The sequence below is a fragment of the Chitinophaga filiformis genome, assembly GCF_021646545.1.
In the GTDB taxonomy this organism is placed as follows: Bacteria; Bacteroidota; Bacteroidia; order Chitinophagales; family Chitinophagaceae; genus Chitinophaga; species Chitinophaga filiformis_A.
On sequence record NZ_JAKIRP010000017.1, the window covers coordinates 57,672 to 173,014 of the forward strand.

Sequence of the window (115,343 nt, forward strand, 5' to 3'; positions counted from 1 at the left end):
CAGGCGTGTAAGGGTGGCACCTACAGCACCGTGTGCCCACGAGCAGGCGTCGCTCATTCGCTTTCTGAATGATTCCAGGTTCCAGTCCAGGATTTCCTCAGGCGGTATCTGCAGGCTGTTTACACGCAGGTCCATCCAGTTGTTCTTTGCTGTGTCGTAGTACCGCATTTCGTAGGCGAGTGCTTCTTCCCCGAGATAACGTAAGGTTTCATCACCGAAGTATCGCCCTGTTTCCAGCAATGCATATGCTATGCCTGCGGCACCATGCGAGAATCCCGTCAGGCTATCATAGGCGAACTTTTCATTGTCCCATTTCAATCCGGTATCAGCTATCCGGGCATGAGCGATGAGTGTATCAGAGATCTGTTTTATGATGGCCAGCAATGATTGCTCCCCGCTATGGGCGTACAGATAAGTAATGACGAGCAGATTGCCCGCGTGTCCACTCAGCAGATCATCTTTTACAACACCGGACTGAAACCCCTGTTTCAGATAGAGCGCCAACCGTACACCTTCCTCAATATAGCTGTATGCCCCGGTGGTTTCATACATACAGATGCACACATAAATGAGACCGGTAGCACCTGTATAAAAAGTATAATAGGCGGGGGAATGCTGATATGTTTTCTTTAAGAGTCTGTTCAACACACGCTTGCAGCAGTCAATATACCTGTTGTCAGGTTGATAACGGTATAATGTCAGAAAGAACAGGATAGTACCTGCACTTCCATTGAAAATGTCGGTGGTTTCCGGCAGAAGTGCTGTCCCGTTGTTGTCGCTCCGCCTGCGCTGCCAGTAATATCCATCTTCATCCTGCTGTAGGGACGCCAGCAAAGTATCGGCGATCCTGTATACTTCGTCTTCAAAGAGTTGCTTATCCGGCAATTTGATCATAGATATGTTCTACGCATTTCATGGTGAAGAAAACAATATAAGCTTCGTCAGTGTTTGGAACGCCCAGCCTGTTATGCTGCATGTGCAGCAGACTGCATAGAATGCCCCGCATCTTTGATGGATCGTTGATCAGCTGTTGGTAACGTTGTAACAATGTAATATGCCTGCCGGCATATCCCTGAAGAGGTATCTTCGGCTGGTCCTGTTGTAATGCCGACCAGCATGCCGCCGCCGGCGGAAGTATCACTGGTGCATACTGCATGAATTTCTGTTCCATTAAAGCCATGAAATATTGTTCCTGTTCATTGCTGTTCAAATGCCTGTCATATAATCCTGGCAGCCAGGAACGGATAAACTGTGCACAGATCCTTTTTATCTCTTCTGGCGTTATCGCTGCTGCATACAATAAAGCCATATTCAATTGTATGGCTTGTGATAATTTTCTCGTCGTATCCCACTCTGGATCACAGATGAGAGATAGTATATAGTCTGAGCATAAACTGAACTGCTGTTCTGCCAGTGTAATGGTAGCTGCGTTGCCATATCGTTCAATCTCAGGTATGTAAGGAACATATCGCACACTGGCATATTTATCCAGCATTGCTTTTACTATAGGCTCTTCATCTTGTAATATATGAAGCCGCAGGCGTATATGCGGCCCCCCTTCCCCGTATCGGATGAAGAAATAAGGAGATGGAGCTTGTAAAAAGCTATCAGCGGCCTGTATAAACGGCGCGACCTGTTCACGCAAAACACGGTCGAGACCTTTGTTGGAAAAGAGATAGGCCGAAAGCCATTTAAGCTGCATATTCAGTATTTATACCAGTGAATGAGATGTTCTGTTACAGGAGTTGCATCCTGTAAATGTGATAAGTGAGGAAGCATTTCTTCTACGTAAATATATTGGCCTGCCCGGCTCAAGAGTTTCTTGAATAAACCGACCATGGCAGGTTGTGTAAAGCAGATGTACTGGGGCTTATAATCATCTTTCATCATCTTTAGCTTCTCCTCTTTGTCCATAGGTATTGCATAAGATTTGAGGAACAGGAATACGTGGGCAGGCAATCCACTTGCAATATACCATCTGTTGAAGCGCAGGTAATACGCAGCATCAGTTTCGTTATTCTCCTGTTGGGGAATGGATGCTGTTTTGATAACCCAGGCCATCCGGCGTAGAATAATATGTTGCTCGAATGTGATCCTTGGCTTACAGATGATGTCTGCTTCGGGTGCGGGCAGCGTGGCTGTATATTTTTCATCTGTAACTTCAATGAGCTTACGCAAAGGGATTCGCCGTTCCGGATTAAAATGTGCCAGTAGCTGGTAGAAGTTCGATCGGTTAAGAAAGGATTGCAGGGAAAGATCATATGCAAAGATCTCTCTGCCGTCGGGAATATGAACTAATGATAAAAGCTCAGTGCCCGGATTGTATTTTACTGCAATGTTTTCTACACTTGTCAGTTGCTGACCCGGATAGTTGCTATGACTACCGGGGATGCTGATACCGGAAGGCAATAAAGGCGGATGTATATTGGCATTAAAACTGGAACCGTCACTCAATTCCAGTTGCAGCATATCCGGATGCAACTTCCGGTTGCAATCCCGAAAACTGCTGGTGATATCAGGGGCAAAGAGGTCCAGGAAACGGCCGGCTACTTTGCCCATTCCAGGCAGTAAGTTGTTGATCACACCACATAGTTCTTCTTCCTGCCGGAAAAGTTGAATGAACATTCCCCGGGAGGTGCTAGTATCTGCATATGCAATATCAAAATCTGTGGCATTGAGGTTTACTATGCCAGTTGTACCGGCGATATCAGCCGGTTTTAGCAATTGTCTTAACTGTGATACAAGCGTATCTTCCTTCTGTGGGGATTTGATACGTAATGTTTCTTTTTGTGTTTTCTTTTCCAGTTGATAATAAGTGTAATAGAAGTCGGTAACATTCACCTGCTGATCGGGACCGAAATGCCCGAGAAAGAAATCGCGCATCCTTACCCGCTCTGCCTGCATAGTATCCAACGATTCCAGGAGCGTACAAAGCCGGTCTGCTTTTTCAACAAGCGAATGTGTTGCTTCGGGAGCGTAAGTATTGACGGTAGTACTATAAGTGTCTTCGTAAAAAATACCGGAAGCAGGGAACTGTTGCAGCATGAAACGTGTTACATTAAATCCCTCTTTTTGTATGCGGACCTCCAGTGCTATTTGTTGCGCAATATCTTCACTGTTCGTGATGGCGTCAGACAGTCCGGCCTCCAGTTGCAGTAGCCTAAGTGTATTATCAAGTGCGTTGCTGGCGTCGCGCAATAAATCTCCTCTTCTTGCTGCCGGTGCATTTGCATATGTTTGTCGCTGCTGATGAAGAAACCTCAATAATTGTTGTAAGGGTTTTACTGCCGGACGGCTTTCTTCATGTGCGGATAGATAACTGATCAATGCTTCATCCCAGTCCGGGCTTATGCCGGAACAACCTATGCCGGTTTCAATGAAGCCATTTGCTGCCAGCTGTAACAGGTATGCTTTGATCTGTTGCCTGTCGGCGTCCGCAATAAATCCGGAAAGCATATCAGTAAGTGTTCCGAGTAACACAGGTTGCCGGCTGGATAAAAAAGAATGCAGCCAGTTGGTAATATCACTAACCGGCATTTTCTGGAAAGACTCAATATTGCGGTAGCTGGCCAGGAATTGCAGGTGTCTTCCCTTTTGCTGTATGGTGGGATTGAGCCGTATCTCCAATACTTCGTTCAGCTCAGGATGATGCACCATCAACAATCTGAAGTAGTCAAACAATTTATTGTTTAACCGGATCGCGGATTTTATATCTGTGCTAAAAACGAACACTTCATCGGATACCTGTTCTGCAGGGACGGCAATGCCTGTATGCGTGAAAGTACTGAAAGGGGAAGTTTTGAAGGCCATTCTCGTCAGGTATCTCAGGAGGCTGTATTCTGTTTTTAGTTCCTTATGACGGAAGTTATGCACATCCCGGGATATAAAGGAGGGTAGCTGTGCATATAGCGTAGGACTGGACAACAGGATGCCCTTACACAACAGATCATGTTGCGCATAATTTTTTAATACCTGTCTGTACCTGGTTACTTCTTTCTGAAAGACATCTTGCCATTGCAGGGTGGCTTCCCGCAGGACCTCAACCAGCTCCAGGTGCTGCGTTATGGCGGGTGCAAGGGCAGGGACATTGGTTTGATTGCCGGTCAGTTTATCATTAAAGACGGACCGTTTAAGATTGATCAGTTGTTGCCTTTTCTTATCATCAGTGGCCTGTTGTATGTACGAGAACAACTGGTCACAGAGTGCGCTTTTACTCTGTTCTTTTTGGGCTTCTAACATATGGATCTGAGATAATTGCAGCAACATATCTTCAGAAGGATCGAATACTTTCATCTCCCGCTGATGTAAAGAAGTGTAACGCACAAATACGTGAGGGAATACCGTTAACGTCATAATAATGGTTATTACTGGCCTAGTTCCAGCTGGTTTTTAATAAGTTGATAATATGCGCCTCTGGCGGCTATTAGTTCCTGGTGACTGCCATATTCAGCGATCTTCCCCTGGTCCATAACCACTATTTGATGTGCGTGTTTGACAGTACTGAGTCTATGGGCTACTATTACGACGGTTTTTCCAGGGAAGAAATGTTCCAGACTATTAATAATAGCGCGCTCATTGTGTGCATCAAGGGAATTGGTGGCCTCGTCGAGGAAGATATAAGCGGGGTCGCGATAGATCATTCTGGCAATCAACAGCCGTTGCTTCTGACCCTCGCTGAGACCATATCCGTCTTTTCCCACTACGGTATCATATCCAAATGGCATGGAGGTAAAGAAATCATGTATATTGGCCATCTTGCAGGCGGTGTGAAGCCGTTCTGTATTCCTGTCGGAATTGCCGCAGTAGATATTATTGGCGATAGTGTCCATGAATATATAACCATCCTGCATAACTACGCCACATTGTCTGCGCCATGCTTTCGCATTTATGGAGGCGAGCGCTTGTTCACCGATCCTGATCTCTCCTTTAACAGGCGCATAAAACTTCAGTAGCAACTTCAGTAAAGTGGTTTTACCGCTGCCGCTCATGCCTACAATGGCTGTTATTTTTCCCGCCGGAATAGTGAGATGTATATCATCAAGTACAACAGAAGAGTGCTGATGCCCATACCGGAACTGTATATTGTTTAATCTGATATCCTGTCCGTTGCCTGTTAGCGCCGGCAGGACTGTTGTGTTTTGTTCATCTTCATTGGGTTCATGTTGTACTTCTGCCATCCGCTGCAAACTGAAAAGCGTGTTCTGAGAAGAGCGTATGAAGTCCGCCAGTTGTAGTACCGGCGTGTTCAATTGCCCGCAGATGTACGTGACTGCCAGCATAGTGCCTAATGAAAGCTCGCCTTTGATCACAAGTATGGCAGCTAGGGACGTTATTATTACATTTTTGATCTCATTGATGAACAACCCGATACCTTGCATAAACTGGTCCATGCGCAGGGTCTCAAGTTTCAGCCCAAATGATCTTTCCTGTAGCTGTTGCCATTGAGTACTTTTTATTTCTTCGCTGCCCGTTAGTTTTATTTCCTGCATAGCGCCGAAGATCTCCAGCAGTATCTGCTGATTGGCGGCCAGCGCTTTGAATTTCTGCTGATCAAGCATTTTCCTTTTCTCCTGGAAAGAGTTCGCCCAGATAATAGAAGCAATGGCGCCTGTAACGAAAAGCAGAAAGATCAGCAGATGATAATATAGCAATACACATCCCAGTACAAGTGTTGTTATAGCCGCCATCACAAAAGTGACAAAAACGGATGTCAGGAAGTCTTCTACCCGTTGATTGTCGGCAATGCGCTGCATGTTGTCGCCCGCATGCCGGTTATCAAAGAAGGGTAGTGGCAGTTGCATCAGCTTGAGGAGGAATGAACGCAGCATTTGTATGCTGATGCCCGTTCCCAGTTTATATAGCAGTCGTGCGCGGATAAAATCCATTACCATACGACCCAGGAACAGCATCAGTTGTCCGGCACATATTAACAGTAACAAAGGAATATCGTGTGTCCTGATACCGCTGTCTGCTATTGCCCGCGTAAGCATCGGGATGACCAGTGAGCATCCTGCTGCAAGTATTAGCGTAGCGAAAACAGGAATGAGTTCTTTTTTATGTGCCCGCAGGTAAGGATATAAAGTTTTGAGCGAGACGACGGGTTCCGCTATGCTCTCCTGTGCATAGAAGCCTGCCGTCGGCTCCAGGAATAACGCCCTTCCGCTGGTACTTTCTTCCTCTTTCCGCCAGGCTTTCAGAAACTGTTCTTTCGTGTAGGTTATAGTGCGGCCAACAGCAGGATCAGCTACGTAAGCATGTGTGGCAGTAATACTATGCAGTACAACGAAGTGTTGCTTCTCCCAATGTAGTATACAAGGCAGGGGTGCTTTCTCTGACAATACTGTGAATGGCAGTTCTGCCGGAAATGTTTTGAACCCCAGGCTTTCTCCCGCAGCAACAAGGTCTGCTACCGTTACTCCCTGTCGTGTGCTCTTACTCAGTTCCCGCAGGTACTGTAAGGGGAACTGCCTGCCATAATGCGCTGCCACCATCTTCAGACAGGTGGGGCCACAATCCATAGCATCCGATTGTTTATAGCGTGGGAATTTTTTCGTGTTGAACATGTGTCGGGTTTACAGGACCAAATATAAATATTTGTAACGTTGTTGCAAATAGTAAAATCTCCCTTATATTTACATCCGTGAAATTTTATATCACGTACTGTTAAAACAGACGCAACAAACGTCGTATTCCGCCGGGTGAGGCCTCGCCCGGCAACATGATTCTATTGCTATAACCAAGCTTGTATGCTAAGAACTGTAATCGTCAAAGAATTACGGATGAGCCTTCGTATGCCCGCTATTTACGTTGTTTCGCTCATCTTTTGCACGCTGTTGTGCGGGGCGCTGATCACAGCGCAGCGCTCACAGTATATGCGGCTGCGTGAGCAACAACAGGCAGAGGCTACCTTCCGTCATCAGTGGGAGACACTGGATGTTGATAATGCACATGGTGCAGCTCATTATGGTACCTATGTTTTCAGCCGGCCTACCCTGTTATACTTTTTTGATAAAGGCATCACAGATTTCACCGGTAATATTTACCGGATAGAGGCCCATAAACAACACGGTTTTCTTGCTCCTCCTGTACCTGTCTCTGGCAGCTATATACGGTTCGGTAGCCTGACAATTGCGACGGTATTACAGCTATTCCTGCCATTGTTCCTGATCTTTCTCTGTTTCGACATGTACACCAGCGAAAGGGAATCGGGCACATTACCACTCCTGCAATTACAGGGAGCCGGCAACAGTTTACTATTAAAGGGAAAAGCCGTTGCAGCAACCTTGCTGGCAGTATTGCTGCTTTCTATCGGATGGATTACACTGGTGCCTTTATTCATGATGCAGTTGCATACGCAGTATATACATATGGGCAGCCTAGCAGGACTGCTGGCCGCTTATTTTATGTATGCCGCCTTTTTTTCCCTGCTGAGTATAATGATCTCTTCCATCGCAAAACGTTCAGGTACGGCCTTACTGGTTTTGTTGATGATATGGCTCACGGCGGTGATCTTGTTACCAAGGGTGATGTCGGTGATAGCCGAAGGAAGAGTACAGTTGCCCTCTCATTTCATAGTACAAAAGAAAATGTCAGACGCTGAGAAGTTCGGGCTTGACGGAAAATCGCCCAGGGCGATGCGCCAGCAACACTTCAACGATTCCCTGCTGAAAAAGTATCAGGTGGACAGCATCTCTTATCTGCCTGTTAATGCAGCTGCCTTGTGGATGCAGGCTGCTGAGGATTATAATGAGCTTATCTATGAAGTTTATATAGGCGGTGTGGATAGTCTGATCCGGGAGCAGAATGCTTATGTGGCCTATGCAAGATGGATAGACCCGTTTATAGCATTACGTGAAATATCTATGGGACTTTGCGGTACCGATCTCAATGCCGCCCTGCATTTCCAGCGTACTGCCCGCATTTACAGGAATGATTTTATCCGCCAGCTGAACCATAAACTGGCGGAAGGAGGAAAAGTAACACCGGATTTTTACAGGCAAATGCGTCCATTCGTTTACACGCCACCCACAACAGAGAGTGTCTATAAAAGATTGGCGCCTGCCTTTATGGCTTTGGCCGCATGGCTATGCATTCCACTGGTTGGACTATTTTTTTTAAACAGGCGTAAAACAATATTGTACTGATGTCTCAGTTCTTCACTATACTTCGCTTCGAATGGCAGTGGTTATTACGTCACCGTTTGCTCTTCCCGCTTGCATTACTGTTGTTGGTTACAGGAAGCGGTGCATTATATTATGGGCATACGGTGGTACAGGAAAGAAAGAATACGCAGCACGCTATACTTACAAACGATACGCATCGTTTCGATAGCCTTGTATATAAACTGGCTACAGCAGATACAATGACTGCTGAAGGGAAAAGTACTTACAGGCAGTTGTCTCATCCTGCCGTAGTGCAATTCCAGCTGAAACCTGCCGCTGTATTACCTGTTGCGCCGCTTTCCATGCTATCGCTGGGGGTAAGCGATATTGCCGGTTACTATCATCGGCTGGAAGTGAACTGGAGTTATCTGCACAGCGAAGAAAAGATCAACAATCCTTTGAAGCTGTTGACAGGTAATATTGACCTGGCTTTTCTACTTGTCTATATATTTCCCTTACTACTGGTTGGGCTGAGTTATAATATCATTTCACGCGAGCAGGAACGCGGTACGCTGTATTTATTCCTCGTGCAGGAGGGAAAGGTCTCGGTATTGCTGCTGGCAAGGATACTGGTAAGATGGATCCTGTTCTTTGTAACCTTTATGTTGCTGGCCATTGCCGCTCCCATTATACAAGGTGATGGCTGGCATGAATTATTATCCTGGAGTATCATTACTGCCGCCTATACACTTTTCTGGTGTATGCTGATCTGCCTCATTGCTGCTTTCGGCAAGTCTTCCACTTTTAATATCGCTGCCATGACGACGGTGTGGGTGCTTTTGCTGATTCTGCTGCCGGCGCTTTCCCGTTTAATGACAGAGGATAAGAAGGTCACCACCCACGCCGCTACAGTTGCTGCTGAACAAAGAGAGCAGGAGTGGGAATTGTGGGATATGCCTAAGAAAGCGCTCCTGGATAGTTTCTACAACCATTATCCTGGGTACAGGGACGCCGCAGCTTATGACACGAGCGCTGCCAGTTCACGACGGCTCATGGCTTATTATGACATGGTAACGCAGCGGATGGACCGTTTTGTGGCAAACGATGAAGCTATCAGGAAACAAGCGCAGGCTGATATGGAAACAGGCTACTACTATAATCCCGCAGTGTATACGCAATCGCTGTTTAACCAGGTGGCTCACACCGACGTAGCTGACTACAGCCATTATGAAGAAGAGATAAAAGTCTTTCACCAGCGATGGAAAGCATATTTCTTTCCTTTCTTTTTCGGCAACAGCGTGCTCTCTCCGGCGGATTATACCAGGATACCGGTCTTTCACCATACTCCAATCCCTGTTCGTAAGAACATCCTATGGGGAGCGCTTTATTTGCTGTCGCTCTCTCTGTTAACAGGCTTTGCTGCTTTTTATCTGCTCAGGAACCAGTCCCACCGTTAAATCATGCTCTATGAATAAAATGTACTGTTTATTGTTTTTTTCTTTTTTTGTTACACTGACCGTGCAGGCGCAACACTCCGGCGATTCCATAAAGGTCAGGCACCTGAAGCAGGTCAACGTCGAAACGCGCAAGCGTACCGTGAAATCCGACAGTATCTCTGCCACGCTGAAACTGGGAGGGCGTCTGCTGGAAACACCGCAGAACATTACCGGTATAATCAATCGCCTGCTGCAATTGCAAGGTGGTTTTGAAATGAAAGATGCTTTACGTAATGCCAGTGGTGTATATCTTTCTACTGATAATGTTTTTTCTGGCGCTAACACCATTACCATGCGCGGGTTCAATGCCAATATTTCCCGTAATGGTCTCATTGGTGGTAACACTTACGAAAATTCACAGGAGGATGAATCTATTATAGAAAGTGTGGAGGTCATAAAAGGTCCCGCGGGCTTTATCAATGGTTACGGAGAACCGGGAGGCGCTATAAATGTGGTAACAAAAACACCCGGGAAAGCAAAGATCTTAAATGTTACTGCCACTGCAGGGTCTTTTAACTTTTATCGTGCGGCTGTGGATATAGGTGTCGCCATCAGAGAAAAAGGTTTCTCCTATCGTGTGAATGGTGCAGTAGAAACACAGGACTACTTCGTAGACTGGTTCAGCAAGAACAAGTATGTATTGTCGCCCGTCATACAGTACAATTTTAGCAAACGTACCTACCTGCTGGCAGAATACAACATGATACTCAGCCGTGCGAAAAATGGTACGCAGTTCACTAAAGGCGCATATGACAGTACTATCCTGAAAGATGACCGTAACAGCAACTATATGGGCGATCCCGGGCTGCCTGTATCCCGGGCAGATGAACATACAGTAAGGCTGCAATTTGTACATGCCTTGAACGATAACTGGAAGCTGACTTCACAGTCCTCATTTAAAAGATCGCCTTTCGATCAATGGACGTTCTACAAGGGAGGCACTTTCAATGCCGTAAGTTTTAATGCAGACGGCACTACTACCCGCAGCTCTTTCAACCATCGCAGAAGGGGACTAACAGGTTCTTCTCAGCTCTTCCTGAATGGTACATTCAAAACAGGACAGTTAATTACACATAGGGTGCTCACCGGCCTGGATTATACTAATTCGCAGGATTCCATTTACCAGGCGGTGGGATCAAAATTGTTCCCCTTTGACCAGTATCACCTGAAGTATGGAGAGAATACCGACAGCCTGCGATTGTTTAATAAGCTGTATACCTACAACACTTCCAATGAATGGCTGGCTGCTTATGCGTATGATGCCGTGAATATTGGTAAGAAGGTGATCGTTTCCTTCGGCGGACGCTTTACCTATAATGAAGTATCCAGGAGAAGCTATTCCGCTCCTTTGAATAAAAGTTATTACTATAAGTCCTTCACACCAAGAGCAGGCATCACTTGGATGATCATGAACAGTATGAGCCTGTACGCTTTATATGACCAGTCTTTCCAGCCACAGGTGGGCGTCAATGCTAATGGAGAACTATATGTCCCGCTGAGAAGCGCAAATACAGAGGCTGGCGTCAAAAAGGAATGGTTCAGTGGCCTGCTGTCAACTACTGTATCCGGATATATTATCAGGCGTAACAATGTCTTGTCTTATGATGCTGCGATAGGAATGTCACGTCAGATAGGGCAGGTAAGAAGTAAAGGACTGGAGCTGGATGTATTGGGCATGCCTGTGGATAACCTGACGGTCTCCGCGAACTATGCATTGTTGTCATCCATCATCAGTGAAGACGCCAATGAGGCCAATGTAGGTAAACGGTATGCAAGAGGTCCTAAGCAACAGATCAATGCCTGGTTAATGTATGGTATTAAGAATGGAATTCTCAAAGGACTGTCTTTCAGCCTTGGAGAAACAACTGTTATTGGAAGAGGAACTGCCGCAGGGACAGACATGCCTGATTACACAAAGCTGGACGCCAGTATTGGATATGACCGCGGAAAGTATTTCGTCCGCGTTTTACTGGACAATATCACTAGTGAGCGGTATATGGCTTCCGGCGATAGAAAAGCAGGTAACTCCTCAACGGGTATGTGGTATTATACGGAAGGTGCGCCTTTCAGTGGCAAAGTGCAGGTGGGTATCCGTTTATTTTAATCTGAAATCAATATATCATGTTACAGGCAACTGCTCTAACTAAACAATATGGCGCCTATACGGCATTGCACGGATTGGACCTGACGGTAAATAAGGGGGAGATCTTTTGTATGCTGGGGCAAAACGGCGCGGGTAAGACCACTACTGTAAATATCTTTCTGGGTTTTACAGCTGCCACATCCGGTACTGCCGCGATCAATGGCAAAGTAGTTAGTACTGCTGATCCGATTACACGGAAATATACGGCGTATATACCGGAAGTAGTGATGTTGTACAGCCATTTTACCGGTCTTGAAAACCTTGACTTCTTTAGCCGGCTGGCCGGCAATGCTTACAAGAGAGGTATGCTGGAGCAGTATCTTTCACAGGCCGGTTTGCAGCCATCCGCTTTCCATCAGCGGGTAGGCACTTACTCAAAAGGAATGCGGCAGAAAGTGGGGATCGCCATCGCGCTGGCGAAACATGCAGACGTAGTCTTTATGGATGAGCCTACAAGTGGACTGGATCCTAAAGCGACCAGTGAATTTACGGATATTGTTAAAGCACTGGGCGAACAGGGAAAGAGTGTGTTCATTGCGACACATGATATTTTTAACGCGGTCAACCTGGCTACCACGATCGGTATTATGAAAGAGGGGAGGCTGGTACACACCCTGCAGGTAAGTGATATTGATGCCGCAGAGTTGCAGAAAATCTATCTGGAAATGATATAACAACTTTGCTATTATTAAGAATTAATCATATATTGTGTATGATTAATTTTTTAACCCGAATCACATTTTATCTTATGAAGAAAGTTGTCCCTTTTGCATTGTTATTGTGCATGTCCCTGTCTTTTTCCGGATTAAACGCTGCTGACAGCCACTCACTGAAAGCTCCTTTAAAACAAGAAGCTGCAAAGCCTATGATTGAAGGTGTCCTGGAGGGTAGTCCCTATGGGCCTATTTATTGGAGTATCAACTCTGGTACAATAACGTATTCCAATAACGGAACCTACTATGGTCCTTATACATTCTCTGGTAATCAGGCTGCAGGTCCAAAAGCGCTGGGTATCATATATGTTACCTTAGTTAATGGCAGCCCGGTTTTTACCACTATCTGGTAATTGATAATTCCACTTTACAAGTTCCGCCCCATATATACAGAGCGAAACTTGCCAAAGTGAAATTCCTGTCCGATGAGTATGCAAAATACTCCGTTATAATGAGTTAAATAAGCGTAGTACTGCTGAAGATACTGCGTAGAAGTACGGATATTTCTGATGTGATATAAATCCGTACAAGCGCACAACAATAGAGGCTACATGTATTTTGATGGTCTGGAAAAGGAGCTTTCCGAAGCTCCTTTTCCAGACCTTTATATTTTAACACCAATACAACCCGCAACATCAAAATGACCAGATTAAAACAGATCATCATGCAAAAAAGCAGCTATCGTGAAATAGTATGGGCGCTGCTTGTGATCGCTCTTATACTGTTAGCAGCATCCCGCCTGAAAAGATAAGACAACACGCCCTTTGTTACCCTTTTTAATGTACCTTTATACATATCCCCCTGGCATTTCGAGCTGCCGGGGGGATATTTTGAATAATATGCCAATAAGACATGGCAGCAGTAAATTATCAACCAGAAGCTTAAACTGATCGAAAACCGGCTGCCGTAAACAGTATCGTAGAGATTGGGGATTACCGACAAGAAGCACTTCAACCGTATCTTAAAAACACACAGAGGCGTGAGCCCCTTCTGCATCCGGAATGGGCGCTATGGTGGAAAGCCGTGGGAAAACCCTCGTATATTAATCTATGATGTCATGACGCTATTTCGCTCATTGCTCCCTTGTCTATTCCTGGGAACAGCCTTCACCGCCTGCTCGACCGTATATGAAAGCAGGGTGACCTACTTCAATTGCGGTCCGGAACCAGATACCACTATCGCTATCCTGACAGGACATGTATTTGAACTGAAGGTGCTTCCGGAAAAGAAAGACACCCTCGTACCTCTTCCCGGCGTAGTCATCGCCCTGGAAGAAGGTAGAAAAACTGTTTCTGCCGACACTTCCGGTGCTTTTACCCTATACCTGGGCCTAAAGAACACACACACTTTTACCGTCACCAAACCAGGGTATCAACAACTGAATGTGGAAGGATTTTTTGCAGAAAAAGAAACACTGGCAGAGATCAATATTGTACTGGCAAAGGGTACAAAAGAATGCACTTCAAGGGTAACAGCCTGTAAAATAGCGTATTGATCGGCGCCCGTAAATTATATAACATCCAGCCAGAATTATATAACAACCGTGCCGGAGGCAGCTGTTACCTTTGTGTGACATGAACAAAAAGACCATCATATCACTCCGGGCAGTCTTCCTGCTATTTGTATTCTTCCTGAATACAGGTATCGGTTTTGCCTGTGCCGTACAAAGTGATCTGTGGTCAGATGGTCATCACGACATGCATGATACACATGCAATGCACCATGAGCACAAAAAGGCACCCCATAAATGCTGTGGCGATGATATGGTTAAATTTGAACAGCTGGATAAGAGTCAATCACAGCTGGACGAATCTGCACCATTACCGCTGCAGGCCTGCTTATATCCGGTGTTATACCTCCCGGCTATCTACCAGGGTTATTATGGTATCCGCCACAAATATATAGTTCCGCAACAAAATCCTCCCCCGGTGGACATCCGTGTGTCCATTCAATCCTTCCAGATTTGATTTTTTGTTTGAAAGTAACAGTTTGCCTTACGTCCGGTAAGGCATGATCTCCGCTATTTATTATTTCAAACAATTAAACAAATCATCATGAAAAGTCTTATCATAGCCACTACTATATTATTAGCCACTTTCTCTGCAAAAGCTGCAAATCCATCCCTGTCTCAATTACTGTCGCTGTATTATGATGTAAAAAATGCACTGGTGAACAGTGATGCCGGCACGGCCAGCGCAAAGGCTGCTGAATTTATAAAGGTGATCAACAGTGTAGATATGCATGCGCTATCTGCTGAAGAACACAAGGCATTTATGCCTTTGTCCGAAAAGTTGACTGCAGATGCCACTGCTATCGCCAAATCGGCAGACCTCAGCGCGCAACGTGAAAAATTCAAGACATTCTCCAACAACATCTTCATCCTTGCCAAAGCAGTAAAACTGTCTGATACACCTGTGTACCAGCAATACTGTCCAATGCAGAAAAGCTATTGGTTAAGCGGAGAGGCAGCCGTGAAGAATCCCTACTACGGCAAGCAGATGCTGTCCTGCGGTAAGGTAACTGAGACAATCAAATAATCCGGAACAGTATAATCTATCAGTGATGAAACGTTTTCTGTTGACAGTGATCGTATTACTGTCGTACGTGGCTGCCTTTTCACAGGCAGCCCGTACTATCCGTTATGACTTGTATGTGTCAGATTCTATGATTCATACAAGTGGTAAGATGAGGCATGCCATGGTTATAAACGGCGGCATACCCGCACCTGTATTATCTTTTACAGAAGGTGATACGGCAGAGATCTATGTGCATAATACTATGAATATGGAAACCTCCATACACTGGCATGGGCTATTGCTGCCCAACCGTTATGATGGAGTATCCTACCTGACTACAGCACCCATTAAAGCGGGAGAGACTCATTTGTACAAATTCCCACTCATACAGCATGGAACCTACTGGTACCATTCACATACCATGTTCCAGGAGCAAAGTGGCATGTATGGCGCTTTCATTATCAGGAAGAGAAATGTGCCAGATGTGAAGGAACATACATTGCTGTTAAGCGACTGGACAAATGAAAATCCCCACCAGGTAGACCGTTCGCTGCATACGGCTACAGACTGGTACGCCGTCAGGAAGAACAGCGTGCAGAGTTATGGAGAGGCCATTGAAGAGAAAAACTTCTCTACAAAGCTAACCAACGAATGGAAACGGATGATGGCCATGGATGTCAGTGACGTATACTACGACCAGTTGTTCAGCAATGGTAAGCCTGTAGATGTGCAACCACAGTTTAAAGCAGGCGATAAGGTACGACTGCGTGTCATAAACGGTAGTTCCTCTACCTATTTCTGGTTGACCTATGCCGGTGGCAAGATCACTGTTGTAGCGAATGATGGTATGGATGTGGAACCGGTGGAAGTGGACAGGCTTATTGTAGGCGTGGCAGAAACATACGATGTGATCGTAAGTCTTCCGGCAGACAGTAGCTACGAATTTCTCGCTACGGCGGAAGACCGTACCAAAGCAACCTCCCTGTTCCTGGGAAATGGTCCGCGGAAAGAAGCCACACGGCTGCCACGCCTGAAATACTTTGAAGGTATGAAGATGATGAATGGCATGATGAAGATGAACGGGCAGATGAATGATATGGACATGCAGATGAGTCTTCAACAGATGGATATGAATGCCGTGATGTATAGCGAAGACCCCGGGGTAACGCTGAACTATGCCATGCTGCGGTCTCCGGTAAAAACTAATCTGCCGGAGGCCCCCGTAAAGGAACTGCGTTTTAATCTCAGCGGCAATATGAACCGGTATGTATGGAGTATTAATAACGAGACCGTATCTGAATCAGACAAGATCCTCATTAAAAAGGGAGAGAATGTGCGCATCATCCTGTATAATGGTACCATGATGCGCCACCCTATGCACCTGCATGGGCATTTCTTCAGGGTGTTGAACGGGCAGGGAGATTATTCCCCCTTGAAGAATACCCTGGACATTATGCCAATGGAAACAGACACGATAGAATTTGCCGCTACGGAAAGTGGCGACTGGTTCTTCCACTGCCATATCCTATATCACATGATGAGTGGTATGGGCCGCATCTTCAGTTACCAGGATTCTCCGCCCAATCCCGAGATACCCGATCCGGCAAGGGCCATCCGTAAGATATATGCGGATGACAGGAAGATCCATACTGCTGCAAGGATAGGTTTGGAAAGTAATGGTAGTGATGGTGAACTGAGTTTTTTCAATACCCGTTACAGATTACAAACGGAATGGAGAATAGGATTGAATGGAGCGAACGGATATGAAACGGAAAGTCATTTAGGTAGATATCTGGGGCAGACGCAATGGTTGTTTCCATATGTAGGCTGGGATGTACGTTACCGTAAAGGCAGTAAAGAAGAGAAGAACCTGTTTGGACAGTCTAATACAAAAGACTTCCGTAGTGTATTACACGCAGGTATAGAATATACACTTCCCCTGTTGGTCGTTGCAGATGCTTCCATAGATACTGATGGCCGCCTGCGTTTCCAGTTAAGCCGTGAAGATGTGCCCATAACCCGTCGCCTGCGGTTTAATTTTATGGCTAACACTGATAAGGAATATATGGCAGGCTTCAGATACATTCTGTCCAAATATATTTCACTCTCTACACATTATGACAGCGACATGGGGGTAGGCGCTGGTATTACCGTTACATATTAGCGCAGTTAAACTGCTGCGAGCTGGCGAGGAGAAAGCCCGGATCAAATTGAAGACCTGGAGGAAAGCTGGCGTAAATCAGTCCTGACGGGACGTGCTGCATGCTGGTAACTGTCAGGGGACGCGAATGATGGATCAATAGGCAGTCTGTAAAAAAATAAACGGGTGTATGATTACACCCGTTTCTACCTAAACCTACAACTGTTTATTACTGTAATTATTTTTCGTGTTTTGCGTCACAAATGTAGCACCTCTCAGGGGTATATGAAAAACCAATATCACGGTTTAAGAAACCAATTTTTCTGCTCATCTAAATTTTTTATTGCGATCAGAAAAATTGGTTTTTTTATCCGCCTTTTTGGGATTGATGGGCAATGTGTTGCGACATAATTTTGTGTCATCAGATTTATACAGCAGCTGCGAATAAATAGAAGAACAAAAGATTAACAGAACAAAGATTAAAACGAAAGACGATGAAAAAGACTATTAAGACAGGCGTTGCGACATTAGCATTATTATTGGCAGTGGCAGTAGGAGTAAAGGCGCAAACGAAAGGCAACAGTGAACCACAAAGACCTTCATTCTCTCTGAGTGTTGGTCCGGAAGCAGGAATACCGGTTGGGAATTTCAGCGATTTTTATAAGTGGTCTTTAGGCGGTTCCGTACAGGCAGATTATGCTATCATCAAAAAGACATTATATGTGAACCTGAATGCAGGATTTGCGAATGTTTTTGCAGATGATGTACCTGGTCTGGACGATTTACAGTGGATTCCCGTGAAAGCTGGTTTAAGGTATTATCCTTTCCAGAGCAATAATCTGTATGTACAGGGACAGGCCGGTGTGAACTTTATAACAAATGGTCCAACCGGTTATAAGACAGCGGCCTTCACCTATAGCCCACAAATTGGTTACCTGATCCCGCTTGGCAAAGGCAGTTACCTGGATGCAGGTGTGAAGTTTGACGGTAACTCAAAATTTGTTGACGGTGGAGACGCAGCTAATCTGATAGGATTAAGAGTAGCATACACTTTCAAATTATAAGCATAAACTTAGGATACATTAGGATAAGCATAGGACCATAGGACATAATTGTTAAGGGGTTTATAATCAAATGGAGTAGGGCCTTTCTTTTGAAAGGCCCTATTGTATTGTATATTATGCGATAGAAATTTTATGCTACGGATAGTTTCTTAAAATCCGAAGGATTCTCATCTGCAAACTTCTTGAAGAACCGGCTGAAATGCGAGCTGGTATCAAAGTTCAGCTGATCTGATATTTCCTTCACACTGAGAGAGGAGGTGGACAGCAGTAGTTTTGCTTCCAGGTATAAGCGGCTGTGGATGATCTGCAAAGCATTTTTACCGGTTTCCTGTTTCACGATCTCACTCAGATGTTTGGCGGTTATGTGCAGCATATCGGCATACTCCTGGACTGTCCTTTTATGCAGGAAGTGCTCCTCCACAAGATCTCTGAAATTGACAAAAGTGGCATATTGCCTTGTTAGCTGATGATTGGGCCGGCTTTCCTGACATTTTTCAAAAGCGCGGTTCACTTCATACAGCAATTCCACCACCTGTAAACGTACAATCTGCAGGAAGAAGGGACTGCCTTCACGGTATTCCCGGTCTATCCTTTCAAAAAGTTGTTTGGTCTTCAGAAAATGCGGATCTGACAATGTATATACCGGTGCACAGGAAGGATTGAGGTCTATCAGCGGATCAAGCGCGCTTTGCTTGATGAACGTGTCAGTGATAAACTCCTTCTTGAACATCACCATGTACAGTAACAGGTCGTCAGAAGCATTATCGAATGAAGTGGTGTGTTTAGGTGATACGATGTGCAGTGATTTTGGACCTACATCAAAAGTAAAGGCGCCGATAGTTTTCTGACAGGTGCCCCTGATGCACAAAATAACCGCATAATGGTCAGTCCGGATAGGAGGACCACTCTTCACGCTTCCCTCGTTGCTCAGTACAGCAAAGTTATTTGGTTGAAGCAGCTCATCGTACTTATCCATCCCGAAACTCTGTGTCACCTTTTTGTCAAGCGACAGGTAGTAGCGGATTGTGGACGGAATATCGAATATTGGCAGGTTCGTGTTCATAATCAGGGGGCAAAATTACGGCAAAATTTGTGTAATGAACTCCGCAAGAACCGGGTTTATGTCATAAACCGGAATGTCTATTTTTGTATTGTAAATGAAATAGATATGATTTCTCAGGAATTAACGAATTACGAGCGGATCGCCAGGGCGATTGAATACCTGAAAATGAACTTCAAAAAGCAGCCTTCACTGGAAGAAGTGGCTGAAAATGTATACCTCAGTCCATTCCATTTTCAGCGCATGTTCACAGAATGGGCCGGTGTCAGTCCTAAAAAGTTTACGCAATATCTCAGTGTAGAATATGCCAAGTCGCTATTAAAAGAGAAACAGGCTTCCCTTTTTGATACCGCTCTTGAAACCGGTCTTTCCGGAACCGGTAGGTTACACGATCTCTTTATGAAAATTGAAGGCATGACTCCAGGCGAATATAAAAACGGGGGAGAAGCCCTGTCCATCAACTACAGTTTTGCCGAGAGCCCGTTTGGTCCCCTCATCCTGGCCGCCACTCCGAAGGGGCTTTGTTACCTGGCATTTGAAGAGAACCAGGAACAGGCTTTCCTGCATCTGCGGGAGCAATTCCCCAATGCGCGCTTTCACCAGATACTCGACATGATCCAGCAAAATGCATTGTACTTTTTTACCCAGGACTGGAATACGCTGGAGCAGGTGAAACTGCACCTCAAGGGTACGCCTTTTCAGCTGAAGGTCTGGGAGGCACTGTTGCAGATACCCATGGGCGAGCTGTCCAGTTATGGGAAAGTAGCTGTCGCTGCTCATGCGGAACGGGCTTACCAGGCGGTTGGAACGGCCATCGGTAACAATCCGGTCGCTTTTCTGATTCCATGCCACCGCGTAATCAGATCAAATGGTGAATTTGGTGAATATCACTGGGGAAGTACCCGTAAAATGGCAATGATAGGTTGGGAGGCATCCAAAACGAGGTAAAGCTCAACTGCCTGACCAGCTCCTCTTTACTTCCGCCCTTGCAGATGGGACCGTTGTGTTTTATCGCTTTCCAGCCTGTTTTATGACTTCGTAGCTCTTTTTGAACAATGTTCCCATATTTGTCATTTTGTGGCAAAGGAAGGGCGAAAAACGCGGCCATAATTGGAGACAAAGGAAGGTATTGGACTATTCGTCGAATTTACTCCGGGAGGCGCCGGTGCGCAGGCAATAATCATCCGGGTGAGGCTGGATCGCCTCCGGAAATAATGAACAAAGGGTATTGGATGCAATGTCTTTTTTATGTTAAAAAATTGCAGATCAGGAAATTATGAATAACAAACTGTAAATCAATGACCCCTCAGACCATTCGGTGAAGATTCACTTCGACTCTATAGCGCCTATAGCTATAGAGTCGAAGCGAATCTTCACCAAAGAGATACCGAATATATACCCCTATAGTACCAATCCGGTACCAATGGCCTCATCTTATGTTCATCTTACGTTCAAAACGTAGGATGAACATAAGATGAGGCCATCGGTACCGGATTGGTACCGGATTGGTACCGGGGAGATATCAGGCATCCGGTAAAAAAAGCCGGCTGCGAGCTCTTAAAGAAATCACAGCCGGCGCCTTTCTGAAATAAATTTATCAAGGCACGATGATCGTCTTCCTTTCTACCGTCTGCGCACTGAAATACCCGATCGCATCCCCTGAAATATTACTCACCGGGTTTGCTGGCGTAGCGGAATCATTCTCACCGGTAGCGCTGCTGCTGAGACTATAAAAATACTTATATACCGCAGCATCAATATTCAGCATCTCTACTGTAATCTCATCCCCGCTGTTGATATCATACTCATGGTCGTCATCGTCCTCTCCGAGGATATACAGGCGTGTATTAATATCATTGCCGTTGGTAAGATCATCATTGCGCACATAGTATCGTTTTACTTTTGTGCCCCTGATGTACTGCTGGAAACGGTAGTAATTTGTTTCTCCTGCAGGATCTTTAAAGCTCACATTGGCCACCTTGGTCATATCGCCGAAAAGATCTTCCTCCACGATAGACAAAGAGTCCATCGGTACTCTGGAGGGCATATAGGACGTCGCTGTATACTGTTCATCGCCGAGGGTGACCAGCAAGCCGTATGTATTGCCACTGCTGCCGGATAGTTCAGGTGCAGTATACACGCCGGTCGTTGTTTCTGTCAGTAGTGTGGTATCGCCGTTGTGATAGATCTGCACCTTTGCACCAGATACGCCTGCAAACGAATTGTCTGCAGCAAAATCTTTGGTACGGCTGAGTTTCACAACACAATCGCCTTTAGTATCTGTCAGTACAGCCTCGATCACCAGCTTGTTGTCATTGCCGTTCAGATTAAGATCGATCTCCTTTTCACAGGCGGTGCCGAGTAACAACGCCGAGCCTAGTATGGTATATATAAAACTGTTACGCATGGTCATTAGAACTTAAAATTGTAAGAGATAGAAGGAATGAATTTGAATAATGCAGTTTGTTTCGCAACTGTCTTATTCGGATCTTCCTTACTGTCTTCGAAGGTGATAGTGTATGCATTTTCCCTTCCATAAGCATTGTACAGGCTGAAGGCCAGTTCAGAAGACCAGCGTTTGCGTTTCTTCAGCTGTAATGTAGCGCCCAGGTCCAGACGGTGATAATCGGGCATACGGTATGTATTACGACCGGTGAAGTAGTAAACGGTCTGACCATCTATCTGATATTTACCGGAAGGATAAGTTACTGCGTCGCCGGTATAATAGATCCAATTCGCAGACAATGTCCATTTCTTACTTATCTGGTACATGGCCACGATGGCTACATCATGTGTTCTGTCCTGGCGAGCATTATACCATTTGTTGTTGTTGATACCATCTATCTGTCTTTCTGTTTTTGAGAGCGTATAACTCACCCATCCGTTGAATTTACCCACTCTCTTTTTGAACAACCACTCAATACCATAAGCACGTCCTTTACCGAAGAGTAGTTCTGACTCTATCGCATTGCTGACAGTGTTGACATTGGCGCCGTCACGGTAGTCGATCTGATTTTGTAAAGACTTGTAATAGGTCTCAACCGTCAGTTCATAGTCGCCGCCGAAGAGGTCTTTATAGTAACCAATGGAGTACTGGTCAGATATTTCAGGTTTAATGATATTGGTGCTGGCCACCCATTTATCCGTTGGACTGCTGGTAGTACTGTTGGAAATCAGGTGAAGGTTCTGTGTATTGCGTACATAAGATGCCTTCAGTGAAGATGAGCTGTTCAGCTTATAACTCAGTGCCAGTCTGGGCTCCAGGTTGAGATACGTCTTTACGAAATCTCCGCTTTTATAATGCAGGGTATCGAGTATCTTACCATCCTTGTCTATGTTGAAGAAGTCGCCTTTACCCAGCACGCTGAAAGAAGTGAGACGCAGACCATAGGTCATGCTCAGGTTGTCAGACATTTTCCAGCTATCGGTAACATACAGTGCATTCTCCCATGAGTAACGGTCTTCCAGTGTCCTGGCATTGATCTGCGACGTTTCAGACGTAGTGACCTGTCCCGGAGTAATGGTATGGTAAATGGAATTGATACCGAAACGAATGTTATGGCTGGAAGATGGATACCATTGTAACTCTTCTTTCAGGTTGTAGTCCCTGATCTTCGAATAGATATCTGCATTTACAGAACCACTGTTGATAGAGATCGTATAATCGTAATTACTGTAGATGAGTGAGGTGTTAGAGAACAACTTGTTATTGAAGATGTGATTCCAGCGCAGGGTAGCAGTAGTGTTACCCCATTGCAGGCCGAACAGATCGCCTACACCCAGTTTATCTTTCCCGAAATAACCGGACAGGTACAATTTATCTTTATCGCCCAGCTCATAATTCAGCTTGGCGTTGATATCATAGAAATAGAGCGTATTGTTATTCAGGCTGGAATCGCTGGAAAGTTTGAGGAACATATCGGCATATGTTCTGCGGCCCGTAACGAGGAAGGAAGATTTATCCTTCTGTATAGGACCTTCTACATTCAGTTTGGCAGAAATGAGACCAATACCACCGCTCACGCCGAAGTCCTGGTTGTTACCGTCGTTCATTTTGATGTCCAGTACCGAAGATAAACGTCCGCCATATTGTGCGGGCATACCGCCCTTATACACCGCGATGTCTTTAATCGCGTCGGAATTGAAGGTGGAGAAGAAACCCAGCAGGTGAGAAGCGTTGTACACGGGGGCTTCATCCAGGAGTATCAGGTTCTGATCGGCAGCGCCGCCACGTACATACATACCGGCGTTACCATCTCCGGCCGACTTGATACCGGGTAGTAACTGGATAACTTTGATAGCATCTCTTTCGCCCAGTAATACGGGCACATTCTTCATCTCTTTGGTAGTCAGTTTCTCCAGCCCCATCTGTGGAGTACTGAGGCTCCTTTTGGTGCTGGTACCGGTAATGGTTACTGCTCCCAGGCTGACAGATTCGTCTTCCAGGGAGATGTTGATAACAGTGTCTTTCCGGAGCACAAACTCTGACTGAAAGGCCTGTAGACCCATAGAAGAGAATTCCAGCCTGTGCTTGCCGTCTGTAAGGGTAATGGAATAGAATCCATATTCGTTAGTTGTGGTACCACCGCCACCACTGACCCTTACAGTAGCGCCGATGAGGGTTTCTCCTTTGGCTTTGGATTTAATGGTTCCGCTAATTGTATGTTTTTGCTGTGCCATGGCTTTTCCAGCCGTCAGCATAACAGCAATGAGCAACAATTTTGATTTCATCAGGTGTAAATTTAGTGCGAAACAAATAATAATTATCTGATATGCAAAAAGTGGCGGGGCTGAAACAGACAAAAAAGCGGTTGAATCGGACACCACAAAGTACATAGTACTCAACCTTTGTACTTAACTTGCAATCTGAAGCACATGAAAAGATTACCTGTAAAAAGTCTCATACGCGTAGGTTTTATCGCAGCGTTAACTATCGCCATCCTGGTGGGGCTGACCTCTTCTGCCAAAGAACATTCCCTGAGCACAGTCCTTGCTAAATCGGGAGTGATTTTCACAGTGATCCTGTTCCTCAGCATGTACAATGTAGGCATACAGACGTGGCTTTCCAGGCGCTGGAATTATTTTTCCGGACGGTTCAAGTTGTACCGCGCCATAACAAGCTTTTCGGGTGCATTGCTCTTTAACTTCCTGATGTTTAAGATGGTGTTCGCTACCTGCCTGCATACTTTTGTTATTCCTGACTGGTATGAACAGGTGAGGAACAAATCACTATGGCCGCTGCTGTTTATGTTGCATGGTACTGTGTTTAACATCTTTGTACTGATGGTCCATAACTATATCATCCTGCTACATGCCAAAAATGATGCAGAACTGGAGAATGCCCGGCTGAAGTTTGCCAATACGGAAGCTATCAACCAGTTGTTGCGGCAGCAGATACATCCTCATTTCCTTTTTAATGCACTTAATACCTTGAAGTCCCTGATCCGCCGTCACCCTGAAAAGGCGGAAGAATACCTGATCCATTTGTCAGACTTTCTGCGGGCCAGTATTTCGAAGGGACATAAGAATATAATCTCACTGAGAGATGAAATAAAATTGAGTGTAGACTATCTGGAAATGCAGAAAATGCGTGCAGGAGAAGCCTTGAAATTCTCTATTGATATCGATCAGCAGGCATTGAGCAATCGCTGGCTGCCGGCTTTTTCATTGCAGCCCTTACTGGAAAACGCGATCAAGCACAATGTGCTGACCAATGAAGATCCCTTGTACCTGGATGTTGTTCAGGAAGGTGACTATCTGAAAGTGATGAACAACCTGCAGGTAAAGCACCAGACCGAGGCCTCTACCGGCAGCGGATTAATGAACCTGTCAGAACGTTATAAGATGCTGACAGGAGAAGATATCCTGATAGAAGACGACGGCAGGACATTCACCGTAAAAATAAAAATCTTACAGCATGCGGGTAGTGATCATAGAGGATGAAGTACTTACAGCAGAAGATCTTAAAGAAAGTATCCAGCAATTGGACAACACAGTTGAAGTAGTGGCCGTGCTGCAATCAGTGCGGGAGGCTGTAGCCTATTTCCAGCGCAACGAGATGCCCGATTTGATTTTCAGTGACATACAACTGGGCGATGGGGAGAGCTTTGACATCTACAGAACAGTAGAGGTATCGGCGCCTGTTATCTTTTGTACCGCCTACGATGAATACGCCCTGCAGGCATTTAAAACCAATGGCATCGAGTATATACTGAAACCATTCACAAATGCCTCTATTGCAGATGCGATCAAAAAGTATAACAATCTGCGCCGTCAGTTTACCGGTGCAGGCAAAGAAAATCCTGCCAATACAATTGCTGAAACCGTGCAGCAACATACGCCTCAACCAGCCGCTATACTGGTACACTATAAAGACAAAATAGTGCCGGTACGGCTGGAGAATATCGTATTGTTCTATATAGAAAAAGAGACTTTGTGCCTGATGACCTTCGACAGACAACACTATTACCTGAAGAAATCACTGGAAGAAGCTGAACAGCTTTGTGGCAGTAATTTCTTCAGGGTAAACAGACAGTTCCTCGTTAACCGTAAGGCCATAAAAGATGCTTCCCACTATGTATCCCGTAAGTTATGCGTGAACCTGTCTGTGCCCTTCAAAGAGGTGATCACTATCAGTAAAGAAAAAGCACCTCAGTTCCTCGCCTGGTTGTCGGGGAAGTGATCAATTACTGATTGCTGACTCGTAATTTTTAAGCCTTAGCAGCAGCCTTCTTTCTTGGTGCAGCCCGTTTCTTGGCTGCCGCCTTCTTTGGTGTTGCTCTTTTCTTTGCGGCAGACTTCTTAGGTGTAGCTCTCTTCTTCGCAGCAGCTTTTTTCCTTGGAGCCGCTTTTTTAGCAGCAGCTTTCTTCTTAGGTGTCGCTCTTTTCTTTGCGGCGGCTTTCTTTTTAGGTGCAGCCTTCTTCGCAGCAGCTTTTTTCTTGGGGGCAGCGCTCTTCTTCGCAGCTGCTTTCTTTGGTACTTTAGCGCCTTCTTTCCTGGCTTCTGACAGTCCTATAGCGATAGCTTGTTTGGGATTAGTGACTTTCCTGCCGCTTCTGCCGCTTTTCAGTTTACCTTCCTTCATTTCATGCATATTCTCTTCCACTTTGTCCTGGCTCTTTTTTGAATACTTTGCCATAATGTAGAATTTAAAGGTTAATAAATAAACGTTATGGTTGCATAGCACTTATTATCTTCTTCATATCAATTCCCTTGCCGAGTACCGGTTTGAATATATCGCCCATTTCATTGACCCTGGCCACAGCGTTGGTAATATTGAAGTCTTTCATCTTTAGTCCCGTTTTTACTTCCTCCCAATGCAAAGGCATAGATACTGTAGCGCCTGGCTTTGGCCGTAACGAGTAGGGGGCTGCCAGTGTGGCTTTAGGCCTGTTCTGTAAATAATCAACATATATTTTGCCTTTTCTGTTCTGCGTCATACGTTCTATACTGGTAAATGAAGGCAATGCCGCATGTACCTGTGTAGCGATCCACTTGCCGAACAATTGGCATTCATCGTAAGTATATTTAGCGTTTAAAGGAATGTAGATATGTATGCCGGTGGAGCCGGATGTTTTGCAATATCCAGGGACTTTGATGCTGTCAAGTACTTCTTTGGTGACAAGCGCTGTTTGTATTACCTGTTCAAAGGTATTCTTTTCTGTTGGATCCAGATCGATAATACACCAATCAGGGTAATCCGGTTTTTGTATCCTGCTGTTCCATGGGTTCATCTCAATTGCGCCCAGGTTGGCCATGTATAACAGGCTGGCTTCGTCTGTACCTACCAGAAAGTTTTTATCTTGTCCGTCACTGGTATGATAAGGAAAGGTCTTGATCCAGTCGGGTGCTTTCCCGGTTACATCTTTCTGATAAAAGCTCTTGCCTTTTATGCCGTTGGGAAACCTGTTCAGCGATTGTGGACGGTCTTTCAGATATGGTACAATATACGCAGCTACCTGGTAATAGTAGTTCAGCATGTCCCGCTTGGTATATTTTTCTTCCGGCCAGAACACTTTATTCAGATTAGAGAACTTTAGTTCATGCTTATTGATCTTTCTGACCTGTGTATCTTCGGATGGATTGAGTAGTGTTTTACGGTTACCACCTATTACCGGTGTTAACATCTTTTGAGAAATAGCCGTACCTGTTTTCTTTGCTGCCTTTTCCACAGGCTGGGGCGCTTCTTTCGTGACGTCTTTTGCCGCTTTATCTTCCCGCATGCCTTCGAAGGAGGGGTGGCGCATCACGCCATCCGAAGTGATCTCAGCATAACTTACTTCACATACCAGCTCCGGCTTCAGCCAGGTGGCTACAGCTTTCGGCGGATTGGGCCTGAAGCGGGAAGGTTTATTAATATCCGGGACTGTTGTAAAAGGAGACTTTTTTATGGTCAATGGTTTGAATAATTGCATCATTTCCTTCTGCCTGGCGGTAGAAAAACCGGTACCTATTTTACCGGTATACTGCAATTGACCATTGTCGAAAATACCCACCAGCAATGAGCTGAAAGGTTTGGATGAGTCTTCGTTGCGGGTGTAGCCGCCTATGACCACTTCATGTCTTTTATTGATCTTGATCTTTAGCCACTCATTTGTGCGTACACCGGGATAGTAAAGGCTATCTTCTTTTTTGGCGATGACACCTTCGAGGCCCAGTGATGTTGCGGCTGCGAGAAACTCTGAAGGCGAAGTGTGAAAGCTGGCGCTAAGCCTTATAATATCGGGTGCGGGAAACAGTTGTTCCAGTAACTCCCGGCGTTGTATAAGGGGCAGTTGTGTAAGGTCATACCCATTCAACCACAGAAGATCAAATACATAATAGATCAATTCACCATCCGCCTCACTCCTCCAGTTTTGCAGATCTCCGAAACTCGAGCTCCCGCTTTCATTGAGCACTACTATTTCTCCATCTGTTACTGCGTGGATGTTCCATGCTTTTAATGCGTCGAGAACAGGATAGAATTTCTCATCAAAAGATTTATTGTTGCGTGAGATAAGGTGTGTATCTCCCTTATTCAGCAAGGCTATTGCGCGATAGCCATCCCATTTTACCTCATACATCCAACCCTGCGCCTCAACTGGTTTATCTACCAATGTGGCCAGCATGGGTGCTACTGTGGCGGGAAACTTAGCCCGCATGCGCCCGGAAGATCTGGAAGATGAGGATTTTTTGGGCATGTATAGATAAGATCAAAGATCTTACCAGTATGTATTACAGCAATCTCATGAGCATGACAGACGATCTTGTTCCATCGTGTGAAAAGTCTGCTGGCCTGGTGTGGCAAGACGGTGCTATTCTTATTGTCAGTTACCATCCAATCCTCTCTTCCTTGCAATGCGATAATAAGCAGGTGGTATTAGTATTCTGAGCCAGTATAGCAACCGTTCGCTTCTGGCGATGATCACATGTTTCTTTTTCCGGCTGATGGCCTTCAGTATCTTATCGGTGCACTCATCGACAGGAATACCATGCAGCTGCCCTTTGTCCATCTTCCCGTAAGCTATGCCGTCGCCTGTAAGGGCGGATAGTGATAGTGCTGTTTTGATCCTGCCGGGACTTACAATGGTCACATAAAAGTTGTCCAGTGTATGTTCCACCTGCAGTGTTTCAAAATATCCCTTCAATGCATGTTTGGAAGCAACATAACCGCTGCGCATAGGAAAGCCCATCAGGCCCGACATGCTGCTGATTGCTACCACATGTCCATGCCCCTGTCTTTTGAAATGGGGCAGCAGGTATTGTGTAAGTGCCAGCGGGCCGAGGAAGTTTACCTCCATCAGGCGGTTATATACAGACAACTGTGTATCAATAGCGAGAGAGCGTTGTCCAATACCGGCTGAATGAATAACAATGTCAATATGCCCATAGACACTGATGGCCTGTTCAACTACCTGTGCTAATCCTGCGTGATCCGTCATATCAGCCGTCAGCACTGTACACGCGGTATGACCTTTCAGCTGTTGTTCCAGTGCGATTAAAGCAGCATAATCGCGGGAAGAAAGGATCAACCGCGCGTTTTGTGCTGCAAATGCTTTCGCCAGCCCGGCCCCGATACCGGAAGAGGCGCCAATGATCCAGACAACTTTATATTCGAACTCCATGTTACCGACGATTTAGCCGTGCCGCAAAACTACGCTTTTGCTTTGATCGTTGAAATGGGCCGCTGGACGAAGGTTTGATCAGGTTCCATATATTTCGTATATTCCTGTTCTGATCGTCCTGGTTATGGAGGAGATAAATTACCACGGGAAAGAACTGCTACAAAGTATTGCTGAAGGCAATGAAACTTCTTTTGCCCGATTCTTCAGGGCTGTGGCTCCCCTGGTATATGCTGATCTTGCTATTATCCTCAAAGGAGATGCCCGGTGTGTTAATGCGGTACTGCAGGAAACCTTCATCATCATCTGGTTGCACAGAGACAAGCTACCTCTCGTAAAAGATCTGGACGCCTATGTGCGCTCGGTAGCCCTGCAGGAATGTTATAGTTATCTGCAGGACACATCAGCAGACGAACTGCTCCCCATACCACAGTATGAAGAGGACATTCCTCCTGAAATACAGCATTACAAGGCTTATCAGTCACTGATCCACGATACGATCATGTCCCTGCCTGAGCAGCGGAGGCTGATCTATGAGATGCACCGGTTAAAAGGAATGCCTCCCGCTAGGATAGCTGCAGCTATGCAGTTGTCAGCCGACACTGTTACTCACGCCATAAACGCCGTGCATCAGTCTGTAAGGCAATGTCTGAAGGATGTGGCGCACAGTAGTGTAACGTCCCGTCACAATCAATGGGTAGTGGAGAAAACAAAGCTGCTGGAGGTACAGCCTCCGGCTATTCCTCCTTTCGACGAACATTGGATGCGCATGGTGTTAAAAGCTACGGCGATAGACCGGCCTATACCGGCAGATAGTACCCCGATGATCAGGCGGTTCTATTCCCATCGCCTCAATTACCTGTACGCCATTGCCGCACTGTTGTTTCTGATAGTAGGGCCGGGTATTTACCTGATCGTGATGCGTTCGGAGAAATCAGCCTCTTTCAGGGCAATGTCTTCCGCCAGTCAGCATAAGTCTAAAGACACCCTGCCCGATGGTACAGAGGTGTGGATGAACATCGGTAGTGCCGTCAGGTATCCGGCCACCTATAATGTGGCTGGCAGGGTAGTGGAAGTGGAAGGAGAGGCCAGTTTCAAAGTAAGCAATGGTGTCACTCAGCCATTTCATATCCGGGCTTATGAAGTATATGCCGATGTAACAGGCCCTCATTTTAATATACATGCCCATACCACCCCATCCCGCCTGGTAGTTACGGCCCTGGGAAACAGTCTCAGGATACAGACAGAAGGGAAGGACCTGACCCTGTTGTCCGGCCAGCAGGCAGACATTACCCAGGACGGTACCATTACAGTCACCCCTGCCGACACTGCGGCTATCGCCAGCTGGAAACAGGAACTTAAATAACTAATTTATTGCTAGCCAGTTCCGGGCAACAAACCATCAATCGGCTCCGTAGGTGCCGTATGTTTGTAGCGCGGGGTTTTCAAACCCCGGGGAACGGGTTTCAACCCCGCGAACGTGTTTTCACCCCGGAGCAACGGCCATCCGCGGGATAATAAAACCGGGCAACAAACCGTCAATCGGCTCCGTAGGTGCCGTGTGTTTGTAGCGCGGGGTTTTCAAACCCCGGGGAACGGGTTTTTAACCCGGAAAACGGATTCCAACCCCGGGCCCGGGGAAACGGGGTTTCCCCCGGGGCCGGGGGCCATTCCCCAGGGTAATAAACCCGGAATAAATGTAATTTTACGGTAGATAATACCAGGCGGGGAATAATTTTTCTTCCAAAACTAATTGGTTAATAGTTGCTTATATAGCTGTGGGATTCTTATCTGGAAATTATTTTATACCTCAGGCAACCCTTTCTTGTTGGGTTCCGTATTAAGAAGGTATACAGGACACATGTGAGCCTCTATTGATAAGCATTGGAACAACTGACTACCATAATACAGGGGTGCATTAATAAACAGCCCAGATGCCAGAAGTTATTGTATGAGCAATACTATGGCTATGCTTTTAAGATCGTGTTCAGGTACATTTACCGGTATGAAAATGCCAAAGATGTTGTGAACGATGGCTTTGTGAAGGTATTTACCCGTTTTGACAAGTTCAGTTGCGAAGAATCTGAAGACCAGGAAAAGATGTTGATGGGATGGATCAGGAAGATTATGGTCAATACGGCAATTGATGAACTGAGACGGAAGAATATGATACCTGAGATCGGAGGCATACCGGAAGAGGTATGGGAAGTGCCGGACGTAGGACAATCAGCCGAACAGAAATTATATTACAAAGAGTTGATCGTACTGGTCAAAGAATTGCCGCCATCCTACCAGGTGGTATTCAACATGTATGTAATTGATGGATTCTCCCACCAGGAAATTGCTGATAAGCTCAATATCAGTATTGGTACCTCAAAGTCTAACCTGGCCAAAGCAAGGGCGTACTTACAAAAAAAATTAAACACAGATATACCTGAAATAGACGTATGCAGCTCCTAGACGACGATATGGACGAACTTTTCCGCAATGCGGCCTCAGATTATCCCCTGAATACTGGCGGAGGAGACTGGGAAGCTGTGCGGGACAGGTTGCAGCAGGCTGATAATAATCAGCAGGGAACGGCTACGGGCAGGCGTACCGGTCGCTGGTGGTTTAGACCCGGTCTCTTCGGGATCCTGACTGCACTGCTTCTTGTTACAGCTATCAAAGGCCTGTACGACGGCGAACGTCTTCTTTCAGGAGATGACGGCAAAGCATTATCTCATCCTAAGCAGCAGCATACGCCGGTTAACACACAGACTACCGGTATACCGGCTGCCCCGGATGTTGTAAACAACAATGAAAGTGAGAACGATCAGTATAATGAAGAGAAAGACCAGGATACTAAAGAGGCTGTAAACGGAAGCCAGATCATAAAAGGAAACAGCGTTGCTACCGGTAGCAGCGATCATCAGGATACGCATGAACATGTAGGCAGGAATAATAAGCAGGAGGTTACAGTAAAACCTGATCAATATACGGCCGGCCGGTTGACAACAGGGAACAGTGAACAATCCTCCGTGAACAGGAAGACAGGGAATACCGCTGTACGCTCTGGCGTGGTCCGCGATGTTCCCACCAGCAGTTATCCTGCTGCCAGGCCGGGGATAACTGCTGTTAATAATACACAATTGAGCCTTGATGGCATTAGGGGCACTGCTAACAGGGAGATATATCCGAAAGTGAATATCCTGCATGCCAGCAACAGGATCCGGATACCGGCCATTGTAAGGGCTGATAGCAACGTTACAGTGCCGGCAAGGAAGATGAAACAGGAGCCCGCTTCCCTGAGAAAAGGATTGTATTACGGATTGATTGCAAGCCCGGATATCACGACTGTGAAATTTCAGCGTACTTCCAATGTGGGATATAACGTAGGACTGATAGCCGGTTACAGGTTCAGTAAAAGACTGGCAGTGGAAACCGGTGTGATATACGAACGCAAATATTATTATTCAGAAGGCAAATATTTCGACACAAAGAAAACACCATGGCCAGATGACATGAAGCTGATAGATGTGGATGGGTGGTGTAACATGTACGAAATACCGCTGAATGTGCGATATACTTTTGCTATAGGGAAAAAAAGCAGTTGGTATGTTAACGGCGGGATGTCGTCGTACGTCATGAAAAAACAGGGATATAATTATAGTTACGAATACTATGGAACTTATGGAGACCGGGATTGGGTGTATAAAAAATCCACCAAAGACTGGTTCTCAAACGTGCACCTGGGCGTTGGCTATGAACGCCCGGTTGGTGTATTAGGAACCCTGCGGGTAGAACCATATGTAATGATACCTGTAAAAGGCATTGGTGTAGGAGAGCTGCCCGTAACGAGCGTGGGCATGAACGTTGGCCTGACACGGCCATTGCGGCTGAAATAAGAACCGTACTTAATAAGATTATAACATGACGCGAAGAAAATTGATCATTCTCGCAGGGGCATTGCTTTGCCTTATAGCGGCGGGAACAGGATACTATTTGTACAATAAGCCAAGGACTTCCGCAGCAGAAGCCCGCACAGATAAACATATCAGTGCGCAGAAACTGTACGAAGAATTTGCCAGTAATGAACAGCAGGCTAACAGCAATTATGTGAATAAGGTAGTAGAAGTGAAAGGTACTGTCACTGATGTCCAGAAAACAGGAACATCAGTATCCGTATTACTCGCAGGAGGTGCAGGAGGCGTGAATTGCAGCATTGTTCCCGGAGAGGAGAAGCAGCTGCCTAAAATAGGAGAGTCAGTGCTGATCAAGGGATTGTGCACCGGAATGCTGATGGATGTAAGTATTGTCGACGCAACTATTATAAATCACAAGTAACAATTTTGATTATGAAAAAACTACTGTTCCCTTTATTTGCAATTGCCATTGCATGCACAACTACCATCGTTTCATGTTCAAAAGACAACGAACAGGATCTTGGCAACAACAATCCTCCTGATGGTGGTGGCAATAATAACTGTGATACCGCCAATATGAAGTATGCAGCCAACATTCAGCCTATCATCAGCGCCAGCTGTTACGGCTGTCATGCCAATGGCAACGTAAGCGGTGGCGTATCACTTGGCACCTATGCCGGTGTGAAGGCACAGGTTGACAATGGTAATCTCCTGCACGTAATCAACCACGATCCTGGTTACCCTGCTATGCCACAGGGCGGTTCGAAATTGTCTGATTGTAATATTAATAAGATCAGATCCTGGATCAATCATGGTGCACTGAACAATTAAACTGTTGTGATGATGAAAACCATATGCTTTATTGTACTGGTTTGTCTGTCCTACCTGCCCATGCAGGCGCAGACATATATGACCAGAAACGGGAATGTCAGCTTTTTCTCCAAAACTCCACTGGAAGATATCAAAGCTGAGAACAGCCAGGCTTTCGCCGCCGTAGATCTTACAAAGAAATCCGTAGCGTTTACATTGTTGCAGCGGAATTTCCTGTTTCCTAAACAGTTGATGCAGGAGCATTACAATGAGAACTACGTGGAAAGCGATAAGTTTCCTAAAGCACAGTTCAGCGGTACTTTTACCGGTGATGTGCCCACAAAGCCAGGTACCTATAAGGTGCAGGTAAGTGGACAGCTCACGCTGCACGGTGTTACACAGCAGATCACTGTGCCTGGAGAACTGGAAGTACAGGAAGGAAAACTGACTGCGAAATCTGCTTTTGCGGTGAAACCTTCCGACTTCAATATCAAGATCCCGTCTCTGGTAAAAGATAAGATTGCGTCACAAATTAATATACAAATAGTCGCGGTGTGTCTGCCGGCAAAATAGTTTTGAATATGCAAAAGATAGCCTGTTATATCATATTGTGTTTATTACTTGGAAATGTAGCTGCCATTGCGCAGGATACGAGTCTGCTGAATATGTTGAACGATTCGGAGAATGCTGCTGATAAGCCGCATATCGTAACCGGTACGTTCAAAGCCACACAGCTGATCAACATGCCTACTGTAGAATCGCCCGGTAAACAAAACCTGCAGTTCCTCATTATGCACCGTTTCGGTAAGCTGAATGAAGGTGCTTATGAGCTGTTCGGACTGGACAATGCTTCTATCCGCTTTGGCCTGGATTATGGAATAACTGACAGGTTATCCGTAGGCGTAGGCAGAAGTTCTGTTGACAAAGCATTTGATGGCAATATCAAGTATAAGATATTACGTCAATCAGCAGGTGCAGGCGCAATACCGGTTTCGATCAGTCTCTACGAACTCGTAACTCACTATACACAGCGTTATACGGAGAAATCTTTTCTGAATACGCGTTTCCGTACCAGTTATACTTCCCAGCTACTCATAGCCAGGAAGTTTTCACGTAACCTGTCCCTGCAGCTGGCGCCATCGTGGACGCATTATAACCTTGTGGCTACACCGCAGGATAATAATGACATCTTTGCCATCAGCGCAGGAGGCAGAATGAAGTTTACCAAGAGGATGAGTCTTACAGCTGAATACAATTATCTGTTACCTGACCAGGTAGTGTCAACTAAGGTATATAATTCACTTTCCCTCGGAGTAGACATTGAGACAGGTGGACACGTATTTCAGCTGGTATTCACTAATTCCAATGGAATGATCGGACCTTATTACCTGTCTAAAACAAATGGTAGCTGGGACAAAGGTGATATCTTCTTCGGATTCAATATCTCGAGGAATTTCAACTTCAGAAAGTAACGAAAGGAATTGATCACTGCTTCACAGCAGTTAAAGGCATAGCGCGTTCTAAGAGAAGAACCATTTACGGACAGGGGAATAACAAACCTAAGCCAACAGGGTTGGGCCGGCAGGTTGAGGAAAGCGGTCGTTCATCAAACGCCGCCTTCCCAGGCCTGCCTGGCTTTTTTATAGTGTTTAAGCTTTTGTCCATATTGTAGTACGGCCCAGTAAGGTAATGCCGATATAACCTTTGATCTGTAATACATTTCCCTTGAACTTCATCACACAACTATACGTCTTTCCACTCTTGGGATCATAGATCTTTCCACCTTCCCATTCACCGTCGTCATACGTGAAATCGGTCAGCAGTACCAGATCCTGTAATTTACGCTGCCGCAACTTCGGATCAGGATTCTTGATATCTGTTCTGGAACTGCCGTCTGGTTCATACATATTCTTCCCCCAAATCAGCTTGCCAAAATATTTGTTGCCGCTTTTATAGATCTCAATCTTACCATCTTTTTCTTCGTTCAGCCATGAACCAATTATTTTGTCTCCCGCACTTTGTGCGAAAATGCCGCCTGTAACAATCAGTAATGTAAACAGGAAAAGGGTGAGCTTTTTCATCGTTAAATGTTTAAAAATTTGTTTTAGGGAAATACGGTCATACCGGTAATGAATACCTGCAATATTCAGGCCGTTCCGGTGATACGGCAACCGGTAAATGGCTTTTTTATGAAATCACGGAAAGTAATATAACTCAATGGTTTCGTGTATACTGTTCCTGTTACAGGTATAATAATTTGTATTCATATTATATTTATATCATAAATATATCTAAATTAGAAACCAGGTTGTGTATAGTTAGTGGATTACTTCATGAGGGATCCATCTAGTTCCCAATTACTTATGAATCGAATTGCCATTGGATTATTGAAAACTTTGTCGCCGGTATTTTTTCTTGTATCAACAACACTAGCACAAAAAGGATATATCTACGTACATGTCAGCGCACTAAATGAAGAATCATCTCCTGATTTTCAGTTCACTGTGAACGGGGGGCCAACAGTTGTTCCTGACTTTTATCTGAACGATCAGCCGTTTGTGTCTGACCGCACTTACGATATAGGCGCTAGTCATGGCATCACTGCTAACGGGCTGGGAGACGGAGAGTTATGGGCGTCTATGGAACTATCCGGACAGATATATCACAGACCTGCTGGCAGCAGTCAGTGGACGGCTACCGGATTGACCGGTACCTCGCTGGACGGTGCAGGGCCGGGACAGTTCGTTAATATCGATGCTAACGGCAACGCATATTTCTTTGATGGTAGTAATCAGCAGGTTATATACACGGCAGCTGGACATGGCGGTTTGAAAGCAGCGGACATTACATATGGTGAGGGCCGCATTGCAATTGTGACACATGATGGCAGTATCTGGAAAAATGATGGGGTATCAGCTCCTTATACCGATGCCTGGACTGTACTGGCTCCCGCAGGTGCTGCCACCCGCCTGGATATGCTGCCTTCATCGGGAAGGATTGTTTATTACAGCAACAGCGGGAACGTATATACCTTGCCATTTACGGGAGGAACTGCTACGAATATTGGCAGTCCCGGCACAAGTGATGTCGCCTTTGACGATGACGGAACAATTTATGCCAATGGCAGCAAATGGGGCGGTGGTACTACCTGGATATCCGATGCAACAGGCAATACATTCCTCAATCATACTACCGCTGGTCCTGCGGGGCAGGCATGGTGTACATCTATCGCATCCAATGCAGCGGGAACAATTTATACACGTACGCCCGCGCAGGGTATCTGGATAGATGACGACAGACCACGGCTTCCTTATAAAGGAAATGTTATTATACTACCAGTAGATGCCGGGACTTACACATTGTCGGCAGTAATACCTGCCGGTTGGAGCCTGGATGGTATTCTGCTATACGATCCTACTGGTAATTCTACCGCGTCCGTCAGCACATCCCAGTCAACCATCAATGTGACAGCAGGAGAGGTAGTACATGTGGTGGTGCGTGAGGCATTGCTATCGCCAATAGCCATGTCGCAGGCATGCGGTGTGATATCAACGGAAGATTTTGGTACTGCATCATCATCGCCAGTTGTTACCACCTCTTATCACTATCAGAACAACAACAATATCAGCGATGGTTATTACACCATCAATACAACTAACAATACCGGTACACTGACCGATCATACTACCGGCACAGGTAATATGATGCTGATTAACGGTACTGCGCAGAAAGAAGTCTTTTACCGGAAAAGGCTTACCAACCTGCTTACCGGTCAACCGTATAAACTGAGCTTCTGGGTGGCGAACACCAATCCGGCAGCTCCGGTTAAACCTGATATCCTTGCGGGACTGGTCGGTACAGATGGCCTTGTGATCTCATCTTTTAGCACAGGACCTGTTACCAGCAATGGATGGACATCGTATACATTTACCTTCAATGCACCTGGCAGTACCGCTGATATCTTCCTGCGAAATAATGCCAGTGGCAGTAACGGGAACGATCTCGCCCTGGATGATATAGCGATCATTCCGATGGCTGGTGTACTGCCATCCAGTACGCTGACGCCTGCAACGCCGGGGATATGCGCCGGCAATACCTGTGTTATCGCCAATACTACCAGTGGTGGTGTATGGTCCACCAATAATGCCACAGCCGCTACTGTAGACGCTACCGGAAAAATATCAGCCATCAGCGAAGGCTATGCAGATATTACTTATACAGTGACAGATGCTACAGGATGTCAGGCAACGGCTATCACTACCATGACGGTATATGCACGGCCAACAGTTACGGCAACAGCCGGTACCACGGGCATTTGTATAGGCGGTGCAGTAACATTGTCAGCAACAGCAGATAATACCCTGCCGCCCTATACTTATCAGTGGTCGTCATCTCCACTTGCCGGAGCAGCCATTACGAATGATCAATTACAAAATACTACTGCTGCTCCCACTACTGCTGGCAGTAGCTATACATACATTGCGACCGCTGTTGATGCACGTGGATGTACGTCTTCAGCAGCTACAAATACAGTGACTGTTCATCCGCCGCCAGTTGCGGCTATCAGTTATCCCACAGATGTTTGTGCAACAGGCATCGCTACTGTCGCCCGAACTGGCATTGCAGGTGGAACATACAGCGGCACCGCCGGATTGATCGTTGACGCTGCTACCGGTACAATTGATCTGCAGAACAGTAGTGTGGGTACACATACAGTAACTTATACATTCAGCGACGGACAGTGTACCGCTACAACAACAGCTGATATAAATATCCATGGCCTGCCGCTTATTGCTGCTATATCCGGCGATGCTGCTGTGTGCGAAGGACAACAGATTGCACTGAACAATGCTACTGCAGCTGGTACCTGGAGCAGTGATAATACCAATATCGCTACGGTAGATGCTGCAGGTGTAGTAACAGGAATATCAGTAGGGACCGTTGCTATTGTTTATACCGTTACAGACAATTATGGCTGTACCAGCAGTGCAGAAGATACTATTACAGTGAATGCACTTCCTACAGCAACCATTGCCTACGGACGTGCAGTGTATTGTTTTACGGGTACTGCTGATGTAATACAGACCGGTATTATCGGTGGGCTGTTCAGTACCACAGCCGGACTGGTGATTGATGCGCAGACCGGAACACTTGATCTTAGTGCGAGTGCGCCTGGTGTATATACAGTAACCTATTTTTTCAAAAATAGTACCTGCTCAAATAGTACCACAACAACCGTAACAGTAGAAGGCAAGCCTTTTGTGGCACCTGTTACCGGAAACAATATGATATGTATTGACAACCTTGGCGCTACTCTCACCAGCGCTACCAGCGGAGGAGCCTGGAGCAGCAGTGATAACAAGGTGCTGACGGTAGATGCTGCAGGACATGCAACAGGAATAGCACCTGGTACAGCAATTGTTACTTATGAGGTCACTACGCCAAGTGGTTGCAGCAATACAACTGATTTTACAATGGTAGTACCGCCATTGCCAACATTCAGTGCATCCAGCACACCTGCAACCTGCAATAACAGCAATGATGGCAGTATTATTATACAGCCGCCAGGCAGTGGTTATCAGTATGCCCTGAATGGCAACTGGGGAACAGCAAATACGTTTTCCAACCTCAATGGAGGCAATTACAGTGTGCAGGTGATGAATGAGAAAGGTTGTGTTTCAGCGCCGGACACGGTCACTGTAATGGCTCCCGGTCCTATCGGACTGATTGTAACACCGAAAGATATTACCTGTCACGGGGAAAGTACAGGCTCCCTCTCACTGACTGCTGTAGGTGGTACGCTGCCTTATCGCGTAGTATGGAGTACAGGCGCCACCAACAACAAGATCACCAATCTGCCGGCAGGTGAATACAGTGTAACGGTGACTGATAAGAATGGATGTTCATCATCTATTAATGTAACATTGACAGAACTATTTCCTGTATTTGTAGTCAACGATCCTGTGAAGCAGGAAGGAGGTTTGCTGACTATCTCAGGAAAGGCTATGCCGCGCGCCGATATTCTCGTTACTTATCCTGATGGCAGTTTTACAACCACGCACACTGATGCCAAAGGTAACTTCAGCACACTGTCTCCCGATGTAGTTGGTACGGGCACGATCACTGTTACTGTAACAGATCCTTACAGTAAAGGTAACTGCACCAAATACCTTACTTACAGGAACAGCACTGTTGCTGATCTGTCCATTATTAAATCCATTACCATCGTAGATGCGCCAACAATAGGCGATGAAGCAACCTTCACGATCACGGTAAATAATAAGGGACTGGATCATGCTACACAGGTGATTGTGACAGATGATATTTCCAATATGCTCGAGGATGTGGTGAATATCACTACTACTGGTGGCAATACCACCTTCAATACCCGCACGCGGCAGGTTGTATGGACCATCGACACGGTGTATGTAAATAAACCTTTGCAGTTGTCATTCACTACCCGCATTACCAGGGGCGGCTTGCTGGAAAATACGGCAGTAGTATCCGGACAGGAACCCGATCCTGACGAGAGCAATAATGCTGCGACTATCAAGCCGGTGGAGATCTCTCCCGATCTCTATATACCGAATGTAGTGACGGCTAATGGTGATGGTAAGAATGATTATTTCATGGTGAGAGGTATAGAACAATACCCGGGCTCTGTATTGGAAGTATATAACCGTTGGGGCAACCAGGTGTATTACTCTGGCAACTATGGTAACAACTGGGGAGGAGCGGGGTTATCTGCAGGGATTTATTATTATGTACTGAAGATCAATATGTCCCGTACCGTAAAAGTGTATAAGGGATACATAGAGCTGATCCAAAAATAATATTATGAAAAGGGCTTGTTTACTGTTCATCTCCTTTTTACTGGCCTGCATGGCGCAGGCGCAGCAGGATGTGCAGTTCAGTCAGTATGTGTTTAATGGGTTGAGTGTAAATCCTGCCTATGCGGGATACAGGGAAGAATTATATCTGCACAGCACTTATCGTCAGCAATGGGCTGGTTTCGAGGGCGCGCCGCAAACAGGTACCATTGCAGTAGATGGCGTTACAGATGTATATACGAAAAGGGTAGGCTTAGGCGGACAAGTCACCTGGGACCGTCTTGGTCCGCAGGAGTCTATTGCGCTTTACGGCTTTTATGCCTACCGTATACCGATGGCAAATGACAGTCGTCTGAGCATCGGTCTGAGCCTGGGCGCAACACAATATGCGGTTGATGGCAGTTCCCGTAAATATGTAGATGCGGACGATCCTGCATTAACACTCGGTAAACAAAGTACGCTTGTGCCTGATGCCCGTTTCGGTATTTATTATAATACCTACAGAACGTTTATCGGCTTTTCTGTCATGGACCTGTTCTCTGCCTATACCGGCGGTAAAATGTACTTCGGTAACGGCACATTGTACTCCACCTTGCGTAAATCCCGGCATATCTATCTCAGTGGCGGAACGGTGATATATCTTAACAACGATATTAAACTGAAACCTTCCGTAATGATCAAGGAAGACCTGAAAGGCCCTACCAATATTGACCTCAATGTTTTTGTACTGTTACAGGAACGTCTGTGGCTGGGAGCTTCTTACAGGGCGGGTGTGAATCTCGGGGGGAAAACAGCCTTGACTTCATCAGTTGATCCTGGTACGGCTGTCAGCCTTATGACAGAAGTATTTGTGTCGGATAATATGCGGCTGGGTTACTCCTATGATCTTTCCACGAATGGTATATCACGGTACCAGCGGGGCTCACATGAGCTATCCATCGGTATTTTATTCCCGCACAACAACAAGGTGGATAACACACGATGTGCGAGGTATTTCTGATAACCCTTGATTTGTCCTATAGAATCCGTACTTAATCCTATACCGGCAAAATCCTTCGTTCGTACTTTTACCGAATGAAGAATATACAGCAATTTGACGTCGCCATTATTGGTGGAGCATCCGCGGGACTTGCCGCCGCTTTAATACTTGGTCGTTCTATACGCAAAACAGTAGTATTCGACACAGGCGAACCACGCAACAGACCGGCAGCACATGCACATAATGTATTTACACGGGACGGCGTATCGCCACTGGAGATCCTCGCTATCGGAAGGGAACAGCTGAAAGCATATCCTTCTGTCACCATAGCGCAGGAGAGAGTGATAACAGCTGCAAAAGAGGATGGTGCATTCCGGCTGGAAACGGCATCGGGAGGAACTTTTGTTGTCCGGAAAGTAATTATCGCAACAGGTGTGAAAGACATTTTACCGGAGATCGCCGGCATACAGGCTTTATGGGGAAACAAGGTGATCCATTGTCCTTATTGTCATGGCTGGGAAGCAAAGAATACACCTATAGCATTGATCGGCAATGATGATATGGCCTATCATCTGATTCCGATAGTTCGTAACCTGAATAAAGATCTGACGGTCTTTACTAATGGGAAAAGCGCATTTTCTGAAGAGCAGCAGGCAAAGTTGCAGCAGCAGGGCATAGGGCTGATAGAAACGCCGGTAACAGCAGTGGAAGATGCAGGAGATGGCATGAGGCTGGTGCTGGCAGATGGAACGGTTCATCATAAGCAAGCCGCTTACGTCAGGGCTGTCCGGATGCAGTTTAACAATGAGCTGGCTGTTCAGCTGGGATGTGAATTGGAAGAGGCCGGATCTATTAAAGTAGATGAGTTCCAGCAAACAACTGTACCGGGCGTATTTGCTGCCGGAGATGTGGCCCATCCTATGTTTCATCAGGTGATGGCAGCAGCTGCCGGCGGTCTTAAAGCGGGTGGCATGTGTAATGGACAGCTGTCTATGGAGGATTTTGAAAAATAGTTGTAGGTTTAACTAATTTATGATTACTTTAGTGCGTGAAATCACCTGAAGATATCGTTCATATAAAGGCATTGGGAGAGGCTGTATCAGTCGTCCGAGACGCTATGCGGCATTTTGTACAACGCCGGCTGCGGGAACAGAATATCGACCTGACCTTTGAAATGTTACAGGTTATCAGCACTTTAACGGAGCGGGGTGAGATCAATCAACAGGAAATTGCCAATCTGCTGAATAAGGATAAAACAAGCATTACTTACCTCCTGGACAATCTTACCAAAAGAGGATTAGTGATGAGAGTAGAAGATCCCAATGACAGAAGGAACAAAATCATACACATGACGGAAGCAGGCCGGCGGGTAACCGACCTGCTCATCCCCATCATACACGAATTACATGCGCAGGTCAGCAAAGGGCTATCTGCAGATTACATTAAGAACGTAACAAGATCATTACTGGTTATCAAAAGCAATCTCGAAGAGGAGTAGCTTTTTTTTGACCTAATAGTTGAATATTTAACTAATAATGATCTCAGGATTTTGTTACATACAGTGTAACAGTTGTAGGTTTTAAGTAGTACACCGGGGTAATCTTATTCCGGTGTTTTCATTTAGATAAAGTTCTGATATATGTGAAAATGAAATGGTTTTGATAAAAATCCGCGATTTGTCCAATAAAATCCAGCTTTCGTACAGCGGCTATACAAAAATGCTCACTTACTTTTGTAGTAGAAAAATATTTGATTACAGATAATGTAACAGTTGTAGGTTTAAGCAGCACACCGGAATAGTCCTATTCCGGTGTTTTCATTTTTATACGGCATCTTCCCATTTCCAGTCTTTAATATCAGGCATATCTTCCAGGCATTCCCGGATGTATATATTGTGCATGTGTAATTTATCTTCAAAATGATTTATTACTACATCACCTTTTTCCAGTGCCCTTTCTGTTCTTTGTATAGCCGCAATGGCAAGATGGAAGCGGCTGATCTTATTCAGCACTACCATGTCGAATGGTGTGGTGGTGGTACCTTCCTCTATAAATCCTCTTACATGGAACCGTGCGGGATCGGGCCGTCCGTGTACGAGGTCGTGAATGATCCTTACATAGCCATGGAATGCAAATATGACAGGTGCGTCATCTGTGAACAGTTCCGTGAAGAGGGCAGCGTCCATTCCATGGGGATGATAGTCCCGGGGAGAAAGCGCCATCAGGTCCACCACATTCACTACTCTCACTTTTAAGTCGGGAATATGTTTACGAAGTAACCATGCCGCTGCAACAGTTTCCAGTGTAGGTACGTCGCCGGCGCATGCCAGCACCACATCGGGTTTCTCTTTATTGTCATTGCCTGCCCATTCCCATACAGAGGCTCCCTGTGCACAGTGCGCCGCCGCCTCGGCAATGTTCAGCCATTGTAAGGCTGGCTGTTTGCCTGCCACAACGAGGTTAACGTAGTTCCTGCTTTTCAGGCAATGGTCCATTACTGAAAGGAGGCAATTAGCATCAGGCGGCAGGTAGATGCGGATGACGGAGCTCTTCTTATTCACAACGGTATCAATGAAGCCTGGTCCCTGGTGACTATACCCGTTGTGGTCCTGCCGCCAGCTATGAGAGGTGAGCAGATAGTTGAGCGAGGGCAGATCGTTCCGCCAGGGGATTTCCAGGCACAGTTTCAGCCATTTTGCATGCTGGTTGAACATAGAGTCCACAATGGTAATGAAGGCCTCATAACAAGGGAAAATGCCATGCCTGCCTGTGAGCAGGTAGCCTTCCAGCCATCCCTGGCAGAGGTGTTCACTCAGTACTTCCATGACCCTGCCATCAGGAGAGAGATGATCATCGCTGTCCAGCATGGGTTCCATAAAACAGCGGTCGGTAGCTTCGAACACGGCATTCAGCCGGTTGGAGGTGGTTTCATCGGGGCAGAACAGACGAAAGTTGTTACTGTCATCATTCAGCTTGAACACGTCTCTCAGCATCTTGCCCAGTTCTCTGGTGCCTTCTGCAATGGTAACACCCGGGTGCGTGACTTCCACTGCATAGAGTGTAAAGTCGGGCATGTCCAGCGGCTGGACTGTCTTACCCCCGTTAGCATAGGGATTTGAGCCCATCCGCTTGTCGCCCGCCGGCACCAGTCTGGCCAGTGAAGGCAGAAGGCGGCCATCCTCCGTAAAGTGTTTTTCCGGTCGGTAACTGCGCAGCCATTGTTCCAGCAAAGCCAGCTGGTCCTGGTCTTGTTTTACATCCGGCAGTGGCACCTGGTGAGAGCGGAAGGTGCCTTCGATGCGTTTCCCTTTCCACATAACAGGACCCGTCCATCCTTTGGGAGATCGTAATATGATCACCGGCCAGAAAAGTGTTTCCTGGCGTTTTTTACCATTCCTGGCATCGTCCTGTATTTCCCTGATCTGTTTATAGGCAGCGTCCAGTGCTACTGCCATTTCCTGGTGGATGGCGTTCGTTTCTTCCGCCTTTACAAATAAAGTGACATAGCCGTAACCGTTAAAAAGCGTGGCGAGTGCATTGTCTGACATACGCCCCATCACAGTAGGCCCGGATATCTTGTATCCGTTCAGGTGCAGGATAGGCAGGACGGCGCCATCGCGTACAGGATTAAGAAAACAATTTTGTTTCCAGCTGCCTGCCAACGGTCCCGTTTCAGCTTCACCGTCACCTACTACACAGGCAGCTATGAGATCAGGATTATCCATTACGGCGCCTGCAGCATGGACTAAGGCATAGCCTAATTCTCCGCCTTCATGTATCGAGCCGGGCGTGTGTGCACTTACGTGACTGGGAATGCCACCGGGAGTGGAGAACCTGCGGAAGAACAGTTTCATTCCTTTTTCATCCTGTGTGATGTCAGGATAGGTCTCTGTATAGGAGCCTTCCAGGTAAGTGTTGGCCAATACAGCAGGAGCGCCATGTCCGGGCCCGCATACAAACAGTATATCAGCATTGGTGTCCCTGATTAAGCGGTTAAGATGTGTATAAATGAAATTGAGACCTGGCGAAGTGCCCCAATGCCCCAGTAGCCGGGGCTTAATATGATCAGGTAACAGGGGTTCTTTCAGTAATGGGTTAGCCTGCAGGTAAATCTGTGCAGCGGCAAGGTAATTGGATGCTTCCCAGTAGGCATGGATGTCATGTACCTGTTCATGTGTGAGAGTTGCCATATTGTGTGGTTTTGTGTGACTGCAGGCATTCTTGTGTATGCTGTGCAATAATGCGTTCTTCATTGGTTGCCATTACACGGACGGTGACCCGGCTACCGGAAGGAGAGATAATGTCGTTCTTATCATCATTCAGAAAAGGATCCACTGCAATGCCCAGGTATTCGAGTCCTTCACAGATCCTTTCTCTGATAACCGGGGCATGTATGCCGATACCACCCGTGAATACCAGTGTATTTATACCGCCCGCAGCGGCCGTTAATGCCCCGATGTATTTCTTTGCCTGGTAGCAGAATAGCTGGATGGCTTCGGCTGCCCGCGGGTCTTTGTTTTCCTGTTCAAGTAAGGTTCTGATATCTGATGCGCCGCCGGAAATGCCTTTTAATCCGGACTGGGTATTCAGTAGTTCATTCAGCGCCCGTTCACTGATGAAATGTTTTTCCTTCAGCAAATAAAGGATCACACCGGGATCAAGGTCGCCAGAGCGGGTACTCATTACCAGTCCGCCGGTAGGAGTTAGTCCCATCGTTGTATCCAGGCTCCTGCCGTTCTTTACCACGGCCATACTGGCGCCATTACCGAGATGAGCAATAACAATGCTGCCGTTGGCTTCCTGTGGTGCGAATTGCTTCAGTTGTTGATAAATGTACTCATACGACAGGCCATGAAAGCCGTATCTGATCACACCATCATCCCACAGGTGTCTTGGAAGCGCGAAATGCCGCGCAGCAAAAGGCATGTCTTTATGGAAAGCCGTATCAAAACAGGCCACCTGTGGAATGCCCGGATAAGCATCTTCAAATGCGCGTATCGCTGTTATTTCAGCCGGTAAATGACCAGGCGCTAAGGGGATCAGTGTTTCGAATGTCTGCAGCAGGTTGGCTGTTATCAGTTCAGGCAGGTAATGTTCCTTTCCTCCCTGTACGATCCTATGGCCGATAGCATAAACCGCGTAGGGACTATAACTTTCTTTCAGTAGCTGCAGCAGGAACTGTATGGCCGCATCGAGGTCAGCCATGGGCTGGTCGACACGTTCCTCATGACCCATTGCATCCATCAGGCGGATGCTGCTATCCCTGCCGATGTCCTGAATATTTCCCTGGCTGATCAGTTTTACGGAAGACAGGTCGAAAAGTGCAAACTTGAGGCTGGAAGAGCCACAATTGATCGTTAGAATGACTGGTACCGGATTATCCATATCAGCTGTGTTTGTTCTGGCATAAAATTTTAATAGTATTTAACCTAAATCAATTGTATGCCAGATCATATTTCAGCGCCATTCATCCCGGTGCAATATACAGGAGAAGAAACGGAAACGTCCGCAGAAAGGCAGGCGGGCAATGAACAGGCCGCTGTTGCAATTTTTGAGCGTGCTGTCAGAAGGCTGCAGAATATTAACGGGTGGGGAAAATTATGTGGAGCTTTATCTTCAGAATTTCAGCTGGTGGATAAACTGGGCGAAGAGGTGGATGGCCCTGCAAGTGCCGGTTTGTATATCCGTATTGATATACCTGGGCCGGGCAACAGTGTGGGTAAGGGTTACGACTGGGTGTTGATAGAACAGCTGGAAGACGTGCGGCTGAATGACCGGCAACAGGTATTTTTTATCAGGGCAAGGCCTACAGGCCATCCTTTGCAGAAACATGCCGGTACAGCCCATTTCCTGAAAGAAGAAGCTACCAGTTCTTTTGTGATCACCAGGGATAGTGAAGAGGTGACAGCTACCGTATACGGCAGGAATGAAGTGCCAAATACGGATGCGCAGGAAATGAAGGATAAAATCCGTAATGCGGTGATAGGGGCAGGAGGAGCTATAGGCATTTCGAAACTGCAGTGGAAGGCGCTGGTGAAATCGCTGCTGGAAGATTAATACCAAAGTGCCAAATTCACGGCAATAAAAAAAGCCGCCTCAGCTATATTCTGAAGACGGCTTGCCTGTATGATCGTTGAAGCAACTATTCTTTATATCCCGGGATATAGATTTCGCCGCTTGTTTTGTCCATATAACCTCTTGTGCCACTGGCCACCTGTACCAGCAACGCCTGGCGATTCACATCTTCGTCAATTACGCGTGCCAGGACCGGCTTTTTCAGTTCTTTCATTGATTCGGCCGGAATTACACCCACCCTGTTGCCTACTTTCGTTTCTACGAAGGCATAGTGGCCGATGTTGTCTTCACGGTAGGTCACGTCATCATAGATCAATGGGATAAGTACATTGCCTTTCATATCGATCACACCTGCCTTGCCATTTTTTACCGCTTTGATCTTACCCGGATATTTGGCCAGGCCTGCACGATAGGACATATATTCCAGCTGCGTATACCCGTTAATGTCGATACTGTCCAGCACTTTCGGCTGCTGAAACACGCGTTCTTCCAGTGTGACCCTCCATTTTTCATTTGCCAGCTTATAAATATGCAGGTCTTTTTTGGAATCATCTTTCAGGCTGCCCGCTGAACTGGTTTTATTCATATCATCTTCCACCTTTTTCGCTGCCTTTGTCACTGCAGCAGATGCTGGTCTGCCGCTGGCGTCAAAATAAACCACACGTTCATCTTCAGTGGTAGCTTTGATAAGGTCCTGTGTACCGTCAGACGCTCCCTTTATTTCGCTATATGTTGCGGGGATGATCTCTTTACCGGTCAGGGCTTCCACTACGCCATATTTATCATCGATGTTGACGATCACATAATCCTTCAATGACTTTTCATCGAAAAATTCTGCATCGTCATAAGGGAATTTTTTAGAGACTGGTTCACCGGTGGTCATATTTACAATTCCTACAGAACCCTCTTTTTTAGCCAGCAGGAGGTTCGCTGTTTTAGACATTGGCGTCATACCGGGCAATTCAAATACAAGCGTTCCTTTTTGTTTACCTGTAGAAGGGTCCAGCAGGATATAACCTTTCTGTACTTTGGCGATGGCCATACCATTTGGCGATACAAAAGGCATATCATTGTAGGAGCAGGGATATACAATTCTGCCGGAAGAGTGTATCAATCCCACTTTTTTATTATTCTCAACCCGTGCATATTCACCTTCAAACAGGTGTATACTGTCGAACTGAGGTTCTATTACAACCGCATGTTTTTTATTGGTAAGCCCCCATTTGTTTTTTTCTGCATAGGGATATAGACCATCCTGTGCATTGCACCAGGCACTGATCAGCAGAACAGGCAGGAAGAATATGGCTTTCATAAAGTATAGGTTTGGTGTGTAGCAAATATAACGTTTTTGTTCAATATATTCAGCTTCTCTTTAATGTGTTGGTATGTTAAAGAGTAGAAGGTATATTTGCGACCGAATACAGCAAAATGAAACATCTATCCGCTTTCGAAGGATGGGTAAGCCAGGTAATAAAAACTGTACAAATGAGAATTAGCGAACAGGCGTTATTAGTAATTGAGCAACTGAAACAGGCCCTTAGCGATACAGAAGTAGCTAGCATCATATCTGCATTTGCAGAAAACACAGCGAACAACAGAATATATTTCGAGCGGCTCGAAACGCTCATTGAAAATATCTCTCCTCTGGAATGCAACAGTCAGCAATGGCGTAATTTCAGGATTGCCCGCATCAGCATGGGCCGTCTGTTCACGCTGGACGCAGTAAACGCCTGATAGCATTACTGTCTGAAGGCGGCAAGGATATGTCTGATCATATCATCCATGGATTTATTTTCTATCCATCTCACGACAGCAACAAGTTCATGACCGGGGTCTATGTAGATGAGGTTTGTACCGTTACCGATATGTACAAATGCATCTGCAGGAGCGCTGGGAAGTAATTCCTTGCCTGTATTCAGGAACCAGTTCATATACCCGTATGTTGGTTTAGCTGTAGTAGGTGTGAGGGATTGTTTTACCCATTTTTCGGAGATGAGTTGTTTTCCGTTCCAGTTACCCTTGTGTAGTGTGAGCAGGCCGAAACGGGCCATATCATAGGCATGGATGAACATTCCGCCGCCCCAGTGTCCGCCGCCACTGACAGATTGTACGGCACTGCCATCCAGTACGATCCAGGAATTGCGGTAGCCATTCCATCTCCAGGTATTGGAAGCGCCTATTTCATCCATGATATTTGTTTTCAGCACCTGGGGCAATGGTTTACGCCATACGCTGGTAGCGGCAAGGGCGAGGGCGTTTACTCTTACGTCATTATATTTCCATACAGCACCAGGTACATTCCGCTTTCTTGTCATCCACTCTGACGCATTTCCCTCCGGTCTGTCAGCCCAATCAGGTTTACCCCATAATGTGCCTTCCCAGTCGCTTGTTTGCCGTAACATAACATCCCAGGTCAGTACACTATTATGTGGGCCTGCAAACGGGTATATCAACTGTGGTTGTCCCAGTTGCTCTGCGCCCGGACCGATGGCTACAGGATTATATACTTCAATGGGCGGCACATAATGTGACACGGTATCCTGTACACTGCGGATAAGACCTTTATCGACTGCCAATCCCACCACTACAGAAAGAAAACTTTTGGTGACACTGTGTGTCATGTCCACGCGTGTTGGTTCGCCCCATTCTGCCACGATATAACCTTTATAAACAATTACACCAGTGGCGTCCCCTCTGGTGGAGAAAGGGCCGATACCTGTGCTGAACGGTTCTTTTCCGAAACTCAGTGCCTGTGCTATCTCCATGTTACGGGGTGCTTTGGTTTCATTGTCTTTCGCAAACTGTATGGCAGCTGCCAGTTTTGCAGTATCCAGTCCAAGATCGGCGGGCGAGCGGTGTTGCCAGACATCTTTTGCGGGAAAATATACCGCATTTTTACTGGTCTTTGATTGTGCGGAAAGCGGTGTGGTAGCACTTAACAGCAATAGAGAGAGCAACAGGTGTTTCATTTAGGTAAGATAGTGATCTTTCTGATATGTTATATATCGTCAAATCACCGGAATAATTGCGATATATGGTCACAGTGTCATCTTGGCATAGTCTCAACTAATTGTTAATCAGTTTGTTATTGAATGGAACACTTTTTAGTATAGAGACGTGGCCATGGCATCTGGCAGTTCTATTTCCTGTGTGGGCAATTACTTGCCTGTTCAGCAACAACTATAGCTACAGATAATGTGTGCACGTAATTGGAGTTTATAAACAACAGATCAGTAAAAAGATTAACCGGCTAAGACTATGAAAAATGATCACATGCACGCGCTCATTCTGGAGAATTATGGCGACCCGTTTGTATATGCGCAAATAGACAGGCCCAAACCAGATCATGGCGAAGTATTGGTAAGAGTAAAGGCCAGTGGTTTAAATCCGCTGGACGCGAAAATTAAAGCAGGGCAGGCAGAATTAGTGAAACAGCCATTACCTGCTATTCTGGGGATTGATATGGCGGGCATAGTAGTGGAAGTCGGTGAAGGTGTGACAGGCTTTGCTCCGGGCGACAAAGTGTATGGCATGACCGGAGGTGTAGCCGGATTACAGGGCTCCCTGGCAGAGTACGTGGCTGTGGATGCAGAACTGATTGCCAGGAAACCGGTCAACCTTACGATGCGGGAAGCTGCCGCCATCCCACTGGGATTCATTACCGCCTGGGAAGGACTGGTAGATAAGGCGAAAGTATTTGCCGGACAGAAAGTACTCATACATGGCGGTTCCGGAGGAGTAGGACAAATGGCCATACAGATCGCAGTTGCCTTTGGTGCTGATGTATATGCTACTGACAATGATGGTAAGAAAGCAGTGGTTGAATGGCTGGGAGCTACATATATCGACTACGAAACTATGAGCGTGGCCCAATATGTGGATAACTACACTCATAGAGCGGGTTTTGATATTGTATTTGATACCGTAGGCGGCGCTACGCTGGATGCTTCCTTTGAGGCTGTAAAGCCGATAGACGGACATGTGATCAGTTCTCTGGGATGGGGTTCACATAGCCTGGCTCCATTATCTTCGAAAGGAGCTACCTATTCGGGCGTCTTCACATTATTGCCTATGCTCACAGGCATGGGAAGAGAACATCACGCTGCCATCTTAAGGGAAGCAACGAGGATGGCGGAAGCAGGTCAGATATTACCACTGCTGGATCCCCGTCACTTTCATCTGCAGACGGCAGAACAGGCGCATACGCTTATCGTAAATCGCACGGCGACGGGTAAGATCGTGGTGGAGATATAGATTTGTTTAGAGTTATTTATATGGATCGGGTGCGGTATGAGATAATCGCACCCGATCCTTTTTTTATTGTATTGATATTGGGGGAGGCTCGTTAGGTACCGGGGGAATATGCTATCATGGGTGAAACGACGCGTTGCAAACACGAAATCCGGGGGGAAACGACGCGTTGCAAACACGAAACCCGGGGGAAACGTCGCGTTGCAAACACGAAATCCGGGGGGAAACGTCGCGTTGCAAACACGGACCCGGGGAAACGTCGCGTTGCAAACACGGACCCGGGGGAAACGTCGCGTTGCAAACACGGACCCGGGGTTGAAACCCCGCGTTGCAAACACGAAACCCGGGGGGAAACCCTGCGTTACAAACACGGACCCGGGGTTGAAACCCCGCGCTACAAACACTGGGACTCCTAGCGGAGTCCTATTGTGTTTTGTTAATGCCGTTTGTTATAAACACCGTGGAGGGGTTAGCTGAGGGCATCGTGAAAAATGATGCCTAACGTGTGCCTGTGGCCACTGTGAAGAGGGCTGACCCCGTGTTTCATATTTACCCGGTAGTATCCGCGGCTGCCTTTGGCGGGGCGGAAGTTGGTAGTGAAGAGTAGCATATCACCTCTTTGGGGTTGTAGTACGTTGGCTTTGGACTGTGCTCTGGGGATCTGTTCTGTCAAGACAAATTCTCCGCCTGTATAATCCTCTCCGGGCTCATTAAGGAACAGTACGGCCTGCATGGGAAACCATACATCGCCATAGAGATCCTGGTGTAAGGTGTTAAATCCACCGGCGCCATATTTTAATATGAGGATGGTGGGCTTATCCTGTCCCTTTTCCCGGCAGCGTTGCTTTAATTCTTCGTGTACGGCTGGGAACTGCTGTTCGATCTGTAATACCTCCATCCATTTATTGGCAATGGGCGCCAGATGGCTATAAACTGTCTCTCTTATCTGTGTAATGAGGTCGGGCAGGGGATACCGGAAGTATTTATATTCTCCTGCACCGAAACGGTAGCGCTCCATGGAGATCGTTTTGCGATAAGTATTGTCTGCGTTGTAGGCCGTGATGAGATCGTCACATTCCTGCCGGGTCAGTACCCCGGTGACCAATGCATATCCCTGCTCATGCATATTTATCGTTACCTGTTGCCAGTCCTTTTCCTGCAGGCGTGCTGCTATTGTTTTCATGATCCTGTTTTCTGGCAAAAGTAGGGCAGGGGGCAGGGCTGGAAAACCCGGAACTTGCTTTTCCCGGGAGGGAGATCAGGCCATTGTTTGAATTTTACAAGTATCGGTTTGTTTCGTGTAAGAAACGGGAGAAATCGGCGAACTAAATTTGCTGAAAGACTCATGAAGGTTTTTTAGCATGGAATTACCCCTATAGTACAGATCATTTCATTAAGTTAATAACGTAGCTCATGCAAACACAAACGTTGGAAGAATTTTACCAGAGCAAAACGATAGCAATACCCGCTAACCTCCAGAGGGAAGTAGGGCATTTTAATGTGTTTACTTTAGAGGATCATTTGGGGGAGAATGCACCCCGTTACAGTCGCAGGGCATTTTATAAGATCAGTCTTTCCCGTGGCCGGGGTTTCTATCACTATGCAGATAAAACAACGGAAGTATCCGGCACTACGCTGATGTTTTTTAATCCGCAGGTGCCCTATACCTGGCATTCCTTATCTAAAGATACGACTGGCTTTTTCTGCATTTTTAAGGAGGGTTTTTTCTCAGAAAGAATGCGTGGGAGTATCAGCGATTTTCCCATGTTTGCGCGGGATGGCAAACCAGCTTATTTCCTCAATGAAAAGCAGGATGCAGAAGTGAGCGCCATCTTTAGAAAGATGCTGGACGAGATTAAGTCTGATTATGTGTATAAGTATGACCTGCTGACAAACTATGTAGCAGAAGTCATTCATTATGCGTTGAAGTTATCTCCTTCAGAGAAATTGTATCATCACAGTGATGCAAAGTCACGTATTACTTCCGTATTCACAGAATTGCTGGAGCGCCAGTTTCCGATCGAGTCACCTGATCAGCGTTTTGAATTGCGTTCAGCCAACGATTTCGCACGGCAGTTATCTATTCATGTGAATCATTTGAACAGAGCAGTGAAGGAGACTACAGGCCGTACCACTACTGAGCATATTTTTGAACGCCTGGCCAGTGAAGCGAAGACACTGTTGAAACATACGGATTGGAATATTTCGGAGATTAGCTACTGTCTTGGTTTTGAGGAACCTGCACACTTCAATAAGTTTTTCAGGAGACTGGTGTCTACGACGCCATCTGCATATAGGGCGGTAGAGTTTTTTCCGAATGTTTGAAAGTGATAAGTATCGCATTGAAAGGTATAATGAGCGCGTCTGTTAGTCATAGTAACTTTGTATCAAACAAAAAAAATCATGGAACAGAAAAAAGTTTGGTTTGTAACAGGCGCCTCTAAAGGATTGGGCCTCTCTATTGTAAAACAGTTACTGGCGCAGGGATTACCGGTGGCAGCAACTTCCAGAAGTGTTGATGCACTCAGTAAAGCAGTAGGTAGTGATGATAATTTCCTTCCACTCAATGTGGATCTTACTTCTGAGAAAAGTGTAGCAGATGCGGTTGATGCAACCGTGAAAAAATTTGGTCGTATAGATGTAGTAGTAAACAATGCAGGCTACGGTTTGCTGGGTGCATTGGAAGAACTGACAGATGAGGAAAGTCGCGAGAACTTTAATGTGAACGTTTTCGGAGTATTGAACGTGATCAGGAAAGCCTTACCTTATCTTAGAAAACAGGGATCCGGACATATTATCAACATTTCTTCCATTGCCGGTTTCGTTGGTTCCTTCCCTGGATTTGGCATTTATTGCGCTACCAAGTTTGCACTGGATGGTTTCAGTGAAGCATTAGCTGAAGAAGTGAAGCCAATGGGCATACATACAACGATTGTAGGTCCGGGATATTTCAGAACAAATTTCCTGACTAATGATTCACTGGTAACGCCAAAGAACGTTATACAGGAATATACTACCGTTCGTGAATCGCAGCATGCGCACCAGCATTCATACAATGGCAACCAGGCCGGCGATCCTGAGAAGGGAGCAGCAGCTATTATTCGCATCGCAAGCGAACAACAGCCACCATTACACTTGTTCCTGGGAGAAGATGCGTATAACCTGGCGTACAAAAAAATGGAAGCGCTAAAGACAGAACTGGAAAGCTGGAAAGAACTGACGGTGTCAACAGCTATTGAAGCATAAACAGCAAGGGCTTTCCTCTTATCATTTGTTGTATGGCAGATTAGCGAGGGAAGATTTAACGCCGATAATCTGAAGAAGAGATGGGATATTTTAATGTACTAAGAGTGGAAGATGTAATGCGATCAGAGCGCTCGCATAGTAAGGTTGGGCAAGGGAGGTTTTATAAGATCGGACTGATAAGAGGAAAGAGCCTTTGTCATTATGCAGACAGCAGTATAAATATTTCGGGTTCGGTGCTGTTTTTTTTTGATCCGCAGCTGCCATATGTATGGAAGTCGTTGTCGGCAGATCAAACAGGTTTCTTATGTGTTTTTGAAGACACGTTTTTTACGGAGAAGATGAAAGCGAATATCGGTCAGTTGCCGATGTTCAGGGAAGGAGGAGAGCCGGTTCACTTTCTGACAGCAGAGCAGGATGATGTAGTGAGTGGGATCTTTAGCCGTATGCTGGAAGAGCTGTCGTCTGATTATCTATACAAGTATGATCTGTTAAGAAATTATGTTACCGAGTTAATTCATTTTGCACTTAAAAAGAAGACTATGGAAAATAATGATAAATACGTAGGGATGTGGGTGACTGCAGATGGATACATCCGTCATGAACTGTTGCCGGGAGGAAGATATGATGAAGCAAGAGGGAAGAGAAAGAGTGCATACCAGGGCAGTTACAGGCTTACCGGAGATCATATCGATTACAAAGATGATACGGGTTTTACAGCAGATGGTGAATTTCGTGAGGGGATACTTTATCATGCAGGGATGGTGCTTTATAGAGAGGAAAAGAGATCTTAGCACAATAGAACAATCGATGACAAGGGCGGGTATCAGTTATATGATATCCGCCTTTTATTTTGATGTACTTTTGTAGGTACCCAAAAAAGGATTGTTTATGGAATGGAAAAATGAAGTGACAGGATTACTGAAGGTCATTTATCCTGTTATACAAGCTCCAATGCTTGGCGTGACAACCCCTGAGATGGTAGCAGCTGTGGCGGAAAAAGGGGGATTAGGCTCTTTACCTGTAGGCGGTTTATCGCCTGACAGGACGCGGGAGCTGATTCAAAAGACAAAATCAATCACCGGAAAACCTTTCGCTGTAAATCTGTTTGTGAATGAGGTGCCGGAGTACACCCGGCAGGATGCTGAAGCGATGCAGGATTTCCTGGAAAAGTTCAGTGCAGAGAACCAGCTGGTATTTGAGCGCCAATCGCTGGATGCGTTACAGTTTTATAACTATCGTGAGCAGCTGGAGATATTGATAGCAGAAAATATTCCTGTGATCAGTTTTACGTTTGGAATACCTGATGAGGAAACTATAACGGCATTCAAACAACGTGATATTACACTGGTAGGAACAGCAACTTCAGTGAAGGAAGCTGTTTTACTGGAGAAGGCCGGCGTAGATGCGGTGGTTGCACAAGGAATAGAGGCAGGAGGGCATCGGGGTAGTTTCCTGGACGATGAGCCGCTGCCACAGGTGAGCACCTTTGTATTGGTACCGGAGATGGTAGCACGTATCAGCAAACCGGTAATAGCGGCAGGCGGCATCAAGAGTGGGGCAACTATAAGGGCCGCATTTCAGTTGGGCGCAAAGGCGGTGCAGGTGGGAACTGCCTTTATTGCAAGTAATGAGAGTCTCGCTATGCCTTCATATAAGACGGCTTTACAACGGGCACAGGCGACAGACAGTGCTGTGACCAGGGCTTACTCCGGTCGCTGGGCGAGAGGATTACGAAACCAGTTTATGGACGCCGTGGAGGAGTCCGGTTTAAATATACCCCCATATCCCATACAGAATATTCTTACAGCCGGTTTAAGGAGCAAAGCGCAGCAGGCAGACCGGAAAGAGTTCACTAATTTATGGGCAGGTCAGGCATCGGCAGGGGCGGAGAGCCGGTCAGCAGCAGATATTTTTACCCGGCTGATAGCCGAGACCGAAGGCTTACACATTGTATAATTAAATACGGAAATTCTTTGAAAATAAAAAAGCCTATTTATTTTGTACTAATTAGTACAGTATGTATCTTCGTACTGTAAATGACAGCAAAATGGCAGGAAGACCGAAAATATTTGACGAGAAGGAAGTAGTGGACAAGGCGGTGAATGTATTCTGGACGAAGGGATACGAGACTGCTTCTGCGGATGAATTGCTGGAGGCCATGGGAATAGGGAAGGGAAGTTTTTACCTGGCATTTAAGGGCGGGAAGAAAGAGTTGTATGAGAAATCATTGAGGCAATATGCAGGCAATTTTGATAAGCAATTATTGCATGATTTATCGGTTAGTAAAGATCCTATACAGCTGATCAAAGACTTCTTTATGGCCCTCGCGGACGATCCTAAGAGCAAACAGATGAAGGGATGTTATATAGGGAATGCGCTGGTCCAGTTATCGGATGGCGATGCTGATACTAAACTGATCGCGGCCGAGCTGTTAGCATCAGTGGAAGGGATCTTTACCGACGTGATCAGGAAGGCGCAGGAGGAGAAGCGGTTGAAGAATAAGGCGAAGCCTGAAGTGCTGGGGAAATATCTCATCAATCTCTGGAATGGCGTGAATGTGACAAGGAGAAGTAATCCGGGATATGAACATCTCAGGGAAGTGCTGGAGATGAGTTTACAGGTACTGCATTAAATTTTTTTATCCTTTTTTGTACTAATTAGTACATAATATCATAAACACATAAAACTTATCACAATGACACAGTCAACAACGCTGCCAGCTACAAAGGGCATTGATATCAACCAGGTACAGTATAAAACACTGACTATCGAAGGACAGGAGATATTTTACCGTGAAGCGGGATCGCCGGACAAGCCTACATTGCTGCTGTTGCATGGTTATCCGACCTCTTCTTTTATGTTCCGTAATCTGATGATCGCCCTGGGCGATAAGTATCACCTGGTAGCGCCGGACTATCCTGGTTTTGGTAACAGCAGCATGCCGCTGGTGAATGAGTTTGAATATACTTTCGATCATATGGCTGAGATTGTGGACCAGTTTATTGCGGCGAAAGGATTGGACAAATACAGCCTTTATCTGATGGATTATGGCGCTCCTGTTGGGTACCGTATTGCGACCAAACATCCGGAGAAAGTACAGGCTTTGCTGGTGCAGAATGGCAATGCATATACGGAGGGATTATCTCCTTTCTGGGAACAGCTAAAAGCGTTCTGGGTTGATCCTGAGAATGAAGAGAAGAGAAATGTGGTAGCTGGACTGCTTTCACTGGAAGCCACTAAATGGCAGTACCTGACAGGTGTCAGAGACACTACCAGGATCAATCCTGATACCTGGGTACACGATCAGAGTAAGCTGGACCGTCCGGGTAACGCCGATATACAGATTGCCATGTTTTATTCCTACAGAACAAACCTGGACCGTTACGAAGAATGGCATAACTACTTCCGTACTTACCAGCCGCCAACCCTGATCACCTGGGGTGGAAATGACGAGATATTTCCTGCCAGTGGCGCTAAGGCTTATTTGAAAGATCTTCCTAATGCGGAGTTGCATATACTCGACACAGGGCATTTTGCTTTGGAGGAAGATGGTACAAAGATCGCCGGGTTGATCGATAGGTTCCTGACAGCGAATAATATTAGGTAATATTGTACCATACAGTACACAACATCCTTCTTTTGCTTCTTTGCGGGGGAAGGATGTTGTTTCCCCTTGTACTACATCTATCATTTTAAATAAATTTGAAAAAAAATGGATGGCTTCGTTGGTTATTTAAAAACAAATCCTATCTTTGCAATCCCAACGAAAAAACAACGGGTTTGATCAGCGGGAAAGTTCTTCAATACAAGCGGAAGTAGCTCATTTGGTAGAGCACGACCTTGCCAAGGTCGGGGTGGCCGGTTCGAGCCCGGTCTTCCGCTCAGTACAAAGCTTCCAAATTGCCAGGCAGTTTGGATTTTTTGTTTACGGGATACCCAGGTGGTGGAATTGGTAGACACGCCGGACTTAAAATCCTGTTCTCCGCAAGGGGAGTGACGGTTCAACTCCGTTCCTGGGTACGAATGATAAAAGCCTTTCAAGTGTGAACTTGGAAGGCTTTTTTGTTTTGACTCCGATTAATGCATTATGTCTGGCGATCTTGGATAAACTCCAGTTTCATTTTTAAACTTTCAATTAGTCTATCTGCAAGGAAATCGAGCATTGGATTAATTTCCATGTCCGATTGTTCAAAACGATTTAAATATTCCTTTCTATCAACATCGTTAATGAACACTGGAGGATAACCCTGTTTCAACAAAATAAGATTTGTAAATAATCTTCCGATTCTGCCATTGCCATCATTAAAAGGATGGATTCGATTCAAAAACTGTTGGTGAAAGAATGTTGCAATTGTCAATGGGTGTTTATCAATATTTGATATGTCTATATTGGAAAGACGCGAATTTATCTCATCAATTAATTTATCCATTGCACTAGGCACTTCGCTAGGTGATAAGTAAGTATGGATCTTTCCACTGCTCCTAACTGTAACGTTTTCAAACAGCTTATACCTACCGGGGCTATAAAGGCTATCGTCATTCCACTGGGCAAGATCTTTCATCAGCTCTTTATGAAGAGCTTTTATATTATCAGCTGAAAAACTTTCATCGTGATAGTTCTTAAAAACATTATCTAAAACTTTCTGATGATTTATTAAGTCTAGTAATTCTCCGGGAGCTGCATTCTGAGGAGTGACTAAATCTTTGAGCAGTTTAATAGTTTGGCCATAAGTTAGGGTAACACCTTCTATTTTGTTGGAGTTATATGTGAAATCAACTTTTACCTTTTCTAAAAATGCGTCATCCCAATCTTTATCGGTCTGAAGTGAAGATATCTGATTTTTCAGGAGGTTGATTTGCTCTATCTTTCTTTCAATCATTTTTAAAGTTGATCTCGTAATCAAATCCTTTTGATTGCAATTTTTGGAGCCACTTTTTATATAGATTCTGGCCAATTACAATTTTACCGTCTTTCAAATACAACGTCTCTCCGGTAATGAAAGTTTGAAGATCTTGTTTGAATTCAGACTCCAAATCATCCAAAAAAATGGATTCTTTCCTAGATAAAGCCCATAGTGCATTAAGTTTTTCAGAAATTGTAGCAAGCTGATTCATAATCCGGATTCTTCTGTAACACAAAATTAAGAAATTAAATTTATTGCCCATCTTATATAATCTGCTGATTTTCATAGATCTTTCGTTTATTCACTAAAACATCAAAAGCTATCAAATTGTGGATGAGGTTAGATAATTCTCCGTTCCTGGGTACGAATAGGGCAGTTGCTCTGAAAGAATTAAAGGCATCGCGAAGGCGGTGCTTTTTTGTTTTGGTTGATTTTAAATCTACATGCATCGTTTCAATAAATAGGATCAAGTTGAAAACTTGGGGACAAAGCTACGCCTACCCGCTTTTAAGGAGGGAACAACAGATGTCAAAATAATTCTCGCTGGCTGGCAAATTGGAGAATATTCCAGATACGCAGGCAAAACTCCCCAATTAGAAAGTAGCCATTCGTAAACAGTGAAGACGTTTTTTTATGTAAGCAGCAATTCCTTCACCGTATACCTCCCTGGCAAATTTTCCACTTCCACAATGACTTTACCGCCTGCTGGCAGCGCAGTTGCTTTATAATGCCAATCAACGCCGTTCCAGCCTAAAACAGCCTGCCCACTCTCAGTAACAACACCGTCAGCGTCTACCACCTTTACCTCTACTTCTGCTACGCGGAATTCATTTTTGGCAGTCACTACCACCTCCTCCTTTTCTAATCTGATACTTTGGATCTCAGGACTGCGGTAAGCATCCTTCACTGCCATATTATAGGCATTTTGTCCTGGTCCTGCCAGCGACGCATAGTAGGCTTTTACCTCCGGATCGGCCATCATTCGCTGCGCTCGTGCCGAAGCAATGGTCATCCTCTCCCTTGCTTCTAACTGCTTTTGGGTAGGCTTTTTCCTTGAAGGGCCGCGTTTCGTCGCCATAATGATCTGCCCATTCCGTTCATAGATCGTGAGTTGTTTGCCGAGGGTACCCCGTACAAATTGCAGGAGGATATTGTCTTTAACAATGGCCATAAAAAGGTTTTTTGAGGTTATTAATTACAAGTGTACTGTTTCGCTTCTCTAAGGTACAGATAAGCTTCCATAATTGACACCAAAATGATATTTAAATGTCACTTCAATATCGAAAAGATATATAAATACCCTTTTAGTATCCTTTTAGCATCCTATTGGAAACCTTTTAGTAAGCTTATCGCAAGCCGATAGAGTACTTCCCGAGCCGGAGGAAGGCAACCATAGCTGGGTTGTCTTATCATTTTGATGTGTCGGATTCCCGAATTGTTAAAGCCATTAGGTTTAGGATTGCGATCCGAGGGGGTACGGAATTTTCAAACAGTATGATGGAATTTGAATACTATCCCCTGGAGATATCGGACTTTTGAAATTGGTAAGTGCAAGTAACAGAAAAGCCAAAAAAGATATTTATGATCTGGAGTTTATTAAAGAGAAAATTGAGCTGTCCGATCCTATGGTGAGAGGAAAAGCAAAATAGATATAAGGAAGACGGTTTTAAATCATTATTATTAAATTTATTTCCCATCTTGTATAATGTACTGATTTTCATTATTTAGATCGAATCACTCATGTGATCTGATCGATATTTTGCCTTCGAGTAAAACTGGCGATTGGCACGTAGTAGCTGGCGTAGAAAGGTGATAGATTTGATGCGTTTACGAGGCATGCAACCACCATCCATAAAGCCCGTTAACTAGACAAAAATAATGTGGTCAGGGATGCATGTTTACCGAAATACAGCGTAACTGATTTTCTGCTTTCCATTCATGCTCAATGTTCGTCATTAATAGAGCATTGTCAAAAGCTATTGAGCCCTTTGGAAAAACAGCTTCATCTTCAAAAAAGCTCGATTTTATGTTTAATACCTCAAGCGGCCGGACTTGCCATGTAAAAGCATTTAATCTGAGACCTTCAAATTTGGTTTTATTCGGTGAATATCCCAGGTCGCCACTCCTGAAAAAAGCAGACGCGTTATCCAGGGTCTCAAAAACAGATTTGTTGCTGAAGGTGGTCGTTTCAATCGCGTCAATCAGTGTTTCTGTACCATCTGAGCTGATGAAGTCTATATGATAATTCCCGCTTCCCTCTTTCACATTAAATTTTGCCAGGTAGTGTTTGCCCGGAAATAGCCTTCCGCCTACAAGTGTATTAAATTTCAGGGATGTATCTCTGCGGGGGATATAAACCCCTGTCTTTGTTTCTCCGTTTTCATCCCATTCAACTGCGATTCTGTGGGCTCCGTTTTCTGAATGTAGGCCCATAAATGAAGGTAGTCCTTTAGGCTTTATATTTTTCAGTCTGATCAGGCAAATGCCAACCACTGCTTTCCCCTTATAGATTTTAGGCCTAAACGGAAAGGGAATAATTTTCTCTACGGTTTTTGGATCAGCAGTAAAGTTTATTAAAATTCTACGGTCAATGTATCCGTGTATTGTTGGGATCTTCATTCGAGCTTAATATATTCGCTAATATACACAGCATAACTAAACTAAAACAGATCTTTTTGCATCGCAGGAATGGCATGGCCCTGGAAGCCATTGCCCGCATAATGAACATCTCTCGAAACACTGTCAAAAAGTCTATTCGCTTAGCAGAGCAGAAGGGCTTGGAATTGGAACAGCTGGCAGCAATGGAGGAACATGATCTGGAAAAGATATTTGAGCGTCCCTTATTCAATCTTTAACCCGGCTGGAAGAGACTCACTAGTACTATCATATTCAAATCCCGCATGAATTCCTCGCTCATCTGCCGAAATGCCTTTCGTCATCCACTTTGGAGCAGGACCAGCTTTCAGATAATAATCGAAAAATTGGGTCATTCTGACATACAGGTCCCTTTGATCATCCAGGTTATGTATCCCATGATCTATTGTAGCATTTTGATATCTTAACATCCAGCAGGTTTTACCTTCTCTTCGCAACGATGTAAACCACTCATAACTCTGTTGAACATTAACATTGTAATCTTCTGTATTAGTTACTATTAACACAGGAGTAGTAACATCTTTCGCAAAAGCAACAGGTGAGTTTTTCAGATATTTGACAGGATCAGATGAAAGGCTTACTCCCATTCTTCCATGTCTGAGTTCAAACAATTCATCTCTAAGACCAGGGTAATTACCATAAGCGCTAATAAAATCTGAAATGCCCGAAATAGTGACCAGTGCTTTAAATTTATGGCTGAAGGCTGCTAAACAATTAATCCCGTACCCACCGAAACTTCCCCCGGCAGCACCATATCGTGAACTATCCACGTAAGAGAATTGTGCAAGGTGATCTGCTGCTCCTTCAAGCGCATCGACTATGCAATGTGCTGCTTCGCCAATTTTGAAATAAATATCCGGTACGCAAATTATGTATCCTTTGCTTAACATCATTGGATAGTTGAAATAATAGTTATCAGTATACGCTGGAAATTTATATGCGTTTAACAGATGCGTCTCCTTTTCATAGAAGCTAAATAGTACAGGGTATTTCTCTGCGGAATCAAAATTCTCCGGTTTATATAATATGGCTTGCGTTTTGACACCATCTTTAGTCGTAAAATTTATCAGTTCTGTTGTGTACCAGTAATATTTTTTTTCAGGGTATACATCACTGATTGGAGAAAACTTTTTGAAATCACTTGTCAAAAAATAGTTAGGAGATGCTGCAGCGGATGCTCTTTTTAAAAGCCAGCTTTTACCATCTTTTGATTTTATGAACGACCCCAATCCCATTGCCCCACTGTACAGGTAATTCCCCATTGATAAATATGTAAGGTTGTTGTCTCTCCTGGACATATCTAACTCATAAAAGCCACTTTCCTTTGTAAGTTCATTAAAAGCAGTTAAAATTCTCTTTCTGCCTTGATCACTCCAATCCCTTTCTGCAAATCTAAAAACAATTCTATTGTTTCTTCCTACGCCGTTAGTTAGATTGTAAGGTTTATATTCGCCTTTTACATCAATCAACCAGATATCATATCTGTCCCATGTAACGATAAATTTTTCTTCGTCAATCCATTGATAATCGAAAAGATGTCTACTCCTGGAAAGGATTGGCAATTGCTCGTCATCATCATGTAGTGGAATTGGTAGCTCAATTGTTAAATTCCTGACGCCTCCGGAACCTAAATCATATAGATATAAGTCACCTCCATAATTATTTTGACCGACTACATATTTACCGGAGGGAGACATTGTTCCACCAAGAATATTTTCAATGTTAAATCTGGTACCTTCTCTCCATGACAAAACATAATCATGATGGCGGCTTTTTTTATTCCAATAAAATTCTTCTCTACTACCCTGAATGTGATTGATATAGATTTTCCTTTCGTCAAGTGAGATGCCTCCATATTTTTCGAACTCGTTCTCAATGCGCGTTAATTTATTATTCTTTATATCAAATATCCCTAAGTAAGACGGCTCTTCTCGTTTTACACTTAAATTGAATTCACCGTCGGCATAACTGTAAAGCAGTACTGGTTTAACATGTGCTTCCTGTTTGTGAAGAACAGAAGATTTGATTGAGATGAAAAGGAGATTACCACTTCCACTAAAAAAACGCGGTACGTCTAAAATAAGGTTCCTGAACGCTGACCAGTTGCCGGGCTTAATTTCGGTGGCCCTGGTCTGCCATGGTTCATTCCTGAAAAACAGTATTGATGAATCTACTTTGAAGGCTAATTGACGTCCCTTTTTATACGTAACTAAATTCGACGGAACCGAACTCCCCGACCAGATTTCCCTTTCTGAACCAGATGAAAGATCAATTCTTTTAATCTGATAATTGCCGGCATCTTTGAAGACAATAAATAGAATATCACCACCCTCTGGTAAATGGTAATCCTTTACTTTATCATACTGCAAGATTGGTTTTGTGTTCAGACTGGTTACTAAAAGCGCGTCAGGTTTGCTCTTTTTGTTTAACAATAAGTATTGCTCATTCTTTTTGCTATTAACAATCAAACTATAATTACTAACGTCTGGTATGAACATGGTCTTTTCTGTTCCCAGACGAATTAGATATAATGTATCAGACTTTTTGTAGATGCCAAATTGACTATTTGCAGTGAATGATGGATTTCCTTCTGTATTATCAATTTTGAATTCCCAATTCTTGTTGACAGATTTAAAGATCGTTCTATTTGGTATGAAAAATGGAATGTTCGACTTTGCCGTAGCATAAGCAACAAAAAGTCCATTATCTGTGATGATACCATTGTCTTCTATTATGTTTTCCCATGAATGCACGCTAGATGTATCTAATACTTGTTTAAATAGTACGTCATCTTTGTATGTAGAAGCGATGGTTTGCTGCGCGTAAGCCCTGCCAGATAAAAATATCTGTAATAGCGTAGCGAGAACTAATCTGTTTTTTTTGATGGATAGCCAGTTTTCATAATTATGAATACAGTACTTCATGAGATAAGTTATTTATAAAGGGTTAGGATGTCAATTGCAATATTCTGCTCAACTTCCATAGCATTGCATTTAATAGTCGGGGTTGCAGGTATCACGATGGTAGTCCAGGCTACTTTGGACAAGTAGATTTTTTCTGATATAATAACTCTAAGCTAACAATTATTTACCTGATCTACTAAGTACTATTTGGGGTGATGTTGCGATATTTGTTAGACAAAAAGCTAGCATTAACTTGCCCTCATGCCGGTGTATTAATATGCGGCAGTCCTGACGATCTGATGAATGAATGTGATTTCTATCCCTGAAGTTATACCGCTTTAAATTCATTTATGAAAACTTCACTTACAGATGTAGTGGTTTCGTTGCTCTACGTGCTATTGGCAATAGTCGTTACATTATTTGTAATCGAATTTGTTTTGCCATATCTGTCATTCAAATCGGATACCGGTTTTCTGCAATTGAAACAACAATATTACCCAAACCTTATTTGGCGCGTCTGTTTTTATATACATGTTTTCTCGGCCTTTTTATTACTTGCGGCAGGGTTGACGCAATTCTCAAGTAATTTTTTAAATACTTATAGAAAATTGCATCGCATAATAGGGCGATTTTACGCGTGGGAGTTATTCTTAATCAATTTTCCAACTGGTATGGTGTTGTCTGTCACAGCAATCGGTCCCTGGATAGCTAAGCTGGGATTCGTCGTATTGGATTGCCTGTGGTTTTGGTATACCTACAAAGCTGTAGTGGCAATAAAGCAAAATAATGTACTTCTTCACAAGCACTTTATGATGCGCAGCTATGGGTTAACTCTTTCTGCAATAACGCTGAGAGTCATCAACGTGATTACAATGAATTACCTGCACTACGATCCAATTGTAGTATATACAATAGTAGCATGGATGGGATGGTTACCCAATTTGCTATTTGTTGAACTACTTATCAGGAGGCAAGTCAAAAAAGCCCTCACAGTAGTTGAACGTGACAAAATTGTTACGTCATACAACTAAGAAGAGTTCCGTCGATTGATAAAGACGTGACTTTAAAGAAGCATAGAATAAAAACTGCCGTTCTATGTCTTTTCATTTATTGGGCAGAAATATTCACCGGTTAAGTTATCTCTTAACTAAAAAAGCTAAAAAATTATGAACAAAGCAAAAGTATTGTTGTCTGCAATCGGACTTTTAGCAGTGGTCGGTGGTACGGTTGCATTTAAAGCAAAAAAAGGATTCAATGGAAACCTACTTTGCACTTATGAAAGAGGATCTGTTGTTACCTCAATTACACGATGGAGCACTACCATGACACCTTTTGGAGTTGCCAGATATTGCACAACTATTGCAGGGGTGGCAGCAACTTCAAGTTATAGAGTAACTATAAATCCGTAGTAAGTGAAACGCTGATTTTCCAGTTAGATGCTGCTAATACCGCTAATTAATAATACTGGAAGGTGGCAGAAATCAGATGGTTTAATGTATTTAGACCTGTTCAGTGGACTTACACCTGCATTCAAGATGAAGAAAATACGAGGTCGGAGAAAAATGCTCCGACCTTTTTTACGGTGTACTTCCACCTTGTCTATGGGTGCCTATATTTATCTTCCAGTCTATATAAAATATCCACCAGTTTATCCGGGCATTCTTTCATGGCATTATGGCCGCAATGTATTGTTTCGATATTCCAATCTTCCGAATTTTTGAGATGTTCATATTGTTTAACAAAAGGGCTTTGTTCCCATCCGCTGAGATAAATAAACGTACGATTAAGAATTCGTTCGTGATTTCCATTCAAATGTAAACTTTGCATGAATGTTGCCAGAGGATGTGGCCTTCTTCGATCATCCGACCCTGGTGGAACAGCAACAGTAAAGCCATCATTCCCTGCACCAGCTACAAATCGTTGTCGATATACTTCACTCGTAAGGCTCCAGCAGGAATCTCCATCTTTAGGAATATAAGCATCAATGTACACAAGTGCATATATCCTTTCCGGAATTTTATCCGCGACACCTGTAATAACTAATCCGGCATAACTATGTCCACATAAGATTACATCGGTGATATTTTCTTTTACGATAATGTCTGTTACGAACTGGATATGAGTATCCAAATTTATTATCCCATTCTGTATCTCTGGTTCCACTTCAAGACCTGGTAAGGTTAATGAGATACATTTTTTTCCTAGCTTCGCCAGTTTGTTAGTTATTGGATCGTAAGCCCAACCACCATGCCATCCTCCGGGAATGAAAACATATGTTGTTTCGCTTTTCATAATTTACAAAATAGAAAAAATAAAGTGGCTTTTGGCAATGACTTGTCAAACAATGATGACTCAGATTTACAAGGCAAGTTCAAATACCAAAGGAGGCTATTACAGCCCCCTTCAATATAATCTAAGTAAAAAAACAGCTACTTAACACTTTTTCCGATCGAATCGATCTCCCTTTTTAGCAAACCGGCTGGATTGTCTTCGTTTGCGACATAAGTCAGTCTGTTATAAATCATGGGTTCGCCGTCGCTCAAATCTCCCCTTCACTGTTTCAAATAATGAAGTGCCACACAGCCAGATTCGAAATTTATGGTATTGACCAGCTTTAAATCAAGTTTGTCCTGAAGGCTTCCGGCATCCAACAATAGTCTTCCCTTTCCCATGATCACCGGATGGATAACCAGATTAAATTCATCGATAAGACCTGCTGCAATCAATTCTGGAAGCAAGCTTACAGTGTCCACCGAGATTTTTTTACCGGGCTGCTGTTTCAGTTTCAGGAGTTCTGCGGCAGGGTTGCTACGGATAATCCGCGTTTTTTCATCGCCACTGTCCAATGACCGTGAAACAACGACCCTGTCAATAGCGCTAAACCTTTGGGCAAACCTGTTTTCAGCTGCTGTGCCGGATTGATCTTTCGCGACGTCGCTCCAATAGGGAAACATGAGCTGGTACATGACGCGGCCGAAAAAGAGCAGGTCAACATTGTCCAGCGTTCCTGTAAAGTAATCCATAAGCTCTTCACTTGGACTAGACATAGTATGATCGCAGTAACCATCTATACTAATGTTTATGGTGAATGATACAGTTCTCATTTTATCTGTTTTTAAGCCTATGGGCCAAAAATAAGCGAGGCATTAGATATTTTGAGGGTCATTTGTGACAAAAAAGGGAGGCTTTTAGGCCAATGTTTACATTTACCTGGCTGATCCGGGTTAACAACGCATTTAAAATACAAAAGGAGACTATTGTAGCCTCCTTTAATGTACACTAAATAAAAAAACTAATACTTAATATCACTCTTACCAATTGAATCAATCTCCCGTTCTAGTGAACCGGCCGGATTGTCCTTCGGATGGGAATTAGGCATACCATATTGATTAGCTCCTGGGTCGCCCGACTGAAATAACATCCACAAGCCATAAAACGGGATGAACTGCCAGCCGGCACCTTTGCCGAGATCGTGGCAGCGTTTGGAACCTTGCGCAAAGAGAATCCAGAGGGATGGAATAAAAAGAAGTATAAGAGCATAATTATACTCTTGAAGAAGAAGCTCCTTAATAATCAAAGAAGAAGCAATATAAGCAACATAGGTAATTGCGTATTCTCTTCTTCCAATTCTGCCTTCAAAGGAAAAGGGATGCTTAAACATAATGGTAATTTAAATTAAAATATACACTAATAAATCTGTAAAAGATCCTTATCGACCTACTTCGCTCACATCAAATTTTTATGCTTCTCTCCCCACTTCTCCAGCTGTTTAATAACATCTTTCAACTCATACCCAATCGGTGTCAGCTCATATTCCACCCGTGGCGGCACCCCTGCATAAACAGTTCGCGTAACGATCTTATTCTCCTCCAATTTCCGCAATTGCAAGGTCAGCATTCGTTCAGTTATATTAGGTAATAGTTTTCGCAACTGTCCGAATCTGAGCTTTCCATTTATTAGCCAGGAACAAATAGCCAATGCCCATTGTCCGCCAATAATGTTAGCGGCATACACCTCTGAGCATTCATCAGCTAATGCTTGTTTGTTGGCAAAGTTGGTGGATGTTTCCTTTATCTTTGACATACTGACATTTTTTATAGTACCGCACAATGGGTTGTTAATGTGTCAAATTTAGGTTAACCATCTTAATATTGCGGCAGAAAATTTTTAGTTAGATGAAAACATTGATAATCGTTACCCATCCCGATATTACAAGCTCGGTTGTTAACAAAAGGTGGATTGAAGAACTGAATAAATATCCTGACAAATATGTCGTTCATCAATTGTATAAAGTTTATCCAGACGAAAGAATCGATGCGTTGGCAGAGCAAAAGCTGGTTGAACAATATGATAAGATTGTATTTCAATTTCCCTATTATTGGTTTAATTGTCCTCCGTTGTTCAAGAAATGGTTAGATGAGGTTATGACGTATGGCTGGGCATATGGAAGTAAAAGCGGCTACAAAATGTCGGGTAAGAAAATAGCACTGGCTATATCTGTTGGAGTTGATGAGCGCGAATATAGCCGATCTGAAAAATACAAATACACAGTGGAAGAATTAACACGCCCCTTCGAACTCAGTTTCGAATATGTTAAGGCCGATTATCACCCCCTTTTTGCATACTATGGGATTGAGTTAAACTCCTCGAAGGAATGGATCGAAAGAAGTGTTCCGTTATATCTGGATTTCTTAGATTCTTTATAGCGTTGGCTGGTCGAAAAACAGTATAATGTGGTGTGCGATATCCTGAAACACTTGACTATTAAATAAAATAGTAGTGCAACACGAAGTCGGCGCTTATCCGCCTATCCCCGCGAAGACAGTGCAGTGGCATGTTTTATGTTTGCAGGACATATTTATAACAATTATTTCATATCCAGTTTGTTGCATGACTCATGCAGCCAAACTAATTTTCCTGCTTAAACTATTCATTTATGAAACATGTTTTATTACTTGCAGGACTTTTCGTGACGCTTGCTGTGCATGCGCAGAAAAGTTCCCTAACGGAATACCCCGGTACTTATAAAGTGGGTAAGGGGGAGGCCGCAGAAGATACAAAGGTGGAGTTAATAGAAGATAAGTTGAACATTAGCGGTCGCGCGGGTAGTGCAAATCTCAGCATGCAGAGACCTGATACCTTTTCTGTGGACGAATACGGTGGCGAAGTCATTTTTCTCCGTAATACCACTAAACAGATTTCCGGTATCAAAATAAACATCCCGGCAGGTAACATAGATGTGGAAGGTATTCGTGTGGAAGATCTGGCAGAATATGTGGGTACCTATAAATTGGGTGCTGGCGATGACGCAGATGAGGCGAAAGTGACTTTGAAAGATGGCATTCTTACCGTTAGTGGTCGTGCCGGTAGTGCGGACCTGAGCCGTCAGAAAGCAGATACATTTAACGTAGAACAATATGGTGGCCAGGTAATATTCAAGCGTACTGCCAACAAGATCTCTGGCATCAAGATCGATATTCCTGCCGGTAACATCAACATAGAAGGTGAGAAAGTAGAACTCAAGGAGGTGTCCGCTATATACGTACAGCCAGCCGGGCACAAGAAAGTTACTCCTTCTCCCTTTGTAAAACAAGGAGCAACTAATCAGGAAGTACGCAGGGCGGTTGTGGGCTGATGCCTTGCGACATAATTCCCTCATTTGTGAATGCTGTGAAACCGGGCGTAAATACCCTGGAAATGAATTGTGTCATTTCCAGGGGATAGCCTGGCTTATTCGAACTTATTTGTTTGCCAGGTAATTATGGTATTCCTTTGAAAGTTTAGTACCAACATTAAAGAACATGTCTGCACCAGAGTCTTTATATTCCATGTCCAGCATTTCTTTCTTAAAGTAACTTGTAAGCTCTTCGAGACTATGGCGACTCCAGTCAGTTTTCTTCATTGCATGCTTGCCTCTATCCTCTGTGGCATAAATGAACGGAAATGAAAACTCCTTCTGTACAGACAGTTTCTTGCCTTTTATTTCGGCATCAGAGGAATTTATCAGCGTATGAATAGTCGCATCCCCTGTCACTGAAAGACAGGTACTTTTTTTAAGACCTTTTCCTTCGATAAAAAATACCTCTTCTACGGTTAAGTTACCGGTAATCTGGGCCAGGTTGTCTTTCTTATCAGGATATCGCGTCCACATATTTTTTGTTTCCACGTTTCCTGCAATCAATCCTTCATAAAAACTCAAAACTTTAGTAAGCACATTGCCTAACACGACTGGTTGTGAAAGTCGCAGGTCTTCCCTTTCGTTTATATATTTGTAATAAACTCCCCAGTGAATTTCGTCAAAAAGATTGAGGGTCTCCGTTTCTATATCGCCTTCGAAAACAGGAAAAAGACTTTCATCAAATTGGGCTTTGTCTTTTGATGTTTCATACAGCGCTTCAAACTTATTGCCTGCAGGTAACACGCCTTTTAAATCTTTGTAGGCGATAATTTTCAATTTGTTTTCGTGAATCATTGTTCCAGGTGTTTATTGCATATCGGTTTTGGATCCATCAGTTGGAGAGCATGTACACATGCTATGCATCTTGGGAATACGGGATACAATATATGAAAAACAATGTATACTAATCGTTTCAAGGCCATTTCATAAGTATTCTTTCCCGTTTGCCAGCCAGGATAATGATAGTTTATTCGGTGTCATTCAGCGAATTAGAGTCGTATATTTGTGCACTTATCCCTTTCAATGAAATTAAATGAGACTCTTTTTAACTGTAGCACTGCTTTTGTCCCAGTCCGCCTTTGTATTAGCGCAAATTTCCAATAATGTCGTCGATCCGGCATTTGAACCGGAACAACCCCTGGGAGAAATAATAAAACTGGATGCAGACATCCGCGTTCACCAGTTCACAATGCCTGTAAAAAATATCCGGGTGATCACCATTTGTGGAGATAATGCGGTCTTAGGAACTTTACAATACAGAGCACAAAAGGTCAGGGCGCTGGCCCTTCCAGATAAACCTTTACAGGAATACCTGCAGGAGTATGTGAATAAGCAGTATGGCGATCAGTACAAAAAGGATGATGCATCCTGCGGTGCACCGCAGGCGGAAGCACCTGATCTCATAGAACCATTCTGAGGAAAAGTAAACAGTTGGTGAGATATTTAATTATGAATGCCACGATAAAAATGCGACTAATTCTAATCATAACGTTGATTGTATCGACATGCAATTGCTTTGCCCAGACCGGAAAAGTGAAGGTCTTCAAGATGAGAAAGTATATAAAGGGAGTGTTGTACCAACAAACAAAAGGCAATATTGAAGCCGAAAATGAACAAATAGACATCTATTTTTTAAAGCGGCATTTTGAAGTAATATATTACTTGCCTGAAAAGCTTACCGACAAAAAATTTAGCGGTCAGACTATCTCATTGTGGGAAAACCCGAATGACAAAAAAGAGTTCACGAGCAATCGGACATATACTTATACTTATGACAGCCTTGGCCGCATGATAAATTTTGCCTATTCTAGTTGCATAGTTTGCGCAACATTACCTTATAACTATACAATTGTATACAATTCTAAAAGCCAGGTAGAGGTTATCCGTCATGAAAACAAGGCAGAGGATAGATATAAATTCTATTATAACAAAAAAGGAGATATTATAAAATTTGAAGAATATGCGGGAGATAAGATAGCAATGGAAATAACACTATCTGATAGAAAATGTAGGCTTTTACATATTTTTTAGCTTATCTCTTGAACTTACCACAGGGAATTGTTTTGGTGAACGGAACATACCAAGTGCCTGGCTCCATCTTTTTGTAAAAGAACAAACCGGCCTGGAAGTACATCTGGCCGGTTTGTCAGTTCAATGTTATCTATCGCTTGGCGCTCCATCTAATAAACTTCAAGGATCAACATATCCATTTTATTAAACAGAAATCCATCTCCCACTTTCTTCTGAAACAGTAATTTTGCAAGCGGGGCGTCAGGTGATAGAAAAAATATTATCTGATCATCTATTACCTGTTTACCCAATCCGGCGGCAATAAAGAACGAATGCTGCTGACATCTTACCAGTGCCCCTGTTTGAGCAGTGGTATAAATGATGTCTGTATTCACCTTTTGTAATTTGTCAAGCTCCCTGATAATTTCTGCCAGTTGCCTGGCATACATATCCTTCTCCAGGTGTCCCATCGCTCGTCCCGTTTCATATTTATCACCCGCCGAACTTTTGTCTTCATTGTTAGCTGCCTCCTGTGCGCTATCAACAGCCGATTTCGCCATCGTGATCCTTTCTTCTATCATTGCCTCTCCGGCCTTTTTTAACCTGCTTTTAAAGGCGATCATATCCTGGCGTGTCATAAGTTGTTGATTGAATAGAGGTCAAGTTAAGAAAAATTTTGACCAGTACATTTTACGCTACCAGGTTATTCTTCCCTAATAAATATCCTAAAACCGCAGTTCCGTGTACGGAGGCAACGTAACCGTTGCAGCACTGTTTTTCATCATCCAGTTGCGATAGGAGAATATATAAAAATTAAAAGAAGGTACAAGATGATCCTTAGGATTTACCCTCCTGTAATCGGCAACCAGTGTAAAAGTCCGATCTAACTGGTCAGATAACATGGCCGCCTGTATGGAATTTCGCATACAAAGCAGTCTCACATTCTGACTGATGTCCGGACGTTGTAATATCTCCTGATATTTCTCAAGCATACGGGCAAGTGAAGCCTTACAGGAATCTCTCAGGGTTTCCGTACTCAAATGGCGTATTGCATAGTCTGTACTGTCTACAATGTTGGCGATATCCTGGTAGCCCGCTTCTGGATTTGTTACACCATAGATGGCATATTGCTCCTTCGATGCTTTCCAGTAACCATAGCCATTATTAAGTGTAGCAGTAATAACGGGAGCTGCTTCATACCATTTTCTGCTGAATAACCGATCGCTAATGTCGGCCTTCAGATTAGCGTCATTCATTGCTTCGTAACATGCTGTGTCGGATCGAAACGGAATGACCCCCAATCCTGGTCTAAAATTGTCCAGAATATTCGAATGTAACGTGTCGCTGAAAACATTGTTTTCGCTACTCACTACGAATGTTCGTTCCACTTGCCCCTGTTTATCCATTATTTTTATAGTTATCGGGCAGCGATAAGTTATCGTAGAGATATAACCTGGTCGTCTAAAATCGGTAGAATACTCCGGCGCTTTATATTGCAGATCAAGGATGCCAGGTGTTACGATTTGCATAGTATAATCTGCAGTATCATTTTTCCCCGCCCGGTGTGCTTTAGTCTGAAAAAATACGGAGGTACTCAACATGCCTGGTCGAACAACAGGCGAGGCGATAAGGGCGTATTTTTCGGCCTCTTTCAACTCTTTGATAAGACCATTCAGGTATAAAGGAGTAGCAGGATACAAGGTTTTTAGGTGGATATCTGCTTTTTCACTTTCCGGGGATAGTACCAGTACGTTCCTGCTTGCGTACATCGCTCTCGTTTGCTCCGGTAAATCAGCAGCTTTATTCTTAAAAGCAGCAATTAGCTGTTGAAAATAGGCGTTGGATTCAGCATTGTTCCGGAATTCTGCATTCTGTGAATACTGGTTAAGAGAAAGCGCACCTTTGGTCAGCACAGAATCAGCATAACCGCGACACTCAGGCAATTCATTCCTGGCTACATCTGCAGCTGCTGCCAGATATGAAAATTGATAAGACAGATCGTAATTACTCCTGACGGCGAGGTCTTTAACGAGCACATACAGACACATCTTATGAATGTCGATCCACTTTTTCTTGTCCATCACTTCGCCCTTTGATGGATTACTGGGGGAAATGTAGTCCGGCTCTTTCAGGGCGCTAAATACCTCATCTTTCAAAAAGATCTTGTCGCAGGCGTTTACCAGCTCATTCAATTTCCCGCGTTCATTTTTAGCAAAAAGAGTGGTGTTGGCCTGATACGATTGCTTAAAGTCGAGATATTCTGCTTTTGCCTGGTTGGCCAGCGTCATGCGACATGCACTGTCGCGGTATCCAGGTATCATTCTGAAACGTGCATCGAAGTCGAGCATTTTAAAAATGAGATCAGCCTTGATCTTTTCTCTGTTTTGTGCACTTGTGCCTTTGGGAAACGCCAATGATAGCAATAGGGTTACCCACAATGTAACAGGTCGTAATTTAAACATAGGATAGGAGGATTAGATTTCCTGGCGCGAAATTAATCCTCCCATTAGTAGTGAAACAAAAAGATTTATAAACGGTAAGCCGACTGGTTGTCAATACGATGTAAGTGGCAAGCCACCGCCCTTACAACGCCTGTATATGCAAATGATCCAACGCATCTGCAAACAGATACCTGATATTGGCACCCCTTGCCTGTGCATTGCTGATCGCTGTACGCAGGGTATTCCTGGACGCCTCATTGGCAATATGCCCCAGATCTCCGTTAGTATTACCAGTAGGAGAGTGTTCATTCCAGCGGTTAGACAGGAATAAATTGCCCGTGGTGTTGAGGTGCTGATATTCCGGTAGCAGCGTAGGAGGTTGCGTGTTTGCATATACGGTGATATGCCTGTTATAGGTATTAAAGTCATGGTCTGCGCCTGCACCATCCGCATATGGCGGTCTTGGCAATCCAAGTGCATAACTACCCGGAGCAAGATTGTTAATAGCCGCTACTACGGCATCCAGGCATTGTTGCTGATTACGGATATCAATTCGTTTGCCGTCAATATGTGTAAGATCAATAGCAGTGCCATTGGAATGATGAGAGGACGCCGGCCGGATGTAACTAAGCATGCCAAAGGCCGGATTGGCGCTGCTATTATGGTCGAGGGAGAAATAGAGCATCTGTGAAATACTTTGTAACAGGCTCAGTGACGGTGTAAAAGTGTTGTTGTTTAACGTATAAGTGCCATTTGCCCTGATCTGTTCCAGCTGTTGCCGGATATTGACTGGAATCAGGACTCTGCCGGGATTAGACAGTATATCTCCCGCTATCTCCTGTACGGTAAGTCCTTTGCCGGTAGCAAAACCATTGATGCTTTGTGCGCCTGATGGGGCAGGAGTAGTGTCAAAACGCAGGAGGTTATTACGTTCTATGATAGAGATGAGAACATTCGCATAGTTTGGATCTGTAGCATAACCTGCACGGGCAATCTCCCGGGCAAACTGGCGTCCATCATTGGTATGATTGAATGCTTCACGGTATCGACCATTGCTGACAAGGAAATTGCCATGGTCATTGAAACTTTCCACAGCATTGGCATAAGCCCTGAAATAATCTTTCACCCTCCAGCGGTAGCGTGTGGTGCCATTGCCATCTGTAAACTGTTCGATGGAAATGATCTCCGGATATGGGTGACGGCTACGATCGTTGTCACTATGGATCTCGGTAGTGGTCAGGAGCTGTTTTTCTCCGGTCCAGGAAGAGCCGGCCTTGATACCGAAGAAATTAAAGCGGGGAGCATGTTTGCCCCAGCCTGATTCCAGTGCAGCCTGCGCCAGTGTTACGGAAGCGGGTACGCGTGTCTGGCGCATACTGTCTATTGCGTTCTGTGCAAATTGCTGTATGAAATCGTCTTGTACGGTAAGATCGTTGGATAAAAATGCACGATTCTCGTAAGAGAATGACTGTGCATTGCTGGCGCCGCCATTCCACATTTCTATTTCTGCATTACGACGGTTGACCAGTCCCTGGGAAGTAACCAGTGCACCGTTCTGTCTGATCTTCACCCATTTTCTCATTTCACCAGGGACTGCACTATAGTTCCCTTCATTGAGTACCCTGCGTAAGGTAGACTTTTCGAAGGCGGCAGATCCGATGTTGTATACAAAACTGACAAGCGCATCGAACTGATGCTGGTTCAGTGTTACAGATATCTTTTGATTGATCGTGTCCTGAAAAGCACTTACTCTTTCCATCAGCAGTTCAGTAGCCCGCTGATCTGTGATGCCATTTTCATAGGGCTGTTCAGAGGCGGCGCCGTTGCAGTTGCCTTTATGTATCAGGGTACCATAGCCGATGGTGCAATGGCCTGCCTGATCATTGTACTTTCTTGCCCGGAAGCCTTCCAGTCTTTTGATAAGATCAATGCCGCCTGATGACAAGGTAGAAAATGATATCGCTGTTTTATAAGCAGAGAAGGAGTGGGCTTTAGAAACGCCTGCCGGCCAGTGTACGATCTGTATCCTGCCGTCCCAGTCGTCGCTGACGCGTACTTCACGTTCAAATTTCACAAGGAAGTCGGAGAATTTCTCCGGATAGGTCGTACCCTTGGCAGGATCAATGATGGTCAGCGTAGTACCCTGGGGAGTACCATCGCCTTTGATAGCGGTCATGATGCGTGCATGTATGCCAAATTTGGCGTCAGAGCCTTCTGCGGTAGTGACCCATATCGGACCATAGTTACGTAGGAGTTGTTCCCAGCCCGCAATGGTTAAACTCTGCGGATATTTAAATTCAAATCCGGCTGTATTCAGGAAAGGTACCTTTTCTGTCGCCAATAGCCATTGATTGGCTTTGAATTTAGCAAGGTAAGTAGGCCCGATCGCGCCTATTGCAGTCTCAATAGAGGTAGAACGGTGGTCGCGCCAGGAAATCATCATTGTTGCCACTGTAGCCCAGCAAACCAGCCCGGAAGGCTGTTTAATGACATCCACCGTACCGGGGATCTGATAATCCACGGCATCGAATGAATTGGCAAATCTTTCCACAATAGATGCAGATCTGGCGTAACTTCTGCGTCTTCCGGCACCAAGCAGGTTGCTTACTTCAAAGAAACGATTTTCCATTTTAGAACGGATTGAGTATTGTGAAAAAATTACAGTGTTTTACCTAGTTCAAAATGCATCCCATCCTTCTTACCTTTGAAATGTCCTCCCCAGAAGAAACCCTGTTGATTGGCGATGGCTACCAGTTCTCTTACACATCCTTTTTGTCCCATCAGGGCAGGTTCCTGTCCAAATCCATTTGTGCCCGCGTTGATATCAAAAGCGGTTCCCCAGGCATGATTGCTGAGTGGTCTTGGCGATCTGTGTTGTGTACCGCGGATAAATCTGGCGGCATAACCTCCTTCGAAGGTCAGGATCCTGTCCAGCAGTCCTGCGGCTTCCCATGCTGCCCAAAGGGCTTTTAATCTTTCTTCGCCAGCTTTATGGAAGTTGATGATGCCATTTTGGATGACCTGATTACCGATTTTTTTACCGTTCAGCTGAGGAATGCTTACGCGTATAATGTTATCTGCGGCCCAGTTGTTCGTTACCTTTATGCCGTCTCCACCGAAGGTGGAAGGATCTGCTTCATAAGTGAACGTACCGAATACTGCCGCACGTTCCGCAGAGGTCAATGGACGGATACTGGTAGGGCGTGGAGGCCAGTTTGGCCCGCTGGTATCGGCAGGACTCATCTGCAAGCTGGCAGGTTGTTCCGGAGCATCTGTCGCTGCTGGTTGCCGGCTTTGATACCTGTGAATGTCGTCCAGGTCATTCAGAAATTCTAAGGGATTCGGTTCTTCTTCACTTTTCTTATTAACTGGCGGCGGCGCAGTTTTCCTGACAGGAGATGGAGGAGGCGGGTCCTGCACCTTGTCGAAATCATTGAACCTGTTAGTCAGTTCCTGTGCATCTACCTGAATGGTACCCAGATTGTATGCATTTGCAAACTTCATATTTTGTGCAATACGATCAAATATTGCGTGTTCATTTTTAGCTGCGGGATCATTGCCCTTTGGAGCTGCCGGCTCGTCGACTGATTGTTGTTTGCCTACATCTTCACGATTAACGGTTTTCTTTACAGTAGGGTCATAGACCTTCTTGCCGGAAAGAATTGCCTGCAGGTCATTTACGATCTCTTCTTCCCTTGAGGAGAGTGAACCACTGCCTTGCGCCGGAGATTCAGCGGCGTCAGATCCCCGCATTTGTTTGATATCTTCCAGTAAGGCTGCGGTATCCGGACCTTCGTCATAGTCGGGTCCGGGGGCGGCAGGATATGTGGACGGTGCCGCTGCCTCGTCTGAAATGGCCTTTTCCATTGAGAAGGGGTCGAGTACACTCGTCTGCAGCTCCTGATGCTCACTTACGGGTGAAGCAGCGGGTGGGGTATATACCGGAACGTATGTATTCTCTTCCGGAGTAGATGATTGTAATACGTACTCCTCAAAATGAGTTTCATCATTCACAACAGAGGCCTGAACAACATATTCTTCGAAGATGTCTCCGTTACTGTCTGCGGATGCAGCTACAACATATTCTTCAAACGGTACATTATCTTTGACAGTGAGCACTTCTCCATTGTCAAAGCTTTCTGTCAGCGATTTTTGTTTTTTCTTTTGAGGACGCTGATGCCCACCGTAATAATCACGAAGCAGCTCGTCATAGCAGGAGTAAGGAGTATGTTTCTTCTTCATAGCCTGTACGTTTAAAGTCTGATATTCATTTTTACAAGGGTATAGGGATCGAAGGTCATGATCAGTTCAGATTCCTGTTGTGTGATATGATCTTTATTCAGTAATATTTTCAGTTCACTGGCACTGAACTCCATCACCTCTGCAAGTGTACTATTGATGACAGTTACCGGTGCATACTGCTTGTCCAGTGTGAGATTCTCTCCCTTCACATGCAGATACGGTCTTTCATTCTCATCCAGCGCCAGACTGACCGCCGTCACTCTTGGTGGTGTTTGATTTCTTCTCGACTTCTGTATCTGGTTAGCCAGTGTTTTATAATCGATCTCATTGTCGGTAGCGCGTTGTATGTCAACCTGTTTCTTCTCTACCGCCTGCAGATCATCAACAGAGCTAACACCCAGTTTACGTAGCTTTTTCTGCGTTTTGGTATCCACACCGATCTCTTCGATCTTGGTATCATTTTTCAGTCCTGATATCTTGGTAGTGGCCCGCACCTGCTGGTCGGTAATAGATCCCAGCTGGATGTTGACCTTCGATGCACCTTCCTGACCAGGTTGGGCTGTAATAAACCTGATCTGATCTCCATCAAAAGTGGGGAAGATATTGAGGTCGATGGCCAGGTCCTTGACTGTATAGGTCAAAGGCTTATTGATAGCTTTGATAGCCAGTGTTTCACGTGTTTTGTCCAGCTCTACTACCAGAGAGTCGACAAAATCTTCCAGGTTCCAGTATTTGTTATCATTCGCCATCTTCAGATGCGGTATATTTTTCAGCCTTTATAGTGATACTGTGATAAGATGGACGGAAGCTGGTATCCACTCTGTACAAGGGAGGGACAGTACCGATCCTCACTGTGCCATCATCATTTGTGCTGATATCAAGTTCTATGGGGGTACCAACTTCTATTTCATAAATGTAACTATGTACCCCGTTCTCCTCGTCACGGAGATCGCCGGAAATGTCCAGTATCTTATCAATGATACTGTTCAGTGGCAGAAAGGCTTCGTCCATCATAACGGATCAGCTTTTGGTAACAGGGTTCAGTACCACCTTCACATTCAGTTCTATATCGTATCCGTCAAATACATACCCGACATCAGAATCCGTACGTGTTTCTTCTGCCGGTGTTTCTTCGCTGTCATCTTCTGACATGCCGTAGTAGAATGGGTATTGCATAAGCATTATTGATTATTAGATTTAATACCAAGTATCCTTACACTGACAGGCAGCGGGAACCTCACTTTTGTGCTGCTGATCTCATTTACATATCCATCCGGTGTAAGCGAATCAACTTTGCCAAGTGTGATCTCGAAAAGTTTGAATACAGGAACTACCCATACCATGCCCTGCTCATAGGTTCTGCCTTTCATTTTAATGTTATAGATCATCTCCGCAACATTCGACTTTGCGAAGCCTGTATTTTTGATAGCTGCCAGCTGTTCATCGTTCAGTGGTTTATTACCATCCCATCCGTCCAGCAGCTTATTTAATTCCGTGATGCTAAGTTCTATACCTGCTTTCATCCTGCCGGATGTAGTGTCTGTCAGGCTTTCCTTATCTTTTGCATCGACAGCCATTTTAGTGCCCGTAATACCGTTCGCGGTGTGTTCCGCAGAAAGTGATACCGTGTAACGGGCATCTGCATTTAGTTCCCAGAGGGATTTTGACTTACCAAGAGAAGGAGACTGCCATATTTTGTTCCAGAACGTGCGGTAAACCTGCATGTCTGTCAGTTCCTTTTCTTCGGATACAGCTTCTCCCTGTTGCTGAACAAAATAACTTTGTACAAAAACAGCAGGGGTGTTACCGATAGCTTTGTATTCTTTTCCACTGGAAGTTCTCCAGCGCACTTCTGCGAATATTTCCAGGTCCTTATATAAGGGCAGACTTAATAATTCACTTTTCATGAATTCAAACTCCACTTCTGCATTAGCCGGGATATCTTTCTTTTTGAAAGTTTTCTCCAGCAATAGCTGGCGGCCGGCAGGATCTTTGAAATAGAACGTATAGATCGCTTTGGGCAGCGGATTTTTGGGAGCCTGTCCGACATTCAGTTTTACTTTAAATGACACCTTATCTGCCTGCTGTAACAGCAGTTGCTGCTTTCCGTTGTACGAAGAAAGCTTCAGTGACTCGAAAGTAAGTATCACGCCATTACTCAAGGTATAGGCGGTGTTATGCTGCATAAGGGAGTGTGCAGTAGCTACGCCTGCTGGTGCTGCGGCAGGTTGGCTTTTCTGCAATTGGGCAATCAGCTGGGCCAGTACTGCCGGATCAACATTAGGGGCTGCTCCCGGTTGCTGATGCTGCAGGAGTTGTTGTAGCATCAGCCGTTTTTGTACATCACCTGCCAGGGTGGTCATAAGCTGATTATTCGCTTGCAGGGTTTGCAGTTTATGTTGATTCGCAGCATTGATCAGTTGGGGTAGTAGCTGTACGCCCTGCTGAATAAGCGGTCCTGCCAGTGAGGCCAGCAAGGCATCGTCAATACCGAAAACGAATGGTTTGGAAAACTGGTTGCCTTGGGCAGATTTATCACAATCAGCATAAATATCAGCACAAAACCTGTTGTCGTGCGATTGAGCTGTGCTGACAGATTGTTGTCCGCTAAGCCCGGAAACAGCAGGAGCTACAGCCCGCATAATGGCGCCCAACAAGCCTGTCAGCATATTAGCGGGATGTTGTGAAGATGCATTCCCCGCGGAGGCGGGAGCATTGCTTCCACCACCAGCCGGGGGAGTCAGCATACTGATCGCCGCAGGCAGTACTGCCCGCACCAGGCTACCCAGTATGTCTTCAATGGAAGCCTGTTGAGAGAGGTATTGCTGTTCATGCGAGATATTCCTGATGGGGTTGAAGGCTGTAGTTTGCATATCAATACTTGCTGAAGATGAAATATTAGGACGTCCTGTATTTATGTGCTGGAATCCTACCGGGATCCTGATCACATTTGACACAGCAGGAGAGGTGCCATTCTTGTCTTTTGCACTTAGCAATTGTATGTAACAGTTCTCGCCGTCAAAGTAGTTTTTAGGTATCCTGACTTCCTCCTGACTATCGCCCAGGAAAGTGAGTTTTTTCTTTTGTTGAAAAGGAGTGACCTTAGAGATCCCATCCACCCACTTGATACCGGCCCTGTCAATTACCTGCCTGCCTATTTTAAAACGATACCAGGTATTGGTGCCAATATCTATCATGAAACGATAGTTTTGGCTATCTGCAGATTCCCATTGTAAAATTGCCAGGGCCATAGCAAGTAATTATTAATTAACGTGCAACAGGAGCTGCCGGTGCGGCTATACCGGGTGCATTGGCTGCCGGTTTCAGTGCCGCCACCCCACCATCAGCATACATATTGGCAAAATTGTCCAGCTTGAAGTAGTCTGTCCTGAACTTGATATTGACATGCCCTTTCAAAGTCGCCGTCAGATCGTCTGTTGCTTTTTTATCAGACGTATTCACCTGGATATTGGTGTTGGTGATGTCTGCACTTACGGATGGGCCACCAAATATAGCTCCGAGTATGCCGCCGTCTGCTTCAAAATGGGTGTTAACAGTGTTGATGTTCTGATCATCATGATGGGCTGAACTGGCGCGGGTGGCTTTAATAGAGAATTCTACCTGGGCGTCAATTTCACCTTTTTCTACTACCAGGCGGGTTACACCCATCAGCAGTACTTCTCTCAATGCGGCGCGGTGTTCCTTTGCCATATTGATCTTCGCTTCCAGTATATGTTTCTTCACCTCTGCATCTTCCATATCATGTTTCTCGCCTTCAGGATTAGTAAGTGCCAGCTTGGAACTGCCGTCTGCCTGTTTCTCAGTGATCACATTATATTTATCTCCACGCGATTCAGCAAGCGTGGCAAAAGCATCATCATCTTTTACCTTTTTGATGAAATCTGCCGTAGACTTGGTAGCTTCTTTCATTAATTTGATGTAGCTGTCAGTCTGTTGTTTCATCACTTTGAGGTTTGCATCAAACACAGATTTCAGCAGATCTGCAACGAATTTCGGAAAGTCGACAGCATCCACCAGTTCTTTAAACGATCTGGTGTCGCCCTGGAAGCCCGGGTCATATCCTTTATATCCCATTTGTTTACCACTATCTGTTGCCATACTTTCTCCCAGTCCATGTTTTTGCATTTGTCTGGAAGTATAGTCGTCTATAAGCGACAGATAGATGCTTTTCTGGTCATCGAGAGACATCGTCTTAAACACATCACTGCTACCCAACACTTCTCTTGCCTGTGCACGGGCGAGTTCTTTTATCTGTGCCCTGGTAGGTATTACATTTATAGCCATAGCTGACAGTACGTTTTGTTAGTTAGCGATTGAATTAAAAGTCCCATTCATCTTTGCCTGCAGAAGGTGCAGATGTTCTTTCAGCAGGTTCTTCATCATCTTCTTTGTCAGCATTCCTTTCCCTGCGACGGTATTCCCTGCCGTCTCTGTCTTCATGCTCGTCTTCTTCCTTCTGCTGCAGTTGTGCCTGACTGATGATGAAGGCATCCACATTACTGATGAATGCGGAGAAGCGTTTATCATCTTCAAACGTAGTCGGATTGTAGGATGCGATGGAGTTAAGAATTTCGTATCCCAGCTTAGCTTTGTTGTAATGAATGGTTGTTTTTGGACGTTGATGTTTCATGCCTTCATAAAGTACTTCCACAACTTTCCACCAGTTACCACCTGCCGGCACAAGTTGTTTCACTATTTCCGGATGATTCAGTATGCGCTTGATAACAAAGTATAATTCATCGTAGATGATCGGTGATATTACATTGGCCATACCGGAGCAATGGGTAGACAGGTTGTATTGCAGATCTTCCACAGCCTGCATAACGGTTTGACGGGATACATAGCTTTCCGGATTAGGACTGTCCTGTGCCCTTTGTATATAGCGGGCTACTTCCATGATCAGTATGCGCCAGAGTTTCGGGAATTCTCTGTTCACTACCACATCATCCGTTACAGGAGCATTACCGTAATTAAACACTTGTCTGTAGAACATACGGCGTTCTGCCGGCCGCGTGCGTTCAATGATCTTGCCGGTTTTTGGATGCGGGAACTTATTGGAGAATACATACATCTGAAGATCCTCTCTCAACTGCGCATCAGAGATCTGGATATTACCTCTTACCATGAATTTATGTGTGAAGAAATTGACAACACTGAAGATGTCAAGTTCTTCGCCCAATGTCATAGAATAGAACATCTGTGCAGCACAGCGGATATTATCAGAAACGACCTGCACAGTTGCTGCATCATCATCAAGAAAGGTTACGCTATAGTCCGGCGCGCTTCCGTCTGTCTCGGTCGTATCGTCTTCCCACCCCGGCGTATTTTCTATTTCATTCATGAAGATAGGCAACAGGATATCGATGTTGTTGTCCGTCACAGGCAGAATAGAAGCTTTGATCTGTTTGATCAGCTTCGGGATCATATTTGGCGGGATGACCGGATAATATTTAGAATCCTTCAGTATCTCCAGCTCACTACTGTTGTCTACATAGTTTTCCAGTGTTTTTGTTACAAACGCACCGAAAGATATAGAAGAGAAGGTAGGATTGCCTTTGACGATATCTGTAATAACGGGATTCTTCTCGTTATTAAACTCCACACTTACTCTTTCTTCATGGATATATTGACGGGCCGCACTGATCTGTGTGTAGACGATCACATTACGGTTGCCGGACCTGTTACCAAAAATGAAGTTGGTAAGCCCGTTGATTTCAGTGTATCCTGCATTATAGCCGTAAGCCAGCAGATAATCGATAATGCTCGGATAACTGAGAATACTGCGGGTGTTCAGATCCAGGGTATTCCAGTTATTGTTAAGGCGCTCTTTAAAATCGAATTTGAGTAATGACAGCCTATCCTCCGCATCAATATATTCCTCTATACTGTAAATCTTATCATATTTGGAATTATTGATGGTGCTGTATATTACATTGAGCAAGCTATCATCCTGCCATTGTTGCTCTCTCTTGTGGCTGTTGCCATACATTCTGGCCTTCAATGGCAGTTGGATAAGTTCTCGTATCGACATGCCCTCAGCGGTCTGAAAGTCACCTCCTTCTTTGACATAGATCGGGGTGCCCAGCAAGTCGTTCAGGTATGTCAGCTGTTCCTTCACATGGCTGTCAATGTCAACAGTAAGACCATTAGTCGTAATGTTAGTTCTGCGTATTTTAACGCCATTGGTGGCAGGGAAAAAGTTTAGCGTTGCCATTACATAATGTTTAAGAATTTATGATAACATATCGTTTAATAGTTTGAACGAATCTGCCAGGTTGAGCAGACCATACCCGGCTTTCTGATCCCTTACTTTGCTGGTTAGCCTGTCTGATGTGTTCCGAAGTATATAGGTGACGTCAGTATTGGTAAGTTTTTTGCCCTTTTCATAGGCGTATGACTTTAGCAAGGCCACAGCGCCACTCACAAAAGGAGATGCCTGGGAAGTGCCCGAGGAAAGTGCGTAGCCATTGTTAAGATAAGAGCTGTAGATGTTGGTACCGGGTGCTACTACGGTGATATCGGCGCCATAAGAGGAGAACCCGGTCATCTGTCCGTTATTATCTACGGCGCCAACAGCGATTACATCTTCCAGGGCGCCGGGGTAATATTTTTCAGGGCTGCCGTCATTGCCACTGGCAGCAACGATAGTGACATTCTTACTGAGCGCGTACTTGACGATATCTTCATGAGGAAGTCCGCCGCCTGAGTGTTTAATACCGAGGCTCATGTTAATCACATCAGCACCATTATCTACCGCCCATTTTATTCCATTGTTAATATTATCCACAATACCGGCGCCCACTATTTTGTTACCGCTTTTCATAGCAGCAAGTACTCTGACCACCATCAGTGAACAGGAAGGACAAACACCCTCATTCATGCGCAGGCCTTTCGCAGCCAGTATGCCCGACACATGTGTGCCATGCCCGACCTGGTCTTCAGGGAGTGCGTTAATGTTTAATACATCTCCTATAAAAGAAGAAGTATCAAGTCCCTGGAGATCCACAAAATTTCTGCGGAGTACGATTTTATTTTCCAGTTCCGGATGACTGAAATGTGCGCCGGTATCTAAAACGGCCACGCGTACATTATTCACGCCTTTGGTCCATTCTTTGGCGTAGGGGAGATAGATCATTTCACCCGGATCCGCGGATACAACGGCCATAGCACCGGCTACTTCTTCTCCGGGAAATTCAGTAGTGCCGAGCAGTAACGTTCTTACTTCAGCAATGAAAGGGAGTTGTTCTATACGTTTGAGAATATGTTTAGGTAAGGCGCCATTGCGCTGCAAAATGAGGCGGAAGGTGCAATGCAGGTGTGCTTTCATTTCATCGGCACTCCACACCCTGTCTTTAGATTGGGATTTATATTCCCTGGTGACCCAGAACTTGTAGTTCGCTTCATCAAACAGCCGGTCCACATCCGGATGGAAACGTTCAATAACAACCGTTTTATCGTTGATGAAGTCCATCCAGTACGGAATATGCGCTGGTAGCTGATCCAGCACTTCTGTAACAACTTTTATGATGATATGCTCTTTCATAAATGCATATACAACACTGTCTGATTAGGGGCAATAACTGGTAATTGCTGCCATTCGTCAGCATTTGGGGTAATTAAATAAATAAGTTTTTCATTCTACGCTACAACACATGTGATCTGTTGCCGAGGTCACAGCAGATTCCACTAATAATGATATTCTAAATTAGATGAGAAGTACGCAAAACCCGTGATACGGTCAAAGGAACATTTAATGCGTCGTTTATAGATTATGGGGTTTTGGACGATGAAGCTAGGAAATATTGAGGAATTCGCAAAAAAAATATCGATAGCTCAGGATAAACTTTGTATCAAACATGAAAGGTTCTTCCCAGGTTTCGCCCTTTTCTTAACCTGAAATGAACAAATAGTAATACCACCACAACCGGTAGAACGCAGGCCGATACGATCAGACTCCAACTTAGCCGCCAGGCCCCGTTGCTGAAGAGCGAAAGAATGTTCTCTGTGCACAGGCACATGACAGCTGCGGCAAGGAATGCATACGCGATCAGGTTGATCCCTTTATAGGCTGCCAGCCGGACGACCTTTATATAGATGAGGGTGATCATATTTAGGCACAATAACAGGGGAACTGCCAATCTGAGCGACCAGCTAATGTCTCCGGTAATCCTATCCAATCCGAGCAGACAAATAGACGACAGGAAAAATCCACAGGCCAGTTTAGGTAGTATGCTTTTTTTCCACAACGACAATACTGATGCATAACAAAAAATGATCAGCCCCACGGCTATGATATACTCAGACCAGGTAATACCGTGATTAAGGATAAAATTCACTGTGAATGCTGCCAGAATGCCGGACCCCAGAATGATGGAAATGATCTCCCACGTAAATTTGCGCTGCCTCTGGTTTAGTGCCAGTTCAGGATAAGCGGCCGGTTTTTCTGAAGTTGGAGCATCAGGGATACCGTCCTGCTCATTCAGCGACAGACCACATAAGGGACAGATCTGCATGTCCGGTTCTAGTTCAACGCCGCAGTTTTTACAATGCATGGTAAGCTTATCTTATAATCTTTACAGGAATTCCGCTCTTCACCAGAAAGGTCAGAATGAGCCGCTCAAGCTCCCTGGACTTTGTGATATTGCCGAAAGTCAGCACCAACTGGTCCTGGAAGCCTACGACCGCGCAATTGACCTTTAATACCTTGTTGGGAGGCGGCGGTATAAAAATGAATCTATCGATAAGTGCGTTAACGTTATTGCCTAAACTAATGTTTCCAAGGTTGGTCACTACTCCGCTGTATTGCTTTGTACCTAAAGTATACAGCTTCGATATGATGAGCGATTTAATTATCAGAGGTATACTCCGTATGAAGGCATTCCGTTCCGTACTGACATTACGCGATAGCATCTTACTGATAAGTTTTTTATCGGTTTCCAGTTGCATTTGATGATAGACCGTTTTAATAATCTCTTCAAACGTATAATGCCCCAGGCGAAGGTCTATTTCAGGTATAACATACAATGAAAAATTCCTCATTGTACGCGATGGGAAAATACGCCTGAGATTAACCGGTACTTCAATTCTCAGTATTTTTCTGTTGGCCCTTTTGCGGAACTCAGGGAGTTGTTCATAAACCTGTTGCAGGGAAAAAAGATAGACGGACGTGAGGTATTCTGTAAGGCTTACATTATGAGCTTTCGCTTCTTTTATGATAGACGCCGTTGGGACAGTCGCTTTCAGCACATGAAAACGGGGACGCCCTCTTAAGCGGAACGGTACATGAAATGCTGCTGGGATCCTTCGCGGCCTGGCGTTGATGTCTTCAGAGTACAGGTTATAGGCGTCTAACGATTCTTCCCGATGAGGGCTTTCATAGACGTTCAGATGCTGAAATTCAGCAGGGGTGGCCAGATGGCATTTTTCAAAATAAACTGCCAGTAAGGTTTTTAAGAATTCAAGGGCACCGGTTCCATCAGTAAGAATATGCGAAAACTCAACACTGATCCGATTCTCCCTTACCAGTACCCTGAACATGAGCTCTTTTTTCCCAAAGGCCCGACAAGGGACCCGTGTATCTACCTCAACGGCAATCGGCTGACCATCAGGTTCCAGATAATACCAGAAAAAGCCTGTTTGCAGCTTTACCTTATAATATGGAAAACGATCCTCTAGGGCTTGAATAGCCAGCAAGAACTGTCGCGCCTTAACCCTCTTCTTTAGTTCCACGCCAACCCTGAATACAGACGTTAATTCGTGGTCTTTTATAACCGGATATATTTTTGCCGCGTTATCCAGTCGAAACCAAAGATCATTGTCATGAACTTTTTTTTGCATAACAACAAGAGTAGTCGTGCCGACTTTTCAATATACTTATCAACTTTAGTGCCTTTTTAAGTACCTTCAGGTTGCCTGACTTTTAACATTCATGGTGATCAATTATTTTGGCTAGTCTTCAAAGCAGGATATTTAAGGTTCTTTTGCGTTTGATCAATAAAAAAGGCTTTCTTGGCCGGCAGTTGAGAACAGGCCGGTTTAACCGGTTTGATTGTGCAGAGCCTCCTTCTTCCCTTTTCAGCAATGTTACAACAATTAAACAGGATGGGCAGAATGTCTTTACCCTGGAGGCTGCCGGTGATGGCGGTAATATCCACATTTTATACCTGCATGGTGGTGCATATGTACAATGTTTTACACTTCTGCATTGGCTCTTTCTATCAGATCTGATAAAAGCAACAGGTGTGGGTATAACAGCTCCCGATTATCCGCTGGCGCCTGCCCATACATATAGGGAAGCTTTCGCCATGGTAGAGACCGTATATAAACAACTATCCATTAAATATGACGCCTCCCGGCTGATCCTCATGGGCGATTCTGCCGGTGGTGGATTTGCACTGGCACTCGCACAAAAGCTAAAAAAGGACAATGTTCCAGTGCCGGCCCGGACTATTTTGCTTTCTCCGTGGCTGGATATCACCCTGGAAAATCCAGTTATCAAATCTCTGGACCAGACGGATCCCTTCCTGGGGGTAGAGAGCTTACGGCAGGCAGGGAAGCTCTACGCAGGCGGTACGGGTACTGATAATCATTTGTTGAGCCCTATAAACGGCCCCCTGACAGGCCTTGGTAAGATCACCGTTTTTGTTGGGGCTAATGAAATACTGGCAGCTGACGCACGAAAATTAAAAGAGCTGGCGCTATCTCAGGGAACCGACCTGGAGTATTACGAATACCCGGATATGGTCCATGCCTGGATGCTTCTGGACTTCCCTGAATCAAAACAGGCAAAACGGCAAATTATTGACCTTATCAAAGCAACAGGTCAAACCAGATAAACATGTGACAATCTTCGGCCTCCTTCATTTTCCTACAAACCGTTCTAAATAAGTAAATTTAATGTTATGTGAATCCTAACTTTGGTCAAAATAGTTTGAACAAAGAATCATCTATCATCAATCCGACAATTTGAATATGGTTAAATTATCTAACAACTATGCAGTTATAAGTTTCAAAAATCAGGCGCCGACAACAGAAGATAAGACACATCACGAATACTACTTCTGCGTTTATCCCTTAGACCATGAAAAACCATTTATGCTGGGAGAATCAATTGGCGGCGGACATGCCGAACGTGGCGGTTCAATAACATTATCGTTAAAAGAATTATTGCAATATAAAGACTGGAAAGAACATATGGAGAAATCAGGCTGTGACTGGGCAATTGAAGTAATTGAACAGTATCAACCTGATATAGAAAGAATAATAAATATTTTAATTAGCCGCAAACAAAGTCGTTTTTTTCACTAACCTTCACCAGTCAAACTTCAACAACGATACCCCCTGTGAAGGTAAGGCCATCCCGATGATTGCCACACCATTCTCAGTTGTTATCCATTCCGGTGAACCTAACAATTGCAGTTGCCCTGCCTTTTCCAATTGCGCAATCTGTTCTGCAGAAGGATTTTTGGGTGAGCCCATTTTCTTCCATACCTCATATGAATTGCTATGCTCATCATCGATCCTGTAATGATGCATACACACTTGTTGAGGTAAACCTTTCAATTGAACAGTGACTTGTTTTGTAGCTTGTTTCACATCATCGTCATGATAGTTCCATAACATGACGGTAGCTCCATGCGCATCTTTACAAGCCATTCCATTAATATCCGGATAAGACCTTCTGAAACTGGAATCCACCGCTGTGCGGAGATCATAACCCTGATCAGAAGTAACAAATACCCGATTACCCTTCATCATCCCAAACATGCGAAACACATTCAGCACGGGCTTATCCACACCATTGGTAGCCAGATCCCTGAAGCCAAAGAACCAGGGTTGGTTCTCAAATTCAAACGACCAGGACACAGCTCCTTTAAAGTTTACCTTGTACTGATCTCCCAGGGCATACTCCCGCGCAAAGGAGGCAGCTGTATAACTGGAATACATTGTTCCATTGCGATAAGCGTTTTCGGGATTGGTATGCATCCCACAGGCGGCACAGCCTTCCGGATCGGATTCACCAATGATAATAGGAATATTTTTCAGCTGAGGATAGGAGGCTACCAGTTTAAAACCAGCTTCGATATCTCTTAATTGCGTGCCCATATTCATCCTTACGTGACCGTCTACAAGCTGAGGAGCGCCTTTGGCATGAAACAATATAGCATCTACAGGTGCGCCTATCTTTTTAGTGACATAATTGGTATCTGAAAAGCAATGTTTAACAAAGGCATGCAGCCATTTCTGAGCGCCTTGTCCACCAGTTCCCGCAACGTTAATACCTCCAATCTTAGCCGTAGGCAGTGCACGTTTTACAGCATCAGCAGTATAGTCATACAGTTTGAAAAATTCTTCCATACTGGCTTTCCAATACAAGCCGTTGGGCTCATTCCAGAGTTCCCAATACCAGCTTTCTACTTCCTGCTGACCGTAGCGCTGTACCGAATGTTTTACCCATTGATAAACCAGCTCTGCCCATTTCTTATAATCCTTTGGGGGATAAGCCCAACCTGTAATGATATCTGAATACGGATCACCCGGTTTCCAGTAATGACGGTAAGGTTCAGGCTTCGTAGACAGTGCCTGCGGCATAAAACCAATTTGAGCAAGCGGTTTCATGCCACGTTGAACATAAGTGTCAAAAATACTGTCAATGATAGCCCAGTTATAAACAGGATTCCCATTGGCATCTTCAGTATAAGCATTCGTAGATCCCCATTTCAGTGCGGCTTCCCCATCACCCGTAACCAACAGACTGTGCGCCCGTACATACACTGGTACAGGCGATAACGCTGCGATTTCAGAAAGCAGCTTCTTACCGTCTTTCATATAGGTGTAGTTAGGCTCGTCATACCCAAACCAGGCCCATGCCGGGTACATGGGACCAATGGGTTTGTTCAGATCTACCTGGATCCTTGCGGCGCCGGAAAGGGGCTTTAAGTTTTGCTGCGCATAGCTCTTACATATGAATGCCGGAAAGCTAAAAATGGTAATGGCAATGAACCACTGACAAGCTAATGAGTATTTTCTGGACATACAGGTATTTCCTTTTATTGAACTTTTAACGTAGAAGTCTTTTTATCTTGTTTCAATTGAATCTTCTGAGATGATCCGGGCATTTCTTAGCGCTTCTGCCACATGCTGTGTAGATGCGGGTAGGCGATATATTCTAAGACAAGATAATATTATAGTTTGTCATTTTGACACAAAATTAATGCCCTGATTATCAGAGATATTCCCTGGATTAAAAAAAAACGAATGACTGGCGGCTAAAAAAATTGCTAAATGGTTTACCAGAAAATAACTAACTTTCGGCATCCTTTACTATCAGTTACGCATATACATATATTTGATGTAATGAATAAAGGTAACCCTGATTAATTAGTGACAATTGAAAACCATGAGTTTACCATTTATCGAAATCATTGAGTGGTTCGAGAAAGACCCCAATTTGTTGATGTGGAATTTTCCTTGCCCAGAAGCCGACATCAAAAATGGAGCTAAGCTGATTGTTCGTGAATCCGAAAAGGCATTGCTGCTAAGCGAAGGCAAACTGGCCGACGTATTCGATCCCGGAACACATACGCTGACTACTGACAACATTCCCTTCCTGACGAAGCTGAAAGGCTGGAAGTATGGCTTCCAGGGCCCTTTTAAAGCGGATGTTTACTATTTCTCCGTTAAGCAGTTTGTAAACCTTAAATGGGGAACGCCAGCGCCTATTATCCTGCCGGATAAGCAATTTGGTCAGGTTCGCCTGAGAGCGTTTGGTAGTTATAGTTTACGTATCTCAGATCCCTCAAAATTTTTCAGGGAATATGCAGGTACATACCCTTACCTGTTTGTGCACGAACTACAGAACAAGCTCCGTGATTATATAGCGCCCAGGTTTGGAGAAGCATTAGCACAGGCGCAGATCCAGGTACTGGACATTGCTGGTAACCTGAGCCTCCTGAATGATAAAATAAGGCCCCTGATCCAGCCGTACTTTGATGCATTCGGTATTGATGTAACAGAATTTACAGTAAGCAGTGTTACCCTGCCTGACGATGTAGCAAAGCATTTTGATACCGTTACCAACATGAATATGGTTACGGACATGGATGCCTATCTTAAATTCAATCAGGCTGCTGCCATCGGCAAACAGGGTACTGCCCTGAATGACGCCGCACAACAGGGCGCCGCTATGGCCTATATGATGAATGCCATGAACGCAGCGAAACCCGAAAGCAAACCTGCAGAAAAACAGGACGATCTTGAAAGCAGGCTGAAACAACTCAAAGCGCTCCATGATAATGGATTGATAGACGCAGAAGAATACAAAGCAAAAAAAGCAGAGATCTTATCCAAATTATAATATCGGCGTAATGCAGGAGGAAAATAAGAAATTATCGTTCATGGAACGAATGAAACAGCGTGCCGTTTCGCAGCAAACCTATGGCGGACAAGCTGAAAACACTGAAGCCAACACAGGAGAAGCGGCTTGCCCCAACTGCGGCGCAGGTCGTGCAAAACAGGATGGATTGACACATTGTGCCTACTGCGGGCATCCCTTCATAACAACTACTCTTACTGACGGTAGCTATATCAAAAAGTCAGATAACTCTAATAGCTAAATATGGGTTTATTTAATTGGGGACAATCACAGGAAGACAAGCAACAATACGAAGCGTTTAAAAGTGAATTGGAAACCCTGGAAAATCGTTTGAACTCCTTCCTTACAAAGCTGGATGAACGTGTGGATATACTGCTTAGCGGATTTATAGAAGAAGCGCCTTCTGTAATAGCCGGAGACGATCGCTTTGGACAGGCTTATTATCGCTTTTCATCTGGTATGAAAGGACAGGCTGGCAACATGCGTGAAAAGGTGCGGGAAGTGCTGGAAAAGCAGATTGAACCTGTCTACCAACGGTATTCAGATATTTTCTCGGTAGAAAGTGAGGCTTACAGTATACTTCGCGAATGGAGACATCGTTGTGCCAGGAAGGCAGATGAATGGGAAGAGCAATTGCAGCGTCGCGTGGATGAAGCAACAGAACTGGTGGAGCAAAAAGATTATGAGCCCATCTTTGAGCAAATGGTGAATACCTACTGGCAGCAATGTCAGTCGGTCAACTGCCGGCAATGTGGCGCCAATCTGAGTATAAAGCAGGTATACTATTATAGTGCCTATGTATCATGCGCTTATTGTCAAACACAGAATATCTTCGAGCCGGGAGCGATGGGCCGCGACATTGAACACACCGCAAGAAAGCTGGCAGAACAACGTAGTAAACACTTCATCGATGCACATGAACAAAGAAAGCGTGAAGAGCAGGACCTTTACGAACAGATACATGAATTGCAGCTGGCGCTGAGCACACAGGAGCGGATGACGAAAAGCGGCCCGGGATATGAGCAGATCCGCTTGCTGGAAGCCCAAAGGGTACAGGCAGAAAATGAAGCTCCTGAATTGCTTGATAAGTATTACAGGAACATTTTTGATGAGCTGACAAAGTTATTGCCGGACCTTGAAGAACATCACGAGAAGTTCTTCAAATCTCTGCAGGCCAATTATCAGCGATATGAAAGTAAAAGAAGTACGGATCTATAGTTAACTATAAAAAACAACAGACCATGGGACAAAACAACCCCTTATTTGAACCTATTCACGGCATTACTTTGTACGATTATTCTGCCGCCAACGCTAAGATTGCGAATGGTGTTGCTGTAGATACTATTTGTAGCGCGCTTGGTGTGGAAGTACCCGTATGGGAAGATGCCAGCCAGGGTTGGGTACAACGTATGCAGGAAGATGCAGATTTCATTGTGATCTCCGAAATGGGAACCTTATTCGGACAGGCCGATCAACACCCAAAATTAGGTCATCTCCAGCCGCAAGCCGGTGCAGGAAATACACAGAACCTTCAGCGCCTGGCTACTGACCGCTATTTCTATGAAGAGTTGTGTGGAGCACGTACCGCTGCATATGAAGCGGGTTTAGACGGCGCCAGATGGATACAGGATAATTACGGCATCTCTCTTGGCGACTTCCAGCAGGTGGCTATGCAATGGATGGAGCAACAAAAGGACCTGAGCAGCGAAGAAATAACGGAATACGTAGACTATATGGAAGCGAAAAGACAGGAGTATGCAAAGAAATTTGCTGATGAAAACGGCGGTAATATAGCTGACGATGTGGAGTTTTAAATAAGATCCGCTTTCCGGATAAACGTAAAAAACGCCTTCCATTTCTCAAAAAGGGAGGCGTTTTTATTTAGAGCTTAACGTCATCCTTTATACACTGCAGCAAATTCGTCTGCAAAATCATCCAGCTTCGTCTTGCCATAATCTGCTGGTTTATTCCGGTCATAATCTTCCCATAAAATGCCGCTCCTTATTGCAGTACCCATTTCGACAAAGACACTGGCAATGGCAGGTGGAAAACCTGCTCCCGTCATACCGGCCAGACTGTCCTGGTCATTGAATTCTACCCAAGGCAGATCAGGTTTGCCTATTGCAGCACCCAGGGTTTTGACGAGCGTTGAGACCTTTTGCTCGTCACTGATCACATAACGATGGCTTTTCCCGCTGAAAGTGCCCTGTAGCTCCTGCGCAGCTGCTTCCGCAATATCCCGAGGATGTACCAGCGCCAGTCTTGATTCTTTACTGTAATTATTGCCCAGGATACCATTGTTCTTTATCATGTCTATATTAGCAAAGAAGTTGATATAGAAGAATCCCGCACGAAGATGTTTAACTGCGACATTATCTAATGCGTTTAACGTCAGTTCCACGTCGTGTAATCCGGCTATTGGCCCTGTGCCTTTCTCAAGATGAGCGCCGATACTGCTCAGGTTCACTACCCGTGTTACGCCTGATGCTTTGATCGCTGCTGCATAGTTTTTACCAATATCGCCAATGTATTGCCTGTAGTTGCTGACGCCAAAATTGGGTGGCACCATTGTGTAAACTGCGTCTGCACCGGTAAATGTCTTTGTCAGAAATGCAACGTCTTCTATAGAACCTATCGCAGCCTTTGCTCCTAAAGCTTCAATAGCGCTCACCTTGCCAGCGTCGCTGCTGATAACCGTTACATCATGACCTGCGCCTGTCAATATCTCTGTCAATGGCTTGCTGATGTGCCCCAGCGAGCCTGTTACTATAATTTTCATACTATTAATGTTTGTTTGTTTTCAAGGCAAAACTTTTTTACAAGTACCTACCCGAAGTAAGTGGTTATGGCTAAAGTGAAAGAAAGCTCAACAAGAACCTATAATAAAGGCATTGCTGAAATGACCTGTCCTATCACCCATGTCATGAACAAGATCGGCGGCTACTGGAAAACGATCATTCTCTGCTACCTGATAAGCGGCCCTAAACGCTATGGTGAACTCAAGCGCCTGATACCTGCCATTACGGAGAAAATGCTCATACAGCATTTAAAACAATTGCAGGAAGACAATTTAATAAACAGAAAGGCAGAGGATATTGTTCCGCCATATGTTGTTTATAGCGTGACCCAGCCCGGCGAAGATTTAGGGCCCGGTATTGCTGGCAATGGCTGGATGGGCAATAAAGGCCAGCGCAAAGTAGGTGGGCTTCACCACCAGCACTGATGCAGGGACCTCACGATGGCCACGTCCCCGCCTGATGGTAAATGAGGGCAATAAACCATATCAAACTGTCTACAAGTGGGAACTGTTAAGAGTTTGCTAAACATACTTTTGCCTTTAAATTTTTCAATTAAACCAGCGTCAAAGAATTAGAAAAAATTAAAGGTCATGAAAAAGATAATAGCAATACTGCTACTTGCAGTAACGGTTCAAAGCGCTTCAGCAATGGTTTCTAACAGCCCGGTAAGAGGTGGTTTTCATGGTGGTGGCTTTTATCACCCCAGAACTACCGTAGTGGTGGGCGGTGGCTTCTACAGCCCTTATTTTTCTCCTTTCTATTATGGCTACCCGTATCCATATACTGCTGCCGTGCCTTACCAGCCAACGAAGCTGGATATGCAGATAGCAAACATTAAAAATGATTATGCGGACAAGATCGAATCTGTTAAATTGGATAAAGATCTGACCGGTAAAGAAAGACGCGCACAAGTAAGGGAATTCAGGAGAGAACGCGATCAGGCGGTCCTTGAAGCAAAGAGGAACTATTACAAATCTTAATGTTAAAATTTGGTTCATGCAAAAGGGAATGATGTAATATCATCCCCTTTTGTATTTTACGCCCTGCCGGCTTTTTTCTGCCGGAGTGATAATATGACTTCATACACATACAATGGAACAGCCCATCCCATCCAGAAAAGGGAAGGAGAAATATCTTCAAAACTTCCCAGCGATTGAACAATAGGTAACTTTATCGTTAACCCCGATACCACAAAGGCTAATGTAACAATGTAACTTCTGGTCATCCACTCTTTATGAAGTTTAATTTGCCTTTTACGCACCGTCCACCAGGCAATAAAGGAAGACGATATCCAGACACTTACCCATACCTGTAGTGAAAATGCGTACGCCCAGTTGATGGCATAGGCAGTGGTAAAAGCCAGTATCACTGCGCACGTGCTGCTAGCCAGGATAGCCAGCAGATAAAGCGTGCCAATGATGCGGTGTAATTTCCAGCTTTTGGTTCTCAATCGCTCCCAGAATTGTAAAGGCCCAAGAATGAGCGCTCCTCCTCCGGCGGTAATATGGAGCAGCAGTACCCATTTCAGTGTAAAGTATTTGCCAAGTGCTTCGGGAGTGAGTTGAAGGAAGTGATCGGCACCATGCATGAAATACCAGGTGATCGCTACAATAACAGCCCAGATCAGTACTTTGAAGACGTCGCTTATTCCCCGGGAGGAAGCCGCAGCAGATAAATTTTTCATGTTCAATAGGTCATTAATTGAACACAAAATTCAGTGAGCGGACTGTTGAAATCAATAACCGAAAAATTATTCGGTAACAGGAACCAGGCAGGATGGAGATCGGCGCCCGGAACTTACCTTCTTCACCTTACCCGAATAAGCAGCTCCCCATTGATCCATCGAGCCAATAACAGGAAGAAGGCTTTTGCCCATGTTGGTGAGAGAATAGTCTACGTGCAAAGGAAATCCCTTTCGTACTTTCTTCGTCACAATGCCATAATATTCAAGCTCTTTCAGCTGCATGTCTACTACCCTTGGTGTAGCAGCTATGAGTTGTTTATGTATTTCGCTTGGCCTTGTATTCCCTCTGCTGATAAGGTCTACAATACAGGGCTTCCATTTTGCTCCAAGTACTTTCATGAATACAGTGACGCCACAGTCCAGGTCTTCCGGAGTCTTTCTTTCGTATGTCTGCATAACATTTAATTTGGGTTATCAGCAACGCAGCAGCACTTACTGCTTTGCCTTTGTTATGCAATATAAAATATTTTTCAGTCCTGCCGGATCCTTAGCTGATTTCGTTATTGGATGACTACTTTCAATGACTGACAGGACTGAAAACGTTTATAGCAGCGGATTAAAACAGTTTTTCTTCCGGAGGTTTAACACCAGCAAGGCGCAGGTAAACGGTAGTTTGTCCGCGGTGATGCGTCTGATGCTCAAATGCTTTTTCCAGCGCTTCTTTTCTGGTCATGTCAAATTTGCCAAATAGGGTGATTTTTTCATTCATCTTATCTGCAGGCATCTTTTTGATGTCATTAATGACATAATCATATCCATCCATCACAGCCTTAACTACTTCAGTCTTCGACTTGTTACTTGATTTTTCACATTCGCCCATACCAAAAGGGCTTTTTTCACCGGTAACTGCAGATACAAAACCATAGTTGGCATCCGTAATGTGAAGCATCTGTTCTGCAAAAGAGCGCATTTCTGGTTTTGGTTTCAAAGCGTAATCTTTGTCTGGCATAGCATCGAGGTATTCTTTTGTATAGGCTTTTGCCCTTTCCCATTCCTTTACCATTCCTTCATTCGTCGACTGCGCAATGCAAATGCTGGATAATCCAATAAAGAGTGTGAATACTTGAATAAACATAAGTGCTTTCATCGCATGTAAGTTTTTTTTGAACAGTAAAATGCTTTAGCAATAGATGTGATACAAGAGAACTATCTTAAGAAATACTCTTAACATAGTTTAAGGGGCTTGACTATTAAAACCAACAACCAGACGACTGATTTGTTTAGCAATCATAAGGAAAGGGCCGCCGTTCTGGCAACTGAAAGGAATACGCTCATCGCGTTAGTAATAAAACATCAAGTGCCTTTGCAAAATGAAGGAAATCGTAAATAAGCTTGACGAAGCTGAGGGATAAATAAAAAGCCTTCAGATAACAGAACTGAAGGCTTACATATCAAGCTGCTATTAATTAAGAGGAACCAGTTTAGCAGACTCAACCTCATTAACTCACTTATGCTATCTCAATAGTACGGGGTGCTTTCTGTTTAGCTTCTTCCCGTTTTGGAATAGTAAGATGTAATAGCCCATTTTCGTAACGGGCGTTGATCTTATCGTCATCTACCACATTCTTAGGCAGTTCAAAACTGCGCTGGAATGACTGATAGCTGAATTCCCGCCTGGTATAGTTATCTTCTTTCTTTTCCTGGCTCTGCTGTTTGGCAGATGAAATAGTCAGCAGATTGCCATCAAGTGTAACTTTGAAGTCTTTCTTTTCCATACCAGGTGCTGCTACTTCCACCTCGTAGTTATCGGCAGTTTCCTTAATATTTACGGATGGAACGGTGGTACTGGTAGACGAAAAATTGCTGTTTCCCCAGTTGAAAAGTTCACGGCTAAAGAAGTCGTCGAGCAACGAAGGGAGTGTTGAAAATGAATTTCCATTCCTTTTGATGAGTGACATAATGAACCTCCTTTTAATTAAGTGAACAATAGATAACTTTGGTAGTCAGGTTGGCCAACCTTTCCATCCAAATCTGCTCAAATGAGGTGCCACCGCGTTTTGAACTGAATTTTTTTCAGGAAAACTGAAATTTTTTCTTGTCTGAAGAAACATTTGTCAGATTGTAAGTCATTCCCCCTTTTTCATCTTTTCTATGGTGTCGAGCATACCGGCATGTTCTGTCTCATCGGCCAGCGGCAAAGCCAGTATCTGCCACCTGATACCTTCTTCCTTACGCCCCGATTGATACAGCAATTGTGCGTTCCTGCTCATATACCGGCTGAATGCATGACGCTGCTTCGCTGGTATGCCAGTCCCGTATTTCTTCGCATAGGGAATAATGGCGGCGGAAAAATTGCCCCAATCATCGCGTTGCATACTATAGATAGTCTGGCTCATCAGGAGCACCTCTTCTCCCGTATCTCCGTGAAGTGATACCAGGTGTTTCCCAAAGACGGTCCAATCGGGTGTACTATCACGGGATTCAAGGTAGGGAATGACCTCTTCCTGGAAGATCCTGTTTATCTTCTCAGCATGGATACGGGTACTGTCAATAGGCTTTTGTGCAAAGACGGGAGTGGACAACAAACAATAAAGGGCTAATACAAATGGATACATGGTAATGGTATTTATGAAGGGACACTATGAAGTTAAATAATAGATAGTAACTTTACTTAGGAGAAAGAGAATTATCAATAAGATCATTATGGCAGGGCAGACAACTTATAATACTCTTTTAACTAACCCAATATGCGACACTTTAATCTGACTGCAATTGTCATTGTTATCCTGGCTGCAATCGCACTCATTGTTTTCCTGATAGTAAGAAACCGGAGAGATCAGAAAGAACTGTTAAAAGATGATCCTGTAGAAGATCAGATCGAAGAACAGCAAAGGCGGAAAGATAAATTGTAAAACTTTTATTGGGGCATTGAAATTAAAATGCCCATGAAATTTGTTAAACTCACAGCAGCAGTGTTGCCCGTGGCCGCCATTGCAGTATTTTCTGCCTGTAAGAGAGAGGCAAACCCTAATTACACGAACCGGTATCATCTGCGATACAATAGCTCGTTTATCCAGATTGGTGACACCGTATTGTCTTCATATGTTTATGGGGAAGGTTTGAATGGCTTCAGGGGTGGGAATCGTCTCGATGGAAGATAGCTGCTACTTTCACTTGTTTTCTCCCCGGAAAACCGTACTTTAGTCATACTCCCAAAAACCTCCAAACGGATAACCCCTTTTCGACATATACTTAAATCATTGTATTATGGGAAATAATTCCACAGAGCACATCAATGAAGCAATGAATAATGAAGTTGCAGAATCAAAGAAGATTCCCTCTGTTATCGAAGCACAGAAGATGCTGGCTTTACAGAATAACATGCTTTACGTTGGAGCAGATGCTTACATCGGTAATCCATATGCCCTTCTGGGAACAGTACTGGAGATTCGGAAGACACAGGCTGATTGCCCCACTATTGCGAATACAGAGAATGCATCCATAGAATTTTCTGCGTTTAAGATCCCGGGTATCGAGATCGATGAAGCCTCAAAGATTAAGGAGCCCATTAAACGGCAGTCCATCCTCGTTGATCAAAAATTGGCGGTGGAGCTGAGTTTCTTAAACTACCTGACGGCCGAGTTTGAAGGAGAATCTTCGTTCAGTCTGATGGTATTCGATCAGGCAACAGGATTGGTTAACCGCGACAGCGACTCCTGGAATAAGGGCGTGCAATCCTGGATGACAGACAATAAGGCCACTATCCTCGACGATCCTGCTGTGTGTTACGTGTATGCCGTGATAGGTTTTGTGCAGAAATATATCATCCGGCGCAAATATACCAAGTTCACTGCCGGCGCGAAAGGCGGTGCTTTTGGTGTTAACCTGAATGGCCAGCTTTATACCAGCTCTGAAGATTATTCGTTGGATGTACGTTACGGCTTGCAGACGGTCATTCTGAAACGGCCTGCAGTAACAAAGTCGCTGTTTGCAGTGAAAGAAGTCCTGGCTGAAGCGAAGGAAGAGGAGGCAAATCTCTTTAGCGCTATTGCCAAAGAACGTAGCTTTGCGCTTAAATAGCAGCTGTAGCAACAGGCAACGGAGAGCAGAAATTTTCACCCGCCGTTGCCTGTTATTATCAGGTAATGTCAGACTTTACTTTTGGCTCTGCTACTTTTACTCTTGCTTTTTGTGGCAGTGCGTTCTTCTGCAGGTACATATTGTTGAATATAATTCTTCAGGGTTGTTTTCAGTTTGACCTGAACAGTATCTTTCTTTTCCGGCTTGGCTTTTCCGGATATCACTGCGTCTGTCATTTCTATGAAATTCCTGATAGCGTCCGGCGAAAATCCTATCTCATGTAGACTGCTTTCCCACTGTTCTTTTGGTATCTGTACCGCTTTTACTTCCATTCCGAGCGCATCAGAAAACGCTTTAGCTACATCATTACTGCTATAGGCAGCTGGCCCGGTCAGTTCGAATATTTTTCCGTCTTCTTCCTCTTTCTGTATAACATTTGCTACAAAAGCCGCCACTTCCTGTGGTGATACCATCGGAATGGACAGGTCGGGTGGGAAAAAGGTAGGCAGTGTCCCATTTTCCATCACAGATCCCAGATACATCATCCAGTTGCTGAAATAATAAGCCGGACGTACGAAGATCTGTTTTACCGGCATACCTGTAAACGCATGTTCCAGCAGATATGACATCACCAGGTTACCTGTTCCTGATTCATACTGGGCGCCGATAGAAGACAGGCCCACTACTTTTTTAATAGGTGAACTGGCTAACGCTTTTCTGTAATTTTCAAGAATGTCTTTTGTTTCGCCAATCACATTCCGCTCGTGACCGCTTTCGGGAGTGAGTGCAAAGAGCGTACTGCCATCCTGGAACGCAGCAACCAGTGAAGGAAGGTCACTGATATCGGCTATGGCAACAGCAGCGCCCGTTTTTTCCAGTTCACCGGCTTTATTTTCATCTCTGACAACACCTTTGACAGATTCTCCTTTTTCTATAAGCTGGCTAACAACAGCTGAACCAACTTGTCCTGAAGCTCCAAGAATGACATGCATAATTACTGTGATTTTTATATTGGAGGCTCCAAAAATTAGTCCAGCGTTATTGTGGAAAAAAAGGAACAGGCCATCTGCTTACACAGATAGCCTGCCGCGGATAGGAATAGGGCAGGGGTTAATTTTGGTTAAAGGTCAAAAACTCCTCGCTGGCGTCATTGTCATCTTTTAGCTTGATCTCGGTACTAGTTATTGAAATGATTTCCCAGTCATCTGTCAGTTCGCCCAACGGCTTATTGGCATCACTTTTTTCACCAAAATCGATGTTGAATTCCGTGGCACTACTGTTAATGCTCCACGTCCCGCTCCTGTTCGTACTGTTTTTGGATGCTGTTGCCGATCCATTACTGTCAAACGTAAAGGTATAGCCGTTGAAATCGCCGGTTTCATTATTGCCGCGCTCACTAAACAGCGTTACCCGCCATGTACCAGTTGTAGGTGCGTCCCGGTCAGGGGGCGGCGCAGGATTATCATCATTACTGCATGATAGTATACATGCATACAATAGTATTGCGGCTAACCAGCTGTTGCTTCTCATAACGGACATTTAACGTGGGGAATCTATTGTATTAATACGGATGCACCATGTATTTGGTTGCCTCACCCGATCATTTAATTTGACAGTTTGTAATAAGACTTCCCCGGACAGACACTTTCCGCTTCCGGTGCTGCCGCGAGGATGTCTGCTTAAGTGTTAGCCCCTGCTTATAATTTAATTCGTATTCATAATCAATCATTTATCGTCTGGGGTGCTTTATCAACTAAATTTTTCTTTTTAAAACTATATATTTAGTTTTAAGGTCAAATAGTAATCAAATGAACAACCTGAACAGGATATTATGCCTGCTTTTGCTGTTATGCAACGCGACCCGGATCTTTGCACAATCTTCTGTGAACAGGAACCGCGTAATGGAGTATCTGCAGGACCAGCAGTATGATGAAGCGATTGCCTATCTCCGGCCAGCCGTAGATAGCAATGACGCCCGCCAGGTGGCCCTGCTGGCCTACACTTATTACCAGGCAGGGAAGGTACCGGAGGCTGGAAATTATTATGAAAAGGTATTGCAGCTGGATAGCAATCACCTTACGGCCCACCAATGCCTGGCTGTAATCAGTCTGCAACACGATCGTCCGCTAACTGCTGTAGCGCACTATAAAAAGGTGGTGGTACTCCGTCCCCAGAGCGCCATTGCCTGGAAACAACTGGCTTTCGCCGCCCTCACTGCCTTGCAGCAGGATTCCGGTTTTGCCTGGCTGAATAAGGCCTATACCCTGAATCCTGGCGATCCCAGGGTCGTATCCCGGCTGGCGGAAGAGTGGATAGAAAGAAAGCGTTTTGGCGCAGCAGACACACTGATAAACACCTTCCTCGCTACAGATTCATCGTCAGCAATCGTCCTCATGACAGGAGCCAGGACTTCCTATCTGTTAAAGGATTACCAGCGCACCCTGATATTAGGAGAGAAGCTGAAACAGCTGAATATCTCTTCCTCCAATACTTTTATCTACGTTTCAGCAGCAGCTTATAATCTCAAAAAATATGAGGATTGTATAGCCATAAATGAATACCTCACCGCGCGGAATGCCAGCTCCGAAAACATCATTTATTATGCCGCTATGGCCTGTACACAACTGAAGAAGTACGAGGAAAGCAATGAACTGCTGCAAACCTGTATCAACATGGCGAAGTCGCCCAGCCTGGATAACTACTATACAGGAATGTCTGTCAACTATGAGGCATTAGGTCAATACAAGCCTGCGATCGCAAACCTTGACACGGCCTATTACATGTTCCATCAGCCGCTGAAACAGTATAGTATCGGCCGTATTTACGATGCACACCTGAAGAATGATGTGATGGCGACACGCTATTATAAACGCTACATCCAGCTGTATAAAGGGGAAACACCGGAAGAAAAAGAGATTTACAATTATCTGAAAACGCGCATTCAGAAATAAGGATAGCGCCTTTCTCCCTACACCTTGCTCAACACCTTAAATAGGCTTAATTTTATGCGGCTTTAATAACCGGCAGCGTCACAAACTGCCGGTTATTATTTGCATAAATAATGAATTCAATGATGAGTAAACAACCCGAACTGAGAACTGTCAACGTGACCAGGTATGTGACTCCATTGCGTGAAGGAGGCTCTTTACCTGCCATCGCAGAGGCAGATGATGGGTTCCTGTACGTACTGAAGTTCCGTGGCGCAGGGCAGGGCATAAAGGCATTGATCGCTGAAGTGATTGGAGGAGAGATAGCCCGCAGAATAGGCATGAAAGTGCCGGAAATCGTTTTTGCCAACCTCGATCATGCGTTCGGCCGTACCGAGCCGGATGAAGAGATCCAGGACCTGCTGAAGGCCAGTGAAGGCCTTAATCTGGCGCTGCATTACCTGTCAGGCGCTATTACCTACGACCCTACAGTTGCCGTGATTGACCCGCAGACAGCTGCCCGTATTGTATGGCTGGACTGCCTGCTGACCAACGTTGACCGTACCGCCCGTAATACCAATATGCTCATGTGGCATAAAGAACTATGGCTGATCGATCATGGCGCCTCCCTGTATTTCCACCATTCATGGGATAACTGGCAGGAACAGGCCAAACGGCCCTTCGTACAGGTAAAAGACCATGTATTGCTGCCCCAGGCAGACGGGCTTGAAAAGGTAGACGCCGCCTTCCGTGAGATCCTGACGCCTGAACAGATTCGTGCTATCATTTCCGTGGTACCCGATGAATGGCTGCTGACATTATCTCATCATGGTACGCCAGACGAAATAAGAGCCGTATATGCGGAGTTTTTGATCACCCGGATAGCCAATTCCGGAATATTTGTAAATGAAGCGCAACATGCAAGAAAAACACTTATTTGAGTACGCTGTCATCCGCGTTATGCCGAGAGTGGAACGGGAAGAGTTTCTCAATGCCGGTGTCATTCTCTATTGCAAACAACACCGTTTCTTACAGGCGATGATTACGCTGAATGAGGACCGTTTGCGTGCTTTCGCCCCTGAAATAGATATCAGTGAAGTAAAAACATACCTGGAAGCCTTTGAATGCATCGCTAAAGGAGGTAAACCGGCTGGTCCCATCGGTCAGCTTGATCTCGCTTCCCGCTTCCGTTGGCTGACCGCTACCCGGAGTACAGTCGTACAGGCGGGAAAGGTACACCCGGGTCTCTGCGACGATCCCGGTAAGGCCTTGCTCAGACTGCATGAACAACTGGTATTGTAAATACATAAAAAGAGGGTGTATATTAACTTTTCTGCACCCTCTTTTTCGTACCTTGTTTTTATTTAGATTTACAGGAAAACCCCATTGTTCCATGTTACTGCAAACAAGTACCTTACAATTGTTCCGCCCGAAGGAGGCAGATTCTCTTTATCGATTTCTGGACCTTGTACAAGCCTGCAATGATCATAGTCATGCTACCAGGCTGCGTTACGTGTTTGACGGAGCTAAGTTCAATGACTACGTCTCAGCAGAAGAGTTGGAACAATCCTTTGCTTCACTGGAGAAACATTGGAGCGACGGGGATTTTGACAGGGATGTGATCCTCTCTACGGATAAGGATTCACCCCTATTTTCATTGGTGCATACAGACCCATTCGAATACACGAATGAAGACAATGCAGCCTTCAGCTTCCGTAGTGGCAAACCATTGCTGCAGCCTGAAGGACACTTCTCCTACGAAGAGTTTCACCATTTCTTTGTTACCGCTATCAGGGCTTATAAAGCCAGGTATGCTGCCGTATATGATACAGAACTCGAAACATTGATCTCTTTCGCCTCCTTTTATGGAGAAGTGGAAATGGATGAAGAAATATCTACTCCGGATATCGTAGTAAAAACGCCTGAGCATCTTACAACCCGCATCGGTAAGGTGATGGCTCCGGGACTTTTCAATCCCCTGGAAATACCCCCTGCCATTTACTGGTTCAATTACTGGAATGAAGATCAGGTAAAAACAGTAGGTGAGGAAAAAATAAAACAGGCAGCCTTTGACGTAATTGAGAAGCTTCCCGGCGGCGGTTACATCCTCATTGTGCAGAAAGAGAACTTCGACACGTACAATACGGCCCACCTCGAAAAACTAGCTGCCCTGTACGATTATTTTGATCTTTACACACTTCAACAGAACGCTTCCTAAACGGCTGACATTAATGGCGTGCCTGTGGCACGACCCCCTAACAAAACACCATTAACAAAACGCAATAGGACTCCTTTAGGAGCCCCGTGTTTGTAGCGCGGGGTGCAACCCCGGGGAAACGAATATACGGGCGTAACCCTGGAAACAAACGGACAGGGTGCAACCCCGGGGGAAACGAATATATGGGGCGTAACCCCCGGGGGAAACAAACGTACGGGCGTAACCCTGGCAACAAATGTACGTGTGCAACCCCGGAAACAAACGTTCGCGTTGCAACCCCGAACAAACCCACGCCTCCCGGCTGGCGCAGATATTGTATCCCATCTGTATGACCAACAGGAAACATTATGCCAGAAGGACCATCCATTGTGATATTAAAAGAGGAAGTAAAAGCTTTCACCGGGAAAAAGGTCATTGATGTGACCGGATATGCGAAAATAGATCTGGAGAGGATCCGCGATAAAAAGATCATCGCTTTTAAAAGCTGGGGGAAACATTTTCTCGTCTGCTTCCGCGGCTTTACGATCAGGATACACTTACTGATGTTCGGTACTTATCGTATCAACGAAAAAAAGAACAGCAACCCTGCACTGCATTTACAGTTTGATAACGGAGAACTGAATTTTTATACCTGCTCGGTGAGGTTCATTGAAGAGCCGCTGGATGAGGTGTATGACTGGAGTAGTGATGTGATGAATGAGCAGTGGGACCCGGCCAAAGCAATGGCCAAACTGAAGAAGATACCGGAAACCCTTGTGGCAGATGCCCTGCTGGACCAGGATATCTTCGCCGGCTCAGGCAATATTATCAAAAACGAAGTATTGTTCCGGATCAAAGTCCATCCTGCCAGTAAGATCGGAAACCTGCCCCTCAGGAAGAAGCGGGAACTGGTAAAGGAAGCCGTGAACTATAGTTTCGACTTCCTCCGTTGGAAGAAGGAATTTCAGCTGAAGGCACACTGGCTGGCGCATACCAGGAAGATCTGCCCCCGGTGTCATATTCCGCTCGTGAAGGAATATCTCGGTACCACCAACCGGCGCACCTTTTACTGCTCTAATTGCCAGGTTTTATATTGAGCCGGGCTGGCATACCATCCTGCAATAAAAAAGGCGTCCTGTGCCTTACAGAACGCCCTTTTGAATACTTTCGATATCATTTCCGGTACTTGTACCGTACTGTTCCCAACAGTTCCTTTTTCTTTCCATAACACTCTTCCTGGATCGGAAGGCCCCGTTCGTCATAGGTGTACCTCCAGATGGTATAGGTAGCCGTCTCGCCGTTCACTGTGGTCATAGCGCCGATCCTGTTCTTGGCATCATAGTCAAAAATATAGTCTGGCAGCATTTTCTTCCGGGTAGGAGAGTAGCGCACGATATCCGTCAATAAATTCTGATCATTGTACTTGTAATAGATGCGCCTGCCGCTGGCTCCCTTGCCGCTTTCCATCTCTTCAGCCACCAGCCCCAGTGAATCCAGCGTAAACTGGACAGTGGTGGAGTCTTCTATCTTATCTCCGTGAAAATGAATCATTTTTGATAAACGCCCCAGGCTGTCATACTGATAACGCCTTGTTTCAGTGAATTTATACTTCGATTTCGGCTCATACGAAGTAAGGTATACTTCCCTGATCTTCGCACTCGTATCGTTAGTATTACGCATGTAAATGACGGTCGTAATAACGCTGCGGGTGCTGTCTACGGTCTTTGTCAGCTTACCCTTGGTAGAAAAGTAGGAGGTCATTACGGAATAGCCGGTAGCGCGCGAAACAGTCGTGGACCGGATCTGCCGGTAATTGGCGAGTATCTCACGCTGACAGCGGAAATCGTTATCTGATTCCTGGCCGGCGTCAAAGCTCTGAACCAGTTGCACAGTGATCTTATTTTCTTTTAACAGGGCCATATTAGCCTCGGTACGGGCGGTATTGACGATGTCCTGGTAATAGTATTGGGCGGAAACAGACAGCTTTAACCCAAGCAATGCTGTGAAAAGCAATAAAATGGTTTTTCTCGTGTACATATTAGATACAAAAATAATGATTCAGGAACATTCGGTAGTTCATTTCTGTAAAGATAATTTTTATATTTACCATCTATAACCTATAAGATACTTGAAAACACAACCTCTAAGGAAAGAAACGAACTGCCTCAATTGTGGAACGGATGTTCCGGGCAGATATTGTACAAATTGCGGTCAGGAAAATATTGCCCCCCATGAAAGCTTCGGCCACCTGGTAAAGGAATTTGCTGCCGATATAGTACATTACGATTCCAAAACACTGCTGACATTCAAGTATTTATTCACCAAACCGGGCTTTATTACCAGGGAGTATACCGCCGGTAAACGGGTGAAATTTGTACACCCTATCAAACTGTATATTTTTTCATCCTTCGTTTTTTTCTTTTTTTACTTTACACTGACGTCCCACAGCAATGATGAGTCACTTGATAAACTTGATAAAGATGCCAGAGAGCAGGTAGAGACTGCCCGCCGACAGAATAAGGAGGTCTATGCAAATCTTCCCGATTCTATCAAGAGAGGTGACCTTTCTACAGGCGACTGGTTCAGAAGGCTGAACGCCATTGACTCCAAAAAACAGTACGACTCCCTGCAGCAATCACTGCCTGTACAATATCGTGACAACCGTATTCAACGTAAAATGGCCCGGTATTATTTTTCTGCCAACAGGGATGGAGAAGGCCAGACTAAGGAGGAAAAAAATCATGCCCAGGAAGAGCTGTTCCAGCACAACTATCCAAAAATGGTGTTTGTGTTGCTGCCGCTTTTTGCGCTATATCTGAGATGGATGTACGATAAGAAGAAATGGTTTTATGCAGATCATGCCGTTTTCTCTGTGCATATCCACGTATTTTTCTTTATATTTTTTCTGGTATGTACAGCCCTGGATGCGCTCTTTCATTCGGAAATCTTTACCAGCTGGGGACTGCTCGCTATATTTGCATACCTGGTAATAGCCCTGAAGAACACGTACGGGCAGTCATGGGGAAAGACACTCCTCAAAGGCTTCCTGGTAACACTGGTTTACCTGATTACGTTATTAATAGTATTTGTAGGTTTTGTCTTTACGATGACGGTATTAATTGCGTAACTTAGGGAATGCAACCAGAATATATTATCATACACCACGAAGTGGCGCCCTATGTGGCCCATATCCAGTTAAACCGCCCCAAAGAACTGAATGCGCTGAACCTTGAACTGATGGCAGAACTCAGGGACGCATTGAAAGCATTGGACGCGGACGACAACGTACGGGTTATTATTATCAGCGGTAATGAAAAAGCATTCGCTGCGGGCGCAGACATAAAACAGATGGCAGGTAAGACTGCAATGGATATGTATAACATAGACCAATTCAGTACCTGGGACACAATAAAAAAAACTAAGAAGCCGTTGATAGCGGCAGTAAGCGGTTTCGCGCTGGGTGGGGGATGTGAGCTGGTTATGCTTTGCGATATGATCATAGCCAGTGAAACAGCGCGCTTCGGACAACCAGAAATAAAAATAGGCGTCATGCCAGGAGCCGGCGGTACACAACGTCTTACCCGTGCAGTAGGTAAGGCGCTCGCCATGGAAATGGTATTGACAGGCCGTTTTATCACCGCAGAAGAAGCATTGCGCGCAGGTCTTATCAACCGGGTGGTACCGGTGGAACTCTTCCTGAAAGAAGCCATCCAACTGGCTTCAGAAGTAGCTGCTCTCAGTCCGCTGGCAGTGAAAATGGCCAAAGAATCCGTATTAAAAGCATTTGACAGCACACTGGAAGAAGGGCTGCATTTTGAACGTAAAAACTTCTATCTCCTGTTTGCCTCCGAAGATCAGAAAGAAGGCATGCAGGCTTTTGTTGATAAGAGAATACCTGTATTTAAAGGAAAATAACATGCGTATTACCGACAGGATCATGCTCTGAACATATACACCCGTAATACACAATTAGCAATTCGTAATAGAGACCATGACCATGAACAAACACCTGGCAGCACTGTATGTCGTAGCTGCCTGTATTTTAGGATGTAAAGAACCGGCTGTCACCAACGGAGAAGAAAAAGGAACTACACCTCTGCCTACAACAGACACTATGATGGCTGTAGCCGACACCATTGAACCCACCCAGGTAGCTTCCTGGCAAGCTTTTGAGCAGTTTGAAGGTAAGTATGTAGCAGAAAGCGGCATGTTGGAGAGAGAGCCGCTGAAATCGCGTATCCAGGCATTACTGGACACCAACAGCCGCGCTTTTGCAGAACGCTTTGATGTTACTCCTCCGGTAGAAGTGGAAAATGATATCCTCTACAACCAGGGATGTCGCAGACACTTTTGCGGTGGCGATGAAGCCGCACTGGCCATTGATATGCGCAGGGATGTCATCTACGTAGGTATCGCCATAAATGGCGCCGTAAAGCTGTATAGTGAAAGGAATGATTCTGCTTTTCCTGAGAAATTATTACGCTGGAAACTCAAGTTCCCTTCATTGAACTAAGGTTAAATATGAGCTGTTCCCCGGATGGATCTTACTTAGATAAATCCCCCGGCTAGCAATAAAAAGCGGCCGTACCAATGTCTGGTACGGCCGCTTTCGTTAACACTTTATTCTTTTAATTGAACTTTTTCTTCAGCTCCATCAGTTTCGCCTGGAAATCATTCAGCGGAGCTTGTGCAGCCTGTTTCGAAGGCTTGCCACCGTCCCTTTTTTCTTTCCGCTGACCACCGCCGCCGGCGCCCTGCGCTTCATTGTCCTTCATGGACAGGGAAATACGCTTACGTGCAGGATCCACTTCCAGTACCGTTACCGTTACTTTCTGGTTCAGTTTTACAGCTTCATTCGGATTGCTGATAAACTTGTTGCTCAGATGGGAGATATGCACCAGACCATCCTGTTTTACACCAATGTCCACGAATGCACCGAAGTTGGTGATGTTGGTCACTACTCCCGGTAAGGTCATGCCTACCTTCAGATCATCCATGGTACGGATGCCTTCCGCATATTCGAAGATCGCGATCTCGTCGCGTGGGTCACGGCTCGGTTTATCCAGCTCTTTCAGGATGTCTTCCAGGGTCAGTAAACCTACTTCTTCACTTACATATTCCTTCGGATTGATCTTCTTACGCAGCTCTTCCTTCGTCATCAGGTCCTGAACAGTACACTGCTGTTTGGCAGCCATGTTCTCGATCAGTGAATAACGCTCAGGGTGCACTGCCGAGTTGTCCAGCGGATTGTCCCCGTTCTCGATACGGAGGAACCCTGCGCACTGTTCAAACGCTTTGTCGCCCAGACGGGTCACTTTCTTCAGCTGTAAACGGTTCCTGAAGGCACCGTTCTCTTTGCGGTATTTCACGATGTTTTCAGCCAGAGAGGGGCCCAGACCAGATACATATGCCAGCAGGTGTTTGGACGCTGTGTTGAGGTTCACACCTACATTGTTCACGCAGCTTATCACCACCCTGTCAAGGCTTTGTTTCAGGCTGGATTGGTTTACATCGTGCTGGTACTGACCTACACCGATCGCTTTCGGATCTATTTTCACCAGTTCTGCCAGCGGATCTATCAGCCTGCGGCCAATAGATACGGCGCCACGTACAGTTACATCGAAATCAGGGAATTCTTCTCTCGCTACTTCAGAAGCAGAATATACAGAAGCACCGCTTTCATTTACCATGAAAACGTTGATCTTCTTACCAAAGTCGATCTTCTTCACAAATTCCTCTGTCTCACGGCCTGCAGTACCATTACCCACGGCGATGGCAGCAGTATCGTATTTCTCCGCCCATCTTTTCAGCAGGGCTTCAGCATCGTCTCTCTTGTAGTTTTTCTCCAGCGGATAAATTACATCGTTGTCCAGCATATTGCCCTGGTTGTCCAGTGCTACTACTTTACAACCGGTTCTGTAACCCGGGTCAATGGCAATCACCGCTTTAGGTCCTAACGGAGCGGCCAGCAATAACTGGCGCAGGTTTTCGGCGAATACTTCTATCGCTTCAGCGTCTGCCTGCTCTTTACCTAAGGCACGGAACTCGTTCTCCAGTGACGGACGAAGCAGACGTTTGTAAGAGTCTGCACCCGCTTTTTTCACCTGCTCGCTGCTGGCGTTATTACCGGTTACGAACTGTTTATCTATGATGGATGTCGCGTCTTCTTCAGCGGGGCTGATAGTGGCATACAGGAAACCTTCTGACTCACCACGCAGGATAGCCAGCACCCTGTGTGAAGGGATAGCGCTGATCTCTTCGCTGAAATCAAAATAGTCTTTGTACTTGGCGCCCTCTTCTTCCTTACCCTCTATCACTTTGGATGTCAGTACGGCAGTATGGGTAAAGAGTTTACGCAGTTTATCACGCAGTTCGGCATTTTCGTTGATCCATTCTGCCATGATATCGCGTGCGCCTTTCAGTGCTTCTTCTGTAGATGCCACCTGCTCATTCAGGAACTGCTCTGCAGCGCTTTGCGGCGCATTCTCCTGCTGTTCGAAGATCAGTTTGGCCAGCGGCTCCAGACCTTTTTCGATAGCCTGCGTACCTCTGGTCTTGCGTTTTGGTTTATATGGGAGGTAAATGTCTTCCAGTTCTGTGAGTGCCCAGGTGTTTTCAAGTTTGCCCAGCAGCTCAGGAGTCATTTTCTCCTGGTCTGTAATGGTTTTGATGATGAAAGCGCGGCGTTCATCCACTTCCTGGTAGCGTTTCTGGAGATCTTCGATCTTCCCGATCTGTACCTCGTCCAGACTACCGGTCACTTCCTTACGGTAGCGACTGATGAATGGCACGGTGGACCCTTCCGCCAGCAAATTCATGGTGTTCTCCGCTTGTCGCGCTGAGATGTTCAGCTCCGCTGAAATTAGCGCAATGTGTTTGCTATTCATGAATTAAAAATTAGTAGTTTTCCGGTTAACCAAAACCGGCGGCAAATGTAACTAAAATGCCCTTTCTGTCAACAAAAAGAAATTAACATAAATCCCATACAGACGTCCCCCTG

109 protein-coding genes and 2 tRNA genes (1 of these 111 only partly in view) are annotated in these 115,343 nt (G+C 44.9%); 61 read left to right on the forward strand and 50 right to left on the reverse strand.

The genetic code is table 11. The features are described from left to right. The 4 genes in view from L3C95_RS29375 to L3C95_RS29390 are tightly spaced (at most 11 nt apart) and all read right to left on the reverse strand, a layout consistent with a single transcriptional unit that may run on beyond the window. Positions 1-894, reverse strand: the 5' portion of a protein-coding gene (locus L3C95_RS29375; protein ID WP_236393841.1) for a lanthionine synthetase LanC family protein. The gene continues 975 nt to the left of window position 1, outside the view; 894 of the gene's 1,869 nt are visible here — the first part of the coding sequence; the start codon lies at positions 892-894; its stop codon lies off the left edge, out of view. Beyond that, complete coding sequence (locus L3C95_RS29380; RefSeq protein ID WP_236393842.1) at positions 875-1,702, reverse strand: thiopeptide-type bacteriocin biosynthesis protein; 828 nt, start codon at positions 1,700-1,702, stop codon at positions 875-877. Before L3C95_RS29380 ends, L3C95_RS29375 begins: the two co-directional genes overlap by 20 nt. Positions 1,703-1,704: 2 nt before the next feature. Then, a complete protein-coding gene (locus tag L3C95_RS29385; RefSeq protein ID WP_236393843.1) occupies positions 1,705-4,353 on the reverse strand; it encodes a lantibiotic dehydratase in 2,649 nt (882 codons plus the stop codon). Positions 4,354-4,364: 11 nt separating this feature from the next. Then, positions 4,365-6,563, reverse strand: a complete 2,199-nt coding sequence (locus L3C95_RS29390; RefSeq protein WP_236393844.1) for a peptidase domain-containing ABC transporter — start codon at positions 6,561-6,563, stop codon at positions 4,365-4,367. Positions 6,564-6,746: 183 nt separating this feature from the next. Between L3C95_RS29390 and L3C95_RS29395 the strand changes: the two genes are divergently transcribed. From L3C95_RS29395 to L3C95_RS29440, 10 genes are all read left to right on the forward strand, one after another. After that, positions 6,747-8,144 carry a DUF3526 domain-containing protein gene (locus tag L3C95_RS29395; protein WP_236393845.1) on the forward strand — a complete coding sequence of 466 codons (1,398 nt, stop codon included), beginning with the start codon at positions 6,747-6,749 and terminating at the stop codon, positions 8,142-8,144. Then, a complete protein-coding gene (locus tag L3C95_RS29400) occupies positions 8,144-9,559 on the forward strand; it encodes a DUF3526 domain-containing protein (protein WP_236393846.1) in 1,416 nt (471 codons plus the stop codon). Before L3C95_RS29395 ends, L3C95_RS29400 begins: the two co-directional genes overlap by 1 nt. Before the next feature lie 10 nt (positions 9,560-9,569). Further along, entirely contained in the window at positions 9,570-11,702 is a 2,133-nt protein-coding gene (locus L3C95_RS29405) for a TonB-dependent siderophore receptor (protein WP_236393847.1), read from the forward strand. 17 nt (positions 11,703-11,719) lie between these two features. Then, positions 11,720-12,415: an ABC transporter ATP-binding protein gene (locus L3C95_RS29410; RefSeq protein WP_236393848.1), complete on the forward strand. Its 696-nt coding sequence runs from the start codon at positions 11,720-11,722 to the stop codon at positions 12,413-12,415. A 74-nt stretch (positions 12,416-12,489) separates the two neighbouring features. Continuing rightward, positions 12,490-12,807: a hypothetical protein gene (locus tag L3C95_RS29415; RefSeq protein ID WP_236393849.1), complete on the forward strand. Its 318-nt coding sequence runs from the start codon at positions 12,490-12,492 to the stop codon at positions 12,805-12,807. 704 nt (positions 12,808-13,511) lie between these two features. After that, positions 13,512-13,949 (forward strand): hypothetical protein, encoded by a 438-nt coding sequence (locus L3C95_RS29420; protein WP_236393850.1) that lies wholly within the window; start codon positions 13,512-13,514, stop codon positions 13,947-13,949. Between the two features lie 79 nt (positions 13,950-14,028). After that, a complete protein-coding gene (locus L3C95_RS29425; RefSeq protein WP_236393851.1) occupies positions 14,029-14,421 on the forward strand; it encodes a hypothetical protein in 393 nt (130 codons plus the stop codon). 87 nt (positions 14,422-14,508) lie between these two features. Further along, positions 14,509-14,991 (forward strand): DUF3347 domain-containing protein, encoded by a 483-nt coding sequence (locus L3C95_RS29430; protein ID WP_236393852.1) that lies wholly within the window; start codon positions 14,509-14,511, stop codon positions 14,989-14,991. Between the two features lie 25 nt (positions 14,992-15,016). After that, positions 15,017-17,134: a multicopper oxidase domain-containing protein gene (locus tag L3C95_RS29435; protein ID WP_236393853.1), complete on the forward strand. Its 2,118-nt coding sequence runs from the start codon at positions 15,017-15,019 to the stop codon at positions 17,132-17,134. 470 nt (positions 17,135-17,604) lie between these two features. Further along, positions 17,605-18,174: a hypothetical protein gene (locus tag L3C95_RS29440; RefSeq protein ID WP_236393854.1), complete on the forward strand. Its 570-nt coding sequence runs from the start codon at positions 17,605-17,607 to the stop codon at positions 18,172-18,174. A gap of 130 nt (positions 18,175-18,304) precedes the next feature. Here L3C95_RS29440 and L3C95_RS29445 read toward each other — a convergent pair whose 3' ends face one another. Beyond that, positions 18,305-19,237 (reverse strand): helix-turn-helix domain-containing protein, encoded by a 933-nt coding sequence (locus tag L3C95_RS29445; protein WP_236393855.1) that lies wholly within the window; start codon positions 19,235-19,237, stop codon positions 18,305-18,307. Between the two features lie 105 nt (positions 19,238-19,342). Between L3C95_RS29445 and L3C95_RS29450 the strand changes: the two genes are divergently transcribed. Beyond that, positions 19,343-20,182, forward strand: a complete 840-nt coding sequence (locus tag L3C95_RS29450) for a methylated-DNA--[protein]-cysteine S-methyltransferase (RefSeq protein ID WP_236393856.1) — start codon at positions 19,343-19,345, stop codon at positions 20,180-20,182. A gap of 649 nt (positions 20,183-20,831) precedes the next feature. On the opposite strand, the gene L3C95_RS29455 is transcribed toward L3C95_RS29450, so the two are convergent. Next, a complete protein-coding gene (locus L3C95_RS29455; protein ID WP_236393857.1) occupies positions 20,832-21,641 on the reverse strand; it encodes a DUF4249 domain-containing protein in 810 nt (269 codons plus the stop codon). A gap of 5 nt (positions 21,642-21,646) precedes the next feature. Next, a complete protein-coding gene (locus tag L3C95_RS29460; protein WP_236393858.1) occupies positions 21,647-23,965 on the reverse strand; it encodes a TonB-dependent receptor in 2,319 nt (772 codons plus the stop codon). A 144-nt stretch (positions 23,966-24,109) separates the two neighbouring features. Between L3C95_RS29460 and L3C95_RS29465 the strand changes: the two genes are divergently transcribed. Next, the gene (locus L3C95_RS29465; protein WP_236393859.1) at positions 24,110-25,177 is read left to right on the forward strand and encodes a sensor histidine kinase; all 1,068 of its coding nucleotides are present in this window, start codon (positions 24,110-24,112) and stop codon (positions 25,175-25,177) included. Continuing rightward, on the forward strand, positions 25,152-25,916 hold the full coding sequence (locus tag L3C95_RS29470; protein WP_236393860.1) for a LytR/AlgR family response regulator transcription factor: 765 nt from the start codon (positions 25,152-25,154) through the stop codon (positions 25,914-25,916). The genes L3C95_RS29465 and L3C95_RS29470 overlap by 26 nt, the downstream gene beginning before the upstream one ends. A 28-nt stretch (positions 25,917-25,944) precedes the next feature. Here L3C95_RS29470 and L3C95_RS29475 read toward each other — a convergent pair whose 3' ends face one another. The 3 genes from L3C95_RS29475 to L3C95_RS29485 form a co-directional block, all read right to left on the reverse strand. After that, complete coding sequence (locus L3C95_RS29475; protein WP_236393861.1) at positions 25,945-26,373, reverse strand: DUF6496 domain-containing protein; 429 nt, start codon at positions 26,371-26,373, stop codon at positions 25,945-25,947. A gap of 31 nt (positions 26,374-26,404) precedes the next feature. Further along, positions 26,405-28,414: a DNA ligase D gene (gene ligD / locus L3C95_RS29480; protein WP_236393862.1), complete on the reverse strand. Its 2,010-nt coding sequence runs from the start codon at positions 28,412-28,414 to the stop codon at positions 26,405-26,407. Positions 28,415-28,540: 126 nt separating this feature from the next. Further along, the gene (locus L3C95_RS29485; protein WP_236393863.1) at positions 28,541-29,338 is read right to left on the reverse strand and encodes an SDR family oxidoreductase; all 798 of its coding nucleotides are present in this window, start codon (positions 29,336-29,338) and stop codon (positions 28,541-28,543) included. A gap of 124 nt (positions 29,339-29,462) precedes the next feature. Between L3C95_RS29485 and L3C95_RS29490 the strand changes: the two genes are divergently transcribed. The 7 genes from L3C95_RS29490 to L3C95_RS29520 all read left to right on the forward strand — a co-directional run bounded on the left by L3C95_RS29490 (position 29,463) and on the right by L3C95_RS29520 (position 35,522). After that, positions 29,463-30,701 carry a sigma factor-like helix-turn-helix DNA-binding protein gene (locus tag L3C95_RS29490; protein ID WP_236393864.1) on the forward strand — a complete coding sequence of 413 codons (1,239 nt, stop codon included), beginning with the start codon at positions 29,463-29,465 and terminating at the stop codon, positions 30,699-30,701. Positions 30,702-31,219: 518 nt separating this feature from the next. Next, on the forward strand, positions 31,220-31,795 hold the full coding sequence (locus L3C95_RS29495; RefSeq protein WP_199652671.1) for an RNA polymerase sigma factor: 576 nt from the start codon (positions 31,220-31,222) through the stop codon (positions 31,793-31,795). Continuing rightward, positions 31,783-33,222, forward strand: a complete 1,440-nt coding sequence (locus L3C95_RS29500; protein ID WP_236393865.1) for an outer membrane beta-barrel protein — start codon at positions 31,783-31,785, stop codon at positions 33,220-33,222. The genes L3C95_RS29495 and L3C95_RS29500 overlap by 13 nt, the downstream gene beginning before the upstream one ends. Before the next feature lie 25 nt (positions 33,223-33,247). After that, on the forward strand, positions 33,248-33,661 hold the full coding sequence (locus L3C95_RS29505) for an OB-fold putative lipoprotein (protein ID WP_236393866.1): 414 nt from the start codon (positions 33,248-33,250) through the stop codon (positions 33,659-33,661). 11 nt (positions 33,662-33,672) lie between these two features. Next, positions 33,673-34,071, forward strand: coding sequence for a c-type cytochrome (locus L3C95_RS29510; RefSeq protein WP_236393867.1), 399 nt, complete (start codon positions 33,673-33,675; stop codon positions 34,069-34,071). Positions 34,072-34,080: 9 nt separating this feature from the next. Beyond that, positions 34,081-34,623 carry a YceI family protein gene (locus L3C95_RS29515; RefSeq protein WP_236393868.1) on the forward strand — a complete coding sequence of 181 codons (543 nt, stop codon included), beginning with the start codon at positions 34,081-34,083 and terminating at the stop codon, positions 34,621-34,623. 8 nt (positions 34,624-34,631) lie between these two features. Then, entirely contained in the window at positions 34,632-35,522 is an 891-nt protein-coding gene (locus L3C95_RS29520; RefSeq protein WP_236393869.1) for a DUF5777 family beta-barrel protein, read from the forward strand. A 177-nt stretch (positions 35,523-35,699) separates the two neighbouring features. On the opposite strand, the gene L3C95_RS29525 is transcribed toward L3C95_RS29520, so the two are convergent. Continuing rightward, on the reverse strand, positions 35,700-36,131 hold the full coding sequence (locus L3C95_RS29525) for a DUF2147 domain-containing protein (RefSeq protein ID WP_236393870.1): 432 nt from the start codon (positions 36,129-36,131) through the stop codon (positions 35,700-35,702). 282 nt (positions 36,132-36,413) lie between these two features. Here L3C95_RS29525 and L3C95_RS29530 point away from each other — a divergent pair, with 282 nt between their 5' ends. From L3C95_RS29530 to L3C95_RS29545, 4 genes are all read left to right on the forward strand, one after another. After that, a complete protein-coding gene (locus L3C95_RS29530; RefSeq protein ID WP_236393871.1) occupies positions 36,414-40,883 on the forward strand; it encodes a gliding motility-associated C-terminal domain-containing protein in 4,470 nt (1,489 codons plus the stop codon). A 4-nt stretch (positions 40,884-40,887) separates the two neighbouring features. Further along, a complete protein-coding gene (locus L3C95_RS29535; protein ID WP_236393872.1) occupies positions 40,888-41,880 on the forward strand; it encodes a type IX secretion system membrane protein PorP/SprF in 993 nt (330 codons plus the stop codon). Between the two features lie 74 nt (positions 41,881-41,954). After that, positions 41,955-42,872 carry an NAD(P)/FAD-dependent oxidoreductase gene (locus L3C95_RS29540; RefSeq protein ID WP_236393873.1) on the forward strand — a complete coding sequence of 306 codons (918 nt, stop codon included), beginning with the start codon at positions 41,955-41,957 and terminating at the stop codon, positions 42,870-42,872. Positions 42,873-42,907: 35 nt separating this feature from the next. Continuing rightward, the gene (locus tag L3C95_RS29545) at positions 42,908-43,357 is read left to right on the forward strand and encodes a MarR family winged helix-turn-helix transcriptional regulator (RefSeq protein ID WP_236393874.1); all 450 of its coding nucleotides are present in this window, start codon (positions 42,908-42,910) and stop codon (positions 43,355-43,357) included. 324 nt (positions 43,358-43,681) lie between these two features. Here the strand turns inward: L3C95_RS29545 and L3C95_RS29550 are convergent, their stop codons facing one another. Together L3C95_RS29550 and L3C95_RS29555 are read right to left on the reverse strand one after the other, a co-directional pair. Further along, positions 43,682-46,048: a phosphoketolase gene (locus tag L3C95_RS29550; protein ID WP_236393875.1), complete on the reverse strand. Its 2,367-nt coding sequence runs from the start codon at positions 46,046-46,048 to the stop codon at positions 43,682-43,684. Continuing rightward, positions 46,029-47,243, reverse strand: a complete 1,215-nt coding sequence (locus L3C95_RS29555) for an acetate/propionate family kinase (RefSeq protein ID WP_236393876.1) — start codon at positions 47,241-47,243, stop codon at positions 46,029-46,031. Before L3C95_RS29555 ends, L3C95_RS29550 begins: the two co-directional genes overlap by 20 nt. A 57-nt stretch (positions 47,244-47,300) precedes the next feature. Between L3C95_RS29555 and L3C95_RS29560 the strand changes: the two genes are divergently transcribed. Further along, positions 47,301-47,915 (forward strand): hypothetical protein, encoded by a 615-nt coding sequence (locus L3C95_RS29560; RefSeq protein ID WP_236393877.1) that lies wholly within the window; start codon positions 47,301-47,303, stop codon positions 47,913-47,915. Between the two features lie 85 nt (positions 47,916-48,000). Here the strand turns inward: L3C95_RS29560 and L3C95_RS29565 are convergent, their stop codons facing one another. After that, on the reverse strand, positions 48,001-49,245 hold the full coding sequence (locus L3C95_RS29565; RefSeq protein WP_236393878.1) for a WG repeat-containing protein: 1,245 nt from the start codon (positions 49,243-49,245) through the stop codon (positions 48,001-48,003). Positions 49,246-49,361: 116 nt separating this feature from the next. On the opposite strand from L3C95_RS29565, the gene L3C95_RS29570 reads away from it, so the two are divergent. Beyond that, complete coding sequence (locus L3C95_RS29570; RefSeq protein WP_236393879.1) at positions 49,362-49,667, forward strand: hypothetical protein; 306 nt, start codon at positions 49,362-49,364, stop codon at positions 49,665-49,667. A gap of 5 nt (positions 49,668-49,672) precedes the next feature. Here the strand turns inward: L3C95_RS29570 and L3C95_RS29575 are convergent, their stop codons facing one another. After that, complete coding sequence (locus L3C95_RS29575) at positions 49,673-50,902, reverse strand: serine hydrolase domain-containing protein (RefSeq protein ID WP_236393880.1); 1,230 nt, start codon at positions 50,900-50,902, stop codon at positions 49,673-49,675. Between the two features lie 289 nt (positions 50,903-51,191). Here L3C95_RS29575 and L3C95_RS29580 point away from each other — a divergent pair, with 289 nt between their 5' ends. Then, a complete protein-coding gene (locus L3C95_RS29580; protein WP_236393881.1) occupies positions 51,192-52,187 on the forward strand; it encodes a zinc-dependent alcohol dehydrogenase family protein in 996 nt (331 codons plus the stop codon). A 466-nt stretch (positions 52,188-52,653) separates the two neighbouring features. On the opposite strand, the gene L3C95_RS29585 is transcribed toward L3C95_RS29580, so the two are convergent. Next, a complete protein-coding gene (locus L3C95_RS29585) occupies positions 52,654-53,367 on the reverse strand; it encodes a 2OG-Fe(II) oxygenase (RefSeq protein WP_236393882.1) in 714 nt (237 codons plus the stop codon). A gap of 230 nt (positions 53,368-53,597) precedes the next feature. On the opposite strand from L3C95_RS29585, the gene L3C95_RS29590 reads away from it, so the two are divergent. The 8 genes from L3C95_RS29590 (at position 53,598) to L3C95_RS29625 (ending at position 59,450) form a co-directional block, all read left to right on the forward strand. Next, entirely contained in the window at positions 53,598-54,509 is a 912-nt protein-coding gene (locus tag L3C95_RS29590) for a helix-turn-helix domain-containing protein (RefSeq protein ID WP_236393883.1), read from the forward strand. A gap of 78 nt (positions 54,510-54,587) precedes the next feature. Further along, positions 54,588-55,430 (forward strand): oxidoreductase, encoded by an 843-nt coding sequence (locus L3C95_RS29595; protein ID WP_236393884.1) that lies wholly within the window; start codon positions 54,588-54,590, stop codon positions 55,428-55,430. An 80-nt stretch (positions 55,431-55,510) separates the two neighbouring features. Continuing rightward, positions 55,511-56,221 (forward strand): Atu4866 domain-containing protein, encoded by a 711-nt coding sequence (locus L3C95_RS29600; protein WP_236393885.1) that lies wholly within the window; start codon positions 55,511-55,513, stop codon positions 56,219-56,221. 97 nt (positions 56,222-56,318) lie between these two features. Continuing rightward, the gene (locus tag L3C95_RS29605) at positions 56,319-57,386 is read left to right on the forward strand and encodes an NAD(P)H-dependent flavin oxidoreductase (RefSeq protein ID WP_236393886.1); all 1,068 of its coding nucleotides are present in this window, start codon (positions 56,319-56,321) and stop codon (positions 57,384-57,386) included. Positions 57,387-57,447: 61 nt separating this feature from the next. Beyond that, positions 57,448-58,062 carry a TetR/AcrR family transcriptional regulator gene (locus L3C95_RS29610; protein WP_236393887.1) on the forward strand — a complete coding sequence of 205 codons (615 nt, stop codon included), beginning with the start codon at positions 57,448-57,450 and terminating at the stop codon, positions 58,060-58,062. A gap of 63 nt (positions 58,063-58,125) precedes the next feature. Beyond that, on the forward strand, positions 58,126-59,037 hold the full coding sequence (locus L3C95_RS29615; protein ID WP_236393888.1) for an alpha/beta fold hydrolase: 912 nt from the start codon (positions 58,126-58,128) through the stop codon (positions 59,035-59,037). A 202-nt stretch (positions 59,038-59,239) separates the two neighbouring features. Further along, positions 59,240-59,312: transfer RNA gene (locus tag L3C95_RS29620), tRNA-Gly, on the forward strand. Positions 59,313-59,364: 52 nt separating this feature from the next. Next, positions 59,365-59,450: transfer RNA gene (locus L3C95_RS29625), tRNA-Leu, on the forward strand. A 65-nt stretch (positions 59,451-59,515) separates the two neighbouring features. On the opposite strand, the gene L3C95_RS29630 is transcribed toward L3C95_RS29625, so the two are convergent. The 4 genes from L3C95_RS29630 to L3C95_RS29645 all read right to left on the reverse strand — a co-directional run bounded on the left by L3C95_RS29630 (position 59,516) and on the right by L3C95_RS29645 (position 62,953). Further along, on the reverse strand, positions 59,516-60,310 hold the full coding sequence (locus L3C95_RS29630) for a Fic family protein (protein ID WP_236393889.1): 795 nt from the start codon (positions 60,308-60,310) through the stop codon (positions 59,516-59,518). Beyond that, positions 60,303-60,620 carry a hypothetical protein gene (locus L3C95_RS29635; RefSeq protein WP_236393890.1) on the reverse strand — a complete coding sequence of 106 codons (318 nt, stop codon included), beginning with the start codon at positions 60,618-60,620 and terminating at the stop codon, positions 60,303-60,305. Before L3C95_RS29635 ends, L3C95_RS29630 begins: the two co-directional genes overlap by 8 nt. Before the next feature lie 345 nt (positions 60,621-60,965). Further along, positions 60,966-61,505: a hypothetical protein gene (locus L3C95_RS29640; protein ID WP_236393891.1), complete on the reverse strand. Its 540-nt coding sequence runs from the start codon at positions 61,503-61,505 to the stop codon at positions 60,966-60,968. Positions 61,506-62,218: 713 nt separating this feature from the next. Next, positions 62,219-62,953 carry a DUF2071 domain-containing protein gene (locus tag L3C95_RS29645; RefSeq protein WP_236393892.1) on the reverse strand — a complete coding sequence of 245 codons (735 nt, stop codon included), beginning with the start codon at positions 62,951-62,953 and terminating at the stop codon, positions 62,219-62,221. Positions 62,954-63,009: 56 nt separating this feature from the next. On the opposite strand from L3C95_RS29645, the gene L3C95_RS29650 reads away from it, so the two are divergent. Further along, a complete protein-coding gene (locus L3C95_RS29650) occupies positions 63,010-63,189 on the forward strand; it encodes a helix-turn-helix domain-containing protein (protein WP_236393893.1) in 180 nt (59 codons plus the stop codon). Here the strand turns inward: L3C95_RS29650 and L3C95_RS29655 are convergent. After that, on the reverse strand, positions 63,175-65,913 hold the full coding sequence (locus L3C95_RS29655) for an alpha/beta hydrolase family protein (RefSeq protein ID WP_236393894.1): 2,739 nt from the start codon (positions 65,911-65,913) through the stop codon (positions 63,175-63,177). The genes L3C95_RS29650 and L3C95_RS29655 overlap by 15 nt on opposite strands. A 329-nt stretch (positions 65,914-66,242) precedes the next feature. Here L3C95_RS29655 and L3C95_RS29660 point away from each other — a divergent pair, with 329 nt between their 5' ends. Together L3C95_RS29660 and L3C95_RS29665 are read left to right on the forward strand one after the other, a co-directional pair. After that, positions 66,243-66,923, forward strand: a complete 681-nt coding sequence (locus L3C95_RS29660; RefSeq protein ID WP_236393895.1) for a DUF2306 domain-containing protein — start codon at positions 66,243-66,245, stop codon at positions 66,921-66,923. Between the two features lie 135 nt (positions 66,924-67,058). Next, the gene (locus L3C95_RS29665; RefSeq protein WP_236393896.1) at positions 67,059-67,301 is read left to right on the forward strand and encodes a hypothetical protein; all 243 of its coding nucleotides are present in this window, start codon (positions 67,059-67,061) and stop codon (positions 67,299-67,301) included. Positions 67,302-67,491: 190 nt separating this feature from the next. Here the strand turns inward: L3C95_RS29665 and L3C95_RS29670 are convergent, their stop codons facing one another. The 4 genes from L3C95_RS29670 to L3C95_RS29685 all read right to left on the reverse strand — a co-directional run bounded on the left by L3C95_RS29670 (position 67,492) and on the right by L3C95_RS29685 (position 69,975). After that, a complete protein-coding gene (locus tag L3C95_RS29670) occupies positions 67,492-68,184 on the reverse strand; it encodes an alpha/beta fold hydrolase (protein ID WP_236393897.1) in 693 nt (230 codons plus the stop codon). A gap of 260 nt (positions 68,185-68,444) precedes the next feature. Next, positions 68,445-68,996, reverse strand: coding sequence for a dihydrofolate reductase family protein (locus L3C95_RS29675; protein WP_236393898.1), 552 nt, complete (start codon positions 68,994-68,996; stop codon positions 68,445-68,447). 188 nt (positions 68,997-69,184) lie between these two features. Continuing rightward, the gene (locus L3C95_RS29680; protein ID WP_236393899.1) at positions 69,185-69,553 is read right to left on the reverse strand and encodes a DUF805 domain-containing protein; all 369 of its coding nucleotides are present in this window, start codon (positions 69,551-69,553) and stop codon (positions 69,185-69,187) included. 65 nt (positions 69,554-69,618) lie between these two features. Then, complete coding sequence (locus L3C95_RS29685) at positions 69,619-69,975, reverse strand: winged helix-turn-helix transcriptional regulator (RefSeq protein ID WP_236393900.1); 357 nt, start codon at positions 69,973-69,975, stop codon at positions 69,619-69,621. 92 nt (positions 69,976-70,067) lie between these two features. On the opposite strand from L3C95_RS29685, the gene L3C95_RS29690 reads away from it, so the two are divergent. Both L3C95_RS29690 and L3C95_RS29695 read left to right on the forward strand, forming a co-directional pair. Further along, positions 70,068-70,598, forward strand: coding sequence for an NAD(P)H-dependent oxidoreductase (locus L3C95_RS29690; RefSeq protein ID WP_236393901.1), 531 nt, complete (start codon positions 70,068-70,070; stop codon positions 70,596-70,598). 230 nt (positions 70,599-70,828) lie between these two features. Continuing rightward, entirely contained in the window at positions 70,829-71,527 is a 699-nt protein-coding gene (locus L3C95_RS29695) for a hypothetical protein (protein ID WP_236393902.1), read from the forward strand. Between the two features lie 105 nt (positions 71,528-71,632). Here the strand turns inward: L3C95_RS29695 and L3C95_RS29700 are convergent, their stop codons facing one another. Beyond that, positions 71,633-72,364, reverse strand: a complete 732-nt coding sequence (locus L3C95_RS29700; protein WP_236393903.1) for a hypothetical protein — start codon at positions 72,362-72,364, stop codon at positions 71,633-71,635. Between the two features lie 238 nt (positions 72,365-72,602). Between L3C95_RS29700 and L3C95_RS29705 the strand changes: the two genes are divergently transcribed. After that, positions 72,603-72,986, forward strand: a complete 384-nt coding sequence (locus L3C95_RS29705) for a hypothetical protein (RefSeq protein ID WP_236393904.1) — start codon at positions 72,603-72,605, stop codon at positions 72,984-72,986. A 131-nt stretch (positions 72,987-73,117) separates the two neighbouring features. After that, positions 73,118-73,600, forward strand: a complete 483-nt coding sequence (locus L3C95_RS29710) for a hypothetical protein (protein WP_236393905.1) — start codon at positions 73,118-73,120, stop codon at positions 73,598-73,600. 149 nt (positions 73,601-73,749) lie between these two features. Here the strand turns inward: L3C95_RS29710 and L3C95_RS29715 are convergent, their stop codons facing one another. From L3C95_RS29715 to L3C95_RS29775, 13 genes are all read right to left on the reverse strand, one after another. Further along, positions 73,750-74,217, reverse strand: coding sequence for a hypothetical protein (locus L3C95_RS29715; RefSeq protein ID WP_236393906.1), 468 nt, complete (start codon positions 74,215-74,217; stop codon positions 73,750-73,752). Between the two features lie 87 nt (positions 74,218-74,304). Beyond that, positions 74,305-76,041 carry a hypothetical protein gene (locus tag L3C95_RS29720; RefSeq protein ID WP_236393907.1) on the reverse strand — a complete coding sequence of 579 codons (1,737 nt, stop codon included), beginning with the start codon at positions 76,039-76,041 and terminating at the stop codon, positions 74,305-74,307. A 121-nt stretch (positions 76,042-76,162) separates the two neighbouring features. After that, positions 76,163-78,649, reverse strand: a complete 2,487-nt coding sequence (locus L3C95_RS29725) for a glycoside hydrolase family protein (RefSeq protein WP_236393908.1) — start codon at positions 78,647-78,649, stop codon at positions 76,163-76,165. A 29-nt stretch (positions 78,650-78,678) separates the two neighbouring features. After that, positions 78,679-80,262: a M15 family metallopeptidase gene (locus L3C95_RS29730; protein WP_236393909.1), complete on the reverse strand. Its 1,584-nt coding sequence runs from the start codon at positions 80,260-80,262 to the stop codon at positions 78,679-78,681. A gap of 11 nt (positions 80,263-80,273) precedes the next feature. Further along, positions 80,274-81,011 carry a hypothetical protein gene (locus L3C95_RS29735; RefSeq protein ID WP_236393910.1) on the reverse strand — a complete coding sequence of 246 codons (738 nt, stop codon included), beginning with the start codon at positions 81,009-81,011 and terminating at the stop codon, positions 80,274-80,276. Then, positions 81,001-81,276 carry a hypothetical protein gene (locus L3C95_RS29740; RefSeq protein ID WP_236393911.1) on the reverse strand — a complete coding sequence of 92 codons (276 nt, stop codon included), beginning with the start codon at positions 81,274-81,276 and terminating at the stop codon, positions 81,001-81,003. The genes L3C95_RS29735 and L3C95_RS29740 overlap by 11 nt, the downstream gene beginning before the upstream one ends. 6 nt (positions 81,277-81,282) lie before the next feature. Further along, on the reverse strand, positions 81,283-81,438 hold the full coding sequence (locus L3C95_RS29745; RefSeq protein ID WP_236393912.1) for a hypothetical protein: 156 nt from the start codon (positions 81,436-81,438) through the stop codon (positions 81,283-81,285). Positions 81,439-81,443: 5 nt separating this feature from the next. Continuing rightward, positions 81,444-83,513, reverse strand: a complete 2,070-nt coding sequence (locus L3C95_RS29750; protein WP_236393913.1) for a hypothetical protein — start codon at positions 83,511-83,513, stop codon at positions 81,444-81,446. A 16-nt stretch (positions 83,514-83,529) separates the two neighbouring features. After that, complete coding sequence (locus tag L3C95_RS29755; protein WP_236393914.1) at positions 83,530-84,567, reverse strand: hypothetical protein; 1,038 nt, start codon at positions 84,565-84,567, stop codon at positions 83,530-83,532. A 34-nt stretch (positions 84,568-84,601) separates the two neighbouring features. Then, entirely contained in the window at positions 84,602-86,497 is a 1,896-nt protein-coding gene (locus L3C95_RS29760) for a hypothetical protein (RefSeq protein WP_236393915.1), read from the reverse strand. 18 nt (positions 86,498-86,515) lie between these two features. Then, positions 86,516-87,826, reverse strand: coding sequence for a S8 family peptidase (locus tag L3C95_RS29765; RefSeq protein WP_236393916.1), 1,311 nt, complete (start codon positions 87,824-87,826; stop codon positions 86,516-86,518). Positions 87,827-88,133: 307 nt separating this feature from the next. Beyond that, a complete protein-coding gene (locus tag L3C95_RS29770) occupies positions 88,134-88,835 on the reverse strand; it encodes a DUF6320 domain-containing protein (protein ID WP_236393917.1) in 702 nt (233 codons plus the stop codon). A gap of 7 nt (positions 88,836-88,842) precedes the next feature. Further along, the gene (locus tag L3C95_RS29775; RefSeq protein ID WP_236393918.1) at positions 88,843-90,120 is read right to left on the reverse strand and encodes a hypothetical protein; all 1,278 of its coding nucleotides are present in this window, start codon (positions 90,118-90,120) and stop codon (positions 88,843-88,845) included. A 149-nt stretch (positions 90,121-90,269) separates the two neighbouring features. Here L3C95_RS29775 and L3C95_RS29780 point away from each other — a divergent pair, with 149 nt between their 5' ends. Both L3C95_RS29780 and L3C95_RS29785 read left to right on the forward strand, forming a co-directional pair. After that, a complete protein-coding gene (locus tag L3C95_RS29780) occupies positions 90,270-91,118 on the forward strand; it encodes an alpha/beta hydrolase (RefSeq protein WP_236393919.1) in 849 nt (282 codons plus the stop codon). A 136-nt stretch (positions 91,119-91,254) separates the two neighbouring features. Continuing rightward, a complete protein-coding gene (locus L3C95_RS29785) occupies positions 91,255-91,590 on the forward strand; it encodes a hypothetical protein (protein ID WP_236393920.1) in 336 nt (111 codons plus the stop codon). 3 nt (positions 91,591-91,593) lie between these two features. On the opposite strand, the gene L3C95_RS29790 is transcribed toward L3C95_RS29785, so the two are convergent. Further along, positions 91,594-93,318: a GH39 family glycosyl hydrolase gene (locus L3C95_RS29790; RefSeq protein ID WP_236393921.1), complete on the reverse strand. Its 1,725-nt coding sequence runs from the start codon at positions 93,316-93,318 to the stop codon at positions 91,594-91,596. Between the two features lie 364 nt (positions 93,319-93,682). Here L3C95_RS29790 and L3C95_RS29795 point away from each other — a divergent pair, with 364 nt between their 5' ends. Genes L3C95_RS29795 through L3C95_RS29810 form a run of 4 tightly spaced genes read left to right on the forward strand, consistent with a single transcriptional unit; the run spans position 93,683 to position 96,471 of the window. Next, entirely contained in the window at positions 93,683-94,639 is a 957-nt protein-coding gene (locus L3C95_RS29795) for an SPFH domain-containing protein (protein ID WP_236393922.1), read from the forward strand. A gap of 40 nt (positions 94,640-94,679) precedes the next feature. Continuing rightward, positions 94,680-94,898, forward strand: coding sequence for a hypothetical protein (locus L3C95_RS29800; protein ID WP_236393923.1), 219 nt, complete (start codon positions 94,680-94,682; stop codon positions 94,896-94,898). A gap of 2 nt (positions 94,899-94,900) precedes the next feature. Continuing rightward, positions 94,901-95,875: a hypothetical protein gene (locus tag L3C95_RS29805; protein ID WP_236393924.1), complete on the forward strand. Its 975-nt coding sequence runs from the start codon at positions 94,901-94,903 to the stop codon at positions 95,873-95,875. 23 nt (positions 95,876-95,898) lie between these two features. Beyond that, positions 95,899-96,471 (forward strand): DUF6620 family protein, encoded by a 573-nt coding sequence (locus tag L3C95_RS29810; RefSeq protein WP_236393925.1) that lies wholly within the window; start codon positions 95,899-95,901, stop codon positions 96,469-96,471. Positions 96,472-96,551: 80 nt separating this feature from the next. Here L3C95_RS29810 and L3C95_RS29815 read toward each other — a convergent pair whose 3' ends face one another. Then, a complete protein-coding gene (locus L3C95_RS29815) occupies positions 96,552-97,436 on the reverse strand; it encodes an NAD(P)H-binding protein (protein ID WP_236393926.1) in 885 nt (294 codons plus the stop codon). A gap of 66 nt (positions 97,437-97,502) precedes the next feature. Between L3C95_RS29815 and L3C95_RS29820 the strand changes: the two genes are divergently transcribed. Together L3C95_RS29820 and L3C95_RS29825 are read left to right on the forward strand one after the other, a co-directional pair. Beyond that, positions 97,503-97,880 (forward strand): winged helix-turn-helix transcriptional regulator, encoded by a 378-nt coding sequence (locus tag L3C95_RS29820; protein WP_236393927.1) that lies wholly within the window; start codon positions 97,503-97,505, stop codon positions 97,878-97,880. A 165-nt stretch (positions 97,881-98,045) separates the two neighbouring features. Next, on the forward strand, positions 98,046-98,435 hold the full coding sequence (locus L3C95_RS29825) for a hypothetical protein (protein ID WP_236393928.1): 390 nt from the start codon (positions 98,046-98,048) through the stop codon (positions 98,433-98,435). 56 nt (positions 98,436-98,491) lie between these two features. Here L3C95_RS29825 and L3C95_RS29830 read toward each other — a convergent pair whose 3' ends face one another. The 5 genes from L3C95_RS29830 to L3C95_RS29850 all read right to left on the reverse strand — a co-directional run bounded on the left by L3C95_RS29830 (position 98,492) and on the right by L3C95_RS29850 (position 101,754). Next, complete coding sequence (locus L3C95_RS29830; protein ID WP_236393929.1) at positions 98,492-99,139, reverse strand: DUF2306 domain-containing protein; 648 nt, start codon at positions 99,137-99,139, stop codon at positions 98,492-98,494. Between the two features lie 66 nt (positions 99,140-99,205). Further along, entirely contained in the window at positions 99,206-99,595 is a 390-nt protein-coding gene (locus L3C95_RS29835) for a winged helix-turn-helix transcriptional regulator (protein ID WP_236393930.1), read from the reverse strand. Positions 99,596-99,755: 160 nt separating this feature from the next. Next, positions 99,756-100,286 (reverse strand): DinB family protein, encoded by a 531-nt coding sequence (locus L3C95_RS29840; protein ID WP_236393931.1) that lies wholly within the window; start codon positions 100,284-100,286, stop codon positions 99,756-99,758. 361 nt (positions 100,287-100,647) lie between these two features. Further along, positions 100,648-101,097 carry an Hsp20/alpha crystallin family protein gene (locus L3C95_RS29845; protein WP_236393932.1) on the reverse strand — a complete coding sequence of 150 codons (450 nt, stop codon included), beginning with the start codon at positions 101,095-101,097 and terminating at the stop codon, positions 100,648-100,650. Between the two features lie 168 nt (positions 101,098-101,265). Continuing rightward, a complete protein-coding gene (locus L3C95_RS29850; protein WP_236393933.1) occupies positions 101,266-101,754 on the reverse strand; it encodes a hypothetical protein in 489 nt (162 codons plus the stop codon). A gap of 132 nt (positions 101,755-101,886) precedes the next feature. Between L3C95_RS29850 and L3C95_RS29855 the strand changes: the two genes are divergently transcribed. The 3 genes from L3C95_RS29855 (at position 101,887) to L3C95_RS29865 (ending at position 103,219) form a co-directional block, all read left to right on the forward strand. Beyond that, entirely contained in the window at positions 101,887-102,051 is a 165-nt protein-coding gene (locus L3C95_RS29855) for a hypothetical protein (RefSeq protein WP_236393934.1), read from the forward strand. A gap of 33 nt (positions 102,052-102,084) precedes the next feature. Then, positions 102,085-102,300, forward strand: coding sequence for a hypothetical protein (locus L3C95_RS29860; RefSeq protein ID WP_236393935.1), 216 nt, complete (start codon positions 102,085-102,087; stop codon positions 102,298-102,300). 106 nt (positions 102,301-102,406) lie between these two features. Further along, on the forward strand, positions 102,407-103,219 hold the full coding sequence (locus L3C95_RS29865; RefSeq protein WP_236393936.1) for a hypothetical protein: 813 nt from the start codon (positions 102,407-102,409) through the stop codon (positions 103,217-103,219). Between the two features lie 68 nt (positions 103,220-103,287). Here L3C95_RS29865 and L3C95_RS29870 read toward each other — a convergent pair whose 3' ends face one another. Next, the gene (locus L3C95_RS29870; RefSeq protein ID WP_236393937.1) at positions 103,288-104,211 is read right to left on the reverse strand and encodes an NAD(P)H-binding protein; all 924 of its coding nucleotides are present in this window, start codon (positions 104,209-104,211) and stop codon (positions 103,288-103,290) included. A 118-nt stretch (positions 104,212-104,329) separates the two neighbouring features. After that, positions 104,330-104,749, reverse strand: coding sequence for a lipocalin family protein (locus L3C95_RS29875; RefSeq protein ID WP_236393938.1), 420 nt, complete (start codon positions 104,747-104,749; stop codon positions 104,330-104,332). 278 nt (positions 104,750-105,027) lie between these two features. On the opposite strand from L3C95_RS29875, the gene L3C95_RS29880 reads away from it, so the two are divergent. The 5 genes from L3C95_RS29880 to L3C95_RS29900 all read left to right on the forward strand — a co-directional run bounded on the left by L3C95_RS29880 (position 105,028) and on the right by L3C95_RS29900 (position 109,440). Then, entirely contained in the window at positions 105,028-106,170 is a 1,143-nt protein-coding gene (locus tag L3C95_RS29880) for a tetratricopeptide repeat protein (RefSeq protein ID WP_236393939.1), read from the forward strand. 119 nt (positions 106,171-106,289) lie between these two features. Further along, a complete protein-coding gene (locus L3C95_RS29885) occupies positions 106,290-107,087 on the forward strand; it encodes a HipA family kinase (RefSeq protein WP_236393940.1) in 798 nt (265 codons plus the stop codon). Next, positions 107,065-107,448, forward strand: coding sequence for a DUF3037 domain-containing protein (locus L3C95_RS29890; RefSeq protein WP_236393941.1), 384 nt, complete (start codon positions 107,065-107,067; stop codon positions 107,446-107,448). Before L3C95_RS29885 ends, L3C95_RS29890 begins: the two co-directional genes overlap by 23 nt. Before the next feature lie 91 nt (positions 107,449-107,539). After that, complete coding sequence (locus L3C95_RS29895) at positions 107,540-108,364, forward strand: hypothetical protein (RefSeq protein WP_236393942.1); 825 nt, start codon at positions 107,540-107,542, stop codon at positions 108,362-108,364. 347 nt (positions 108,365-108,711) lie between these two features. Then, complete coding sequence (locus L3C95_RS29900; protein WP_236393943.1) at positions 108,712-109,440, forward strand: DNA-formamidopyrimidine glycosylase family protein; 729 nt, start codon at positions 108,712-108,714, stop codon at positions 109,438-109,440. 76 nt (positions 109,441-109,516) lie between these two features. On the opposite strand, the gene L3C95_RS29905 is transcribed toward L3C95_RS29900, so the two are convergent. Beyond that, positions 109,517-110,380: a hypothetical protein gene (locus L3C95_RS29905; protein ID WP_236393944.1), complete on the reverse strand. Its 864-nt coding sequence runs from the start codon at positions 110,378-110,380 to the stop codon at positions 109,517-109,519. Between the two features lie 91 nt (positions 110,381-110,471). Between L3C95_RS29905 and L3C95_RS29910 the strand changes: the two genes are divergently transcribed. From L3C95_RS29910 to L3C95_RS29920, 3 genes are all read left to right on the forward strand, one after another. Further along, positions 110,472-111,470: a DUF3667 domain-containing protein gene (locus L3C95_RS29910; protein WP_236393945.1), complete on the forward strand. Its 999-nt coding sequence runs from the start codon at positions 110,472-110,474 to the stop codon at positions 111,468-111,470. An 8-nt stretch (positions 111,471-111,478) separates the two neighbouring features. Continuing rightward, on the forward strand, positions 111,479-112,258 hold the full coding sequence (locus tag L3C95_RS29915; RefSeq protein WP_236393946.1) for an enoyl-CoA hydratase-related protein: 780 nt from the start codon (positions 111,479-111,481) through the stop codon (positions 112,256-112,258). Between the two features lie 76 nt (positions 112,259-112,334). Further along, entirely contained in the window at positions 112,335-112,856 is a 522-nt protein-coding gene (locus L3C95_RS29920) for a hypothetical protein (RefSeq protein ID WP_236393947.1), read from the forward strand. A 115-nt stretch (positions 112,857-112,971) separates the two neighbouring features. Here the strand turns inward: L3C95_RS29920 and L3C95_RS29925 are convergent, their stop codons facing one another. Further along, complete coding sequence (locus L3C95_RS29925) at positions 112,972-115,230, reverse strand: Tex family protein (protein WP_236393948.1); 2,259 nt, start codon at positions 115,228-115,230, stop codon at positions 112,972-112,974. Between the last annotated feature and the right edge of the window lie 113 nt (positions 115,231-115,343).

What these genes read in the sequence shown, in the direction of transcription:
- L3C95_RS29740 (WP_236393911.1), bottom strand. Translation starts at nt 81,276, where the DNA reads ATGATGGACGAAGCCTTTCTGCCACTGAACAGTATCATTGATAAGATA.
- L3C95_RS29385 (WP_236393843.1), bottom strand. Translation starts at nt 4,353, where the DNA reads ATGACGTTAACGGTATTCCCTCACGTATTTGTGCGTTACACTTCTTTA.
- L3C95_RS29640 (WP_236393891.1), bottom strand. Translation starts at nt 61,505, where the DNA reads ATGGCCATTGTTAAAGACAATATCCTCCTGCAATTTGTACGGGGTACC.
- L3C95_RS29920 (WP_236393947.1), top strand. Translation starts at nt 112,335, where the DNA reads ATGACCATGAACAAACACCTGGCAGCACTGTATGTCGTAGCTGCCTGT.
- L3C95_RS29505 (WP_236393866.1), top strand. Translation starts at nt 33,248, where the DNA reads ATGACGCGAAGAAAATTGATCATTCTCGCAGGGGCATTGCTTTGCCTT.
- L3C95_RS29815 (WP_236393926.1), bottom strand. Translation starts at nt 97,436, where the DNA reads ATGAAAATTATAGTAACAGGCTCGCTGGGGCACATCAGCAAGCCATTG.
- L3C95_RS29795 (WP_236393922.1), top strand. Translation starts at nt 93,683, where the DNA reads ATGAGTTTACCATTTATCGAAATCATTGAGTGGTTCGAGAAAGACCCC.
- L3C95_RS29465 (WP_236393859.1), top strand. Translation starts at nt 24,110, where the DNA reads ATGAAAAGATTACCTGTAAAAAGTCTCATACGCGTAGGTTTTATCGCA.
- L3C95_RS29520 (WP_236393869.1), top strand. Translation starts at nt 34,632, where the DNA reads ATGCAAAAGATAGCCTGTTATATCATATTGTGTTTATTACTTGGAAAT.
- L3C95_RS29760 (WP_236393915.1), bottom strand. Translation starts at nt 86,497, where the DNA reads ATGGCAACGCTAAACTTTTTCCCTGCCACCAATGGCGTTAAAATACGC.
- L3C95_RS29715 (WP_236393906.1), bottom strand. Translation starts at nt 74,217, where the DNA reads ATGACACGCCAGGATATGATCGCCTTTAAAAGCAGGTTAAAAAAGGCC.
- L3C95_RS29400 (WP_236393846.1), top strand. Translation starts at nt 8,144, where the DNA reads ATGTCTCAGTTCTTCACTATACTTCGCTTCGAATGGCAGTGGTTATTA.
- L3C95_RS29800 (WP_236393923.1), top strand. Translation starts at nt 94,680, where the DNA reads ATGGAACGAATGAAACAGCGTGCCGTTTCGCAGCAAACCTATGGCGGA.
- L3C95_RS29440 (WP_236393854.1), top strand. Translation starts at nt 17,605, where the DNA reads ATGAAAAAGACTATTAAGACAGGCGTTGCGACATTAGCATTATTATTG.
- L3C95_RS29500 (WP_236393865.1), top strand. Translation starts at nt 31,783, where the DNA reads ATGCAGCTCCTAGACGACGATATGGACGAACTTTTCCGCAATGCGGCC.
- L3C95_RS29580 (WP_236393881.1), top strand. Translation starts at nt 51,192, where the DNA reads ATGAAAAATGATCACATGCACGCGCTCATTCTGGAGAATTATGGCGAC.
- L3C95_RS29885 (WP_236393940.1), top strand. Translation starts at nt 106,290, where the DNA reads ATGATGAGTAAACAACCCGAACTGAGAACTGTCAACGTGACCAGGTAT.
- L3C95_RS29860 (WP_236393935.1), top strand. Translation starts at nt 102,085, where the DNA reads ATGAAATTTGTTAAACTCACAGCAGCAGTGTTGCCCGTGGCCGCCATT.
- L3C95_RS29925 (WP_236393948.1), bottom strand. Translation starts at nt 115,230, where the DNA reads ATGAATAGCAAACACATTGCGCTAATTTCAGCGGAGCTGAACATCTCA.
- L3C95_RS29890 (WP_236393941.1), top strand. Translation starts at nt 107,065, where the DNA reads ATGCAAGAAAAACACTTATTTGAGTACGCTGTCATCCGCGTTATGCCG.
- L3C95_RS29785 (WP_236393920.1), top strand. Translation starts at nt 91,255, where the DNA reads ATGGTTAAATTATCTAACAACTATGCAGTTATAAGTTTCAAAAATCAG.
- L3C95_RS29525 (WP_236393870.1), bottom strand. Translation starts at nt 36,131, where the DNA reads ATGAAAAAGCTCACCCTTTTCCTGTTTACATTACTGATTGTTACAGGC.
- L3C95_RS29645 (WP_236393892.1), bottom strand. Translation starts at nt 62,953, where the DNA reads ATGAAGATCCCAACAATACACGGATACATTGACCGTAGAATTTTAATA.
- L3C95_RS29845 (WP_236393932.1), bottom strand. Translation starts at nt 101,097, where the DNA reads ATGTCACTCATCAAAAGGAATGGAAATTCATTTTCAACACTCCCTTCG.
- L3C95_RS29535 (WP_236393872.1), top strand. Translation starts at nt 40,888, where the DNA reads ATGAAAAGGGCTTGTTTACTGTTCATCTCCTTTTTACTGGCCTGCATG.
- L3C95_RS29670 (WP_236393897.1), bottom strand. Translation starts at nt 68,184, where the DNA reads ATGAAAAGCGAAACAACATATGTTTTCATTCCCGGAGGATGGCATGGT.
- L3C95_RS29805 (WP_236393924.1), top strand. Translation starts at nt 94,901, where the DNA reads ATGGGTTTATTTAATTGGGGACAATCACAGGAAGACAAGCAACAATAC.
- L3C95_RS29380 (WP_236393842.1), bottom strand. Translation starts at nt 1,702, where the DNA reads ATGCAGCTTAAATGGCTTTCGGCCTATCTCTTTTCCAACAAAGGTCTC.
- L3C95_RS29530 (WP_236393871.1), top strand. Translation starts at nt 36,414, where the DNA reads ATGAATCGAATTGCCATTGGATTATTGAAAACTTTGTCGCCGGTATTT.
- L3C95_RS29655 (WP_236393894.1), bottom strand. Translation starts at nt 65,913, where the DNA reads ATGAAGTACTGTATTCATAATTATGAAAACTGGCTATCCATCAAAAAA.
- L3C95_RS29685 (WP_236393900.1), bottom strand. Translation starts at nt 69,975, where the DNA reads ATGTCAAAGATAAAGGAAACATCCACCAACTTTGCCAACAAACAAGCA.
- L3C95_RS29425 (WP_236393851.1), top strand. Translation starts at nt 14,029, where the DNA reads ATGAACAAAAAGACCATCATATCACTCCGGGCAGTCTTCCTGCTATTT.
- L3C95_RS29415 (WP_236393849.1), top strand. Translation starts at nt 12,490, where the DNA reads ATGAAGAAAGTTGTCCCTTTTGCATTGTTATTGTGCATGTCCCTGTCT.
- L3C95_RS29705 (WP_236393904.1), top strand. Translation starts at nt 72,603, where the DNA reads ATGAGACTCTTTTTAACTGTAGCACTGCTTTTGTCCCAGTCCGCCTTT.
- L3C95_RS29790 (WP_236393921.1), bottom strand. Translation starts at nt 93,318, where the DNA reads ATGTCCAGAAAATACTCATTAGCTTGTCAGTGGTTCATTGCCATTACC.
- L3C95_RS29775 (WP_236393918.1), bottom strand. Translation starts at nt 90,120, where the DNA reads ATGCAAAAAAAAGTTCATGACAATGATCTTTGGTTTCGACTGGATAAC.
- L3C95_RS29420 (WP_236393850.1), top strand. Translation starts at nt 13,512, where the DNA reads ATGACGCTATTTCGCTCATTGCTCCCTTGTCTATTCCTGGGAACAGCC.
- L3C95_RS29915 (WP_236393946.1), top strand. Translation starts at nt 111,479, where the DNA reads ATGCAACCAGAATATATTATCATACACCACGAAGTGGCGCCCTATGTG.
- L3C95_RS29770 (WP_236393917.1), bottom strand. Translation starts at nt 88,835, where the DNA reads ATGCATTGTAAAAACTGCGGCGTTGAACTAGAACCGGACATGCAGATC.
- L3C95_RS29485 (WP_236393863.1), bottom strand. Translation starts at nt 29,338, where the DNA reads ATGGAGTTCGAATATAAAGTTGTCTGGATCATTGGCGCCTCTTCCGGT.
- L3C95_RS29850 (WP_236393933.1), bottom strand. Translation starts at nt 101,754, where the DNA reads ATGTATCCATTTGTATTAGCCCTTTATTGTTTGTTGTCCACTCCCGTC.
- L3C95_RS29510 (WP_236393867.1), top strand. Translation starts at nt 33,673, where the DNA reads ATGAAAAAACTACTGTTCCCTTTATTTGCAATTGCCATTGCATGCACA.
- L3C95_RS29905 (WP_236393944.1), bottom strand. Translation starts at nt 110,380, where the DNA reads ATGTACACGAGAAAAACCATTTTATTGCTTTTCACAGCATTGCTTGGG.
- L3C95_RS29895 (WP_236393942.1), top strand. Translation starts at nt 107,540, where the DNA reads ATGTTACTGCAAACAAGTACCTTACAATTGTTCCGCCCGAAGGAGGCA.
- L3C95_RS29390 (WP_236393844.1), bottom strand. Translation starts at nt 6,563, where the DNA reads ATGTTCAACACGAAAAAATTCCCACGCTATAAACAATCGGATGCTATG.
- L3C95_RS29665 (WP_236393896.1), top strand. Translation starts at nt 67,059, where the DNA reads ATGAACAAAGCAAAAGTATTGTTGTCTGCAATCGGACTTTTAGCAGTG.
- L3C95_RS29630 (WP_236393889.1), bottom strand. Translation starts at nt 60,310, where the DNA reads ATGATTGAAAGAAAGATAGAGCAAATCAACCTCCTGAAAAATCAGATA.
- L3C95_RS29875 (WP_236393938.1), bottom strand. Translation starts at nt 104,749, where the DNA reads ATGAGAAGCAACAGCTGGTTAGCCGCAATACTATTGTATGCATGTATA.
- L3C95_RS29555 (WP_236393876.1), bottom strand. Translation starts at nt 47,243, where the DNA reads ATGGATAATCCGGTACCAGTCATTCTAACGATCAATTGTGGCTCTTCC.
- L3C95_RS29615 (WP_236393888.1), top strand. Translation starts at nt 58,126, where the DNA reads ATGACACAGTCAACAACGCTGCCAGCTACAAAGGGCATTGATATCAAC.
- L3C95_RS29515 (WP_236393868.1), top strand. Translation starts at nt 34,081, where the DNA reads ATGATGAAAACCATATGCTTTATTGTACTGGTTTGTCTGTCCTACCTG.
- L3C95_RS29570 (WP_236393879.1), top strand. Translation starts at nt 49,362, where the DNA reads ATGAAACATCTATCCGCTTTCGAAGGATGGGTAAGCCAGGTAATAAAA.
- L3C95_RS29675 (WP_236393898.1), bottom strand. Translation starts at nt 68,996, where the DNA reads ATGAGAACTGTATCATTCACCATAAACATTAGTATAGATGGTTACTGC.
- L3C95_RS29470 (WP_236393860.1), top strand. Translation starts at nt 25,152, where the DNA reads ATGCGGGTAGTGATCATAGAGGATGAAGTACTTACAGCAGAAGATCTT.
- L3C95_RS29735 (WP_236393910.1), bottom strand. Translation starts at nt 81,011, where the DNA reads ATGGCGAATGATAACAAATACTGGAACCTGGAAGATTTTGTCGACTCT.
- L3C95_RS29865 (WP_236393936.1), top strand. Translation starts at nt 102,407, where the DNA reads ATGGGAAATAATTCCACAGAGCACATCAATGAAGCAATGAATAATGAA.
- L3C95_RS29435 (WP_236393853.1), top strand. Translation starts at nt 15,017, where the DNA reads ATGAAACGTTTTCTGTTGACAGTGATCGTATTACTGTCGTACGTGGCT.
- L3C95_RS29730 (WP_236393909.1), bottom strand. Translation starts at nt 80,262, where the DNA reads ATGAAGAAGAAACATACTCCTTACTCCTGCTATGACGAGCTGCTTCGT.
- L3C95_RS29460 (WP_236393858.1), bottom strand. Translation starts at nt 23,965, where the DNA reads ATGAAATCAAAATTGTTGCTCATTGCTGTTATGCTGACGGCTGGAAAA.
- L3C95_RS29720 (WP_236393907.1), bottom strand. Translation starts at nt 76,041, where the DNA reads ATGTTTAAATTACGACCTGTTACATTGTGGGTAACCCTATTGCTATCA.
- L3C95_RS29660 (WP_236393895.1), top strand. Translation starts at nt 66,243, where the DNA reads ATGAAAACTTCACTTACAGATGTAGTGGTTTCGTTGCTCTACGTGCTA.
- L3C95_RS29560 (WP_236393877.1), top strand. Translation starts at nt 47,301, where the DNA reads ATGCCAGATCATATTTCAGCGCCATTCATCCCGGTGCAATATACAGGA.
- L3C95_RS29900 (WP_236393943.1), top strand. Translation starts at nt 108,712, where the DNA reads ATGCCAGAAGGACCATCCATTGTGATATTAAAAGAGGAAGTAAAAGCT.
- L3C95_RS29445 (WP_236393855.1), bottom strand. Translation starts at nt 19,237, where the DNA reads ATGAACACGAACCTGCCAATATTCGATATTCCGTCCACAATCCGCTAC.
- L3C95_RS29405 (WP_236393847.1), top strand. Translation starts at nt 9,570, where the DNA reads ATGAATAAAATGTACTGTTTATTGTTTTTTTCTTTTTTTGTTACACTG.
- L3C95_RS29540 (WP_236393873.1), top strand. Translation starts at nt 41,955, where the DNA reads ATGAAGAATATACAGCAATTTGACGTCGCCATTATTGGTGGAGCATCC.
- L3C95_RS29710 (WP_236393905.1), top strand. Translation starts at nt 73,118, where the DNA reads ATGAGAAAGTATATAAAGGGAGTGTTGTACCAACAAACAAAAGGCAAT.
- L3C95_RS29575 (WP_236393880.1), bottom strand. Translation starts at nt 50,902, where the DNA reads ATGAAACACCTGTTGCTCTCTCTATTGCTGTTAAGTGCTACCACACCG.
- L3C95_RS29565 (WP_236393878.1), bottom strand. Translation starts at nt 49,245, where the DNA reads ATGAAAGCCATATTCTTCCTGCCTGTTCTGCTGATCAGTGCCTGGTGC.
- L3C95_RS29475 (WP_236393861.1), bottom strand. Translation starts at nt 26,373, where the DNA reads ATGGCAAAGTATTCAAAAAAGAGCCAGGACAAAGTGGAAGAGAATATG.
- L3C95_RS29840 (WP_236393931.1), bottom strand. Translation starts at nt 100,286, where the DNA reads ATGAAAGCACTTATGTTTATTCAAGTATTCACACTCTTTATTGGATTA.
- L3C95_RS29725 (WP_236393908.1), bottom strand. Translation starts at nt 78,649, where the DNA reads ATGGAAAATCGTTTCTTTGAAGTAAGCAACCTGCTTGGTGCCGGAAGA.
- L3C95_RS29450 (WP_236393856.1), top strand. Translation starts at nt 19,343, where the DNA reads ATGATTTCTCAGGAATTAACGAATTACGAGCGGATCGCCAGGGCGATT.
- ligD (WP_236393862.1), bottom strand. Translation starts at nt 28,414, where the DNA reads ATGCCCAAAAAATCCTCATCTTCCAGATCTTCCGGGCGCATGCGGGCT.
- L3C95_RS29750 (WP_236393913.1), bottom strand. Translation starts at nt 83,513, where the DNA reads ATGGCCCTGGCAATTTTACAATGGGAATCTGCAGATAGCCAAAACTAT.
- L3C95_RS29490 (WP_236393864.1), top strand. Translation starts at nt 29,463, where the DNA reads ATGGAGGAGATAAATTACCACGGGAAAGAACTGCTACAAAGTATTGCT.
- L3C95_RS29410 (WP_236393848.1), top strand. Translation starts at nt 11,720, where the DNA reads ATGTTACAGGCAACTGCTCTAACTAAACAATATGGCGCCTATACGGCA.
- L3C95_RS29600 (WP_236393885.1), top strand. Translation starts at nt 55,511, where the DNA reads ATGGGATATTTTAATGTACTAAGAGTGGAAGATGTAATGCGATCAGAG.
- L3C95_RS29825 (WP_236393928.1), top strand. Translation starts at nt 98,046, where the DNA reads ATGAAAAAGATAATAGCAATACTGCTACTTGCAGTAACGGTTCAAAGC.
- L3C95_RS29590 (WP_236393883.1), top strand. Translation starts at nt 53,598, where the DNA reads ATGCAAACACAAACGTTGGAAGAATTTTACCAGAGCAAAACGATAGCA.
- L3C95_RS29395 (WP_236393845.1), top strand. Translation starts at nt 6,747, where the DNA reads ATGCTAAGAACTGTAATCGTCAAAGAATTACGGATGAGCCTTCGTATG.
- L3C95_RS29430 (WP_236393852.1), top strand. Translation starts at nt 14,509, where the DNA reads ATGAAAAGTCTTATCATAGCCACTACTATATTATTAGCCACTTTCTCT.
- L3C95_RS29585 (WP_236393882.1), bottom strand. Translation starts at nt 53,367, where the DNA reads ATGAAAACAATAGCAGCACGCCTGCAGGAAAAGGACTGGCAACAGGTA.
- L3C95_RS29455 (WP_236393857.1), bottom strand. Translation starts at nt 21,641, where the DNA reads ATGCGTAACAGTTTTATATATACCATACTAGGCTCGGCGTTGTTACTC.
- L3C95_RS29610 (WP_236393887.1), top strand. Translation starts at nt 57,448, where the DNA reads ATGTATCTTCGTACTGTAAATGACAGCAAAATGGCAGGAAGACCGAAA.
- L3C95_RS29855 (WP_236393934.1), top strand. Translation starts at nt 101,887, where the DNA reads ATGCGACACTTTAATCTGACTGCAATTGTCATTGTTATCCTGGCTGCA.
- L3C95_RS29695 (WP_236393902.1), top strand. Translation starts at nt 70,829, where the DNA reads ATGAAACATGTTTTATTACTTGCAGGACTTTTCGTGACGCTTGCTGTG.
- L3C95_RS29755 (WP_236393914.1), bottom strand. Translation starts at nt 84,567, where the DNA reads ATGGCTATAAATGTAATACCTACCAGGGCACAGATAAAAGAACTCGCC.
- L3C95_RS29680 (WP_236393899.1), bottom strand. Translation starts at nt 69,553, where the DNA reads ATGTTTAAGCATCCCTTTTCCTTTGAAGGCAGAATTGGAAGAAGAGAA.
- L3C95_RS29820 (WP_236393927.1), top strand. Translation starts at nt 97,503, where the DNA reads ATGGCTAAAGTGAAAGAAAGCTCAACAAGAACCTATAATAAAGGCATT.
- L3C95_RS29595 (WP_236393884.1), top strand. Translation starts at nt 54,588, where the DNA reads ATGGAACAGAAAAAAGTTTGGTTTGTAACAGGCGCCTCTAAAGGATTG.
- L3C95_RS29605 (WP_236393886.1), top strand. Translation starts at nt 56,319, where the DNA reads ATGGAATGGAAAAATGAAGTGACAGGATTACTGAAGGTCATTTATCCT.
- L3C95_RS29810 (WP_236393925.1), top strand. Translation starts at nt 95,899, where the DNA reads ATGGGACAAAACAACCCCTTATTTGAACCTATTCACGGCATTACTTTG.
- L3C95_RS29765 (WP_236393916.1), bottom strand. Translation starts at nt 87,826, where the DNA reads ATGAAAGAGCATATCATCATAAAAGTTGTTACAGAAGTGCTGGATCAG.
- L3C95_RS29835 (WP_236393930.1), bottom strand. Translation starts at nt 99,595, where the DNA reads ATGCAGACATACGAAAGAAAGACTCCGGAAGACCTGGACTGTGGCGTC.
- L3C95_RS29830 (WP_236393929.1), bottom strand. Translation starts at nt 99,139, where the DNA reads ATGAAAAATTTATCTGCTGCGGCTTCCTCCCGGGGAATAAGCGACGTC.
- L3C95_RS29635 (WP_236393890.1), bottom strand. Translation starts at nt 60,620, where the DNA reads ATGAAAATCAGCAGATTATATAAGATGGGCAATAAATTTAATTTCTTA.
- L3C95_RS29880 (WP_236393939.1), top strand. Translation starts at nt 105,028, where the DNA reads ATGAACAACCTGAACAGGATATTATGCCTGCTTTTGCTGTTATGCAAC.
- L3C95_RS29550 (WP_236393875.1), bottom strand. Translation starts at nt 46,048, where the DNA reads ATGGCAACTCTCACACATGAACAGGTACATGACATCCATGCCTACTGG.
- L3C95_RS29870 (WP_236393937.1), bottom strand. Translation starts at nt 104,211, where the DNA reads ATGCATGTCATTCTTGGAGCTTCAGGACAAGTTGGTTCAGCTGTTGTT.
- L3C95_RS29745 (WP_236393912.1), bottom strand. Translation starts at nt 81,438, where the DNA reads ATGCAATACCCATTCTACTACGGCATGTCAGAAGATGACAGCGAAGAA.
- L3C95_RS29700 (WP_236393903.1), bottom strand. Translation starts at nt 72,364, where the DNA reads ATGATTCACGAAAACAAATTGAAAATTATCGCCTACAAAGATTTAAAA.
- L3C95_RS29690 (WP_236393901.1), top strand. Translation starts at nt 70,068, where the DNA reads ATGAAAACATTGATAATCGTTACCCATCCCGATATTACAAGCTCGGTT.